The sequence below is a fragment of the Bradyrhizobium sp. NBAIM14 genome, from assembly GCF_020193895.1.
Lineage (GTDB): Bacteria > Pseudomonadota > Alphaproteobacteria > Rhizobiales > Xanthobacteraceae > Bradyrhizobium > Bradyrhizobium yuanmingense.
Map to the genome: position 1 here is coordinate 395,821 of NZ_JADYVQ010000004.1, position 110,402 is coordinate 506,222.

A 110,402-nucleotide genomic window follows, 5' to 3' on the forward strand; every position below is an offset into this window, starting at 1 on the left:
AATATTTCGCCACATAGTACCGCACCACCGTGCACGAGGCCCGGCGAAACGCCCCGGGCTGCGGCTCGCCAGCCATGGCGTCGGGAGCGAACGCAAGCAGCGTCGCGGACAAGGCGAATCCCCTGATCAACATTTGGGCTGTCCCCCGATGTGGAACCTCAAGCCGCAAGTCCGCGCGGGCCGATTTCGTTCCAGGGAACTGCATGCTGCTGGGCAAGGCTGGGCAGCTATTACGTCATGGCGCCGGGATCGCCGCCCTCGCCTGCTGCCGCATCAGGGCGTTGATGAAGCCGGCTCGCGCATCGGAATGGCCTTGGCCACGCGGCTCCAGCACGTGGCGGAGCAGGAACAGGCCGGTGAGCCGAAAACCGTCCTGGAGATCCTGCTCGGTGAGATCGCCCGCCGTTTCGCCCTGGCGCAGGAACGGCGGCAGCCGCAACAGCCGGTCGCGCCACGGCTCGCCCGCGCTACGCGATACCGCGCCGCCTGATTTCGGCGAGACATAGATCAGGTCCGTGGTCTCGCCGGTCACCGCGCAATTGTCCAGCGCCAGGCCGAAACCCAGCTCGGCGAGCATCGCCAGCTCGAAATGGATCAGGTGCACGGCCGCGCTGCCGATGTCGTCGAAATCGTCGAGCGAATGCTCGAGCAGCGCAAAGATGTCCTCATGCGGATCGCGCTCCGGCAGCAGCCGCGCGACGGAGGCGAGATGGGTGACGCCATAGACGCCGTGGGACGATGCCAGCAGCGTTGCCGCGCGCAGCTTCAATCCCTCGATTGCGTAGGTGCCCAGATGCTCGTCGAGCCGCGCCCGCCACACCGCACTGACGCTGTTCCCCGGCTGCAGCAGCGGCCGCATCCGCGAGCCGGCGCCACCGCGGACGAGGCCGAGATGCCGGCCATGCGCGCGCGTCAACAGCTCGACAATGGCGCTGGACTCGCCATGCCGCCGCACCCCCAGCACGATGCCTTCGTCGGACCATTCCATAGGGGAAGTGTAGCGGATTCCGGCGTTCAATCGTAGGGCGGATTAGCCGAAGGCGTAACCCGCCAATCGCCCGTGCACGTCAAAGGTGGATTACGCTTCGCTAATCCACCCTACGGCGCCTCACGCGTTGAACCAGTCCCGCGCGTCGCCGCTGAAGGAGAAATACAGGCCCATCGTCGTCAGCGCGCAGGAGACGATCTCGATGGCGCTGTCGAGCTCCAGGCCCTTCTCGCCGATGATCTGGCCGAGCGAGATCACCGACAACACGAGGGCCGCCGCCAGCACCCAGCGTGGCCAGTTCTTGCGATGATGCGCGGCCAGCCGGACGAAATAGAGCAGCAGGAGGATCATGCCGCCGGCGAGCAGCGTCCCGGTCATGATCATCTGCTCGGTCACCGCGGCATTGGGCGTGCGGTCCTGCACGGCGATCGAGACGGCGTCCAGCATCAACGATGCATAGAGCAGCGCTTCGAAGCGCTGGACGTTGGTGGGTAGGCTCATCGAATGCCGATCTTTTCTTGGTTATTCTTTTGGGAAGTCCAGGCCCATCTCGCGATAGCGATCGGGATCGTCGCCCCAGTTCTCGCGCACCTTGACGAACAGGAACAGGTGCACCGGCACGTCCAGAATCTGCATCAGCTCTTTCCGCGAGTCGGCGCCGATCGACTTGATGGTGGCGCCGCCCTTGCCGAGCACGATCTTGCGCTGGCTTTCGCGCTCGACGTAGATCGTCTGCTCGATCCGCACAGACTTGTCCTTGCGCTCCTCCCACTTGTCGGTCTCGACCGTGGACTGGTAGGGCAATTCCTGGTGCAGCTTCTGATAGATCTTCTCGCGGGTGATCTCGGCCGCCAGCTGCCGCATCGGCGCGTCCGACATCTGGTCCTCGGGGTAGAGGAACGGACCCGGCGGCACCATGTCCGCGAGCGTCTTGCGGATGTCGTCGACGCCATCGCCCGAGATCGCCGAAATCATGAACGTCCGCACGAAAGTCATGCGCTCGTTGGCCGCCTGCGCCAGCGCCAACAGCTTCTCGCGTTGGACCAGGTCGACCTTGTTGATGACGAGGATCTTGTCGTGATTGACGCTGGCGGCCTTGGCGAGGATCGCCTCCGCCTCCTCGTCGATGCCCGTTTTGGCATCGAGCAGCACGCAGACCAGATCGGCATCATGCGCCCCGCTCCAGGCGGTCGAGACCATGGCGCGGTCGAGCCGGCGCTTGGGCGAGAAGATGCCGGGCGTGTCGACAAGGATAATTTGCGCGTTGTTCTCGATGACGATACCGCGGATCAGCGCGCGCGTGGTTTGCACCTTGCGCGAGACGATCGTGACCTTGGCGCCTACCAGCGCGTTGACCAGCGTCGACTTGCCGACATTCGGCGCGCCGATCAGCGCGACGAAACCGCAGCGCGTCGCGCCGGGTGCCCCGCCGCTTGCTTCAACCGTCATTGCTGCCGCCGACGCCTTCGCGTTCGATCATCACTGAGGCTGCCACTTTCTCTGCCGCGCGCTTGCTGCCGCCGATACCCTCGGCCGGGGCCAGGCCCGGCAGATCGACGGCGACACGGAACTGCGGATCGTGATGCGGGCCAGTGCGCTCGACCTCGCGATAGACAGGCGTCGGCAGTCCCTTGCCTTGCGCCCATTCCTGCAGCACGGTCTTGGGATCGCGCAAGGGCCGGCGCGGCTTGTGCATCCGCTCGGTCCAGTTGCGCTTGACGAATTCGGCTGCCGCCGCATGGCCGCCGTCGAGGTAGATGGCGCCGATCACGGCCTCGCAGATGTCGCCGAGGATGGATTTGCGCAGGCGGGCATCGGCACTGGAGCCGACCGAGCCCAGCTTGATGTCGTCGACGAGACCGAGCGACTTGGCGACGTCCGCGCAGCTCTCCTTGCGCACGAGCTCGGCAAGCCGCTTGGACAGCTCGCCCTCATCGGCGTTCGGGAAGGCGTGATAGAGCATGTCGGAGACGACGAGCCCGAGCACGTGGTCGCCGAGGAATTCCAGCCGCTGATAGCTGTCGCCTCGCTTGCGCCCGGACTTCAGGGCCGAGACATGCGTGATCGCCTGCATCAGCATATTTGGATCGGCGAAGCTGTGGCCGATCCGCGCCTCGAGCGCCGCGTTGGCATTCGTGCCCTTGGCCTTGCTGCTCCGCGGCCGTTTCTTCTTGGCAGGCGCCTTCGCCGCAGCATCGCCCTCGGGAGCGGCTTGCACCTCGGTCGGTTGGATCGCGATGTCCTTGGCTTCGTCTTTCATCGGACGATTTTGAAGAACCGATTCCAGCGCACCGCCCACGGCCAGCGCCAGAGCATCCAGGCGTGCTCGCCTTCAGCGATGGAGAAGAAGATCATCTGGGCGCGGCCGATCAAGTGCTCCTGCGGGACGTAGCCGACCTGGCCGAGAAAGCGGCTATCGGTGGAGTTGTCGCGGTTGTCACCCATCATGAAGAAGTGGCCGGCCGGGACGGTGTAGACGTTGGTGTTGTCCATGTAGCCGTTGTCGGCGCAGTCCAGCGTCTCATAGGACACGCCGTTCGGCAGCGTCTCCTTCCAGCGCTTCACCCGGGAGATGCCGCCGCCTTCCGAGCCGCAAGGGTCCTCGCCGACATATTCGCTCATGCGCTGCCGCTCGACGGGCGTATCGTTGATGTAGAGCAGCCCGTCCCGCATCTGGACACGGTCGCCGGGAAGGCCGATCACGCGCTTGATGTAGTCGGTGGAATCGTCCTTCGGCAGACGAAACACGACGATGTCGCCACGAGCGGGGTCCGAGCCCCAGATCCGTCCCGAGAACAGCGGCGGCGAGAATGGAATCGAGTAATGGCTGTAGCCGTAGGAATATTTCGAGACGAACAGATAGTCGCCGACCAGCAGCGTCGCCTTCATCGAGCCGGACGGGATGTTGAAGGGCTGAAACAGGAAGGTGCGGATCACGAGCGCGATCAGGAGAGCATGAATGACGACTCGGATCGTTTCGCCGACGCCGCTCTCAGTTTTCGTTCCCGAAGTCACGCTCATTGCTCTCTCAATTCCGGCCGGCGATCATAGAGCGCCCTCCTCCCGCGAACGGCCCACCGGTTCGCGGCGCAAGGAGATTGTCCTGATTCTGATAGTGAGGGCCAATTCCGGCGTAAAGCCGAATTCGCCCAGGCTGATTTGCGTTCGCGGACTTTTAGACGGTTGTCGGAGGCCACGCAATCAAGGATCGCATCAAAACTGATTAAGATATTGATTTATAAAGAAAATCACAAAACGCCCGAGCCGCGATCAAGGTTTCGGCAGCGGGACGGCGGAAATGACGACAAAAGCCTGCGCCAGCGGCCAGTCGTCGGTGATCGAAAGGTCGATCCGCGCCTCGAACCCCTCCGGTGTCAGGGCCTGGAGCCGGGCCAGCGCGCCGCCGGTCAGCTGCATGGTCGGCCGCCCGCCCGGCAGGTTGACCACCCCCATGTCGCGCCACCAGACGCCGCGCCTGATGCCGGTGCCGAGTGCCTTGGAGCAGGCCTCCTTGGCGGCGAAGCGCTTGGCGTAGGTCGCCACCACCATCTTCTCGTTCTTGGCGCGCCGTTCCGCCTTGGCACGCTCGGCCGCGGTGAAGATGCGGTCGAGAAAACGCTCGCCGTGGCGCTCGATCACCTTGGCGACGCGGGTGATGTCGATCAGGTCGGAGCCGATGCCGATGATCATGCCCGGCTCCGGCCACGATCCATCGCCGCGCGCATGCTGCGCACGGTCTCGGCCATCCCCACGAACAGCGCCTCGCCGATCATGTAATAGCCGATGTTCAGCTCCATGATTTCGGGCAAGCTCGCGATCTTCTCCGCCGTCGCATAGTCCAGCCCGTGGCCGGCGTGAACCTCGAGTCCCGCGTCCTTCGCCAGCTTCACCCCGGCCACGATCCGCTGCCATTCAGCCTCGGCCTTGTCGGTGTGGCCATCGACGACGGCATCGCACCAGGCACCGGTGTGGATCTCGATCACAGGGGCGCGCAGCCGTGCCGCCATCTCGATCTGGGCGGGATCGGCCGCAATGAACAGCGAGACGCGGATGCCGGCCTCGCTCAGCCGCGCGATATAGGGCGCGAGCGCGCTGCGCTGGCCGACCACGTCCAACCCGCCTTCGGTCGTTACCTCCTGGCGCCGCTCCGGCACCAGGCACACCGCGTGCGGCTTGGTGGCGAGCGAGATCCGCATCATGTCGTCCGTCGCGGCCATCTCGAAATTGAGCGGCTTGGAGATCTCCGCCTTCAGGCGCGCCATGTCCTCGTCGCGGATGTGCCGGCGGTCCTCGCGCAAATGTGCGGTGATGCCGTCGGCGCCGGCCTCGATCGCGAGCAGCGCGGCGCGCACCGGATCGGGATGGCGGCCGCCGCGCGCGTTACGCACGGTTGCGACGTGATCGATATTGACGCCGAGGCGGAGCGGAGGTGCGGGCATTTCAGAACTCGCGAAATCAGAGGGAACGGCGCATGCGAGATGCGCCTATCCATTAACACGTTCGACTTTGGCGACGACCGCCTTCGCGCGCAGCTGGGCCAGGATCGCGCTGAGGTGCTTCAAGTCGTAGACTTCGAGATCGATCGTCGTCTCCGTGAAATCGGGCGAGCGGCGCTGCATGCTGATATTGTCAATGTTGCCGTCGTGCTCGGCGATCACGGTCGCGATCTGCGCCAGCGCGCCGGGCTCATTGACGTTCTCGACCTTGATGCGGGCCGGGAAGCGCTGCGGCGCGGAATCCTCGATGTCCCAGCGGACGTCGAGCCAGCGCTCCGGCTCCTCCTCGAAATCCTTCAGGGCCGGCGCCTGGATCGGATAGATCGTGATGCCCTCGCCCGGCGTGACGATGCCGACAATGCGATCGCCGGGGACGGCGCCGCCGTTCGGCGCGAACTTCACCGGAAGGTCGGAATTGATGCCGCGGATCGGGATCGCGACCGGGCTGCGCGACTGTTCGGAGACCCCCTTCTCCTTGAGCTTGGCGGCAAGGCCCTTCTTGACGCCGTAGCGCGCGATGCGCTCCTCCTTGTAATCCGGGTACATCGCACGCGCGACATGGGAGGCCTTGATCTCGCCGCGCCCGACCGCCGCCATGACGTCCTCGATCGATGTGCGCGCGAGCCGCGGCAGCGCGCCCTTGAGCTTGTCGTCGGCGTATTCAATCTTGGCGCGCTCGAACAGGCGCTCGACGATGCGCCGGCCGAGCCCGACATATTGGTCGCGCACCGCGGTGCGCGTGGCGCGGCGGATCGCGGCACGCGCCTTGCCGGTGACGGCGAGCGTTTCCCAGGCCGAGGGCGGCGCGGACTGCGCCTCCGAGGTCAGCACCTCGACCTCGTCGCCGTTCTGAAGCTCCGAGGACAGCGGCGCGAATTTGCCGTTGATCTTGCAGCCCACCGCGCTGTTGCCGACGTCGGTATGCACCGCATAGGCGAAGTCGATCACGTTGGCATGGCGCGGCAGCGCGATCAGCTTGCCCTTCGGGGTGAAGCAGAACACCTGGTCGTGGAACAGCTCGAGCTTGGTGTGCTCGAGGAATTCCTCCGGGTTCGCGCTTTCCGAGAGGATGCCGATGGTGTGGCGCAGCCAGGCGAACGCGTTGGACTCGCGCTTGAGGAATTCGGTCGGCGAACCCACGCCCTCCTTGTAGAAAACGTGCGCGGCGATGCCGCGCTCGGCGATCTGGTCCATCGCCTCGGTGCGGATCTGCAGCTCGACGCGCTGGTTGCCGGGGCCGATCACCGTGGTGTGGATCGAGCGGTAGTCGTTCTGCTTCGGCGTCGAGATATAGTCCTTGAAACGTCCGGGCACGACCGGCCAGGTGGTGTGGACGATCCCGAGCGCGCGATAGCAGGCCTCGACGTCGCTGACGACGAGGCGGAAGCCGAAGATGTCGGACAATTGCTCGAAGCCGACCGACTTGCGCTCCATCTTGGTCCAGATCGAGAACGGCTTCTTGCGCCGGCCATAGACCCGCGCCCCCAAGCCCCGGTGGCGCAGATTGTTGGAGAGCTGGTCCTCGATCTCGCCGATCAGGTTGCGGTTGCGCTCAGCCAGCGCGTCGAGCCGCTGCATCACCACCGAATAGGCTTCGGGATCGAGGGTGCGGAAGGACAGATCCTCCAGCTCCTCGCGCATTTCCTGCATGCCCATGCGCCCCGCCAGCGGCGCATAGATGTCGAGCGTCTCCTCGGCGATGCGCCGGCGCGATTCCGTCGGCACGAAGTCCAGCGTGCGCATGTTGTGCAGACGGTCGGCGAGCTTGACCAAAAGCACGCGGACATCGTCGGCAATGGCCAGCAACAATTTGCGCAGATTCTCGGCCTGCTTAGCCTCCCGCGACACCAGCTCCAGCCGCTTCAGCTTGGTCAGGCCATCGACTAGCGCGCCGATCTCCGAGCCGAAGATCTGATCGATCTCGGCCCGCGTTGCCTCGGTGTCCTCGATCGTGTCGTGCAGCAGCGCGGCCACGATGGTGGCGTCGTCGAGCTTGAGGTCGGTGAGAATCGCAGCCACCTCGAGCGGATGCGAGAAATACGGATCGCCCGAGGCGCGGGTCTGCGAGCCGTGGGCCTTCATGGCGTAGACGTAGGCACGGTTCAGCAGGTCTTCGTTGGTGTTGGGATTGTAGGACCTGACGCGCTCGACGAGGTCATATTGACGCATCATCCGGGCGCGAGGCCGGGCGGGGCGCGCGACCGGCGCAGTCGGGGCCACGGCAACCGATTCGGTTGCGGCCTGCATCTGCGTGGATCTGCGGCGCCGATATACCATGCCGTCCTGCCTTCAAACGGGCTTGAGCCGGCCCGCTGCATACATCCTAACTCCGATCGCGCTCGTGTCCGATCAATTCAGTGACAGGGCCAAGCACCGACCGCAGCGCTATGGTAACCACGAAAAGGTCAACAAAAGCAAAGGCCCGAACGATCGTTCGGGCCTTTGATATGATCACAAGAAGAAGATGATCGCGATGGGGAATTACTCGTCTTCCTCGGGCTGCTCCTCGGGAGGCGCGAGGCCTTCCAGGCCCTTCAGCAGCTCCTCCTCGGTCATGCGCTCCACGGCGACCTCGGTGTCGTCGGCATCGACGCTTGCCCCCGCGGAACCGATCAGCGGCACTGTATCCGGCTCGGGCTCGTCCACCTCGACGAACTTCTGCAACGAGTGGACCAGCTCCTCGCGGAGGTCCTCCGGCGAGATCGTCGTCTCGGCAATTTCACGCAAAGACACAACAGGGTTCTTGTCGTTATCGCGGTCAACCGTTAGTTGTGAACCGGATGAAATCATGCGGGCACGGTGGGCGGCCAGCAGGACCAAGTCAAACCGGTTGTCGACCTTGTCGATACAATCTTCTACGGTGACGCGAGCCATGGACTGTCGCTCCGTTGTGGGTGGGACGAAATATGTGGATGATTGGGGCTAGTTATAGGGGCCGGGACGGTTTCGCAAGACCATTTTGTGATTTGGCCTCGCCAAACCGCTCTGCTACCCCACATTGGGGCTGGGACGGGTGGTTTTCCGGGCTGCCGTTGGGGGCGGCCCCGGGGTGTATGCAAGTCCGCCATAACTATACCTTGATTGCCCCGACTTCTCCGGATTTGCGGTTTCGACGGGTTTCTGCGGCACTCTAGAACTGCGCGGCCTGTTGTCGCCGCGCCAACAAAAAACGATCAATCACGAACGCTACGCGAGCAAACTGAATGTCACCTTCTCCTACCAACAAGATCGCGCTCTTCATCGACGGGGCCAATCTCTACGCGACGGCGAAAACCCTCGGCTTCGACATCGACTACAAGCGCCTGCTGAAGGAGTTTCAGAGCCGCGGGACGTTATTGCGGGCGTTCTATTACACCGCCATCATCGAAGACCAGGAATACTCCTCGATCCGCCCGCTGATCGACTGGCTGGACTACAACGGCTACACGGTCGTCACCAAGGCGACCAAGGAATTCATCGACGCCTCCGGGCGCCGCAAGGTGAAGGGCAACATGGACATCGAGCTCGCCGTCGACGCCATGGAGCTCGCCGAGCACATCGACCAGATGGTGCTGTTCTCGGGTGACGGCGACTTCCGCTCCCTGGTCGAGGCCGTCCAGCGCCGCGGCGTGCGGGTCACGGTGGTCTCCACCATCGCCAGCCAGCCGCCGATGATCGCCGACGAGCTGCGCCGCCAGGCCGACGTCTTCACCGACCTCGTCGAGCTGCAATCCAAGCTCGGCCGCGATCCGTCCGAGCGCCCCGCCCCGCGTGACCGCGGCGAGCGTGGTGAACGCCACCACGCCCCGCAATTCCTCCAGCGCGCGACCACGACGGCGCCGAGGGGCGATGACGACTTCGAGGAGTGAGGCGGCCCGGTCAAGCCGCCAGCCTCTCACAATCGTTCCCGACCGTGACTGCCCGCTCTGCCCGCGCCTGGTCGCCTTCCGCGAGGCGAACCGCGCGCGCGAGCCCTCGTGGCACAATGCGCCGGTTGCGCCCTTCGGCGACATCAAGGCCCGCCTCCTGATCGTGGGCCTCGCCCCGGGAATGCAGGGCGCCAACCGCACGGGGCGGCCGTTCACGGGCGATTATGCCGGCGACCTGCTCTATGCCACGCTGATCGAATACGGCTTTGCGAGGGGCACCTATCAGGCGCGTCCCGACGACGGCCTGAAACTCGTCGACTGCCGGATCGCCAATGCCGTGCATTGCGTGCCGCCGCAGAACAAGCCGCTGCCGATCGAGATCAACACCTGCCGCCAGTTTCTCGTGGCCAATCTGGCGACGATGCCGAAGCTGCGCGCGATCGTCGCGCTCGGGCGAATTGCGCACGACAGCGTGCTCAAGCCGCTGAATTTGAAGGCCTCGCAAGCCCCCTTCGGCCACGGCGCGGTGCATCAGGCCGGCGCGTTCAGGCTCTACGACAGCTATCACTGCTCCCGCTACAACACGAACACCGGCGTGCTGACGCCAGACATGTTCAGATCCGTGTTCGCGAAGGTGAAGGCGGATCTCGATTAGCTAGAGCATGATCCGGAAAAGTGCGTAGCGGTTTTCCGAAAAGATCATGCTCAAACAATAAGCTAAAGCGCGATGACGATTCATCCTAATCGCATCGCGCCTTATTGACGGGATTTGCCTTGAGCCAGGCCAGCACGTCGCCGGCGTTCCGGTCGGGCGGAAACACCGGATAGAACACGTGCGTGATCCTGGCGTCGTCGATAACAAGCGCGAGGCGCTTGATCAGCGTCAGGCCCGCGACCTCCATGGTCGGCAAGTTCAAGGCGCGCGTCAGCGCCAGCTTCTCGTCCGAAAGCACCGGGAACGGCAGATGCAGGCGCGACGCCATCTCGATCTGATAGTCGTTGCTCTGGGTCGAGAGGCCGAACACGTGCGCGGCGCCGGCGGCCTTCAGCTCGGCGTAGAGATCGCGAAAGGCGCAGGTCTGGGGCGTGCAGCCGCGCGCTCCGGGGATCATGTCCCAATCGTCGACCAGCGCGATCTTGCCGGGCTCGCCGGTGCGGGGATAGGCGAACACCACGGTGCGGCCGCGCAAAGCCGACAGGGTGACCGATGTGTCGTCGGTCGCGAGCAGGCCAATCGGCGGCAACGTCATGCCTTCGAGATGCGCGGCGGCGCCATCGTCGGAAGGCGCGGGAATCTGGCTCCAGTCGACCTCGAGCAGGTTCCGTTGATTCATCTCGTCATCCCCTCGCCCGCAGCAGCCGGCCCTTCTCCCGGCTCCAGTCGCGCTTCTTCTCGGACTCGCGCTTGTCGTGCAGCTTCTTGCCCTTCGCAACCGCCAGCTGCAGCTTGGCCCGGCCGCGCTCGTTGAAGTAAAGCTTGAGCGGGATCAGCGTCATGCCCTCGCGGTCGACCGCGCCGATCAGCTTGTTGATCTGGCGGCGGTGGAGCAGCAGCTTTCGCGGCCGCTTGGGCTCGTGGTTGAAGCGGTTGCCTTGCAGGTATTCGGGAATGGTGGCGTTGATCAGCCAGATCTCGCCGTTCTTCGAATCGGCATATGATTCCGCGATCGTGCTCTTGCCGTTGCGGATCGACTTGACCTCGGTGCCGGTCAGCGCAATGCCCGCCTCGATCGTGTCCTCGATGGCGTAGTTGAAACGCGCCTTGCGATTTTCCGCCATCACCTTGATCGGACGTTCGTTCTTATCGGCCATGACGGGCAAACCTGATCGAGATGCGCTCGGATTCTAACAGTTCGGATGAAGTGGACGCGTCACTTCTTGAGGAGATCGCGGATCTCCGTCAGCAGCTCGACCTCGGCCGACGGCTTTGGCGGAGCAGCGGGTGCCGCCTCCTCCTTGCGCTTCAGCGTATTCATGGCGCGGATTACCAGGAACAGCACGAAGGCGACGATGATGAAGTTGATCGTCAGCGTCAGGAAGCTGCCGTAAGCAAGGACGGCGCCTTGCTTTTTGGCATCCGCCAAGTTGGTTGCGGTGACCGCCTTCGACAAGGGGATGAAGTAGTTCGAGAAGTCGAGGCCACCGGTGACCGCGCCGATGATCGGCATGATGACGTCACCGACCAGCGAGGTGACGATGCCGCCGAAGGCCGCGCCGATGATGACGCCGACCGCGAGATCGACGACGTTGCCCTTCATGGCGAACTCGCGGAACTCCTTGAGCATCCGCGCGCCCTTTTCCTCCACGCTCATGAAAGGCTCCCCCGAACGGCTAATGCGTCAGTTGACCAGACCTGCGTGAACCATCGCGCTGCGCACGGCAACCCGCGTCGGCTCGGACACCGGAACCATCGGCAGCCGCAGCGTCTCGTCCAGCTTGCCGAGCAGCGACATCGCGTACTTGATCGGCGCCGGATTGCTCTCGATGAAGAGGTTGTTGTGCAGCGGCATCAGCTTGTCGTGGATCGCGAGCGCCGCCTTGGTGTCGCCCTTCTGCCAGGCGGCGTGGAACTCCGAGCACAGGCGCGGCGCGACGTTCGAGGTCACCGAGATGCAGCCATGGCCGCCATGGGCCATGTAGCCGATGATGGTGGCGTCCTCGCCCGAGAGCTGGTTGAAGTCCTCGCCCATCGCCGCGCGCTGCTGCGACACGCGGACCATGCTGGCGGTGGCGTCCTTGACCCCGGCGATGTTCTTCAGCTCCCACAGCCGCTTCATGGTGTCGACCGACATGTCGATCACCGAGCGCGGTGGGATGTTGTAGATGATGATCGGAATGCCGATCGCATCGTTGATCGCCTTGAAGTGCTGGTACATGCCTTCTTGCGTCGGCTTGTTGTAATAGGGCGTGACGATCAACACGGCGTCCGCGCCCGCCTTTTCGGCGTGCTGGGAGAGCTCGATCGCCTCCTTGGTCGAGTTGGAGCCGGCGCCGGCGATGACGGGCACGCGGCCCTTGGCTTCAGCGATGCACCATTCCACGACCTTCTTGTGCTCGTCATGACTGAGCGTCGGGCTCTCGCCGGTGGTGCCGACCGGAACGAGGCCGTTGGTGCCCTCGGAAATCTGCCAATTGACCAGGGAGCGAAACGCCGCCTCGTCGAGCGAGCCGTTCTTGAACGGGGTGACCAAGGCGGTGAACGACCCTCGGAATTTCGTCTTGGCTGCCATGGACTTCCTCCGTACGCGGCGATCTCTTGAGCAAGCCCCCTTCATATCGGGTCTATCCGGCCGGTAAAAGACCCGGGGTCGGTGCCAGGCTGGGTTTAGGCCGCGATTTTGCCGCGGTGCTGGTGCAAATCGGCCCGAGGTAAGCGGCTGTTGGTATTTTCTCCGCATATTCAAGCAAATTCAGCTAGGTCTTGAGCCACTTCACTGATTCGGGGCGACGAAACGCCGTGACCTCCTTTGCATCTGCCGCGTGGCGATCCCTGAGTATGGCATTGTGCCTGATGGCCGGGCTGTCGATGGACTGCGCCGCGTTCGCCAAGTCCAACGAGACGGCCGCGGAGACCAAGGATCCCGCCAAGCCAGCAGCCAAGGACGCCTCGAATGGCCCGGCCAAAGGATCGACCAAGGAAACGGCGAAGGATACAGCCAAGGGAACCGGCAAGGACGCCGCAAAGGCCGCAAAGGGTACGCTCGGCACCCCCGCCAAGGACGCCGCGAAGAAGCCGGATGCCGGCAAGAACGCCAGCAAGGAACCGGCGAAGGACAAGCCCAAAGACAAATCCAAGCCTGCGGCCACCGCTCCTGCTGCCACGACCCCTGCAGCTGCACCTAAGGCAGCGCCGACTGCGAGCGGCTCGCCGCCCAAGGCAGCCCCCGCCCCGGCCGTGACTGCCACCGTCAAACCGACTGCGCCGGCCCCGGCCAGACCGGCCGCAGCTCCCATACTGGCGCCTGCAACGCGCCAGCATGCAGCGCCGCGCAAGCCGGTCATCCCGGCCGCCGTGGCTGCGACGTCGTCGACGTCGCAGGCTGACAAGGACACCCTGGAGAGCGTCATCGAGCTCGTGCGCAAGCGCAAGGCCGGCGACGCCACCAATGCCGCGGCCGGCATCTCCGATCCGGTCGCGCGAAAGCTCGCCGAATGGATCATCCTGCGCAGCGAGGACAACGGCGCTACCGTGGAACGCTATCGCGCCTTCCTCTCAGCCAATCCGAGCTGGCCATCGCAGACCTTCCTGCGCCGGCGCCTCGAGGCCGCGATGTGGGACGACAGGCGCGACGAGTCGGTCGCGTGGTCGTGGTTCGAGAACGAATCGCCGATCTCCGCCAAGGGACGCTTCACGCTGGCCAGGGCGATGCTGGCGCGCGGCGACCGCGCCAATGCCGAGCGGCTGGTGCGCGACGCCTGGCGCGCCGATCCGATGTCGGAGGACACCGAGAACAACGCGCTCGACCAGTTCGGCGCCCTGCTCACGCCAGGCGACCAGAAAGCGCGGATGGACAACCTGCTCTACGGCAGCGAGAACGAGGCGGCGCTACGCGCCGCCAAGCGTCTCGGCGCCGGCTATGTCGCACTCGCCAAGGCCCGCATCGCCGCGGTCAAGAAAGCGCCGAACGCGCGGGCGCTGCTCGATGCCGTGCCGCGCGAGTTGCACGGCGATCCCGGCTTCATCTTCAGCAAGATCCAGCTGCTGCGCCGCGAGGAGAAGTTCACTGAAGCCGCCCAGCTGATGCTGTCCGCGCCGAAGGATCCGGGTCGCCTCCACAATCTCGATGAATGGTGGATCGAGCGGCGCCTCCTGGCCCGCAAGATGATCGACACCGAGGAATTCCGCAGCGCCTATCTGATCGCGCGCGACGCCGCCCTGCCCTCGCGCGACATCTACAAGACCGAGCAGGAGTTTACCGCCGGCTGGATCGCGCTGCGATTCCTCAACGATCCCGCGACCGCCGCCCAGCATTTCGCCCGCATCGGGGTCGGCAGCGTCAATCCCACCGCGCTGGCGCGTGCCGGCTATTGGCAGGGCCGCGCTGCCGAGGCGATGGGTCGCCAGCAGGAGGCACGCAATGCCTATGCGCGGGCGGCCGAGCAATCGACCAGCTATTACGGCCAGCTCGCGCGCGCAAAGCTCGGCCTGCCGCAGATCGAGCTCAACAGCCAGCCGCGCGGTCGCGGCGCCGAGCGGCTCGAGATCGTGCGCGCCGCGCAACTGCTCTACGAGCTGGACGAGCGCGAGTTCGCGATACCGCTGCTCGCCGACATGGGCGAGAACGGCGATCCCGAGGCGCTCGCGGGCCTCGGCGAGCTCACCCAGCGCTACAGCGACGCGCGCGGCATGCTGCTGCTCGGCAAGGCCGCGCTCAACCGCGGCCTCCCGTTCGACTTCTACGCCTACCCCGTCAACGGCATCCCTCAGTTCACGCCGATCGGCCCCGAGGTCGAACGCAGCATCATCTATGCGATTGCGCGGCAGGAGAGCGCGTTCAACCCGTCGGTGGTCTCGCCGGCGCAGGCCTACGGGCTGATGCAGGTGACGCCGGATGCCGCCCGCTACGTCTGCAAGCGCCACGGCGCAACCTACGACCTGGGGCGGCTGAAGAACGACTCCGTCTACAACGCCACGCTCGGCTCGGCCGAGCTCGGCGGACTGCTCGAGGATTATCGCGGCTCCTACATCATGACGTTCGCCGCCTACAATGCCGGCCGCGGCAGCGTGAAGAAGTGGGTCGAGCGTTACGGCGATCCGCGCGACCCCAAGGTCGACGCGGTCGACTGGGTCGAGCTGATTCCGTTCTCCGAGACGCGCAACTATGTGCAGCGGATCATGGAAAACCTTCAAGTCTACCGCGCCCGTTTCGGCGGCGGCACCCGCTTGCAGATCGAAGCCGATCTGCGCCGCGGCGCCGTCAGCGTGCAGTAACGGGCGTCGATGGCCCGTTAGAATCAGAGCCTGGTTGCTGGGCAGGGCTCGGCAGGATTCGTCGACGGCACCAGCGACCTGACGATAGAATTGCGCCAAGCGTTCCCACGCACCGGTTAGCTTATGCCTCACAAGGCTGGGAACGTGTCACGCTGCGCGTGGTCGGTGCGTTCCTGTTCGCAGCCGTGATCTCGTCGGGCCTCGCGACCGGCGGCTCCCCCCTTCGGCAAGAACCGCCATCCTGCCCAGCCACAGGTAACCGGCATCCAGAATCGCTATTGCCTGCAAGAACGGCGTTGGGAGAATCCTGGCAACTGCCAGTTGTCCAATTACAGCCAGTGCATGGCGACCGCGTCGGGCACAATCGATGCCTGCGGTCTCAACCCGACCTATGCCTTCAAGGAGTGGAAGGGCCTGAGATGGTAGTTTGATAGCACTTTGCCGACATTCCAGCTTGCGAGCCAACAAGGTCCGCACGTTAGGCGAAGCGCTACGCTCCAAAGAAAAACCCCGGCAGTTTCCTGCCGGGGTTCATGGATCAACCTAGGGTCGATCTTAGAAGTTGCGCTGAGCGCGCAGGAGCATCTGCAGGTTGCCCTGATCCTTCAGCTCGTAGGTCGCTGCGGGCTTGGCAACAGCCAGGTTGGCCGTGTTGGCGCCCGTGACAACGCCAGAGTGCTTCTGGTCGAGCCAGACGTAGCTCACGTCAGCCGTGAAGGCGAGACCCTTGACCGGAGTCCAGACCAAGTTGCCGCCGATAACCGCAAGGTTGAAGTCGGGGTTACAGGTCGAGCCAGCGGCGGGGGCCAGAGCAGCAGCGAAGTTGGCGCAGATCAGAGCCTTGCTTTGATCGCCGTAGCGGAGCGAAGCATAAGCACCGTAGATGCCCGACGCCCAGTTCGGGGACCAGTTGTGGGTATAACCACCGCGGAAGCCCCAGGTCTTGACGGTCTCGATACCGAGACCGGAACCGAACACGCCATCAGCGATACCGGCGAAGCCGATGCTCTGATAAGCGATGCCGCTGCCGCCGTAGATGAAGATGGTCTGCGGGAACAGGCTCTGGAAGTTGTACCGCGAAGCACCGTCGGTGTAGACCGCCTGCAAGTTGATCGAGTCACCCGCACCAGTCGGGATGTTCTTGATCGACAAGGCACCTTGCACCGCCCAGCCCCACTTGTCCGACGGATGACCCGTGAGCTCCGTCGTACCGTAATAAGCCGAGTGGAGTTCGTGCGCCGCCGCCGAGATCTGGAACAGACCCCAAGCCTGATCGACACGGACCTGACCGACGATGTCGGGCATGCGCGTGCCACCCCAATCGTTGACACCGTAGATGCCCTGGATGAAGGCAGCGCCCGCAGCTGCAGTCGTGGCGAAGCCACCCACTGCACCCGCAACGCCGGTCACGCTCGCGTTCCAAAGGTTCGACTGGCCGCCAGCAGCGGTCGTCATATCCTGCAACGCGACCGAACCCGTGATGCCCTGGCCGAAATCAGCCGTGTAGGCGACCTGGTTCACACCGGTGACGTTGTTGCTGCCGCCCGGAAGGAAGTCGGGACCGCCAGCCGGATAGCTCTGCCACGGTGCGTCGAAGATCGAAACGGTGCGGCCGAAGGTGAAACCAGCGAACTGGATGAACGCATGGTAGAGGCCGAGCGAAGCCGAACCGACCGAGAAGGCAGACGGGGCGCTGCCGGTCACCGAGGTGGCATCCCAGCTGAAAACCGTATCGGCGTAGGTGCGAACCACGCCATACTCGGTTGCCGTACGGGTATCGATGGTGAAGTCCAAACGAGCGCGGGTCTGGTAGTAGTTGTCCAGACGGTTGTTGGCGCCGCCGGGAGCACCCTGGCCAATGCCGTAGTCGCTGTTCGTGTTAAACAGCATGTCGGCACGCAGATAGCCGCCGAACTTGATGCAGGTGTCGGTGCCCGGGATGTAGTAGAATCCAGCACCGTACAGGGAGCAGATCTTCACGTACTCGACCGCCTTGGCCTTCACGGGGAGATCGGCTGCCTGAGCTCCGCCCACGGCGATCAGACCCGCCGCTGAGCCGAGCAAAAGGCTCTTAACCAACTTCATGTTAAACCTCCAAGTTGCTCTTCAGGGAAGGTCACTGACCGGACGGCCAATTCCCCAACCCCCTCTAAATCACCGCTTTCGGCGCCTTCGCGTCTTCGGACACACCCGCATGAACGCGAGGGACTTAAGCGAATGACCTAAACGGGACGACCTCGGGATGCCCCCCTCCGTCGCTCAGTCACAATTACCGAACGTCCTTGCACACACAACAAGAGAACGCTCCGAAACGGGCCGGTGCAGCGTGTTTTCCAACGGGTGTTGCACAAATAACACGCAGATGTGATCAAACCGCTCTCGTAACACATTGTTTACATTGATGTTTTCGAAGCGGTTCCAAATGCCATCAAAGTTCCGCACATGAGGCGCCGCGCGCGAGAGCTCGGCTTGAGCCAGCTTTGGGGCGCTCGAATCGTGGAATCAGAAGGAGACTCAATGGGCAGGCATCGACCGCCTCCCCGCCGCGCAATCTGACGCAGGCAGCCTGCAAATACCTCCGCCGTCCGGGGTTCGCCATCACTCTCTATATGGAAGTCACGCCGGCGGGATAATCGGGCCGGACACCTCGGCGAGCGAGGACGCAGAGATGCTAGTCCTTCTTTGCACCTTTGAATTTCCTCGAAAATTCAGCGCCACGCCCTGATCCGAGCGCAAACCCGTCTCGTTTCGCAAATCGCTGGGAATATTCGAGCGAAAACACGCGCTTCCAAATTGACCAGCCCGAGCAAATAGATGCATAAGGCTCGCACCGGAGAGGTGGCCGAGTGGCTGAAGGCAACGCTTTGCTAAAGCGTCATACGGTCTCAAGCTGTATCGAGGGTTCGAATCCCTCCCTCTCCGCCACCCCAGAATCCCGGAAGCAGAATCAAGGTCGCTGCGCGCGTCCAGCGGAAGGCGATGGGCGACGCCGGTACGAAAGTTCCGCACAAGGATGAGGGCGGCGAGCCCGCGCGATTCGCGCGCTCCTTATATATGTGAGCCCCCACCTAAATGCCGGATCGCCAGACCCGCCAATGCGAGGGCGCTATCAGCACGGCCTCATCGGCCCAAACATTGAACCAGATGCCGCCCTTACGCCGGCATGGAAAGGACCATGGCACAATACCTGTTTTGTGCAGACGCCCGAGTTCCAGGTCGCACTCGTCGGGAGCGATCTGAATCGGCAGCCATCGTCCATTCGTAGCCTGGTTGCTCATGACGTCGGATTCTAGGCGACGCCATGAAGAGGAAACTTGCTCCAGCGCAAGCGCGTCCGCCCGTGCGAATGAGCGCAGGCGGCGCGGCCGTTGTTCTCGCCGGCAAAGGTGACTAGAGTTTTTGCACCATTTCGCCCGAGCACAGACCCCCCTACGTCGGGTCGAGAACCCATCGCATGTCGCAACAAGGCCGCAACAAGGGAGCCTCGGCCCCCTCCTCACTCCATCCGTCAGCTATTCTGGACCAGGCCATTGCGGCGCACCGTTCGGGCAATCTGTCGGAAGCGGAACGGGCCTACACGACCATTCTGAAGGGAAGCAGAACGCATGCCGTCGCGCTCCATATGCTGGGGCTGTTGCACGCCCAGCGCGGCCATTTTGCGGACGCCGAGCCTTTGCTGAAGAAGGCTGCACGCGTCGACCCCGGCAATCCCGACGTTCTTTTCAACTATGCCAACGTGCTGCGCGCGCTGGACAAGCCGGACGATGCGCTCGTCTGGCTTGCGAAAGTAATCGCCCTGGCTCCAAACTTCGCGGACGCGCGTCTCAATCGCGGAGCGATCCTCATTGCACGGCAGCAGCTTCGCGACGCCATAGCCGAGTTTGATCGCGCCATTGCGATCGCACCGTCGAGCGCCGCGTTCGCCAACCGAGGCAGCGCGTTGCAGCAGCTTGGTCGACTCGAGGAAGCGCGTGACAGCTACGCCCGCGCCATCGAGCTTGCACCGGCCGACCCACAGAACCATTTCGCGTTGTCTGAGGTTCTTGGCCAGCTGGGGCGAGACGACGAAGCGATCGTGGCTCTGGAACGAACGGTCGCACTTGATAAGACGTTCCCGTTTGCGCTGAGCAACCTCGTTGCTTGCAAGCGGAAGCGCGCCGACTGGAGCAGCTTCGAACGTGAACAGGCCACCATAGAAGACGCTGCCGAGGCAGGCGTGCCGGTCGACCCCTTCACCTTCTTTCATGTCTCCTCATCGCCTGCACGCCAATTGACCTGCGCGAAGGCCTATGTCGCCAAGGTGACCCCCGACGGGGGTGCCGCCAGGCCCGGAACGCCGAGACCGGCGTCCCGGCTCCGGGTCGCGTACATGTCGGCCGATTTTCGCAGTCATGCCACCGCGTATTTGATGGCCGGAATCTTCGAGGCGCACGACCGCGAGCGCTTCGACGTCACCGCCATCTCCTACGGGCCCGACGACGACAGCCAGATGCGCAACCGCCTGAGGGCCGCATTCGAACGTTTTGAAGATGTCAGCGATCTTGCCGACGAGGACGTCGTCAAGCTGATCGGCCAGCTCGAGATCGAGGTTCTCGTCGATCTCGGCGGCTTCACCGCCGGTGCACGGCCGAAAATCATTGCGCGCCGGCCGGCTCCTATCCAGGTCAGCTATCTCGGCTTTCCCGGCACGATGGGCGCCCCCTATTTCGACTATCTCATGGCCGACCGGATCGTCATCCCCGAAGCAGAGCAGCCTTATTACGCCGAGAAGGTGATCTATCTTCCCAATAGCTACCAGGCGACCGACGCGAAGCGACCGCTCCCGTCAAATCCACCGAGCCGGAGCCAGCTCGGACTGGCGGACGATGCGCTCGTCTACTGCGCGTTCAACAGAAGCCCCAAGATCACGCCCCCGTTGTTCGGCGTCTGGATGCGGCTGCTCGACAAGACCCCCGGAAGCGTCCTTTGGCTGCTAGATGGTGACCCGGTCGCCACCGAGAATCTGAAGCGCGAAGCCGTTGCGCGGGGGATTGTCGCTGAGAGAATCGTGTTCGCTCCGCGCGTCCCTGCTGACGAGCATTTGGCGCGCCACCAGGTCGCCGATCTGTTCCTGGACACATTGCCCTACAACGCCCACACCGGGGCCAGCGACGCCCTCTGGGCTGGCTTGCCGGTCCTGACGTGCCTTGGGACCACTTTTGCCGGACGCGTTGCAGCCAGTCTCCTGAACGCCGTAGGCCTTCCCGAGCTGGTGACGCGATCGCTGGAGGAATATGAGGCTTTGGCACTTCGAATCGCGCACGATTCCGAACTTCGCGTCGCGCTCCGGAGCAAGCTGGCGGCGCGCCGGACCACTTGGCCGCTTTTCGATACTGTCCGCATGACGCGGGATATCGAAAAGGCATTCGACGAAATCTGGCGCAGGCATTGCGCGGGCGAAGCGCCGGCCTCGTTTGCCGTGCAAACCTCGACCTGAAGCCGCCTCGGCGCGGTGGCGCCGCCCGGTCAAGGTCCGGTTCCCAAGCGAAGTGACGCTCAGTGCGCGCAGACCCAGGCTCTCGCCTCACGCTGCGCGACGGAGATCTCGGCCTCCGACATCTGCCCGGCGATTTCCTGGCGCAGCGCCACGGCGTCCTTGCGGCCCTTCAGCGCGGCGAGATTGAACCATTTGTGCGCGGCGACGAGATCGACGATGCCGGAGCGGCCGCTCGCCCAATAGATCCCGCGCTCGAACAGCACGTCCGACAGCGCGCTCGCATCGACCGGCGTCGCCGTCTCCAGATCGAAAGTACCCTGAAACATCACGCATCCCCTTTGTTCTTATGCCGCCTCGTCCCCCGAGCGCGGCTCCCGTCCAACCTCTGATGTGCATGACCCGTCACGGGATCGTGCACTGTTCAACTCTTCCCCGTCGCCGTTTGCCGGCTTGTTGGAGGCGATGATGGCGGGCAAATTTGAATGGCAGTTTAAGCATCGCGATGAAGCAGACGTAAACGCGGGCGCGCGCCTCCTGCGCCGAGAATTAAAAAAGTCCCTGATTCGCAGGCACTTCTGTCATTCGTCAGATTCGGTTTACCCTGGGATTTCAGGACATCGATAACCATCGCGCGCAGTGGCGCAGGTCATGTGACTGCTTTTCTTGTCGTCATCCGCGCCCCCGGCTACGCCAAGGCTTCGCCTGGGTATGCGGTCTCTCGGGCCGTCCAAGTTCGGCGAAGGTGGCAGGCGGGTGACCCACTATTCCAGCGGCAATCGTTCCACGACAAGCCGCGCGTGCTGGATCGGCCCGTCGGAGCCGGGCGGCGACACCGCAAGGCGAAACGGTGCGCGATCACGCCACAGGACGCCTTGCCTCTCCAAGCCAAGCGATCAAGCCGGCACGACAGAAGCGCGCTCGGACGCGACGTGGTCAAATCAACGATGTGAGAGAGAGGAATGCCGGCAATGCCCCGGCTTCAAGGGAACGAGGGCGTCGGCGAACACGTCAGGACCAGATTCCACTTTGGCCCGAAGGCCTGTCGTGAAATTGCGGAGCCCGTTTGAGGAGAACCGCACCGAACGAAGAAAACTCGTTTCTTCTGCCGGACCGCGAAAGAGAACGGTCCGACCGTTGACCTGATGTCTCGCCGACACCCTCTATCGTCGACCAGAACCTCTAGGAGGCGCTGATGACGTGCCGGCTATCTGGAGCCGGCAACTTCAGAAGCGAAGTTACTTCTTCTTCTTCGCGACCTTGCGGGTCTTCTTCGCAGTCTTCTTCACTGCGCTCTTCGCCTTCTTCGCCTTCTTCGCTTTCTTGGCCATGTTGCCCTCCGATGTGTGAGATGGCTTTAATCGCTGCGTGCACTCGGGGATCGAATGCACTTCATCCCGAATACACCAACACGAAGAAAAAAACAGCTTCTCGCTTAAAGAAGTGTTGACGCAGCAAGGCGCCTGCGCTTGGCGGGCGCGACGCAGGCGCTTCGTACGACGTGCACTTGCGATCATGCAGAGCGCTCGCATCGCCGACGTTCGCGAACGATGCGATTGCACGAAAACACTATGCAGCAAGTATTTTTTCGCACGCGCGTATCGCGCGCGACCAACGCAGCGATGCGCATCGACAATCGTTCGGTCGCCTCGCAAAGGCGTTTCGCGGACTCTGAGTCGCGATTTTTGGCAACGAAAATATTTTCATGCTTAACGGCGCGGGCGCTCGCCGGAGCGCGTTCAAGCCGCCGTTTCGGGCGAATCGCGCGGCGGCGATTCGGCCGCCGCATCGCCGTCGATCAGGATGAAGTTTGCCGTCGAGGATGCGCGCGAGCGTCGCAGCGAGAACCAAAAGCGAGGTGACGAAACGCGTCCGTCACCTCGTTCGAATGCGTGAGGCTTAGACGCCGAGCTTGGACTTGAGCAGGTCGTTGACGCTCTGCGGGTTGGCCTTGCCGCCGGATGCCTTCATGACCTGGCCGACGAACCAGCCGAGCGATTGCGGCTTGTCCTTCACCTGCGCCGCCTTGTCGGGATTGGCCGCGATGATGTCGTCGACCACCTTTTCGATCGCTGAGAGATCCGTGACCTGCTTCATGCCACGGCTTTCGACCAGCGCGCGGGGATCGCCACCCTCCTGCCAGACGATTTCGAACAGATCCTTGGCGATCTTGCCCGAGATCGTACCCTCGCCGATCAGGTCGATGATCGCAGCCAGTTGCCCGGCATTGACGGGCGAGGCCGTAATATCCCGGCCTTCTTTGTTGAGACGGCCGAACAGCTCGTTGATCACCCAGTTCGCCGCCATCTTGCCGTCGCGGGCGCGGTTGGCGAGCTTGTCGAGCACCGTCTCGTAGAACAGCGCGCTCTCGCGCTCGGCGACCAGCACGCTCGCATCATAGGCCGAGAGGCCGAAATCGGCGACGAAGCGCGCCTTCTTCTGGTCCGGCAGCTCCGGCAGCTTCGCCTTCAGCGCGTCGACGAAGCCCTGGCTGAACTCCAGCGGCAACAGGTCGGGGTCGGGGAAGTAGCGATAGTCGTGCGCCTCCTCCTTCGACCGCATCGAGCGCGTCTCACCCTTGTTGGGATCGAACCGGCGCGTCTCCTGCTCGATCTCGCCCCCGTCCTCCAGGATCTCAATCTGGCGCCGCGCTTCATACTCGATCGCCTGGCCGATGAAGGCGATCGAGTTCATGTTCTTGATCTCGCAGCGGGTGCCGAGCGGCGCGCCGGGCTTGCGCACGGAGACGTTGACGTCGGCGCGCAGGGATCCCTTCTCCATGTCACCGTCGCAGGTGCCGAGGTAGCGCATGATCGAGCGCAGCTTGGTCACATAGGCCTTGGCCTGCTCGGCGTCGCGGATATCAGGCTTCGAGACGATCTCCATCAGCGCCACGCCAGAGCGGTTGAAATCGATGTAGGACAGTGACGGCGACCGGTCGTGCAGCATCTTGCCGGGATCCTGCTCCAGATGCAGCCGCTCGATACCGATGGTGGCCGTCTTGCCGCCGTCGAGATCGATGATCACCTCACCCTCGCCCACGATGGGCGATTTGTACTGGCTGATCTGGTAGCCCTGCGGCAGGTCCGGATAGAAATAGTTCTTGCGGTCGAACACCGAGCGCAGGTTGATCTGCGCGTTGAGGCCGAGCCCGGTCCGGACAGCCTGTCTGACGCATTCCTCGTTGATGACCGGCAGCATGCCCGGCATCGCGACGTCGACCAGCGAGACGTGGCTGTTCGGCTCGCCGCCGAAAGCGGTAGACGCGCCCGAGAACAGTTTGGCGTTCGAGGTCACCTGGGCATGGATCTCCATGCCGATGACCATCTCCCAGTCACCAGTTGAGCCCTTGAGAAGCTTGTGAGTGGCCGTGCTCATGTCCTGCTCCCGAGCAGCGTGGCAGCGATCCGCTCCCACTCCGCTTCCAATGAATCCTTTGCCGCCGGCTGGCCGGCCTGGCGGTACCAATAGCCGGCATTGCCGAGATCGCCTTCGACGCGGTGCAAATAGGCATGCACCCAGGCGGCCTCGCGGCTGCTCTCGTCCTGGACGATCTTGTGCGCGCGGTCCCAGTCGCCCTTCGCCGCCCACCACAGGCCGGCGAGCGGCGCGTTCAGGTCCGGCGCGGGCGCCGCGCCACTGATGCTCGCGATGAAATCGGCGACATTCACCACCACCTCGCGGGCGTGAAGCGGCCGGCGGCCTGCTCGATCACCTCGCCGAGCGAGAACAGCGTCTCCTCATCGAACGGACGGCCGATCAATTGCAGCCCGAGCGGCAGGCCCTGCAAGTCCTTGCCGGCGGGCACCGCGATGCCGGGCAGGCCCGCCATGTTCACGGTCACCGTGAAGATGTCGTTGAGATACATCTCGACCGGGTCGGCGCCGCCCTTCTCGCCGATGCCGAAGGCCGCCGACGGCGTCGCCGGGGTGAGGATGGCGTCGACGCCTTTGGCGAAGCAGTCCTCAAAATCCTTCTTGATCAGCGTGCGCACCTTCTGCGCGCGCAGGTAATAGGCATCGTAATAGCCGGCCGAGAGCACGTAAGTGCCGATCATGACGCGGCGGCGCACCTCGGCGCCAAATCCCTCCGCACGGGTGTTCTCGTAGAGCTCAATGATGTTCTTACCCTGCTCGCGCAGGCCGTAGCGCACGCCGTCATAGCGCGCCAGGTTGGACGAGGCCTCTGCCGGCGCCACGATGTAATAGGCCGGCAGCGCGTATTTGGTGTGCGGCAGCGACACCTCGACCAGCTCGGCACCGGCCGCCTTCAGCCACGCCGCGCCCTCACTCCACAGTTTCTCGATCTCCGCCGGCATGCCGTCGAGGCGATACTCCCGGGGGATGCCGATCTTCATGCCCTTCACGGACTTGCCGATCGCCGCCTCGTAGTCCGGCACGGGGATATCGACCGACGTCGTGTCCTTGGGATCGTGGCCGGCCATCGAGCGCAGCAGCATCGCGGCATCGCGTACGCTGCGCGCGATAGGGCCCGCCTGGTCGAGCGAGGAGGCAAAGGCGACGATGCCCCAACGCGAGCAGCGGCCATAGGTCGGCTTGATGCCGACGGTCGCGGTGAACGCGGCCGGCTGGCGGATCGAGCCGCCGGTATCAGTCGCGGTCGCGCCCATGCAGAGCAGCGCCGCCACGGCCGAGGCCGAGCCGCCGGACGAGCCGCCCGGCACCAGCGTGGTGTTGCTGCCCTCGCGCCGCCAGGGATTGCCGACGGGGCCGAAGCACGAGGTCTCGTTCGCCGAGCCCATCGCGAACTCGTCATTGTTGAGCTTGCCGAGCATCACCGCGCCGTCGCGCCAGAGCTGCGAGGTGACGGTGGACTCGTAGGTCGGCACGAAATTGCCGAGGATCTTCGAGCACGCCGTGGTGCGCACGCCCTTGGTCGCGAACAGGTCCTTGATGCCGAGCGGGATGCCGGCGAGCGGGCCCGCATCGCCCTTGGCGATCTTGCTGTCCGCCTCGCGCGCCATGGCGCGCGCCTGATCCGGCGTCTCCATCACGAAGGCGTTGAGCACGCGCGCTTTCTCGATCGCGGAAAGATGCGCATCGGTCAGCTCGAGCGACGTGAAAGTTTTTGCCGCGAGACCCTTGCGGGCCTCGGCGAGCGTCAGCGATATCAAATCGGTCATTTATTGATCGGGCTGCAGAAGAACGGAGACAGGGTCTTGTCGTCGGCCGGGTCGTCCTTTTTGGCGGCGGCTTTCGCGGCCGCCTCGATCTCGTCGAGCACGGCATTGACGGCGACGTTGGGATCGGCAGCCTTGCCCTGCCGTTCCATCTTGTCGAGATAATTCATGTAGGCCTGATAGGCCTTCTCATCGTCGCAAAGCAGGCACATCGGATCTAACCTGTTTATTCAACGACCTTCGGCACCAGGAAGAAGTGACCTTCGGTCGCGGGCGCGTTGGCAACGATATCGTCGGCGATCCCGCCGTCGTCGACCACGTCCTGCCGCTTCTTCATCTGCATCGGGGTGACCGAGGTCATCGGCTCCACGCCCTCGACATTGACCTCCGAGAGCTGCTCGACGAAAGCGAGCATGGCGTTGAGCTCGCCCTGCAGATGCGGAACCTCGCCCTCGGAAACCGCAATGCGCGCCAGATGCGCGATGCGGCGGACGGTAGCGGCGTCGACGGACATTATATAAGGCCTCTTACGGCAAAACCTATGTGCCGTATAGCAGAGGCCGGTTTTGCGCCGCAACCGGCGCTTCCCCCTATCCGGCGAGGGCCTTCATGCGCCCCAGCGCCGATTTGGCGAGATCCCGGGTCAATTCGGCGGCGGGAAGCTCGCGGCCCAGCGCAACGGCCTGCCCTGCCCAGAGATTGGTGAAATCCACCCTGCCCTGCTTTTCGGCAGCCGCTTTCAGCGGCCCCAGCGCCGTCGCGCCGTGGGGAAACGGCGGCGCATCCGGCGAGATCGGACCGGCCTCGCGCATCAGCCGGTTCTGCACCCCGCGCGCAGGCCGGCCGGTCATGACATTGGTGATGACGGTGGAATCGTCCCGCGCCTCGGCAAGCGCCTTGCGGCCGCCCGCGCTGAGCTTGGATTCCGGGCAGCGCAGATAGGCGCTGCCGATCTGCACGCCGGCGGCACCGAGCGCGAAGGCTGCGGCAATGCCGCGTCCGTCGGCGATGCCGCCCGCCGCGATCACCGGCACCTTCACGGCATCGACGACCTGCGGCACCAGCGCGAAGGTGCCGGGCTGCTCGGCGATCTTGTCGGTCAGGAACATGCCGCGATGGCCGCCCGCCTCGGCACCTTGCGCGATCACGGCATCGACGCCGTGTTCTTCCAGCCAGACCGCCTCCTTCACCGTCGTCGCGGACGAGATGACGAGGCAACCCGCCGCCTTGACGCGCCGCAGCAGCGCTTGCTCCGGCAGGCCGAAATGGAAGCTGACGACCTCCGGCTTCAGCTCCTCGACCACTTCGCAGAACGCTGCATCGAACGGCGCGCGGTTCGCAGCCGCGATCGGCGCGGAGGGATCGAGACTGTGCTCGGAATAGTACCCCGCGAGCCGCTGCTTCCACCGCGCCTCGGCTTCGCGCGTCAACTCGACCGGCGTGTGGCAGAAGAAGTTCATGTTGACCGGCGCCTTGACGCGCTGGCGGATGAGACCAACCTGCTCGCGCGCCTTCTCCGGCGAGATCATCGCACACGGCAGCGACCCCAGCGCCCCGCCCTGCGCAGCCGCAATCACCAGCTCCGCATCCATCACGCCAGCCATCGGCGCCAGCACGATCGGGAATTCGGTCTTGAAAAGATCGATCAGTCGACGGTCAGGCCACATGGTTGTTCTCTCGTTCTTTCTCTTTCTTACCCTCCCCTGGAGGGTAGGAAGTCTACGCCGCTGCCACCGCCGAGTTTCTCCGCCCGGCGATCAACTGCTCCGCCTCCGCCGCAATCCGCTCGACGATCTCCGCCGCCGGTGGGATATCATGAATCAACCCAACCGCCTCGCCGGCGATCACGGCCGCGACATCGAAATTGCCCGCCGCCCTTGCTGCCGCATACTCGGAAGCGACTGCGGCAACATTCTGCATCAGCTCGACCTCGCGGCCGATCCAGCGCTTGGCATGATCGTTGACCAGGCACCGCCCGGTAAACGGCGCCGGCCAGACATTGTTGCGGGAGAGATCGAAGAGGATGCCGCGCACGGTCGAACCGGAGTTCGCCGCGCAGATGCGGCGCTTGGCCTCCTCCGCACCGTCGGCCTCCTGGCTGGCATAGAAGCGCGTGCCGAGCAGCACGCCGCTCGCGCCCATCATCATCATGGCCGCTAGGCCGCGCCCATCCGCGATGCCGCCAGCCGCCACCACTGGAACGTGCCCCGCGACGAGATCGACGATGGCGGGCACGAGATCGACAGTGGTGCGCGAAGCGCCATGACCGCCCGCCTCCGTGCCTTGCGCAATCAGGATGTCAGCACCGGCATCGAGCGCCTGCCGCGCCATCGCTTCGTCCTGCACCTGGCAAATCAGGCGCGCGCCGGCGGACTTGATCTTGGGCGCGAACGGCGCCGGATCGCCGAACGACAACATGATCGCAACTGGTTTTGCAGCGAGCGCGACATCGAGAAGCTCGGGCCGCTTCGCGAGGCTCCAGGTGATGAAGCCGATCCCGAACGGTGCACTGAGGTCGGCGAGCTTCGCCGTCTCCTGCTCCAGCCAGATCCGTTCGCCATAGCCGCCGCCAAGAATGCCGAACCCGCCGGCGCGGCTCACCGCCGCGACCAGGCGGCTGCCGGCAATGACATCCATCGGCGCCAGCAGGATCGGATGCTCGATCCCCAGCAGCGTGGTCAGCGACGTCGTCATCGGCATACGGCTCCTCCCCGATCTGGACAGCGAGACTAGGCGCGACTAGCATTCTCGAAAATTGAATTGTTGCGAACGCTGCCATCTCAAAAGCGAAACGACACCATGGAACTCAGCGATATCAAGACCTTCGCCGCCGTCGCCCGCACCGGCGGCATCACCCGCGCCGCCGAAGAGCTCAACACCGTGCAGTCGAACGTCACCCAGCGCGTGAAGGCGCTGGAGGCGGAGATCGGCACGCCGCTGTTCGAGCGGCACTCGCGCGGCATGACGCTGACCGGCGCCGGCAAGCGCCTCCTCCCCTATGCGCAAAAGATGGCAGCGCTGTCGCGCGAAGCCTTGCTCGCCGCGCGCGACGATGGCGAGCCGAAAGGACCGCTCGCGATCGGATCGATGGAGACCACGGCAGCCGTGCGATTGCCGCCGCTGCTCGCCGATTTCCACCGCCGCTTCCCGGCCGTGCGCCTTTCGTTGCGCACCGCGCCGACCGCCGACCTCGTCGCCCTCGTGCTCGACGGCACGCTCGACGGCGCCTTCGTCGCTGGACCCATCACGCATGACGACCTCACCGCGACGAGCGCGTTCCGCGAAGAGCTGGTGCTGGTCAGCGCGCGCCGCTGGGCCTCGCTCGCCGAGCTGCGCGCCGGCACGCCGGAGTCGGGTCCGACCGCGCTGGTGTTCCGCACCGGCTGCACCTATCGCCAGCGGCTCGAACAGATCTTCGTCGAATTCGGCTGGCCATCGGCGGCGCGCTTCGAGCTCGGCACGCTCGACGGCATGATCGGCTGCGTCGCCGCCGACATGGGCGTGACGCTGCTGCCGCGCGCCGTCGTGGAACGCAGCGCGATGAACGGCGCCGTCGCCGTCCACACGCTGAGCCCGTCACATGCACGTGTCGAGACACTCTTCATCCAGCGCCGCGCCGGACATCAATACAGCGCGCTGAGCGGTTTTGCCGATTGCCTGAAGAAGGACGAGGACGTCATCGCGGCATGACGGAGCGCCAACGTTCCACGCCACGAAATTCGTCACAAATCCATCGCGTTTGAATCGATCCGCGCTGCGTGCTGCCATCGCAGCGCAGCACTTCGAAAAGCTTTGAAGCCCGCGCTTCTTCTACGTTAGGATGAGTGACTGGCCAGCGCGAAACCATAAACGAAGCCAAACACCGGCAGAAAACATCGGGAGGACTATTGATGCGCAATACGCTCGTGTTGTGCTGCGTCGCTGCGTTGTCGGCGATTTCAGGAACTGCAAGCGCACAGGACTGGACCAAATCGAAATGGGGGCCGAACGACGAGATCGGCGCCGCCAACTACATGACGCCCGAGCTCGTTGTGAAGGCGGCATCGCTGGTGAAGACCGGCAAGACCTACGCCCTCGGCATCCCCGTCACGCCGCAGACGCCCGCCTACCCGCCGCGCACCTTCAAGCTCACCATCGTGCAGCCCGGACAGGCCGGCACCCCGGGTCTCGGTCCGAACAAGGCCACTTACAACGATGACATCCTCGACAGCTGGGTCGGCATCGGCAGTCAGCTCGACGGGCTCGGCCATCTCGGCGTCGAGCACGTCTACTACAACGGCAACAAGCTGGCCGATTTCGCCGATCCCAATGGCTTGAAGAAGCTCGGCATCGAGAAGGTGCCGCCGATGGTCGCCCGCGGCGTGCTGCTCGACATGGCCGCCTATTTCAAGACCGACGTGGTGAAGGAAGGCACCGCCTTCAACGTCAAGGAGATCGAGGAAGCCGCCAAGCAGCAGAACGTCGAGATCCGCCAGGGCGATGTCGTCATCTTCCATACCGGCTGGCTCAGCCTGATCGGCAAGGACGACAAACGCTACTCGGCCGGCGAGCCCGGCCTCGGCGTCGAAGGCGCGAAGTACCTCGCCGGCAAGGGCGTCGTCGCGGTCGGCGCCGACACCTGGGGGCTCGAGGTGTTGCCGTTCGAAGGCAAGACCGTGTTCGAGGTGCATCAGATCCTGCTCGCGATGAACGGGACCTACATCCTCGAGAACATGGATACCGCCGCGCTCGCGCGCGACAAGGGCTATGAATTCCTGTTCGTGCTGGGCCAGCCGCGCTGGACCGGCGCCGTTCAGGCCATGATCAACCCGATCGCGATCCGCTGAGCTGAAAACCGGGCGAGGAGCCGCTTGCCGCGCGGCAGGCCCCTCGCCCACCCCTCCGTCACCGCGGCCTCACCTGCCACCGCCGCAATGCGACGATGGCCCAGATCGCCTCGACCAGGCCGAACGGCCAGGCGCCTTGCAGGAAGCCATAGGCCGACCCCAGCGCGCAGGACGCCGCGAACAGCAGCACGAACCAGTGGCTGCGATCCTCCAGGGCATAGCAGACCAGCATCGCCGTCACGGCAAACAGGCCGAATAGTGTCAGTGCATCCATGGTTATCAGTTCACCCCGCAGCGCGACGCATGATATGCGCTAAAGCCATGCCGGCTCCTATCCTGCCTCTCATCGATGCTGCAACCCACTGGCCCGCGCGCGGCGCGCTGGTCGGCCTCGATTTGGGCACGAAGACCATCGGCGTTGCGGTGTCCGACCCGGACCGGCGGCTGGCGACCGGAGTCGAGACGATCCAGCGCAAGCAGTTCAAGCAGGATGCCGCCAGGCTGCTGGCCATCGCCACCGAGCGCAAGGTGGTCGGCTTCGTGCTGGGCCTGCCCATCAACATGGACGGCAGCGAAGGGCCGCGCGCGCAATCGACCCGCGCCTTCGCGCGCAATCTGGCCGGATTGACCGCGCTGCCCATCGGTCTCTGGGACGAACGTCTTTCGACCGCGGCGGTCGAGCGCGAGCTGATCGGCATGGACGTCAGCCGCGCCAAGCGGGCCGAGGTGATCGACGAGCACGCCGCGATCTTCATCCTGCAAGGCGCACTCGATCGCCTTGCCAATCTACGCACGAGCCCGGGACCGGACTGATCCATGGCCGTCGTCATCGCGGCGCTACTGCCGGTCTTCATCCTGATCGTGCTCGGCATCGTGCTGAAGCGCAGCCTGATGCGGCTCGACACGCAATGGCACGGGTTGGAGCAGCTGACCTATTTCGTGTTGTTTCCGATGCTGCTGATCCAGACCCTGGTAAAAGCCGACCTCTCCAAGGTGCCGGTCGCCGGCGTCGGCGGCGCGCTGCTGCTGTCGGCACTGGCGATGTCGCTGTTGTGCCTCGCGCTGCGCCCCGCCCTGTCGCGGCTCGGCATCGACGGCCCCGCCTTCACCTCGATCTTCCAGGGGGCGACGCGCTGGCAGACCTTCGTTGCGCTGTCGATCGCCGCCAATCTGTTTGGCGATGTCGGGCTGGCGCTCGCCTCCGTTGCGATGGTGGCCATCATCCCGCTCGTCAACGTGTTCAGCGTGTCGGTGCTCGCTCGTTACGCATCGCCGGAAAAGCAATCCGGCCGCGCCATCTTCATGACATTGGTGCGCAATCCCTTGATCTGGGCCTGCGTCATCGGCCTTACTGTCAATGTCACCCATCTGCCGCTGCCAAGGCTCTGGCACGAGGTTGCAGACGCGCTCGGCAGTTCCTCCCTCGCCATCGGCCTGCTCGTCACAGGCGCGGGACTGCATCTCGAAGGGCTCTTCCGTCCAAGCCTCGGCGCAGCCGTCGGTGTTGTTTTCAAGCTCTTGCTGATGCCCGCGCTCGCGATGGGTCTCGGTCTCTGGTTCGGGCTTTCCGGCAACAGCCTGGCGATCGTGGCGATCTGCTCGGCTGTGCCGACATCGTCCAGCGCCTATGTCCTCGCCCGCCAGATGGGCGGCGACGCCCCCCTGCTCGCGCAGATCATCACGCTGCAGACGATCTTTGCAGCCATTACGATGCCGATCGCGATCGGGTTGGCGGCCTAGCACTCGTCAATTCGAGCGCACCTCTCTCACCTCGTCATGCGAGGAGCTCTTGCGACGAAGCAATCCAGACTGCCGCGGCGGAGAGATTATGGATTGCTTCGCTGCGCTCGCAATGACGAAGTTGCGGCCTAGCTCCCCAGCCACATCGTCAGCACCACCGCGGTGAGATTGTTCAGCGCATGCAGCACGATCGTGAGCCACAGCGAGCCGGAGCGGTAGCGCATGTAGCCGAACCACAGGCCGATGGCAAAAACTTCGGCGAGGAAGTACATGTCGTACTGCAGATGGACGATTGTCCACACCAGCGACGACATCAGGATCGCGCCGGGTGCGCGCAGGAAGCTCGCCGACCAGCCACGATAGAGGAAGCCTCGCGCCAGAACCTCTTCCGACATCGGCGCCGCCACCGCGAATGCGGCCAGCAGCAGCAGCGCGGCGCCCTTGTCGCGGCCCGTTTTCAACAGATCGGTCATGAAGCCCGGCGTCGCCTCGCGGCCGAGGGCGCGCGACATCGTCTCCCAGAGCAGCACGATCAGGATGAGGCCGACGGCGCCGAACAGCAGCTGCTTCCAGGACGGCCAATGCAGCGCGAGATAATCGATGAACGAAGCTTTCTTGATGCGAATGGCGAGCCAGACGGCGGCCAGTGTCGCCGGCAAGCCCATGATGACCGAGAGCGCAAGCGTCTGGGGCTCGCGGCCGACGACCTGCAGCGAAGCGAGGTCCATGGGTAGACCACGCTGCGCCGCCAGCAGAAGGACGGCGCCGATCTGCCCGACGAACATCGCAACGAAGATGAAGAGGCCCCACAGCGCCGTGCCCCAAAACTTCCAGACACGCGGTGTCGCTGGCGTCGCGGTCAACGGCGGATGATCGGGATTGAGGGAGTGCATCGGGAGGCTTTCGTTTTGGAGGCTCACGGCAGCGCCCGCTCCAGCAGCGCGCGCACGGCGGCGCTGTCGAGCTCGACCGCGCCGTACATGCTGGCATGGTTCGTCGCGAGGCGGGTCGCGGCAAACAATTCGGCCTGGCGCGGCGACACGCCATTGAGCGCGGCCGTCGCGGCCAGCAATGCCAGCTTCTCGACCGCAAGCCGCGCGACGCGCTCGCCGTCGGCGCGCCGAAACGTCTTGCCGATGAAGCTGGCCGCCTCGCCCGCCCCCGGCAGCCCCTTGGTCTCGGCCGCCAGCGTTTGCAGCACCGCCGTCGCCGCCTCGCCCTCGCGCGAGAGCGCGCGGAGCACGTCGAGGCACATCACGTTGCCCGAGCCCTCCCAGATCGCGTTGACCGGCGACTCCCGATAGTGGCGCGCCAGAATGCCGTCCTCGACATAACCGTTGCCGCCGAGGCACTCCATCGCCTCAAACAGGAACGGCGGCGCGCTCTTGCAGGTCCAGTATTTGATCGCGGGCGTGAGCAGTCGCATATAAGTCGCCTCCGCCGCATCGTGCGGCGTGCGGTCGAAGGCACGGCAGAGCCGCATCACCAGCGCCGTGCTCGCCTCCACATGCAGCGCCATATCCGACAGCACGGCCTGCATCAGGGGCTGATCGGCCAGATGCTTCTGGAACACGCTGCGATGCCGGGCGTGGTGCAGTGCATGCGCAAGCCCCGAGCGCATCAGGCCGACGGAGGCGATCGCGCAATCCTGCCGCGTCAGCTGCACCATCTGGATGATGGTGCGGATGCCCTTGCCTTCCTCGCCGACCCTTTCGGCATAGGCGCCTGTGAATTCGACCTCGGACGAGGCATTGGAGCGGTTGCCGAGCTTGTCCTTCAGCCGCTGGAACTGGACGGCGTTGACCGATCCATCCGGCGCGAAGCGCGGCATGAAGAAACAGGTCAGCCCGCCGTCGGCCTGTGCCAGCACCAGGAACGCATCGCACATCGGCGCCGACATGAACCATTTGTGGCCGGTGATGCGATAGCCGTCCCCGTCGCGCACCGCACGCGTCATGTTGGCGCGCACGTCGGTGCCGCCCTGCTTCTCGGTCATGCCCATGCCGAGCGTCATGCCGCGTTTCTGCCACCACGGCGCAAAGCTCGGATCGTAGCTCTTGGTCGACAGCACCGGCATCACCCGCGCGAGCAAGTCGGGCTGCAGCGCCAGGGCACCGACGGAGGCGCGCGTCATCGTGATCGGGCAGAGATGGCCGGTCTCGACTTGCGCAGCCATGTAGAACTTTGCAGCGCGAATGACCTCAGCGCCATCGCCGGCCGGCTTGCCATCCGCGGTCCAGGTAGAATTGTGCACGCCGGCATGCGCACTGTGCGCCATCAGCTCGTGATAGGCGGGATGAAACTCGACCTGGTCGCGGCGATTGCCCTTGGCATCGAAGCTGCGCAGCTTCGGCGTGTTCTCGTTCGCAAGGCGCCCGCGATCGGCCATTGCCGCCGAGCCCCAATGCCGGCCGAACTCCGACAGTTCCCGCTCGGCCGCTGCGCCGCCATTGGCCCTGACCGCCTCGACCAGCGGCCGGTCCACGGCGAAAAGATCGACGTCCTCGAACGGCGGCGACTGGTTGAAGACCTCGTGGGTCGCAAATGTGGGCTGGGTCATTTTGCGTCCTCGGCGCGGAATCAGTTCCGTCGCGGCTGGATCGGGAAATCATAGGCCGCCCCGCCTGCCCCCGGCAGCGAAAAATGCCACCACTCCTTCGAATAGTTCACAAAGCCTTGCCTGGCCATCACAGCCACCAGCCGCTTGCGCCAGGCGCGCTGCTCCGGAGTGATCGATGGTGCCGCAGTGTGCCCCTTCGGGTCGGTACAGTCGTAGCCTGTGCCCATGTCGACGCTGCCCTCGGGCGCCCGCGCCTCGACCGGCGCCGTGCAATCCGCATAGGTCTTGGCTGGATCATATTTGGCAGAATTGTCCGCCCTGAGATCGACCAGCGTGAGATCGAGTGCCGCACCGGTCGAATGCTGCGAGCGGCTCGCAATGTAGCCGAGGCGGAACAGCTCGGTCTTGGGGATCTTCGGATTGTAGCGCCGCTCCGACGCCGTCTCGCGGCCGTTCTGCGACCACCTGACCATGTCGAGCGAGGCCCGCGCCGGCCGGTAGCAGTCGAACATCTTGAGCGAGAGATTTTGCGCTGCCAGCTCCTGCTGCACCGCTTTCAGCCGTAGCCCCACCTCGCGCTTCACCACGCACTCGCCGGCATCGTAGCCGGCGAGCGGACGGCCGACGAAATTGTTCGACGTGGCGTAACGGATGTCCTGGATGATGCTGGGATCGATGTCGCGCAGATAGACGAAGTCGCCGGGCAAGGTCTGCGCCCGCACGGGGGCGAGGAACGACAGCGCAAGCAGCACGACAAGCGCGGCGCGCGCCGCGGTTCCGGTCCTCGCGGTCATTGCATCGGATCCGAGTTGACCAGAAGCTTCGTGATCGCGGTGTCCGTATATTTGTTGCCGGCCCAGACATCGTCGATGACGAACTGCATCCAATGGGCCGACACCGGCGGCCGCAATGTCAGCAATTGCGCCGACAGCTTGTCGTCGAGAATGAAGGTCTGCGACTGGCCGCCCGAGAACAGCACGCGGATCTGGCGGACCCTGTTGTTCTTGGCGAAGATGTCGGGACTTTTCTGGTAGCCGTTCTGCACGTGGATCGACTTGACCCGCCGCACGGTTTCGAACTCGATGGTGATCCACTCGCCGATGCCGTTGCCGGATGCGCCCTCGACCCAGGCCGTCCCCGTCGAGGCGTCGAACAAATTCGCTGCGCCGTACGAATTGCCGAATTGCGGCTTCAGCATTGAGCTGACGCAATAGGTCTCGAAGCCGCTGCGGGCGCAGCTTTCGCCTGCCGCGGAGGGACGCGGCGGACGCATGGTGGCGCGCTCCGCGACAGCAGGCCTTGCCGGCGGCTTCACCAGCATGCCCGCCACTTTCGGCGCCCCGTTCGACGATTCCGCATTCCAGAGAAAGATACGCCCGCCGAGCGTCTGGTCGTAATAGGCGGGCGTCTGCTCGTGCGGTGCTGCTTGTCCTCCGGCATCCGTCGCCGTCAGCGCCAGCGCCGCCACGCGCTCGCGCACCTCGACCGCTAGGTCGCCGAGATGCAGCTCGGGCCGCTTAAGCTGCTCGACGAATATCCGCGTGAACACCGAATTGTGCGCCGTATCGTTGCTGCCGAGCTGGTCGAGCGCGGTCTGGCCGATGCCTGCGGAATAGAGCGAGAAGATCCCGCGCGCGGGCCGCGCGTCAGCAAGCCCCCGCGTGTTCCCGATCGAACGTCCCGCGGCGCGCGGAAACGGATTGTCACGGCAGGCATCGATGACAACGAAGGCGACCCGCACTGCCTTGGCCTGAAGCTCCGCAATCACGTCGGGCTCGGCGATCGAGGCCCCGCGCACCCGCGCCTCGGCGCCCTCGTTCACGGTGGGAACGTCGCTCGGCACGAGGTAGTTCACGCCTGAGATCGCAACGCCGTGTCCGGCATAGAACACGGCGGCGGTATCGCCCGGCTCGAGCCGCGAGGTGAAATCAGCGAGCCGGTCGATCATGCCCTGGCGACCGAGATTGGTCCCGAGCACGATGTCGAACCCGAGCGACCTCAGCGCGTCGGCCACGGTCGTTGCGTCATTGGCGGCCTTCTTCAATTGCCGGTCGGCCGGCAGGTTCGGATAGAGATCGTTGCCGATCACGAGTGCGACGCGTTTTTCGGCCCAAGCCGGTGTTGCAAGGCCAGCCATGCACGCGGTCGCGAGCGCAGCAACATTGCGCGCCAGTCGATTAAAATACCGCGTGCCCGTCATGATCCAGCCCGTGACGCAACGAATGTTGCGAGTCTAGCGCAAAGCGGCTGCCTCGAACACAGGCCGGCGGCGCCCGCCTCCGCCGCAAAGCGCCGTGGATAAGTCCGGCGACGGGATTTGAAGCTTGCTCCCCCCGCCGTCCGCCCCTATAGCTCTGCTTTTAATGACATCGAAATCGACCTTCGTCCTCGGCCACCGGCATTTGCTGGGCATCGAGGGCCTTTCCGCGGCCGACATCAGCGGCCTCCTCGACCTGTCCGAAGAATATGTCGAGCTCAACCGCCAGGTTGACAAGAAGCGCACCGTCCTGCGCGGACGGACGCAGGTGAACCTGTTCTTCGAGGCCTCCACCCGGACCCAATCCTCGTTCGAGCTCGCGGGCAAGCGGCTGGGCGCCGACGTCATGAACATGTCGGTGGCGTCCTCGTCGATCAAGAAGGGCGAGACACTGATCGACACCGCGATGACGCTCAATGCGATGCACCCGGACATCCTGGTGATGCGCCATCACGCCTCCGGCGCGGTGGAACTGCTGGCCCGCAAGGTCGACGGTTCCGTGATCAATGCCGGCGACGGCGCGCACGAGCATCCGACCCAGGCACTGCTCGACGCACTCACCATCCGCCGGAACAAGGGTCGGATCGAGGGGCTCGTGGTCGCGATCTGCGGCGACGTGCTGCATTCGCGAGTCGCCCGATCCAACATCATCCTGCTCAACACCATGGGCGCCCGCGTCCGCGTCGTCGGGCCCTCCACGCTGCTGCCGCCGGGCATCGAGCGGATGGGCGTCGAGGTCGCGCGCGACATGCGCGAGGGTCTCAACGGCGCCGACATCGTCATGATGCTGCGGCTGCAGCGCGAGCGCATGAACGGCTCCTTCGTGCCGTCGTCGAGCGAATACTTCCATTATTTCGGGCTCGACCAGAAGAAGCTGGCTTACGCCAAGCCGGACGCGCTCGTGATGCATCCCGGCCCCATGAACCGCGGCGTCGAAATCGACACCGCGGTCGCCGACGGTGCGCAATCCCTGATCCGCGAGCAGGTGGAGATGGGCGTCGCCGTGCGCATGGCGGTGCTGGAAGCGCTCGCCCGTAACCTGCCGAACGCGTGATGCCGATGCTGACCGATCGCCGCCCCATCCTGCTGGCCAACGCCCGCGTCGTCGATCCCTCCAGGGATTTCGACGGGATCGGCGACGTCCTGATCGCCGACGGCAGCATCCGCGAGACCCGCCGCGGCATCGGCGCGGCCGGCGTCCCCGAGGGCACCGACATCGTCAATTGCGCCGGCAAGATCGTCGCACCCGGCCTGATCGACATGCGCGCCTTCGTCGGCGAGCCCGGCTTCAGCCATCGCGAGACCTTTGCCACCGCGAGCCAGGCGGCCGCGACCGGCGGCATCACCACCATCATCTGCCAGCCCGACACCTCGCCGGTGATCGACAATTCGGCGACGGTCGATTTCGTGATGCGCCGCGCCCGCGACACCGCGATCGTCAACATCCAGCCGATGGCCGCCCTCACCAAGGGCATGCACGGCCAGGAGATGACCGAGTTCGGCCTGCTCAAGGCCGCTGGCGCCGTCGCCTTCAGCGATGGCGCCAAAAGCGTGACCAATGCGCAGGTGATGCGCCGCGCGCTGACCTATGCGCGCGATTTCGACGCGCTGATCGTGCATTACACCGAAGATCCCGATCTCGTCGGCGAAGGCGTGATGAACGAGGGCGAGTTCGCCTCGCGGCTCGGCCTGGTGGGCATCCCGAATGCCGCCGAAGCCGTGATGCTGGAGCGCGATCTGCGCCTCGTCGCCCTCACCGGCGGCCGCTACCACGCGGCGTCGCTGACCTGCATCGATTCCCTCGACATCCTCCAGCGCGCCCGCGATGCCGGGCTCGCCGTCAGCGCCTCGGTCTCGATCAATCATCTGGCGCTGAACGAGAACGACATCGGTCCTTACCGTTCGTTCCTGAAGCTGTCGCCGCCGCTGCGCACCGAGGACGACCGCCGCGCCCTGGTGGCGGCGATCGGCTCCGGCCTGCTCGATGTCATCATGTCCGACCACAATCCGCAGGACGTCGAGGGCAAGCGCCTGCCGTTCGCGGAAGCCGCGCCCGGCGCCGTCGGGCTCGAGACCATGCTGCCGGCCGGCCTGCGGCTGGTGCACAATGGCGAGATCGAGCTGAAGACGCTGATCCGCGCGATGTCGACCCGCCCGGCCGAGCTGCTCGGCCTATCGGGCGGAACCCTGCGCGCCGGCAGCCCCGCGGATGTCATCGTGATCGACCCCGACGTGCCCTGGGTGGTCGATCCCGCCGACCTCAAGTCGCCCTGCAAGAACACCCCGTTCGACGAGGCCCGCTTTACAGGCCGGGTGGTGCGCACCATTGTCGGCGGACGAACGGTATATGAGCATGTCTGACGTGCGGCTTCGTTCGACGTGCAGAATGGGCCTTTGGAGATGCCGCCATGGCGCTTGAACCGTTTCTGCCGGTGGCCTTCGTCATCGGCTATCTCCTCGGCTCGATTCCGTTCGGGCTGATCCTGACCAGGCTCGCGGGCACCCAGGATATCCGTTCCATCGGCTCCGGCAGCATCGGCGCCACCAACGTGCTGCGCACCGGACGCAAGAGCCTTGCCGCGGGCACCCTGCTGTTCGACGCACTCAAGGGCACCGCGGCGGTGATGATCGCCGGCTCCATCGCAGGCCCCTATGCTGCAATGGTAGCCGGGCTCGGCGCTTTCCTCGGCCACCTCTTCCCGGTCTGGCTGAAGTTCAAAGGCGGCAAGGGCGTCGCGGTCTATATCGGCATCCTGCTGGGGTTGTTCTGGCCGGGCGCCGTCGTGTTCTGCCTGCTCTGGCTGGCGACCGCCTTCACCACCCGCTATTCCTCGCTCTCGGCGCTGGTGGCGGCATTCATCACGCCGATGTTCCTGTGGTGGTTCGGTCATCTCGCATTGTCGGCACTCGCCGCCGTGCTGACCCTGCTGTTGTTCTACGCGCATCGCGAGAACATCAAGCGCCTGCAAGCCGGCAAGGAAAGCCGGATCGGCGAGAAGGCCTAGAGCATGATCCGGAAAAGTGCGTAGCGGTTTTCCGAAAAGATCATGCTCAAACAATAACCTAAAGCGTGATGACGATTCCTAATCGCATCGCGCTTTAGAGCGTTTTCGAGCGAATTGGATTCCGGTTCGCGTCGCGACAACGCCTCAAACAAGAATTTGAGGTCGGAAAAAGTACGGATACCGCCGCACCCCTTCCGCATTATATGCCAAATCCTGTTCGCAATTCTCCTGCGAGTCACGGCAGGCTGTAGCGAACTGGTTCCATGCCTGTCATCCTGATACGGGAAACGGCGTTAGGCGGTTGCTCAGAATGAGCGAGAAGATTGTCGGCGTGAATGACGGGATCGGCTCGCTCGGTGCTTCCGGCACTGCAGCAAGCCGGCTGCTCTCGGCGACCAATATCTGGTCCGACGCGCCGCTGCCCGCGCCCGCTGCACGGCCAGCGCCGCAGCCGGAGCCTGCAGTCAAGCCTGACGCTCCGCTCGATGTCGCCGTCGCCAAGGCTGCACCGGTCGCGCCCGCGCGGGCGCGTTCCGAGCAATGGCCGCCGCGAAAGCTTTCGCTGGCGCTGCAGGGCGGCGGCACCTTTGCGGCCTTCACCTGGGGCGTGCTGGAGCGCCTGCTCGAAGAGACCTCCATCGAGATCGACACCGTCAGCGGCGCCAGCGCCGGCGCCATCAATGCGCTGCTCCTCGCTTGCGGCCTGGCCGAAGGCGGCCGTGAAGGCGCACGCTCCCGGCTGAACCGGTTCTGGGTCCGGCTGATGCACGAGGCCTCGTTCCGCTCACTGATGCTGATCGGCGGCTTTTCGCCGGCGGGAAGCTCGGTCGCGTTCGGCCCGACCCTGCGCTCCGGCCAGTTCGATCCGTTCGACCTCGATCCGCTGCGGCAGGCGGTCTCCCGCGACATCAATTTTTCCGTCCTGCGCCATGCGCGCTGCCCGAAGCTGCTGATCGCGGCGACGCGGATCCGCGACGGGCAGCAGCAGATTTTCGGCAACGAGGCCATCACCGCCGACGTCGCGCTGGCCTCGACCTGCCCACCCCTCGTTCATTGCGCCGTCGAGATCGATGGCGAGGCCTATTGGGACGGCGGCTTCGGCGGCAATCCGCCGCTGCTGCGCCTGGTGCAGGACACGGCGGCAACGGATCTGCTGCTGGTCCAGGTCACGCCGACGCGCGACAGCTACGTGCCGATCACGCTCGCCGCGATCGATCGCCGGCTCGATCAGATCGCGGCCAACGCCGCGCTCAATGCCGAGATCGCCGCGATCGAATGGGCGCAGTCGCACATGGCCTCTCCGCTGCGGCTCACCAGGATTTCGGCCGAAGATACCGTCGACAGCCTGGCGCAGCGCTCATCCACCGATCTCGGCCGCGGCTTCATTCGCCTGCTACACCGGAGCGGTCGCGAAGCCGCCGAGCGCTGGCTCGGGCAAGGTGCGGGTGTGGGAGCCGGGGCAGCGCCCTCAGCGTCCGCTCGGGCCCTCGCTCCTTCCGAACCTGCGCTAGCCTGATTTCGCCAGCGCGTCCTCCAGGAACCAGGCCGTCGCGAGCGCGAGCGGATCGTTGCCGAAGCGTGCGATCACCTGCACGCCAACAGGCAGGCCGCCGACCTTGAGCACCGGCACGTTGACGCACGGATTGCCCATCAGCGTCCACAGCCGGTTGTAGCGGGGGTCGCCGGTGGTCGCGAGCTCCTTGGCCGGCGCGGTGCCGGGCGCGGAATAGGTCAGCAGCACGTCGAAGCCTTCGAACAATTCACTGAGCTCGCGGCGGCCGCGACGGCTGATGCGGCGCGCCTCGTCATAGTCTTTCGGCGTCAGCCCGACCGTCGCATCGAGACTGGCGCGCAGCATCGGCGCGATCTCGTCGTGACGTTCCAAAAACTCCCAGGCGAGCGCGCGATGCGCCTCATAATCCTGGATGATCGGATGGATGCGCCAGGCCTCCTGCACCGCCTCGGGCAGATCGATGGTTTGCACGCTGGCACCGGCGCGCTCCGCCGCCTTGATCGCAGCCTGCAGCCCCTCTTCGGCCGCCGGCTCCACGGCGCCCGCGAACTCCTGCCTGACCACGCCGATGCGCGGCGACTTCGCCGGGCTGATGCCGGAGAATTCCGTGCGCCCCGTCATCGCCAAGAGACCGCGCGCAAGATCCTCCGCCCGGGCGCCGAACAGGCCGACCGTGTCGAGCGCCCACGAATAGCACTTCACGCCGACCGTCGGCAGCATCCGGAACGACGGCTTGATCGCGGCCGTCCCGCAATAGGCCGCGGGCCGGATCACCGAGCCGCCGGTCTGGGTGCCCAGCGCCAGCGGGATCATGCCGGCGCCGACGGCTGCCGCCGAGCCCGAGGACGAGCCGCCGGGCGAATGAGCCGTATTGTGCGGATTGCGCGTCGGCGTCGGATCGCGCGAGGCAAACGCGGTCGTGGTGGTCTTGCCGATGATGGTGGCCCCGGCCCGCTTCAGCATCATCACCACAGGCGCATCGCTGCGCGGCTGCCAACCGCTATAGATCTCCGAGCCCATCTCGGTCGGCATGTTGGCGGTGTCGATGATGTCCTTGATGCCGACGGCAACGCCGCGCAGCGGGCCCGAGGCTTGCCCCCTCGCGGATTTGTCGTGCCGGACGAAAGCCTGGACGTCCTTCTCCTTGGCCTCGATCGCCGCATGCGACTGGGAGATGGCGTCATCGGGCGAAAGCTTACCCGCTTCAATGCGGCGCTGGAGGTCGGCGAGTGAGATCATGGCAACATCCTTCTTATTGGCATCGCTTTTAGCATCGCAGCGAGGTCGTGCAAGCGCACGTCCCTGTTGCGCGACGCCCTCTGGTTGTTCCATGTTGTCCCTGCAAGGAGACGCCGTGGACGCCATCAACAGAAGCGTGGAGCTGACCGAGGCTGAGCGGATCGACCGCTTGCGGCTGATCCGTTCCGACAATGTCGGGCCGCGCACCTTTCGTTCGCTGGTCGATCATTTCGGCAGCCCGCGCGCCGCGCTGGAGCGGCTGCCTGATCTCGCCCGCCGCGGCGGCGCGGCGCGATCGGGGCGTATCTGCAGTGCGGACGAAGCGAAGGCCGAGCTCGCCGCGGGCCGCAAGTTCGGCATCGCCTGGCGCGCGCCCGGCGAGGACGGCTATCCGGCGCGGCTGGCGATGATCGACGATGCGCCGCCGCTGCTCGCCGTGCGCGGCGACACCAAGACCCTGATGCGGCCGATGATCGCGATCGTCGGCTCGCGCAACGCCTCCGGCGCCGGCCTGAAATTCGCCGGCCAGCTCGCGCGCGAGCTCGGCGAAGCCGGCTTCGTGGTCATCTCGGGCCTCGCCCGCGGCGTCGACCAGGCCGCGCATCGCACCAGCATCGAGAGCGGCACGATCGCCGTGCTCGCCGGCGGCCACGACTGCATCTATCCGCCCGAGCATGGCGACCTGCTCGCCGCGATCCTGGATCACGCTGGCGCTGCGATTTCCGAGATGCCGCTGGGCCACGAGCCCCGCGCCCGCGACTTTCCCCGTCGCAACCGCCTGATCTCGGGCGCTTCGCTCGGCGTCGTCGTGGTCGAGGCGGCGCACCGCTCGGGCTCGCTGATCACCGCGCGCATGGCGGCCGAACAGGGCCGCGAGGTGTTCGCCGTCCCGGGCTCGCCGCTCGATCCGCGCGCCGCCGGCACCAACGACCTGATCAAGCAGGGCGCAACGCTCGTCACCGAAGCCGCCGACATCGTCAACGCGGTTCAGCCGATCATGGAGCGGCCGCTGATGCACCCCGCGGGCGAGCCCGACAGCGAGCCGTTCGAAAGCGATCCGCAAAGCCATGACCGCGACCAGATCACCGCCCTGCTCGGCCCTGCGCCTATCTCGATCGACGACCTCGTCCGGATGTCCGGCGCCTCGCCCGCGATCGTGCGCACCGTGCTGCTGGAGCTCGAACTCGCCGGCAAGCTCGAACGTCACGGCGGCGGATTGGTCTCGCTGCTGTAGGGCGACGAAATGAGCTCGAACTCTGACCCTCCCCTGGAGGGGGAGGGTCGGCTCACATTGAGCGCAGCGAAATGTGAGGCGGGGTGGGGTGACGGTCTCTCCGCCGATACGGTGCCCGAGAGGAGAGATCACCCCACCCCGCTCGCGCTTCGCGCGATCGACCCTCCCCCTCCAGGGGAGGGTAAAATCGACCTCGCAACATTCTCCGCTTCAGCCCTCGTTACGCTGGTCGAACTTCGTGCGCGCGGCCTCGATCTGATCCAGATGGTCCTTCGCCCATTTGCCGAGCGCCTCGACGGGGCGCGACAGGCCGCGGCCGAGATCGGTCAGCTCATAGTCCACCCGCGGCGGGATGGTCGGAAAGATCGTGCGCGTAACGAGGCCGTCGCGCTCGAGGCCGCGCAGCGTCAGGGTCAACATCCGCTGCGAGATGCCGTTGATCATGCGCTTGAGCTCGTTGAAGCGCTTTGGCCCGTCGCTCAGCATCATGATGACGAACACGCTCCATTTGTCGCCGACGCGGGACAGCACGGAGGCGACCCCACGGCAATCCGCATGGTTGGGATCCGGCATGGGCCTGGTATCCAGTCTCGGATTTGGCCGCGGCGTTGCGGGCAATTCGGTGTGCGCAGGTTTCAATGATGTGCCCATGGCTCAAAAAAGTGCGTTCTTGCGGGGATTTCGATAGTCACACATGTAGCGCTGGTTACAAACTTATACCAGGGTGACCCCACATGAAACTCCTCCATGTCGACTCCAGCGTGCTCGGCCCCCACTCCGTCAGCCGGCAGGTTTCCGCCGCCATCGTCGACCGGCTCCGGCAGGCGGCGCCCTCGCTTCAAGTCGTCTACCGCGACCTGACCGAGACGCCGCTCGCCCACCTCTCCGGCTCGCACCTCGCCGCCGCGCAAGGCGCCGCCGCGCCGGCGGAGCTCGGACCGGACCTTGCCGCAAGCGCCGCGGCGCTGGAGGAGTTCCTGGCCGCCGACATCGTCGTGATCGGTGCGCCCATGTACAATTTCACCATTCCGAGCCAGCTCAAGGCCTGGATCGACCGCATCCTGGTGGCGGGGAAGACTTTTAGGTACGGCGCGGCCGGGCCGGAGGGACTCGCCGGCAGCAAACGCGTGATCGTGGCCATCTCGCGCGGCGGCCACTACGGCGCAGAGACGCCTTACGCAGCCGGCGAGCATCTCGAAACCTACCTGCGCTGGGTGTTCGGCTTCATGGGTATCACCAGCGTCGAATTCATCCCGGCCGACGGTATCCAACTCGGGCCGGAGCACCGCGAGAAGGCGATCGCTGGTGCGCTCCAATCGGCAACAAGCCTGAGCGCAGCCTAGCCGTGGCTAACACTTCGGGCGCAACGCGAATGTTGCGCCCGAGCAAATTCGCTTGATTTGATCAGCCGCGATAGATCGGCGCGCCGCTCGGCGAGGCCACCGCGCCGCCATCGACGAAGATTTCTTGGCCCTGCACATGTGCGGAATCATCGGAAGCGAGGAACAGCACCGTCTTTGCAACGTGATCGGTCTCGCCGATGCGGCCGAGCGGCGTCGATAGCGCGATCCGCTTCTCGAACGCCTTCTCGGCTTCGGGCGTCGCGGTCGCGGGTCCCCAGATCGGGGTGCGGATCGCACCCGGCGCGACCACGTTGACGCGGATGCCGTGCGGCGACAGTTCTGAAGCCATGATCCGCGCCATCGCCCGCACGCCGGCCTTCGCCGCGCCATAGGCCGAGTAGCCGGGAATGCCGAGCACCGAGATTACCGAGCCGTTGAGGATGATCGAGGCGTTGTCGTTGAGATGGGGCAGCGCGGATTGAACGGTGAAGAACACGCCGGTCAAATTGGTGCTGATCACCTTTTCGAACACTTCGAGCGCGGCCGAGCCGAGCGGCGTGCCGCCGGCGATGCCGGCATTGGCGAACACGATATCGAACTTGCCGAATTTCTCCGCGCCCTGGTTGATTGCAGCTTCCGTCGCCGCGATGTCCGTCGCGTCGGCTGGCAGCGCGAGCGCGTTCGGCCCGAGCTCCTTCGCGGCCGCCGCCAGCGTCTCCTTGTTGCGCCCGGTGATCACCACCTTGGCGCCTTCGGCCACGAACAGTTTTGCCGTTGCCAGCCCGATGCCGCTATTGCCGCCGGTGATCAGCGCCGTCTTGTCCTTCAGTCTCACGCTCGCCTCCAGTAGTTGCATGATGAAACTAAGTTGCCATCTAGGCCATTTGGTTTTATGATGCAACCACACAAGCGCGTGATCGGCGCTGGCGGCGTGTGAATGCGAAAGGACGAACGATGGTGAAACGGACGAGCTTCGAGGGTGATGCCTGCCCGATCGCGCGGTCGCTGGAGGCGCTCGGCGACTGGTGGTCGCTCTTGATCATCCGCGAGGCGCTGTTCGGCGTCCGCCGCTTCGGCGAGTTTCAGAACAAGCTCGGCATGGCCAAGAACATCCTGGCGGCGCGGCTGCGATCGCTGGTCGACCACGGCATTCTCGAAACCGCCCCCGCCTCCGACGGCAGTGCCTATCAGGAATATGTGCTGACGCCGAAGGGCCGCGGCACCTTCCCGATCCTGGTCGCGCTGCGGCAGTGGAGCGAGGAGTTCGACGACCGCCCTGAGGAGATTGCGACGATGCTGGTCGATCGCGAGAAGGGCCGTCCGGTGAAGAAGCTGGAAATGCGCGCCGATGATGGGCGGCTGCTCACGCCGGCGGAGACCACGCTGAAGCCACGACCGTCGTCGCGACGTCGGTCGGCGTGATTGTGGCACCGCCCCCACGACGTCATTGCGAGGAGCCCTTGCGACGAAGCAATCCAGAATCCCACCGCGGCAAGACTCTGGATTGCTTCGCTTCGCTCGCAATGACGGGGGAGAGAGCGGCGCTCAAGTCTCTCACGATCACCGGGGAGCCCACTCTCACGACAGCTTGCGCTTGGTCCGTAGCCGCAGGTGCTCGTCGGCCTCGAGCTTGGTCATGCCCAAGAGATAATGCAGCACGTCCAGCTTGTGGCGCTCGGCCAGCTTGCGTAAGGCCCCCGTCTGCTCGGCGATGAAGGCCACGGCCTCGTCCGCACCGCCCTCCCCCGGTTCCTCGTGACGCGTGCCCCCCGGCGCGCCGGATCCGGCGCGCGCCCGTTTCTTTCCTGGCCTGGTCACCAGAACCCCACCCGAATCCATGCCCCGACAGGACATTACGCCCACATCAACCGCAACTCCAAGGTGGTATTCTGCAACTTTTTCGATATGAAACTTTTCCCATTGCGGCGCCTTTCAACACCCCACGATTTGACAGGGGGCCGCTCACCACCCATGTTCGGGTCGAAACGGCCGACCCGAGTCCTTTCGTTTTCGGCCCAAGATTTTCCCGTAAGCCACTGGAACTAAATGAATATCGTCATTGTGGAGTCGCCGGCGAAAGCCAAGACGATCAACAAATATCTGGGCTCGTCCTATGAGGTTCTGGCCTCGTTCGGCCATGTCCGCGATCTCCCGGCGAAGAACGGTTCCGTCGATCCCGACGCCAATTTCAAGATGATCTGGGAGGTCGACCCCAAGGCGGCCGGCCGGCTCAACGATATCGCGAAGTCGCTGAAGGGCGCCGACCGCCTGATTCTCGCCACCGACCCCGATCGCGAGGGCGAGGCCATCTCCTGGCACGTGCTCGAGGTGATGAAGGAGAAGCGCGCGCTGAAGGATCAGAAGATCGAGCGCGTGGTGTTCAACGCCATCACCAAGCAGGCCGTCTCGGAAGCGATGAAGCATCCGCGCGAGATCGACGGCGCCCTGGTCGACGCCTACATGGCGCGCCGCGCACTCGACTATCTGGTCGGCTTCACCCTCTCCCCCGTGCTGTGGCGCAAGCTGCCGGGCGCCCGCTCGGCCGGCCGCGTGCAGTCGGTGGCGCTGCGCCTCGTCTGCGACCGCGAGCTCGAGATCGAGAAGTTCGTAGCCCGCGAATATTGGTCGCTGATCGCGACCCTGCTCACCCCGCGGGGCGATGCCTTCGAGGCCCGCCTCGTCGGCGCCGACGGCAAGAAGATCCAGCGCCTCGACATCGGCACCGGCGCGGAAGCCGAAGACTTTAAGAAGGCGCTGGAACTGGCGACTTACGCCGTCACCGCGGTCGATGCCAAGCCGGCCCGTCGCAATCCGCAGGCGCCCTTCACCACCTCGACGCTGCAGCAGGAAGCCAGCCGCAAATACGGCTTTGCGCCGGCGCATACGATGCGCATCGCCCAGCGTCTTTATGAGGGCATCGACATCGGTGGCGAGACCACCGGACTCATTACTTATATGCGTACCGACGGCGTACAGATCGCCCCCGAGGCGATCACCCAGGCGCGCAAGGTGATCGGCGAGGATTACGGCAACGCCTACGTGCCGGATAGCCCGCGCCAGTACCAGGCCAAGGCCAAGAACGCCCAGGAAGCCCACGAAGCGATCCGCCCGACCGACCTCTCGCGCCGCCCCGACAGCATGAGCCGCAAGCTCGATGCCGATCAGGCCAAGCTGTATGAGCTGATCTGGAAGCGCACCATCGCGAGCCAGATGGAATCCGCCGAGCTCGAGCGGACCACCGTCGACATCACGGCGAAGGCGGGCTCTCGTACGCTGGAGCTGCGCGCCACCGGCCAGGTCGTCAAGTTCGACGGCTTCCTCGCGCTCTACCAGGAAGGCCGCGACGACGAGGAGGACGAGGATTCCCGCCGCCTGCCCGCGATGAGCCAGGGCGAGGCCGTGAAACGGCAGAGCCTGTCCGTCACCCAGCATTTCACCGAGCCGCCGCCGCGATTCTCGGAAGCATCGCTCGTCAAGCGCATGGAGGAGCTCGGCATCGGCCGGCCCTCGACCTATGCCTCGATCCTCCAGGTCCTGAAGGACCGCGGCTACGTCAAGCTGGAGAAGAAGCGTCTGCACGGCGAGGACAAGGGCCGCGTCGTGGTCGCCTTCCTCGAAAGCTTCTTTGCCCGCTATGTCGAGTACGACTTTACGGCGAGCCTCGAAGAGCAGCTCGACCGTATCTCCAACAACGAGATCTCCTGGCAGCAGGTTCTGAAGGACTTTTGGACCGGCTTCATCGGCGCCGTCGACGACATCAAGGAGCTGCGCGTCGCCCAGGTGCTCGACGTGCTCGATGACATGCTGGGCCAGCACATCTATCCGCCCCGCGCCGATGGCGGCGATATCAGGCAGTGCCCGAACTGCGGCACCGGCCGGCTGAACCTCAAGGCCGGCAAGTTCGGCGCCTTCGTCGGCTGCTCGAACTATCCGGAATGCCGCTACACCCGTCAGCTCGCCGCCGATGGCGAGGCGACTGCTGACCGTTCGCTCGGCCAGGATCCCGACACGGGTCGCGATGTCTGGGTCAAGGCCGGCCGCTTTGGCCCCTATATCCAGCTCGGCGAGCAGAAGGATTATGAGGAAGGCGAGAAGCCCAAGCGCGCCGGCATTCCGAAGGGCACCTCGCCCAGCGACGTCGATCTCGAGCTTGCGCTGAAGCTGCTGTCGCTGCCGCGCGAGATCGGCAAGCATCCGGAGACCGGCCAGCCGATCACCGCGGGCCTCGGCCGCTTCGGACCGTTCGTGAAGCACGAGAAGACCTATGCGAGCTTAGAGGCCGGCGACGAGGTGTTCGACATCGGCCTCAATCGTGCGGTGACGCTGATCGCGGAGAAGGTTGCCAAGGGTCCGAGCCGCCGCTTCGGCGCCGATCCCGGGAAGGCGCTCGGCGATCATCCGACGCTTGGCACCGTCACCGTGAAGAGCGGCCGTTACGGCGCCTATGTCACCGCGGGCGGCGTCAACGCGACGATCCCGGCCGAGTTCGAGAAGGACACCATCACGCTGCCGCAGGCGATCGCGCTGATCGACGAGCGCGCCGGCAAGGGCGGCGGCAAGGCCAAGAAGGCGGCGAAGCCGGCCAAGGCCAAGAAAGCGTCAGAGAAGGCTGCGGACGGCGAGGACGCCGCACCGAAGCCGAAGAAGCCGGCTGCGAAGAAAGCCGCGGCCAAATCCAAATCCGAATCCACCAGCAAGGCGCGCGCCGCCGTGCCGTCGACCGCAAAGACGTCGCCGACCAAGGCAGCCGCCACCAAGGCTCCGGCCAAGAAGAGTGCCGGCAAGACCTGAGATCAAGAATTAGAGGTTAAGTGAAACCAAAGAAAGACCGTGGCTTTCCCGACAGGCAAGCCATCGTCGCCTTCATCAAGGCAAATCCAGGAAAGGTCGGGACTCGCGACATCGCACGCGAGTTCGGCCTGAAGAACGCCGATCGCGCCGAGCTCAGGCGCATGCTGCGCGAGCTCGCCGACGACGGCATCATCAAGAAAAAGCGCCACAAGGTCTCCGAGCCGGACGCGCTGCCGCCGACGCTGCTCGCCGACATCACCGGCCGCGACTCCGATGGCGAATTGATCGCCTCCCCCGCCGAATGGGACGAGGTCGAGAACGGCGAGCCGCCAAAGATCCTCATCGAGATGCCGCGCCGGCCGAGGCCCGGCACCGCCGCCGGCGTCGGCGACCGCGCGCTGCTGCGCGTCGAACGCAGCGATGACGATGAAGGTCCCGCCTATCGCGGCCGCATCATCAAGGTCATCGACAAGGCCAAGAGCCGCATCCTCGGCGTCTTCCGCAGCCTGCCGGAGGGCGCCGGACGGCTCGTCCCCGTCGACAAGAAGTTCGCCGACCGCGAGCTGAACATCGCGAGGACCGATACGGGCGGCGCTGAGGATGGCGACCTCGTCAGCGTCGACATCGTCCGCACCCGCGGCTTTGGCCTCGCCTCCGGCCGGGTGAAAGAGAAGCTCGGCTCGGTCAAGTCGGAAAAGGCGATCAGCCTGATCGCGATCTACGCCCACGACATCCCCTTGCAATTCTCCTCCGCCGCCGAGCGCGAGGCGGAAGCGGCAGAGCCCGCCAATCTGAAAGGCCGCGAGGACTGGCGCGACGTCCCGCTCGTCACCATCGATCCGCCCGACGCCAAGGATCACGACGACGCGGTGCATGCCGAGCCCGATCCGGATCCCAACAACAAGGGCGGCTTCATCGTCAACGTCGCCATCGCCGATGTCAGCTTCTACGTGCGGCCGGGCACGGCGCTCGACCGCGACGCGCTCGACCGCGGCAACTCGGTCTATTTCCCGGACCGCGTCGTGCCGATGCTGCCCGAGCGCATCTCCAACAATCTCTGCTCGCTGGTGCCCGGCGAGCCGCGCGGCGCGCTGGCGGTGCGCATGGTGCTCGGCCCCGACGGCCGCAAGCGCTCGCACAGTTTTCATCGCATCCTGATGCGGTCGGCCGCCAAGCTCGCTTACGCGCAGGCGCAGGCCGCGATCGACGGCCGGCCTGATGACACCACCGGCCCCCTGCTCGATCCGATCCTGAGGCCGCTCCATGCCGCCTATGCCTGCGCCAAGCGCGCGCGTGACGAGCGTGATCCGCTCAATCTCGATCTGCCCGAGCGCAAGATCCTCCTGAAGAGCGACGGCACCGTGGATCGCGTCGTGGTCCCCGAGCGTCTCGATGCGCACAAGCTGATCGAGGAGTTCATGATCCTCGCCAACGTCGCCGCAGCGGAGACATTGGAGAAGAAATCGCTGCCGCTGATCTACCGCGTGCACGACGAGCCGACCTTGGAGAAGGTTCACGCGCTCGCGGAATTCCTGGAGACACTGGACGTTCCCTTCGCCAAGTCCGGCGCGCTGCGCCCCACCACGTTCAACCGCGTGCTGGCCCAGCTCGAAGGCCACGACTATTACCCGCTGGTGAGCGAGGTCGTGCTGCGCGCGCAGGCGCAGGCCGAATATTCCTCAGAGAATTACGGTCACTTCGGCCTGAACCTGCGCCGCTATGCGCATTTCACCTCGCCGATCCGCCGCTATGCCGACCTCGTCGTGCACCGCGCGCTGGTGCGTGCGCTTGGCCTTGGCGAAGGCGCCCTGCCCGACAGCGAGACGCCGGAAAGCTTGAGCGAAGTCGCCGCGCATATCTCGCTGACCGAGCGGCGCGCCATGAAGGCGGAGCGCGAGACCGTCGACCGCCTGATCGCCCATCACCTCGCCGACCGCATCGGCGCCAGCTTCCAGGGCCGCGTCTCCGGCGTCACCCGCGCCGGCCTGTTCGTGAAGCTCAGCGAGACCGGCGCTGACGGGCTGATCCCGATCCGATCCCTCGGCACGGAATATTTCAACTATGACGAAAGCCGCCATGCCCTCGTCGGCACGCGCAGCGGCACCATGTACCAGCTCGGCGACGTCGTCGACGTCCGTCTGATCGAGGCCGCTCCCATCGCGGGCGCGCTGCGTTTCGAGCTGCTGTCGTTCGAGACCGACAGCGGCCCGCGCCAGCGCAGGCCGCTCCGTCCGCAGCGCAAATCGTCCAAGCCGCAGCCCGGACGCAGCCCGGAGCGAAAACGCAAGCCGGAGAAGAAAAAGTCCGGCAAGGGAAGGAAGGCCAAAGGAAAGAACAAGGGTAAGGGCAAGAAGGGCAAGGCATGGTGACGATGAGCACGGCACCAAAGATCTGGACGCGCGAGAACGGTCTCGTCGAGAAGCGCGACGTCTGGTCAGCAATGAAGCGCGGCTTCCGCGGCCGCTGCCCGCGCTGCGGCGAAGGCAAGCTGTTCCGCGCCTTCCTGAAGACCGCCGACCATTGCGCCAAATGCGGCCTCGACTTCACCCCGCATCGCGCCGACGATCTGCCTGCCTATCTCGTCATCGTCATCGTCGGCCACATCGTGGTGCCGGCCATCCTCTGGATCGAGACCAATTATTCGACGCCGGTCTGGCTCAGCTTCGCAGCCTATCTGCCCTTCACCTTCGTCGCCTCGCTCGCGCTGCTGCAGCCCGTGAAGGGAGCTGTGGTCGGCTTGCAATGGGCTCTGCGCATGCACGGGTTTGACGACAACCCTCCCGATGGTATTCCGCCTGTGTAAACACGTAAAAGAACAGTTCGGGTGAGGACATGACCGATATTTCGCAGGCCGAGGAGAAGACCAGGGTTCACGAGGAGAAGGAAGCCGATCATCATCCTTACTTCCGCCCGAAGGATGCGGCGACGCTGATCCTGGTCGACCGCAGCGGCGCCATTCCGAAAGTGCTGGTCGGCAAGCGCCACGACAAGGTGGTGTTCATGCCGGGAAAATTCGTCTTCCCGGGTGGGCGCGTCGACAAGGCCGATTATCGCGTGCCCTGCGCTGCGCCCATCACCGCCGAACTGGAAGCCAATCTCGCCAAGGGCAGCCCGAAGACGCCGGCCTCGCGCGCGAAATCGCTCGCCATTGCCGCCATCCGCGAAGCCTGCGAGGAGACCGGCCTCTGCCTCGGCCGCAAGGCCGAAGGCAAAGTGCCGAAGCTCGAAGGTCCCTGGCAGCCGTTCGCGGATGCGGGCCTGCTGCCTGATCCCTCCAGCCTGTTCCTGATCGCGCGCGCGATCACCCCGCCCGGCCGCGTCAAGCGCTTCGACACGCGTTTCTTCACCGCCGATGCCTCTGCGATCACCCACCGCGTCGAAGGCGTGATCCATGCCGATGCGGAGCTGGTCGAATTGGTCTGGGTCGAGCTCGGCTCAAAACCGCTCGCCGATCTGCATCCGATGACGCGCAACGTGCTCAACGAGCTCGACACCCGCCTCGCCACCGGCCCGCTCCGTCACGACGCGCCGGTGCCGTTCTTCCACTTCTACGCCGGCAAGATGCAGAAGGACGTTTTGAGCTAGTTGGCGCGCTGGGGCGTAGTTCGATCAAGTCTATCCTCCGTCATTCCGGGGTGCGCCTCTTGGCGCGAGCCCGGAATCCATACTCCGGATGGTGGTTATGGATTCCGGGCTCGCCGCTCCGCGTCGCCGCGGAATGACGTGCTGAGAGAGCTACGAAAAACAAAAAATTCTTCCCGCCTCCCCCAATGGCGGAGTTTCCACTCATGCCTATGTCTTTGCGAGCGTCACCAAGAACGGACACCGGGCGATGGCACAAAGGCAACTCAAGCTTGGCGCGTTCATGCGCCCGATCAGCATCCACACCGGCGCCTGGCGCTATCCCGGGGCCTGGCCCGACGCCAATTTCAACTTCTCGCACATCAAGACGCTGATCCGAAAGCTCGAGGCCGGCAAGTTCGACGCCTTCTTCATGGCCGATCACCTCGCCGTCCTGAACATGCCGATCAACGCGCTGAAGCGCAGCCACACCGTAACCTCGTTCGAGCCGTTCACGCTGCTGTCGGCTTTGTCAGCCGTGACCGAGCGCATCGGCCTGATCGCGACCGGCTCGACCACGTTCGACGAGCCCTATCACGTCGCGCGCCGCTTCGCCTCGCTCGACCATCTCAGCGGCGGCCGCGCCGGCTGGAACATCGTCACCACCTCGAACCCGGACGCGGCGCTGAATTTCGGCCTCGACGATCACATGGAGCACGCCGAGCGCTACAAGCGCGCCCGCGAGTTCTACGACGTCGTCACCGGCCTCTGGGACTCCTTCGCCGACGATGCCTTCATGCGCGACGTCGAGAGCGGCCTGTTCTTCGATCCCGCCAGGATGCACACCCTCGACCACAAGGGCAAATACTTCAAAGTGCGCGGCCCCCTCAACATCGCCCGCCCCGTGCAAGGCTGGCCCCTGATCGTGCAGGCCGGCGCCTCCGACGACGGCAAGCAGCTCGCCGCCGAGACCGCGGAAGCAGTGTTCACCGGCGGCGGCAGCCTCGCCGACGGCCAGAAACTCTATGCCGACATCAAGGGCCGCATGGAGAAGATCGGCCGCGACCCCGAGCACCTGAAGATCCTCCCCGGCGCCTTCGTCGTCGTGGGCGACAGCGTGGATGAGGCCAAGGAGAAGCGCGCTTTGCTCGACAGCCGCGTGCATTACGACAGCGCCATTGCCTCGCTCTCCGTCATCCTCGGCACCGATGCCTCCGGCTTTGATCCCGATGGGCCGCTTCCCGAAATCCCCGAGACCAATGCCAGCAAGAGCGGCCGGCAGCGCCTGGTCGATCTCGCCGCCCGTGAGAAGCTCACCGTGCGCCAGCTCGCCCAGCGCGTCGGCGGCTATGGCGGCCTGTCCTTCGTCGGCACCGCCAAGACCATCGCCGACCAGATGGAGGAATGGCTGGTCGGACGCGGCTCCGACGGCTTCAACATCATGTTCCCGTTCCTGCCTGCCGGTCTCGACGATTTCGTCGACAAGGTGGTCCCGGAGCTGCAGAAGCGCGGGATTTTCCGCAAAGAGTACGAAGGGCCCACTTTGAGGGAGAATCTGGGCCTGCCGCGGCCGAAAAACCGGTTCTTTGAGGCCTAATGGGCCCGATTTGAGCGGTTTCCGCCGCCTGAAACCTTGACTTCCCGCCGTTTCTGACTAGGTTGCCGGCCAACGCGGGCCGTTTGGCCGGCTCCAGATTCCCCTGATATTCTGAGGTTCAGAACATGGCCAAAGCGGTCACCATCAAGGTCAAGCTCGTGTCCTCGGCCGACACCGGCTTCTACTACGTTGCCAAGAAGAATTCGCGCACCATGACCGACAAGCTAGTCAAGAAGAAGTACGACCCGGTCGCGCGCAAGCACGTCGAATTCCGCGAAGCCAAGATCAAGTAAGATCGCGGCGTAGCGCGCTAAGGTTTTTTTGCGGGGCCCTTGCGGGCCCCGTTGTCGTTTCGGCTCGCATGTCCCTGCTCATGTACCCTGCTACCCAGCGCTGCGCTGCTTAGCGCAGCGAAGCAAATCCGGACCGGCTCTGCGAGATCACACCAGGGACACTCCGGCGTGACGAGAGGAACTCGCTTGAGTCGTGGTTGTTGAGCCAGCATCGTCAAGCGGCTATCTTTCGGAGCGAACCTCTTGCGTTGCCGCTCAACTGACTTGATGGGAGAATCGCATGCGCATCGCTCTGCTCATTGTCGTTATGGTCATCGGATTTTCTTCCGCAGCAAACGCTCAGTATGACTATCCCTGGTGCGTTTTTGGCGGAGGGCTCGGCGCTTCCGGAGACTGCATGTATTCGACGCGGGAACAGTGCCTGGCGTCGGCATCCGGGCGGTCGAACACCTATTGCGATGTGAACCCGCGCGTGAGGTTCAAGCAGCACGCTCCGCAGCGGCCGCGCTGATCATGATGCGCGCGCTTGCCTGTCTGCTCTTCGTCCTGATCACCATGTCCGCGCCCGGTCCAGCGGCAGCGCAGCGGTTCGGCGGCAATTTTCCGGTATGTCTGCAGGAGTGGGAATGGGGCGGCGGCACCTACATCTCTTGCCAGTATCGTTCATTTGACGAATGCAGAGCCAGCGCGGCGGGCCGTTCGGCGATGTGCCTGGAAAACCCATATGTGCAGCGGCCGTCCCCTCCAGGCCGCAGCCCGCGTCCCCGGTAGGGCTAGAGCATGATCGGCCCGTGACGAGCGCCGATCCAGCCATCATTCCGTGCCTTCCGGCCTGCCCCGCAACGTCGACCTTCTCGGTTGAATCCCCTACATGAAACCCGGATTGCGCGGGAAATAGCTACCCCAATCTCCGAATGGTCGATTTGACATCAGCAGCATCGGGAACGTCAGCCGCATCCCGTGGTCGATTGCCGCCTTGAGCGCCGGCTCGCTCACGCCCGGCACAAAAGCCGAAATGGCCGGACAATCGCTCTGTGCCGCGAACGACAACGCAGCGGCGAAAGCGGACTCAACCAGATCTGGCCTGTGGACTGCAAGCGGACCAATGTGTCCACCCGAAATGTAGACATACCCGACGCACTCATTGCCGGCGTGGATGGTGAATCCGCGCGTCGTGCTGTCGCCAAGGAGAAATCGATGATGCTTCTCCCTGGAAACGCCGACTGCGCTGACATCGATCTGCGCCAGCCTGTCGTATGGGATCGCGTCGGCCGTGAGAGATTCAAGACGGAGCCGCGGCGCAGCCAACCGTGGCGCCAGGCGGTCACGAGGGACGCTGACCATGTAGATCGGAAAGCGCGGGAACAGTCCGTGGCGGATGTAGAGGCCTTGAGATACGTTGTTGAACGTGAAGGTGATCAGTGCCTTGATGGGTGCTCCGCGCATTTCTGCATGCGCGAATGCCTTGTTGATGAGTTGATTGCCGATGCCGTCGCTCTGACGATCAGGCGCGACGAACAATTGGGCCAGGAACCAAAGCTCGCCACAGACCCAACTCCACGCGAAGCCGACTATTTCTCCGTCGTCATCGGCCACCCATAAGCCCTCGGGATCATCCGCGAGCGAGAAGGCCTGAAAATTCGGCGGACGAGAGGATGCCATCTTCCCGAACCCCCGCCGTTCGGTTAGCTCATTGATGCTGGCGACCACGATGTCATCGGCCTGCTTCAAGTCGTCGATGCGAGCGGGCCTGCACACGACCGCCATTCTCTAGTCCCTCCCGGGCGTCAGCTCGCCCCGCCCACGATGCATCGGGTCGCGGCTTAGTTTCTACTCACATCTTGATGAGAGCGAGAAATCGTCAGCCGGCAATCAGGCGAGCGGCCGGATGTTCTGGTTCATCCGGAAGAAGTTCGTAGGGTCGTATTTCGCTTTGATCTGCTGCAGGCGCCTGTAGTTCCGCCCATAAGCAGCGGCAACCGGATCGCCTGTCTCATCGTCGTCGAGATAATTGACATAGCGTCCTGAGGCAAAGAAGGGCCGCATCCTTTCATAGGTTGCGCGTGCCCACGAGATGCTGCGGCTGGTATCGCTGGTCTGCGTCCATTGCGCGAGGATCAGGAAATTGTAGCCCTCCTGCCGATGCACAAATGCCGTATCCCCGGCACCCACGCGGGCCGCGGCACCGTGGATGTGCTCGAGCAGCAGCTGCCCCATCGGAGTCGGGCAGCGGGCGAAGCATTCGATCATCGTCGCGATCGCACCATCGCTCAGCTCCGTGAGGAGGTTCGACTTCCAATAGTTGAACGCGCCTTTCGGATAGTTGGCGTCGAGCATGCGGTTGAGCTCGCAATAGGTCATCGGTCCGACCGCATCCAGAATGGGAGGCCCGAACTGTTTCAGCGGCTGCATCGCTCGTTCGGCCTCGGCGACTGGACCGCAGTGGCTGGTAACCAGCGCCGCGACCTCCCTGCCGGACCCGTCGGGCGCATGGGTCAGGGATGCGAACAGCATGTGCTCGTCCGTGAGCGATCGCGTGCTGGTCCGGAAAAATTCCAGCACGTCGCGGGAACGCTCGATAGGGTGAACGATCGGGCCGCCGGTGATGATCGGCCCTACCGTATGGAGGTCGTATTCAAGACTGGTGGCAATCCCGAAGTTTCCGCCGCCGCCGCGCACGGCCCAAAATAGATCCGGCTGCTCTTGCTTGCTGGCCCGCACAACCTTGCCATCGGCGGTGACGAGTTCGACAGCCCGCAGATTATCCAACGCGAGGCCGTACTTGCCCATCAGCCAGCCCAGTCCTCCGCCGAGCGTCAGGCCCGCGATGCCGGTGGTCGAGACCACGCCGCCGGTCACCGCAAGTCCGTGAAGCTGCGTTTCTCGATTGAGCTCGCCCCAGGTGACCCCGCCCTGCGCCCATACGGTCTTGCCGATCGCGTCGACCCGGACCCCCTTCATGGGTGAGAGGTCGATCATGATCCCGCCGTCGATGGTTGCGCGCCCGGCCACATTGTGGCCGCCGCCGCGAACCGCGACCTCGAGGCCGAGCTTGGTCGCAAGTGCCACGGCATCCACGACATCAGCCGCACTGCGACATCTGGCAATCAATGCTGGCCGTTTGTCGACCAGCCCATTGTGAACCTTGCGCGCCTCGTCGTAGCCCTCGTCCGCTGGCTTGAGCAGTTCTCCTCCAAAGGAGGCGCTAAGTTCGGCGGCAGCGCTGGCAACAGATGCGATGGACATGACACGAGCTCCCTAGCTTGGCCCGCCACATCCTCGATCGCGGGCTGTCTCAGAGCAAATCCGAAGAATTCAGGTGACGATGAACTGATTTCACCTACACTCGCCGCATGCACAAGCTGCCGCCCCTGATCGAGCTCCGCGCTTTTGAGGCTGCCGCGCGTCATCTGAGCTTCAAGAAAGCCGCGGCAGAACTCGGCGTCACGCCGACCGCGATCAGCCACCAGATCGGATTGCTCGAGCAGTATTGCGGCCGCGCCCTATTCCGGCGCAGACCACGCCCTCTTTCGTTGACCGATGCCGGCGCGCGGCTGTTTCCCGCCATTCGCGGCGGACTCGAGGCGTTTGCCGCTGCCATTGCGTCCCTCAAGCAGGAAGGTGACGAGCAGCCGCTCCGGGTTACGACGACCAACGCCTTCGCTAGCCGCTGGCTCGTGCCCCGCCTGCCCCTGTGGCGGAAGTTGCATCCTGACGTGCCATTGGAAGTGATCGGCACTGACACGGTGCTCGATCTGCAGGCCGGAGACAGTGACGTTGCCATCCGTTATGCGACCAGCCGCGTACCGCCGACAGACGGAATCGTCGATGAACTCTTCAGCGATACGTTCTGGCCGATCTGCAATCCGGATTTGCTTTCAACCGGACGGCTGAAGAGACCAGTCGACCTCGCAAAGCACGTTCTGATCCACTCCTATTGGTCGCCGGCCGATCGTGAGCCACCGACGTGGCAGAGATGGCTCGGTTTGGCCCAGCGCCGGTGGCGCGAGGTGCCCCAATACAAGGACCTGCAGCACTTGAGTTTCCGGGAAGAACTGCACGCCATCGAGGCGGTGATCAGTGGGCAGGGCGTCGGGATCTTCAGTGATGTGCTCGTGGCACACGACCTCGCCGCGGGCACGCTCGTGAAGGCATTCTCGTTGAACCTACCCGGCTACAGCTTTTATGTGGTCAGCAGGCCAAGCCACCCGCGCGCGCGGACCATTCGGGTCTTTTCGCAGTGGTTGCGGTCGAGTACCTGATCCGGACCGGAAAGGGTCAGCACAAAGTGCGAAGCCGGGAGAGGTCATGCGAATAACCCGAAGCGCGACCAGCAGCGCGGACCAACTCCAGCTGCGAACCGGAGCGACGGGGCCAACCCGAGAATTGACGGCGCCGAGCAGGTCACCGTTGCCCTTACGTGTCTTTAGGGTGCAGCGGAGTCGCGAAACCCGAGAACGTTACGGAGCTCCAATGGAGCGCGCTTACGACAAGCTCCACGTTACACTCAGAGTTCTTCCAGCAGCGCCTTGCTTTCCTTCAAGTCGCGAACGTCGAAGCCCTCGTTGAACCAACCGTAGACCGGCGCGAGAAGACCGCGTGCTTCATCACCCCTGTCCTGATCACGCCAGAGCCGGGCGAGACTGACGGCGGAGCGAAGTTCCCAGAGTTTCGCCTCCTGCTGATGAGCGATCGCAATGGCGTGGCGAAACTCGGTCTCCGCATCGGCCTCCGCGCCTGGCCGAGCCCTTAGCATCAACTCGCCTCGGCGCCGATGCAGCTCGGCCTCGAACCACCGCACCCCCGATTTCTGGGTTAGTGCCAAGGCGTCGGAGAGTTGGCCGAGCCCCGTTTCATATCGTGCTCTCTTTGCCTCGGCTGCTGCGAGCTGCGCAAGGTAGAACGGAAGAGTCCATGCTGCGCCGGACGCCTGGAATCCCTCGATGCCGCGCCGCAGTAAGTCCACCCCGGCCTCGGGGTCGCCGGCTTCGGCCAGCGTCCAGCCGCGATATGCCGTCCCCATCGCGAGAAAGAAGGCAAAGCGCTGCTCGGTGGTGAGCGCAACCAGCTCGTCCGCCCGTTGCCCAACCATGCCCGCGTCTTCGAGCACGAAATGCAACCGGCAGGCAACGCTCAGCGCGAATGCGAGGCTGATCGGGTGCGACGAATCGCGGGCCTCTGCCAGGGCGTCACTGCTCTGCACGCGCGCCTGATCGGCGAAGCCAAGAAGGCCACACGTAAGCGAAAGGAACGAAAGCATCGCCACGCGGGCGTTTTCTGCGAACAGGGCCGTCAGAGAGCGCTGCTGCGCCGGATCGTAAAGGGCGAGCCCCCGCTCGAGATGGGTGCGCGCCAAGGCCAATTGTCCGCGATGAAGCCAGCTATCGCCGACTGCCCGATGACCGGCGACAAGAATGGCCGCATCGTTCTGTCGCCCGGCCAAATCGAGCAAATTCTCGGCGATGCGATGCGATCGGTCCGTTTCACCACGGACGTGATAATGCACGAACTCGCCCCAGAGTGCCTTGAGCAGATTCGGCGTGTCGTTTAGTGCCTCGCAGAGGCAACGCGCCCGGGCGTAGGCCCTGCCGGTCTCTTCGGCCGCGTGGCCCTTCGCGGCGATCAGTGCACCGCCGAGCGCGAGTTGAAGTTCAGTTTCGGTGCGCTGGCGCCCGGGAGCATCCGGCAGTTGAGATAGCAAATCAAGCGCCTTTCGCATCTGCGCGATTGCTTCTGTCATTGCCGATCGAGCCTTTGAACGCTCACCAGCCTCCTGCCAATAGGAAACCGCCTTTTCGGCCAAACCCGCATGTCCGCAGTGGTGGGCGAGGATTTCCGGCTGCTCTTGGATGCCTCTAGCGAGCCTCTCCTCGAGTGCGCCAGCGATCCGAGCGTGCAGCTCGCGGCGTTGGCCGCGCAACATTGTGCCGTATGCCGCATCCTGGACCAGTGCATGTTTGAACAAGAAATTGGCGTCGGGCGGCTCGACACTCCCAAACACGAGGCCGGTATTGATCAGCCGGTCAAGCGCCGCCCGCAACTCGTTGTCGCACCGCTGTGCGACCGAGGCCAGCAGATCATAGGAGAACTCGCGGCCAATAGCTGCGCCGATTTGTGCCACCTCCTTGGCGATCGGCCCAATCCGGTCGAGCCGCGCCATCAACGAAGCATGTAGCGTGGCCGGTACGGCAAGTCCGGGCAGCGGCGCGAAGGAGATCGCTCGCGCGATACTCTGGGGGCTTGTTTCGAGCACCGCTTTGGTCAACTCCTCAACGAACAACGGCACACCATCCGTACGTTCAGCAATTTCATTGACGATTTCGGTCGGCAGCGTCTGGCCACCTGCCACGCTCCGGATCAGCGCAGCGCCCGCATTCTGGTCGAGCCGGTTCAGCACGAGCAAGCTGACATGCGGCTTTCCGGTCCATACTAACTGGAACTCGGGGCGGTAGGTGATCAAGACCAAAACCGGCAGGCTTGCTACGCGATCGACGGTTCGGTCCAGCAGCTCGCGCGAGCTTGGATCGATCCATTGCATGTCCTCGAACACGATCATGGTTGGACGTCTTTGCGCGAGAGCTTCAAGCTGGCGAACCAGAGCGGCGAAGCTTCTCTCCTTCTTTTGTTGCGGCGTACTCGTAACCGGTAAGTATAGATTATCGTTGGGGATCGACAGAAACTCCGCCAGGATCGCCGCGTCCTCGTTGGGCGACAATGCAGGCGACAGGAGCGCTCGAAGTTTGTCGAGCTTGGTCGTCGGCGTGTCCTCACGATCGAAGCCAGCCGCTCGCTGGAGTTGTGCGATGAAGGGGTAAAGCGCGCTTTCCTGATGATGAGGCGAGCAGAAGTAGCGCAAGCAGGTGTGCGGCTCTCGCTCGATACGCTCCTGAAGAGCCGCAACGAGGCGCGACTTGCCGATCCCCGCCTCGCCGACAAGCAGCATGACTTGACCGGTACCCGCCCGCGCATGGCGCCAGCTCCGCTCCAACCGCGCGAGGTCTTCCTCACGCCCAACCAGCGGGGCGAGGACCGAAGGGTGCAACGCCTCGAACCGGCTCTCCGCTGTTCCCTCACGAAGCACCCGCCAGGCTTGCACCGGTGCGGCGAAGCCCTTCAGCGTCACGGCGCCGAGATTCTCGTAGTCAAAGAGCCCGCCGATGAGCCGCCGCGTGTCCTCAGGGATGACTACCCCATCCGGTTCGGCGAGCGCTTGCAGTCGAGCGGCAAGGTTCGGCGTCTCGCCAAGCACGGCCTGCGCCTCCGCCGCTTCGCTGCCGATAAGGTCACCTACGACGACGAGGCCAGTCGCGAGCCCAAGACGAACCCGCAGCTCGAACTCGGCTGGGGCTCCCGGCGCGTGCCTGGTCGCGGCGATCTCAAGCGCAGCGCGCACTGCGCGTTCGGCATCGTCCTCATGCGCTGAAGGATGACCGAATAGTATGAGCATGCCATCGCCGATGTAACGGCTGACGGTGCCACCGTATTTGCGGACGACCGCCGCTACGCTATCGCGGTACTCAGCAATTATGTCCCGTAGATCTTCCGGATCGAGCTTTGTCGCAAGTGCCGTCGAGCCGACGAGATCGCAGAACATCACTGTGAGCTGACGACGCTCGGCGGAAGAACTTGGTGCGGCCAACAAGCCTGCGCGCTCCGTGACCGGTGGCACGATGGACGTCGCTGCGCCGGCCCCTCTCGTCATTTGCGGCGGTACGGTCGGCGTGAGCGCGGCACCGCAGTCGCCACAGAAGTTCTTGCCTGTCGGATTGTCGCCCCCGCACGCAGGGCAGCGAAAGAACAGCGGCGCGCCGCAATCGCCGCAGACCTTCGTTCCCTCCGGGTTGACTCTGCCGCAATTCGCGCAATCCATGGCCGCACCCGATCGAATTCCGACCGACATGAGTTCGCGTCGGTCTATGGGCGAATCTTGAAAGCGCGCTCTTTCAAGATTCTCTTCCCTCAGCCGCCTACCAAGCGCCAAGCATGATCAAACTCACAATGACCAGGAAGTAGACACAGGCGATAGTCGCAGGGAAAATGAGCCAGCCGGGCGTCATCGTTGCCTCCCGAGCGGTTGTCTCGAAAGCTTAAGCTGGCCGGCGCGATTAGGATTATGAACTGGCTAACACTCTGCAACTCAAGCCCATTTTCAATCTGAGAAGGCTGACCACAGCCTGACACGACCCAAACGCGAAATTGGCAAGCCCATGAACGACCGCCTGCCGAGTCGACGAAAAGTTCTCTCGCACGTCAGCAACCGAGCGCTTTGAGGCAAATGCAAATTTGTGAGAACGGCAGCGGTGCAAGGCCAAGGAAAACGACCACCCGCCCCGCCCTACGCTGTCCGCAGCACTGGCGTGGGCGGCTGCGACGGCCTGACAAGCGCGAACGCGACCTGCACGATGCCGCCGGCAAGGCCGAGCGCGACACCGATGCGCCAGGCCATGGTGTAGGAGCCGAGCGCGTCGTAGAGCAGCCCGCCTCCGTAAGCGCCGAGGAAGCTGCCGATCTGGTGGCTCATGAAGGCGAGGCCCTGGATCATCGCCTGCCAGCGCAGGCCGAACATCTCGGCGACCGCGCCCGCGACCAGCGGGCCGACGCCCATCCACAGAAAGCCCATGATCGCGCCGAACAGCAGCGTCGAGAACGGGCTTGCCGGCAGCATGAAGTACCAGGCGAGTGCGAGCGAGCGCAGGATGTAGATCCCGCCCAAGAGCGCCAGCTTGTTCCAGCGTTGGCCGGCCCAGCCGAAGAACAGCGAGCCCAGCACGTTGAAGCCGCCGATCATGCCGAGCGTCTGTGCGCTCAACATCGGATCGAGGCCGCAGATCGCGAGATATGACGGCAGGTGCGTGGTGAGGAACACGAGCTGCATGCCGCAGACGAGATAGGCGCAGGTCATCACCACGAAGGAGGCATTGCCGAACGCGGTCCTCGCCGCGGCTGCAGCCGTGGCATCATCGATCTCGTCGGCCGCCGGCTTCGGCAACGGAATCTTGTCGACGCGCCCGGCATACCAGGCCGCAGGGATCATCAGCACCGACATGATGACGAAGCCCGCGAGCCCGACGCGCCAGCCAAAGCCCTCGTTGAGCATCTGTCCGATCGGCGCCGAAAGTAGCGCGCCGAGCGAGCCCGCGCCGGAGACGATGCCGAGCACGGTCGAGCGCACCGTCTCCGGCACCGCACGTGCCGCCACCGACATCGCGATCGCCGCCGCGGTGCAGGCGAGCGAGGTCCCGATCAGCACGCCGGCGCCGATCATGATGCTGAGAAGCCCATTCGCCGTTGCCATCAGCGCGAGGCCCGCGATGTACATCAGCGCGCCGGCGACCATGATCGGGCGGAAGCCGTAGCGCACGGTGAGTGCACCGGCGGGCGGCTGCAGGAAGCCCCAGGCGAGGTTTTGCACGGCCAGTGCAAGCGTGAAATCCGAGATCGAAATGTGGATGTCGTGCGTCAGCGGCTGCATGAAGATACCGAGCGACTGCCGCAGCCCCATGCTCAAGGTCAGCATGATCGAGGCGCCGATCAGGATCGGCAAGGTGGGACGCAGAACCTGCAGCAGGGGCATTTTTCTTCTCCCTTTTGGGCGCGGCACGCGTGCCGTCGTCTGCTTTTGCCGATGTTTTTGGGTACACAGACCTGTGCACTTAGGCTATAGATGGAAGCGGCTGTCAAGCGAACAGGACGCTTAGCTCCGCATGGCTCCCCCGCCTGCCCCACAGACGATGAAAGAGCGGATCCTTCAGACCGCCGACAAGCTGTTCTATCTGCAAGGCATTCGCGCCATCGGCGTCGATACCATCGCGGCCGAGGTCGGCATCAGTAAGCGCACGCTCTACAATCACTTCCCGTCCAAGGACGCGCTGATCGCGGCCTATCTCGAGCGCCGCTTTGTCAGCGCACGCCCCTCCGACAAGCCGCCCGCCGAGCAGATCCTCGGAACGTTCGATTCGCTGGAGCAACGCTTCGCGGCGAAAGACTTTCGCGGCTGCCCGTTCGTCAATGCGGTCGCCGAGCTCGGCCCCGGCGACCGCGCCGTGAAGAAGATCGCGATCGCCTTCAAGGAAAGCCGCCGCCTCTGGTTTCGCGACCGCCTGACCGAGCTCGGCGTTGCCGAAGCGGACGCGCTCGCGACGCAGCTCGTGCTGCTGGTCGACGGCTCCATCGCGCAGGACCTCGTGCGCGATGATCCGGCGATGGCCAGAGCCGCGAAGGAAGCGGCGAAGGTGTTGCTGCGGAATGCGGGGGTGGATGTTGGCGAGGATGCGAAGCCGGCGGAGAAACGGAGCAAGCGCGCTCCAGACTAACCGCTGTCGCCTGATCGCTCGCTGTCATCACCCGCGAAAGCGGGTGATCCAGTATTCCAGAGACAGTGAAGCTAGACCCGAGACGCTGCGGCGTACTGGATTCCCCGCTCCAGTGCGCGACTGCGCACAAGGCGGGGAATGACACCGGGATTTGTGGAGAAAGCGCGGGCGCCTGACTACCCGTCAGGACCATTTCGCGACCCTACCAATATGCTCCTGTTTTGCCCGACGGGTCAAACGACGCCGCTGCCGGCGCAAATTATCTCGCCACCCGGGTAACCCATTGATCCCGCTCGCGGCGGCTACTGTGCATGGGGTTGTTTTCGCAACTTTGTGCGGGCGGCCCTCACGCCGCCTGCGACACCACGCGGTTACGCCCGTCGTGCTTGGCCCGGTAGAGCGCCGTGTCGGCGCGCTTGAGGACGTCGGCCACCGCCTCGCCCTTTCGCTCGAGCGTGGTGAGGCCGATCGAGATCGTGACCTCGATGCGCTTCGCCCCCTTGTGGATCGCGAAGGGCTCACCCGCTATCGAGCGGCGCAGGCGCTCGGCGACCATGCCGGCAACATGGAGATCGGTCTCGGGCATCACGATGACGAATTCCTCGCCGCCGTAACGGCAGGCGAGATCAATGCCGCGGATCGATTTGCGCACCCGCACCGCGAACTCGCGCAGCACGTCGTCGCCGGCATCGTGGCCGTAATTGTCGTTGATCGACTTAAAATAGTCGATGTCCAGGATCATCAGCGCCAGCGGCTTGCCACGGGTCGCGGCCTGCTCGGCGAGCGTCGCCAGATGGCTCTCCATGTAGCGGCGATTGTGCAGGCCGGTGAGCGCGTCGGTGATCGCCATCTCGATCGAGTTCTGCACATTGTCGCGCAAATGATCGGTGTAGCGGCGGCGGCGGATCTGGGTGCGGGCGCGCGCCAAGAGCTCGGTCTTGTCGATCGGGCGCAGCAGGTAGTCGTTGACGCCGATCTCGAGGCCGCGCAGCAGCCGTGTCGAGTTCTCGGGGTCGGCGATGGCCAGGATCGGCACGTGCCGCGTGCGCTCCAGCGATCGCGCCTGGCTGCATAGGCGCAGGCCGTCGAAATTGTTGAGGTCGAGCGAGACGATCAGGAGGTCGTAATTGCCTTCGGCGGCGTGGAACAGCGCCTCCGTCGGGTTCGGCTCGACGTCGATGGTGTGCTCGGCGGCGAGGATCGTCGCCAGCCGCTCGTAGGAGGACTGGCGGTCGTCGACCAGGAGGATGCGGCCGCCCTTGCCGGTGTCGGCGATCGCACTGCGCTCGGGCGCCTGCATGCCGATCTCGAGCGAGGTGATGGCGCGCATGCGCAGCTCATCCGTCATCATCTTCAGCCGCGTCAGCGAGCGCACCCGCGCGATCAGCACGACGTCGGAGACGGGTTTGGTCAGGAAGTCGTCGGCACCGGCCTCGAGCCCGCGGTTGCGGTCGGCGGGGCTGTCGAGCGCGGTGACCATCACGACGGGAATGTGGTGCGTCGCCGGATCGGTCTTGAGGCGGCGGCAGACCTCGAAGCCGTCCATGTCGGGCATCATCACGTCGAGCAGGATGATGTCGCATTCGGCACGCCTTGAGATCGCGAGCGCCTCGGTGCCGTTCGCGGCGGTCATCACGTCGAAATATTCGGCGGAAAGGCGGGCCTCTAACAGCTTGACGTTGGCGGGGACGTCGTCGACGACCAGGATACGCGCGGACACTGTGAACTCACTTCCTATCCGATAAAACGCCGGACCGTCTCAATGAATTTGCCGACCGAGATCGGCTTGGACAAATAGGCTTCGCAGCCGCCCTCGCGGATGCGCTCTTCGTCGCCCTTCATCGCGAACGCCGTGACCGCGACGACTGGAATGGCGCGCAGCTCCGGATCGTCCTTGATCCAGCGCGTCACCTCGAGGCCGGAGACCTGCGGCAGCTGGATGTCCATCAGCACGAGGTCGGGCCGCATCTTGCGCACGAGGTCGAGCGCCTCGTAGCCGTTGCTGGTGCCGGAGGTCTGGTACCCGTGCGCCTCCAACAGGTCGCGGAAGAGCTTCATGTTGAGCTCGTTGTCTTCCACGATCAGGACGGTCTTAGCCATCCCGCCCTCCTGATTGGTCCGAAGGACCGGTACATGTGACGCCTCAGACGCCGCTTCCCGGCGTTTCGAAAACTGGATTCAAACTAGCCTCAGATTCGCTTGAGTTTCGTTAAACCCGAGGGTCCACTTTCTGCGATGTGGTTTCCAGTTGCTTGTCCGGGGCCGGAAGACTTGAGCACGAGACTCGGGCATGATGATTCCAAATTAGAGACTGAAAGTTAACGGAAAGGCAAACCGTCCCCGTGAAAAAGCCTGTTCACAACCCCCGCGAAGTCGCTGAAATCGTTGCGATTCAGGCCCTGTCCTTCGTCGCGGGCGAGCCTGAGCGGCTGGGCCTGTTCCTGGCCGAGACGGGGGTCGGTCCGGAGACCCTGCGCAACGCCGCCGCGGACCCGAATTTCCTCCTCAGCGTGCTCGATTTCGTGATGCGGGACGATGCCACGGTGAAGGCCTTTGCCAAGGTGGCGGAACTGCACCCGACCAACGTTGCCGCGGCGCGGCAGGTCCTCGGCGATGCGCTCGGTGACCCCTCCTGGGAGCGCGACGTGCCGTGAGCGTCCCAGAGCCGGCCGGGCCCCGCTGCTTCTGCCGGGATTGTCTGGCCGACCTCGACATGGGCGTACAGAACCTGGGCGTGCGGCGCTGCTCGGCCTGCGGTTCCCCACGCCTCTTCCGCCACCGCTCGCTCGCCGGCCTGACGATTGCCCATATCGACTGCGACGCCTTCTACGCGACGGTCGAGAAGCGCGACAACCCTGACATCGCCGACAAGCCCGTCATCATCGGCGGGGGCAAGCGCGGCGTGGTGTCGGCGGCCTGCTACATCGCGCGCACCTATGGCGTTCGCTCGGCGATGCCGATGTTCAAGGCATTGGAAGCCTGCCCGCATGCGACCGTGATCCGCCCGGACATGGCAAAGTACGTCCGGGTCGGCCGCGAGGTCCGCCAGGCCATGCAGGCGCTGACGCCGCTGGTCGAGCCGCTCTCGATCGACGAGGCCTTCCTCGATCTCTCCGGCACCGAGCGGGTGCACGGCATGATCCCCGCCAAGGTGCTGGCGCGCTTTGCCCGCGACGTCGAGCGCGACATCGGCATCACCGTCTCGGTCGGCCTGTCCTGCAACAAGTTCCTGGCCAAGATCGCCTCCGACCTCGACAAGCCCAGAGGCTTTGCCGCGCTCGACCAGGAGGAAGCGCGGTTGATGCTGGCGGAAAAGCCGGTCGGCTTCATCTTCGGCGTCGGTCCCGCGACGCAGGAACGCCTGGTGCAGCGCGGCTTCCGCATCATCGCCGATCTGCAGAAGGCCGACGAGATCGAGATGATGCGGCAGTTTCCGAGCGAGGGCCGCAGGCTGTGGCGGCTCGCACGCGGCATCGACGACCGCCGCGTCGAGCCTGACCGCGGCGCCAAGACCATTTCAAGCGAGACGACGTTCGAGACCGACATCCGCGATTTCGCGACGCTGGAGAAGATCCTGTGGCGACTCTGCGAGAAGACGTCGTCGCGCCTGAAGAGCAGCGAACTCGCCGGCTCCACCGTGACGCTGAAGTTGAAGACCGCCGATTTCCGCCAGCGCACGCGCTCGCAATCGATCGCCGCCCCGACGCAGCTGGCCGCGAAGATCTTCTCGATCTGCCGCGAGATGCTGGCCAAGGAAATCGACGGCACCGCCTTCCGCCTGATGGGCGCCGGCGTCAGCGCGCTGCGCGAGGGCTCGGCGATCGATGACACCGACATGCTCGACCGCCGCGCCGCCCACGCCGAACGCGCGGTCGACAGCCTGCGCAAGAAGTTCGGCAGCGCCGCGGTGATCCGCGGCATTGCCTATGAGGGCCCGGAGAAGGCGCAGGAGTGATGACGGGTGAACGCGATCTCAATGCGCTGCTGAGACTGATGAAGCCGGAGCTGCGACCGGGCACCTTCGTATTTTGCACGATCGCGGCAGACGAGACTATTCCCGCAGCAGTCGATCCGCTCCTGATCTTCCGCGAGCCGGAGGGCACAACCGTCGTAGCACCGCTGGAGGATGCCGAACGCGCAGGACTGCGCTACGAATTCGCCTCACGCCTGATCACGCTCACGGTTCACTCCGCGCTCGATGCGGTCGGCTTCCTGGCGGCAATCACGGCGCGCCTCGCCGACGCCGGCATCAGCGTGAATGCCGTGTCGGCGTTCCACCACGACTATCTCTTCGTACCGTCCGACAGAGCCGACGAAGCGATGGCGGCTCTACAAGAGGTGTCAGAGGCGAAGCACTCATAGCAGCTGTAGCCCGGATGGAGCGGAGCGCAATCCGGGACAGTGCTCCGTGGCGACAGGCTTCCCGGATTACGCTTGCGCTTCATCCGGGCTACAGGAAAACCTCAATCCGCAACCGCGACCGCCTCGATCTCGATCAGCCATTCCGGCGCAGCGAGCGCGGAGACGCCGACGAGCGTCGAGGCTGGCGGCTCCATGCCTTCGAAGAAGGCCGAGCGGGCCTTGCCGATGATGGGCCGCAGCTCCGGCTTGTAGTTCACCACGAAGGTCGTGATCTTGACGATGTTGGAATAGCTCGCCCCCGCGGCCTTCAGCGCGAGGCCGAGATTCTGCATCACCTGGGTGGTCTGCGCAGCGATATCGCCCTCGCCGACGATCCGGCCCTCCTCGTCGGTCGAGACCTGGCCGGAAATGTAGATCGTGCGCGCCCCCGTCGCGGTGACGACGTGGGAATAGGCTGGATTGTGATGCAGGCCGCTGGGGCGGAGATGGTCGAGCTTCGGCATGGGCTGGCTCCCCGAATTTGTGGTTGGGAGGGAGCGTAGCGGGAGAGTGTGACGAGAGCTAGCCCCGTCATTGCGAGGAGCGAAGCGACCAAGAGAGATCTCGTAGGGTGGGCAAAGGCGCACTTGCGCCGTGCCCACCATCTATCAACGATTATCGAGAGAAAGCGTGGGCACGATCCGCTTTGCCCACCCTACGACGCTGCTCGCGACGAGAGACCTAGCCCTCAATTACAGGGCTTGCTGTCCTTCACGTCGAACTTGCCCATGGCGCCGGAGATGACGAAATCGTTGTAGTCGAGCATGAGCTGGCGCGAGACGCCGTTCTCGTAGAGCTCGAACGCCATCGCATAGACCGGCGTCTGCTCGCCCTCCTTCTGCTGGGCCTCGCGGTCGAAATAGCTGACGGTGACTGGCCAGCGCTTGAGCGACTTCATGTGCTCGTCCGCAGTCGACGGATCGGACGAGGTGGCGCGGTCGGCGGGGATCGGCTGACCGATCACGGTCAGCGTGTTGTAGACCTTCTGGCCGTCATCGGAGCCGTCATAGACGGAGAGCTCCAGCAGCGATTTGCCTTCCTTCGCGGCGGCGATGATGCGCTGGATCTGCTCGGTCGGGAACACGATCTTGCCGTCGAGCGTGAACGTCTTCGGCGCCGGAAGCTTCAGCTTGACGTTGATGTGGTCGCCGTCGCGCTCGGCCGAGCCGTCGACGCGGCCGGCATCCGCCTCGTTCATGCGCGTCTCGATCTTGAAACGGTAGCTCTTGCCGGCGGCGTCCTCCCAGGAGTTGGAGCGGAGGTCGCTGAGCGTGACCTTGCCCTCGCCGCTGTCGAGCTCGGAGACCTGGCGGAATTCCGAGGTATAGCCCTCGCAGGCGTTCCCCGTGAAATTGTAGAGGATCCGGCCGCGGGCGCTATTGACCGAATTGGTGCGCGATTTGACGAGGCGGAGATCATACAGCGCCTGGTGCGCGAGAAACGGACCGTTGGCGGCCTCGGCTACGCCGCCAAGGCCGACACTCGCCGCGGCAAGCGCCATCACACCGAGCGAAGTCCGGAAAAGATGCACCATGTCTGTTCCCTGAGGAAAGCGCAGATTCGACATTTTAATGACCGTTCCATTGCGCCGCAACTGAGGCCGTCCACGTAAAATTGCCCCTCCACGTTGAACCTGCCGGCCAGCCTCAACAAAATGCAGCCCCTCCGGTTGCTTGCATGTGGCGGCACGATGGGCGAAACAGGGCGCGCCCGGCCATCCAGGGGACGCGCCGGAGCGAAGGATTTTTGGACAACGAGGTCGGACATGGCGGGCACGGTCGAGCAGAAACTGGCGGAGCAAGGCATCAAGCTGCACGAGGCCCCCTCCCCCGTCGCCAACTATGTGCCCTTTGTGCGCACGGGCAACCTCCTCTTCGTCTCCGGCCAGGTCTGCTTCGACCCCGCCGGCAAGCTGATCGCCAAGGGCAAGCTGGGCGCCGGCGTCTCGATCGAGGACGGCGCCGCAGCCGCGCGCGGCTGCGCCGTCAACCTGTTGTCCCAGGTCAAGGCGGCGCTCGGCGATCTCGACAAGGTCGTACGCGTGGTGCGCCTCGGCGGCTTCATCAACTCGGCCCCGGATTTCCTGGATGGGCCGAAGGTGCTCAACGGCGCCTCCGACCTGATGATTGCCGCCTTCGGGGACAAGGGCCGCCACGCCCGCACCACCGTCGGCGTCGCCTCGCTGCCCGCGGATGCGGCGGTCGAGGTCGAAGGCGTGTTCGAGGTCGCCTGACGCCAAATGCGCGCTCCGGATTGGCTGACAGCGCGGCCGGTCGCCCATCGCGGCTTGCATGACATTTCGCGCGGCATCGTCGAGAACATGCCGGGCGCGGTGCAGGCTGCGATTGCTGGTAATTTTGCGATCGAGGTCGATATCCAGCTCTCGGCCGACGGCGAGGCCATGGTCCATCACGACCATGCCCTGGGCCGACTCACCGAGGCCACCGGCGAGGTGATCGCAAAGACCGCGACCGAGCTGAAGGCCGTCAGGTTCAAGGACACCGACGAGCGGATGATGTCGCTCGCCGACCTCTGCGCCATGGTCGCCGGACGTGTGCCCCTGGTAATCGAGGTGAAGAGCCATTTCGGCGGCGATCGCAAGCTGGTGAAGCGGATGGCCGAGGTGTTGGCCTCGTATGACGGCCCCGCTGTCGGCATGTCCTTCGATCCCGACCAGGTGCTGGCGCTACGTGACCTGTTGCCCAATCGTCCGCGCGGCATCGTCGCCCAGCGCAGCTATGAGGACGAGTACTGGGCCAACCTCACCCAAGAGCAGCGTGACAGCATGCTGTACTTGCGCCACGGCTTGCAAACCCGGCCGCATTTCGTCGCCTTCAAGATCGACCACCTGCCGGCCCCCGCCCCCTGGATCGCCCGCAACCTGTTCGGCTGCGCCCTGCTCGGCTGGACCGTCCGCACCCCGGAGCAGCGGAGCCGGGTCGGGCGGTATGCGGACCAGATGATCTTCGAGGGGTTCGTGCCGTAGCACCTCGCGTGTCCCGGACAAGCTGCAACGCTTCAGCGTTGCGGCGGAGAGCCGGGACCCATCTCTCGACGAGCGCGCTGCCACATGGGCCCCGGCTCTGCAGCGCCCGCTGAAGGAGCGCTGCGCTGCGTCCGGGGCACGAGAGCGAGCTTTCTCCACCCCTTGAAGTCGCTGCTGCAATGCACGATCTTGGGCACGATGCCATCATCCGAAATCACGCTCGAGGCCGTCCCGTCCATCGGCGAAGTCTCGCCCGAGGATTGGGACGCCTGCGCGAATCCGGGCAAAGCTTGTAATGGCCATGGCGCGGGAACCTCATCCGCTCTTCCAGGCGATTCCGCCAACATCTTAAAACCCGCCTATAACCCGTTCGTCTCCCACGCCTTTCTCTCTGCGGCCGAGAAATCGGGTTCGGCCACGATCCGGACTGGCTGGGGACCCCGGCATCTGGTCGCTCGGCTCGGCGGCCGCGTGGCTGGCGTCGTGCCCTGCTATCTGAAATCGCACAGCCAGGGCGAGTACGTCTTCGATCGCGGCTGGGCGGATGCCTATGAGCGCGCCGGCGGGCGCTACTACCCGAAGCTCCAGGTCTCGGTTCCCTTCACGCCGGCCACGGGGCCGCGGCTGCTGGTGCGTGATGGCGTCGATCGCGAGCGTATCACCGAGGCGCTGGCGAGTGGACTCATAGCGCTGTGCGGCGTCAGCAAGGCCTCCTCCGTCCACGTCACCTTCGCGCGGGAGTCAGAATGGAAGCTGCTCGCCGAGCACGGCTTCCTCCAGCGCACCGACCAGCAGTTCCACTGGCACAATGAGGGCTTTGCGAGCTTCGACGACTTCCTGGCGACGCTGAACTCGCGCCACCGCAAGTCGATCAAGCGCGAGCGGCGCGATGCACTGGCCGCCGGCGTCACCATTCACTGGCTCACCGGCAAGGACATCACCGAGGATGCCTGGGATGCCTTCTTCGCATTCTACATGGAGACCGGCTCGCGCAAATGGGGTCGGCCGTATCTGACGCGCGAGTTCTTCTCGCTGATCGGCGAGTCCATGAGCGAGGACGTGCTGCTGGTGATGGCCCGCCGTAACAATCGCTGGATTGCGGGCGCGATCAACTTCATCGGCTCGGACACGCTGTTCGGCCGCAACTGGGGCGCGGTCGAGCATCACCCGTTCCTGCATTTCGAGGTCTGCTACTACCAGGCGATCGATTTCGCGATCAAGCGCGGCCTCAAACACGTCGAGGCCGGCGCACAGGGCGAGCACAAGATCGCGCGCGGCTACCTGCCGCGCACCACTCATTCCGCCCACTTCATCGCCGATCCCGGCCTGCGCCGCGCCATCGACGATTACCTCAAGCGCGAGCGCGCCTATGTCGCGGAAGCCGGACGAGAGCTCGCCGAGCTCGGCCCGTTCCGCAAAGCGGCCGACGAGGCGCCTTGACGCGTCGCCACGGCTGGTGACAGTAAGCGCAAATCGTTCGAGGAGCCGCCGCCATGACCGCCTACGACACTAACAACATCTTCGCGAAAATCCTGCGCGGCGAGCTGCCCTGCTACAAGGTCTACGAGGATGAGCACGTCTTCGCCTTCCTCGACATCATGCCGCGCGTGCCCGGTCACACGCTGGTGATCCCGAAGGCTCCTGCCCGCAACATCCTCGACATCAAGCCCGACGATTACGCCCATGTCGCCCGAGGCGCGCACAAGATCGCGGCCGCCGCAATGAAGGCGTTCAATGCCGACGGCATCACAGTGCAGCAGTTCAACGAGCCTGCCGGCGGACAGGTGGTGTTTCACCTGCACATGCACGTGATGCCCCGCCACGATGGCGTCGCCATGCTGCCGCCCGCGAGCCGCAAGGAAGACGATAAGGTGCTGCAGGCGCACGCGGCGAAGCTGATGGCGGCGTTGAAGGGGTAGCTCTATCAACTCGTCATTCCGGGGCGCGCCTCTTGGCGCGAACCCGGAATCCATCTCACCATCGTCATTGCTGCCCGATGGATTCTCAGGTGCGCAATTGCGCACCGTAGCTCGACGCTTCGCGTCGCCCCGGAATGACGGATTACCCCGTCTCGAAATCACCCTTTTGCGGCGCGGCCAGCGGCGTGAACTCGCAGCGGTCGGGCTTGATGTCGATCAGCGGCGTGTTGTCGATGCAATCGAGGCCGCGCACCAGGATGGCATTGCCCTCGATGCCGACCAGCTTGACGATCGAGGTGCCGATCGGATTGGGCCGCACCGGCGAGCGCAGCGAAAAGGTGCCGCGGGTCTTCTCGTTGTTCTTCGGGCTCTGCAGGACGATGTCGCGGCGCGAGCGGTCGAGCCAATAGAGCACTTCGAGGTTGCTGTAGAAGTCGACGCCCTTGATGGCCGGCACGAACGGCTCGAAGATCTCGAGGCGGCAGATCGGACCGTCCTGACGTCCCTGCCGCGGCGTCTCCAGCCGCGACGACCAGGGCGTGCGGATCCGGCCGATGAAGACGAGGCCGGCATCTTGCGTCGGCGGCAGCTCGATGGCGACCTCGCCCTCGCGGAGCTCCTGTTCGCGAACCATATGTCCTGTTCCCTGGCTGTTCGCTGGCGGTTTTAGCCCAACCACCACTTGCCGGCCAGCATGAAGACTTCGCCCGTGACCACGCCCGCGAAGATCGAACGGCGGGTCAGCAGGAAAACGACGAGCCCGGCACCGACCGCGCCATAGCGCAGGACATCAGGCACGCTGGCCAGCGCCCCCGGCGGCTGGACCACGATCTGGGCGATGACGCCGGCCAGGATCGCGGTGGCGACCGCCCTGACCCAGACCAGCAGCTCCGAGCCCTCGTCGATGCCGCCGCCGAACCACAGGCCCAGCATGCGCCAGATCTGGTTGGGAACGACGCCGGCGACGAACAGGACGGCCAGCGCGTGCCAGTCGCCGATCGCTTGCGCAAAGCTCATGCGCGTACCTCCCGCCACCAGTGCACGCCATAAGCGATCGTCCCGGCGACCACGCCGCTGACGAGGATATCGAGGCCGGAGTTCATCTTCGCCGCCAGCGGATAGAGCACGATGCCCAGCACGAGCGCGACGACGTCGGCGACCTCGCGGCTGTTGCGCGCCGTCGAGAACAGGAACGACAGCGGCGTCAGCAACAGGATCGCCGCACCAAGCGTCTGCGTCAGGTTGGCGGCGAGGAAATAGCCGACGATATTGGCGACAAGGCACACGGAGACGAGCCCGCAGCCGAGCCCGTGGACGAAGGCGATCCGCCGTTCGCGCGGCACCTGCGGCAGGAAGCGGTGGCATTCGACCCACAGCGTCACTGCGGTGAGATGCGCGGCGAAAATCAGCTCGCGCCGCTTGGTCGTGGGTGTGCGCATCAGCGGCAGCACCGAGACCACCATTGGAAACAGGCGGATGGCGCTGACGGTCACCGCGATCGCCGACTGGATGATGGTGGCGCCCGAGCCGAGCGTGGTGATCAGGATGATCTGCGCCGGACCTGCCCAGACGAACAGCGTCGAGCACAATGCCCAGAGCAGGCTGAAATGGGTGTCGTGAGCGAGCGCACCGATGCCGAGATAGGTCACGAACAGCACGATGGTGAGGATCGTCTGCGTGATCGAGCGCAGTCCCCACGCGAAGGCGCGCCAGGGACTATTCCATTGCGGTGAATCGAGCGGAGGAAGCGCCACGGGAGCTTTGGCCGGTGAGGAATCGTGCCCGCATAACGAGCGAGACGGGTGCGCGCGTCAAGGAAAGGCGCGGCGGGGCTGGCATGCATGACAGCCAGGCTCACCGCCGTCATTCGGGGGCGCTGCACTTGGCGCGAACCCGGAATGACGGCTCATCCTACCCCGCCACACCCCTGTTCCTCAGCACGAAACACGCCCCGCCCGCCTTGCGGATGCGGTTGCACAGATCATCAGCCTCGGCGCGCGTATCCGCGCCGATGCGGACCTGATAGAACGCGCGCGTGCCACGGCTGCGCATCACCGAGGAGAGCAGGCTCGGATCACGCTCGCCGATCACGGTGCTCAGTTTCGTCACGGCCCGGGAATACATCGCGAGCGCCCTGTTGCGGTCGAAGCCGGCCGCGAGCTGCACGCCCCAGATCTTTGCGGCTGCAAGCTCGACATGCTGCTCGAGCTCGGCGACGAATGGATTGGGAGCACGCTTGAGCAGCGCGATCAGATCACGGCAGCTCGTCGTCGGCGAGCTCGGTGGTCCCTTGCCGGTGCTCCCCGCCTTGGCCCAGGCATCGACGCTGGTGCCGGTGATGGCATAGACGTAATTGCGGGTCTGCTCCGGCATCGGCCCGGTGCCGGCGAGCCATTCCTGCACGCGCCGGGGGCCGGCATTGTAGGCGGCCGCGGCAAGGCCGAGATTGCCGAACTGGTTGCGCAGCTCATTCAGGAATTCGGCCGACTTCGGCAAAGCCTGCACCGGATTGAACGGATCGAGCAGCCCGCGCTCGCTGGCAGTGCCCGGCATGAACTGCGCGATCCCCTGCGCATGCTGGCCGCTGCGCGTCATGGGCCCGACCGCATCGGCCTGGAAGCGGCTTTCCTGCCAGATCACGCGCGCGAAGAATTCCAGCGGCAGGTTATTGTCGCGCGCGGCCGCCTCCACGATCAGGCAGATCGACTCCCGCGTGTCGCTCTCGCGGGCATCTTTCGGTTTCTCCGCTGGCTTCTCGGGTTCCTCGGCCTTCGGACGCGCATCGGTGGAGGGTGCCTCCTCCGCGAGCGCCGGTGCCAGCAGCAAAGCCTGGCACAACACAGTAACGACCCGAGCTATTCGCATGGCATTGACGCTATCGGACAAATCGGACCTTGACTTGGAACCAGAGCCAACTAGCAACAGACGGCAGTATCAACACCGGTCATGCCCGATGGTGACAATCTTTTTTGATCTCGACGGCACGCTGACGAACCCGAAGCCCGGGATCACCCGCTCGATCCAATATGCGCTGGAACGGCTCGGCGTTCCCGTGCCGAGCGAGGACGAACTGACCTGGTGCATCGGCCCTCCGCTGCTTGCCAGCCTTCGCAAGCTCACCGGAGCCGATGAGCTCGCCGACCGAGCACTGCTGCTCTATCGCGAGCGCTTTAGCGATATCGGCCTGTTCGAGAACGAGGCTTACAGCGGAATTACGGACACGTTATCTTCGCTCGCAGCGACACGTCAGCGCATGTTCGTGGCGACCAGCAAGCCCGCCGTCTACGCCAGCCGCATCGTCGATCATTTCGGCTTGAAGCCGTATTTCGAACGCGTGTTCGGCTCCGAGCTCGACGGCACGCGTGTCGACAAGCGCGACTTGCTTCGCTACGCGCTCGACGAGACCAGCGTCGATGCGAACAGCGCGATCATGATCGGCGACCGCAGCCACGACGTGGTCGGCGCCAGGACCAACGGGATGACCGCCATCGGCGTGCTCTACGGCTACGGCAGCGAGGCCGAGCTGCGGGAGGCCGGCGCGCATCACATCTGCGCGGCACATCCCGAGCTGCTCGGCCATTGTGTCGCTTAGGTGCTGACAGTTTCGACCGCCGCTAGCATGCCTGTCTTCGGGTGACAGTTCAGATATTCGAAGAACTGTTCGTCGGCGGCCGCCACCGTCACTTCGTGATAGAGCCGCAGCTTGGCTGACGGCCCGAGCGTCGACAGATATTTCATGGCCGCGCCGAAGATCCTGACATGGGTCGGATGCGACTCCGCCCAGCGTTCGAGCGCGGCGAGGCTCTTCCACCAGCTCTGCCCGTAGGATTTTTCGCTCGCGCTTCCGTCGGCCGCCAGCACCTGCATGTAGCGGTTGGCATAGCAGCCAATCGCGAGGCCATCATCGCGCAGAAAGTCCATGCCTTCGCGTAGCACCGGTTCGACGTCGTCGAGATAGAGCTTTCGCTCGGATGCTTCCGTATCGCTCCAGTCCTGCCCGGACCGGATCAGGCAGAGATTATCGTGCGCCACGACTCTCAGCCGCGGGCCGTCGCAAATCAGCTCAGGCGCGCCACCAGGCGCCATCGCATCAGTCTGCGACAGCGGGATACGGTCGCGCATCCCGCCCCAATAGGCGTGCTCCTGCACCTCGCCGCTCATGCCTTCCGCAACGACGGCGATACCTTCTGGCCGATCGGGCGAGGAGAACAGCGTCTCGTGACGGGCCACAACGGGACGCAGCACCTCGATGAAGGTACCGATGCCGTCGCGTTGCCGCCCGGTCCACATCTCGCGAGCCCCCGCGAACCAGGCATCAAAGCGCGCGAGATCGTCCCAATAAGCGACCATGACAACATTCTCAGAGCCAAACTGATCTGTATAACTTGCCCGGTCCCAATGCGACGGACCGCCATCCATTGCGAACAGTCCTGCGAGTTCTTTCAACGCCTCCATTGCCGCCGGTGCCGCACCGCCATGCTGGACACCGAAATAGGCCATTACGACGCGGCCGACCGAAGGTTTGTAGCGCGCCACGAAGGACGGATATGGCGGCTGGTAATCGTCCGGCACGCGCTTGTGGCGCGCGCGTGGAGTTTCGAGATGCGCAGGAATAGCGGATTCCATAGCCATGCCCTCCCCGTGATCGCCGCGATCAGCTTGCCGCCGCCGCAATGTCCATGGGCTCGACGGTGTCGACCGGCAGCGCGAACTGCTCGACCCGCTGGTATCGCTTCTTGTTGAGCAGCAGCCGTGTGACGTCGGGCCGCGAATAATGTCCGGCGGGATCGGCAGCATTCTTGGCAACGCCGATGGCGCCGAGATCGATCTCGGCGATCAGCAGGCCTTCCTGATCGGGTGCCAGCTTGTCCCCGATCTGACTGCCGTCGGGGCCGTAGATGGCCGCAAAGCCGCCGCCCGCATGCAACAGCGCATTCTTGTCCGGCCGGTCGCAGAGCTCGTCGATCATGACCTGCGAGACGGTGGCGCAAGGCGCGAGCACGAAGCAGGAGCCTTCCACCGCATAGACGCGCGAAGCCGCGTTGTTGACCTCGGCCCCTAATGCCGGCGCGAAGGGATCGTAGAGCGAGAAGCTCGGCCAGGCCGCGACATGGACCTGCTCGTTCTGAGCGTACATCGCGTATTTCGACAGCGGCTGCAGATGCTCCCAGCAGCACAATGCGCCGAGCCGGCCGATGTCGGGCCGCGCATGCACGGCGAGGTCGCTGCCGTCGCCTTCGCCATAGACCGTGCGCTCGGCATGGGTCGGCCGCAGCTTGCGGCGCTTTGCAATGGTCTCGCCATCAGGGCCGATCAGCCATTGCGCGAGGTAAAGGCTGCCGCCGTCGCGCTCGGACAAGCCGATCACGGCGGTGAGCCTTGCCTTGCGCACGGCCTCGCGCAGGCGCTCGGCCTGCGGGCTGTCATAGGACAGCGAGTTGTCGAAATAGCGCTGCACGAAGCCCCGCCCGATCGCCCAGGCCGGGGAGTCCAGCCAGATGTGCCAGGGGTAGCCGGGGATGAAAGCTTCAGGAAAGGCGATCAGCTTGGCGCCCTTTTCCGCGGCCTCCCCGATCAGCGCGATCGACTTGTCGATCGAGGCGTCGAGATCGAGCCAGGCCGGTGCCGCCTGCACCACCGCAACCTTGTATTTCGGATGTTCGATGCCCATTGCCGCCTCCATTGCCGGTTGATCGCAAGCCACGTCCGATGCAGTCTATTTGGCCAAGCTGGGCGGCCAGGCGCTCGACCACGGCGGAACAAAAACTCGACTGGAAGGGATCGCCCGGTACGGAATTTGCCTCCGGTCAGGCTCGATCTGCGCCAACATGCGGTTTTGCAGGATGTGAAAGGGAGGCTGTCCTGATGCCAATCCAGTTCACGACAGACGGCAGTCCCGGCTACCGGCGGCTCGCGCTCTGGCAGGACATCGTCTGCGACGTCTTCGTCGGGCTCGACTGCAAGTCCGACCTCGGCAGCGCCTTTCATGGCTCGGTCACGCAGGCCTCGCTCGGCAAGGCCGTGTGCTCCGAGGTCTGCTCGGACCGCCAGCACGTCTTCCGCACACCGTCGCGCATCGCGCGCTCGGATCAGGGTTTCGTCCTAGTCGCACTCGGCAATCGCGGCAACGGTGGCGTTGTACAGGACGGCCGCGAGACCGTGATCCACCCCGGCGAGTTCGCGCTCTACGACACGACGCGCCCGTACGAGCTGAAGTTCAACGACAGATTTACGCAGACCATCTTCAAGGTCCCACGCGAGATGCTGCAGCGGCGGCTCGGCGGCACCGAGACGCTGACAGCAATGTCATTTGGCGCCGACGCACCGCTCGAGCGGCTCGCCTATGATTTCATTGTCCGGCTCTGCCAAAATGCGGATAGCTTGGCTCTGGATACGGCTACGGCGCTGTCGGAGCAGGCAGTTGATCTGCTTGCGATGGCATTGAGCGAGCGGCTCGGCAAGTCATCGCTGCCGTCCTCGACCCACCGCTCGGCCCTGCTCTACCGAGTGAAGGCGCACATCCGCGCGCACCTCGCCGATCCCGATCTCTCGGTCGCTGAAACCGCAGCCGCGCTCGGCATCTCGCCGCGCTATGTCAACGATCTTCTCGCAGACAAGGACACCTCCTTCCAGCGTCATGTCCTTGCCGAACGCCTCGCCCGATGTCGGAGGGATCTCGCCTCGCCTCTGCTCGCCCATCGCCACATCAGCGAGATCGCCTTCGCCTGGGGCTTCAACGACCTCTCGCATTTCGGCCGCGTCTTCCGCGAGCATTTCGGGATGTCGCCGCGCGACTTCCGGCAGAGCCAGTTGCGGCATTGAGGTGCATTCCAGTCGGCTGTCATCTGCACGATCAGGTCATGCCGAGCAGGGCCGGTATGTGAGCAGGTGATAGGACACGGCGCCTGCTTGCAGTATCTTCCGCCGCCAAGGCCGCCACGATCATCAGCGGCCAGCCGAGGAGCAGATCGATGGAATACCGACGCTTGGGCCGGTCCGGCCTCATGGTGCCTGCCTTGAGCCTGGGAACGGGCACGTTCGGCGGCGTCGGCCGCCTTGCGGCATGGGGCACGACGGACGCGACCGAGGCGCGGCGTCTTCTGGACATCTGCCTCGAGGCCGGCGTGTCGATGTTCGACACCGCGAATGTCTATTCGCTCGGCGAGTCCGAGCGGGTGCTCGGTGAGGCCATCAAGGGTCGCCGGGACAAGGTCCTGATCTCGACCAAGGCGACCTTCCGCTTTGGCGACGGTCCCAACGATATCGGCTCGTCGCGTGAGCACCTGCTCAAAGCCATCGACGGTTCGTTGAGCCGGCTCGGCACCGATTATATCGATCTTTTCCAGCTCCACGGCTTCGACGCCTTCACGCCGCCCGAAGAGGTGCTCTCGACTCTCGACGTGCTCGTGCGCGCCGGCAAGATCCGTTATGTCGGCGTCTCGAATTTCTCGGGCTGGCACCTGATGAAGTCGCTCGGCGTCGCCGACAAGCACGGTTTTCCGCGTTACGTCGCCAACCAGACCTACTATTCCCTGATCGGGCGCGACTACGAATGGGAGTTGATGCCGCTCGGCCTCGACCAGGGGTTGGGCGCCGTGGTCTGGTCGCCGCTCGGCTGGGGGCGCCTCACCGGAAAGATCCGCCGCGGTCAGCCGAAACCGGAAGTCAGCCGCCTGCCCAAGACGGCCGAATTCGGACCGCCCGTCTCGGACGAGCACGTCTACCGTGTCGTCGATGCGATCGACGAGATCGCGAAGGAGACCGGCAAGAGCGTCTCGCAGATCGCGCTGAACTGGCTGCTGCAGCGTCCGACGGTCTCGACGCTGATCATCGGCGCACGCAACGAGACCCAGCTGCGCGAAAATCTCGGCGCGGTTGGCTGGTCCTTGACCAAGGACCAGGTCGCAAAGCTCGATGCCGCGAGCACGGTGACGCTGCCCTATCCCTACTGGCACCAGCGCGTGACCTTCAGCGACCGCAATCCACCGGCGGTGTAGGACAGCTGCATCAAGCGCGCTTGGGTAAGCCGGCGCGCTGGCGGCCGGTTCCGGAACTATCGCGGCCCTGCCCTGTTGGCGCAATACTCGGCATGTGGCCGAGTCCGATTCGCCAACGATACGCCGCTCACGATGTCGACAGTCACCATTGAGCATGCCGACGGCCTGCCGCAGCCGCAACGCAATCAGGCGGTGCTGACCATTGCGCTCGGCATCGTCATGGCGGTGGTCGACAGCACCATCGTCAATGTGGCGCTGCCGACGATCGCGGCCGATCTCGATGCGACCCCGGCCTTGTCGATCTGGATCGTCAGCGGCTACCAGCTCGCGATCACGATCTCGCTGCTGCCGCTGGCTTCGCTCGGCGAGATCGTCGGCTATCGCCGCGTCTATCTGGTCGGGTTGGCGCTGTTCACGCTGGCCTCGGCCTTCTGTGCGCTGGCCCACACGCTGCCGCTGCTGACGATCGCGCGCATCCTCCAGGGCTTTGGCGCGGCCGGCATCATGAGCGTCAACGCCGCGCTGGTGCGTTTCACCTATCCGCGCAGCCTGCTCGGCCGCGGCATCGGGCTCAACGCGCTCGTCGTCGCCTTCTCGGCCGCGATCGGCCCGACACTCGCCGCCGGCATCCTCGCGGTCGGAAGCTGGCCCTGGTTGTTCGCGATCAACGTGCCGCTCGGCGTGGTGACGCTGGTGCTGGGCCTGCGCAGCCTGCCGCACACCAAGCCCGCGAGCCGCTCGTTCGACTGGCAGAGTGCGGGGCTGTCGGCGATCACGTTCGGCGTCGGCATCGCGGCGGTCGACAACGTCGGTCATGGCGAGGCCGCGATCACCTGTCTCGTGCAGTTTGCCATCGCGATCGCCGCGGGTGCGCTGCTGATCTATCGCGAGACTCACATGACCTCGCCACTCTTGCCGATCGACCTGCTGCGCATCCCCGTGTTCGCGCTGTCGATTGCGACCTCGATCGCATCGTTCTGCGGGCAGATGCTGGCCTTCGTCGCGATCCCCTTCTATCTCCAGAGCCGCTTCGGCTATTCGGCCGTGCATATGGGCCTGTTGATCACGCCATGGCCGATCGCATTGGCGTTTGCGGCCCCTCTCGCCGGCCGCCTGGTCGAGCATTATCCGGCCGGCCTGCTCGGCGGTATTGGGCTCACGCTATTCGCCTGCGGCCTTGGCGCGCTCGCCTTCCTGCCGGCGACGCCAACGCCGCTCGACGTGATCTGGCGGATGGCGCTCGCCGGCGCCGGCTTCGGTCTGTTCCAGACCCCCAATAACCGCACCATGATCGCAGCCGCCCCGCGCGAGCGCGCCGGCGGCGCCAGCGGCATGCTGGGGACGGCGCGCCTGCTCGGCCAGACCACCGGAGCGGCGCTGGTGGCGCTGTTGCTCGGACGGTATCCGCTTGAGGGGACCAGGCTGGCGCTCCTTGTCGGCGTTGGATTTGCGCTGTGCGGCGCGATGCTGAGCATGCTGCGGCTTTCCACAGCCGGCGCGCGCGGTGCCGAGCACGTCCGCGTGCAGGACGATCAGCGCCTGCGGGGTGAATAGCCGGACCCGACCCGGTTCGCGCGTAGTCGTGCACAACCTCTGCGTGGCTTAACTATTCGGAGCAATGGCCTATTGCCCTCCCGCCCCGGTTGCGCATAGTGGCGGTGGGACAAGGGGCATTTCATGCGTTCATTTGGAATTGTGGCGCTCAGCGTCATGCTGGGCGGCTGCGCGTCGGTCACGCGCGGTACGACGGAGAATATCAGCATTTCATCGACACCATCAGGCGTGGAAGCCGTCGTCAGCGGAATGGACGTTCCGACCACCTGCACGACCCCTTGCTCCGTGGTCGTCAAGCGGAACGCCGACATCTCGATCACCTTCCAGAAGGAAGGCTATCAGCCGCAAATCGTTCCGCTCAGCCGGGACGTCCAGACGGGCGGAGCCGCGGGTTTTGCGGGCAATCTCCTGTTGGGCGGTATCATCGGCATGGGCGTCGACGCAGCGACCGGAGCCGCGACCGATCACAAGCCGAATCCGGTCATCGTGACGATGCAGCCGTCGGTCCCGCACGCAGCACCGCGCGCACCGAGAAAGCCGCGGCCACCGCGCGAACCGCAGGCCGGAACGTAAGGCCTCCTCGCGCAGACATCGGTGCAAACAAAAAGGCCGGCTTTGCAGCCGGCCTTTTCGATTTCATCACTGCCGATCAAACCTTGACCAGCGGCCCCTTGGAGGTCGGCCCCTTTGAGCCGCCGGGGCCACCCGGCTTGGATTTGCCCGGCGGGCGCTTGCGGGTGCCGGGCAGCTTCTCCTGCTTCGGCGTGACCGGGCCCTCGACGAATTCGAAGCCGATCTTCTCCTTGGTCTCGTCGGCCTCGTCCTTGACAAGGACGACGCGAACGTGGCCGCCACCCTTGAGCTTGCCGAACAGCACCTCGTCGGCCAGCGGCTTCTTGATGTGCTCCTGGATCACGCGCGCCATGGGACGTGCGCCCATCTGCTCGTCGTAGCCGTGCTGGACCAGCCAGGCCTTCGCCGGCTCGGACAGCTCGATGGTCACATCGCGGTCGCCGAGCTGCGCCTCGAGCTGAAGCACGAACTTCTCGACCACGGTGCCGATCACCTCGACGCTGAGATGGCCGAACGAGACGATGGCATCGAGACGGTTGCGGAATTCCGGCGCGAACTGCCGGTTGATCGCCTCGTGATCGTCGCCTTCCCGCTTCGACCGGGTGAAGCCGAACGCCTGCTTGGCGAGATCCGCCGCGCCGGCATTCGTGGTCATGATCAGGATCACGTTGCGGAAGTTGACCTGCTTGCCGTTGTGGTCGGTGAGCCGGCCGTGGTCCATGATCTGGAGGAGCACGTTGTAGAGGTCGGGATGCGCCTTCTCGATTTCGTCGAGCAGCACCACGCAATGCGGATGCTGGTCGACGCCGTCGGTGAGCAGGCCGCCCTGGTCGAAGCCGACATAGCCGGGAGGCGCGCCGATCAGGCGCGACACGGTGTGCCGCTCCATGTACTCGGACATGTCGAACCGCAGCAGCTCGACGCCGAGCGTCGCCGCGAGTTGCTTGGCGACCTCGGTCTTGCCGACGCCGGTGGGGCCAGAGAACAGATAACAGCCGATCGGCTTCTCCGGCTCGCGCAGGCCGGCACGCGCCAGCTTGATCGAGGCGGCGAGCGATTCGATCGCCTTGTCCTGCCCGAACACGGTGCGCTTCAAGGTCTGCTCGAGATGCTTGAGCACCTCGGCGTCGTCCTTCGACACGCTCTTCGGCGGGATCCGAGCCATCGAGGCGATCGTGGTCTCGATCTCCTTGATGCCGATGGTCTTCTTGCGCTTGTTCTCGGCGACCAGCATCTGCGCCGCGCCGGACTCGTCGATCACGTCGATCGCCTTGTCGGGCAGCTTGCGGTCGTGGATGTAGCGCGATGAGAGCTGCACCGCCGCCTCGATCGCCTCATTGGTGTACTTCAGCCGGTGATAGTCCTCGAAGTACGGCTTGAGGCCCTTGAGGATCGCGATGGCATCCTCGACCGTCGGCTCGTTGATGTCGATCTTCTGGAAGCGCCGCACCAGCGCGCGGTCCTTCTCGAAGTGCTGGCGATATTCCTTGTAGGTGGTCGAGCCCATGCAACGGATCGTGCCCGAGGCCAGCGCCGGCTTGAGCAGGTTCGAGGCGTCCATCGCCCCGCCCGACGTCGCGCCCGCACCGATCACGGTGTGGATCTCGTCGATGAACAGGATGGCGTTGGGATGCGCCTCGAGCTCCTTGAGCACCTGCTTCAGGCGCTCCTCGAAGTCGCCCCGATAGCGCGTGCCGGCAAGCAGCGTGCCCATGTCCAGCGAGAACACGGTGGCCGCCGCCAGCACCTCCGGCACTTCGCTGTCGACGATGCGCTTGGCGAGCCCTTCTGCGATCGCGGTCTTGCCGACGCCGGCTTCACCGACGAACAGCGGGTTGTTCTTCTGCCGGCGGCACAGCACCTGGATCGCGCGGTTGATTTCGGAATTGCGTCCAATCACCGGATCGATCTTGCCGTCGCGCGCCTTCTTGTTGAGGTTGACGCAATAGGTCTCGAGCGCCTCGCCCTTCTTCTTGGCGTCCTCGTTGCCCTTGGTCTCGGTCTCCTCGTCGACGCCGCGCACCGGCCGCGCCTCGGAGACGCCCGGCCGCTTGGCAATGCCGTGGCTGATGTAGTTGACAGCGTCGTAACGCGTCATGTCCTGCTCCTGCAGGAAATACGCGGCATGGCTCTCGCGTTCGGCGAAGATCGCGATCAACACGTTGGCGCCGGTCACCTCTTCGCGACCGGACGACTGCACATGGATCACCGCGCGCTGGATCACGCGCTGGAAACCGGCGGTCGGCTTGGCGTCGTCGGCGCCATCCGTCACCAGGTTCTCGAATTCGGTCTCAAGGTAGTTGACGAGGCTCGTACGGAGCTTGTCGAGATCGACGCTACAGGCGCGCATGACGGCGGCTGCATCGGAGTCGTCGATCAAGGAGAGCAAGAGATGCTCGAGCGTCGCGTATTGGTGATGACGCTCATTTGCGATCGCCAGCGCACGATGCAGGGATTGTTCAAGGCTTTGGGAAAAAGTCGGCATTCGCGTCCTCTATGGCCCCCACCATCATGATCGTCATCGCCCGGTCAGGCAACAACAACCTTTGTCACATATAGTTATACAAGACCGCGGCGAAAGACCGGTTCCGCGACTCGGCGGCGACACACTTGCGGCATTTTCGATGCAAAACCCGTTCCGATTTGGGCGGGATCGGCGCCGGCGCAGAATTCCGTAGTTTTGCCGGCTGCAGCCCACCGCGCGCAGCCGCTACGCGACAATCACACTGCGGCTTGTACAAGAGCCGGCTTCAAACGCGCCGCAAGCCGTCTTACTTCTTTTCCATCACGCATTGCAGCGGGTGCTGGTGCTTGCGGGCGAAGTCCATCACCTGCGTCACCTTGGTCTCGGCGATCTCATAGGTGAACACGCCGCACTCCCCGATCCCGTGATGATGGACGTGCAGCATGATCTTGGTCGCGGCTTCGATGTCCTTGTTGAAGAACTTCTCCAGCACGTGAACGACGAACTCCATCGGCGTGTAGTCGTCGTTCAGGATCAGCACGCGATACAGGTTCGGCCGCTTGGTCTTGGGCTTGACCTTGGTGATGACCGACGTGCTCGGACCCGAGGGAGTACCCGAACGGTTGTCGTCATTGCTCATGCGAGGCGCGTTGGCAGCGGCTGGCGCGGACAGATCGAGGCTGGAAGTCAATTGCAGCATGGCACAGGCGTTCAAATTCCCCACGGAAGCGAATGGCGGTCACCGCGCGACCCCGCCCTTCGGAGCCTGGCGCAGGCGCGCCGCCTTGGATCGCCGCTCCCGGCAAATGTGGTCGAGGCCGGATCGCTCGCCAGCAATATGGCCCTGCCCCCGGCCCGCCGCAAGCACGCGGGGGTTCAGCCCATGCGGTCGCAGCAGTCCCGATTCCCGGTCCGGGCGATCCTGATCAGGTTAATCAATCCGGAGCGATTTGACAAAAATTTCCGCCCGGCACGTTTAGAACGTGTTGACCAGGAACCCGGCCGTTAACCCGGCCGCGACGGTTTTCCGCAAAACGCTCCGTTTTTCTACGGTCCAATTTACCTGCCATTCAATGGCATGGCGCGAAATCGGGCAAAACACAGATTTCGGGATCGTCATGTCTGGTCTGCCCCTCGTCAGCCGCCTTGGTCGACAACTCGCCCGTTTCGTAGCGGCCGAGCAAGGCAATATCGCAGTGATCTTCGCCATTGCGCTCGTTCCAGTGCTGGGTTTTGTCGGCGCCGCGCTGGACTACAGCCGGGCCGTCCACGCACGCACCTCGCTGCAGTCTGCGCTCGATTCCGCAGCATTGATGGTCTCCAAAGACCTCACCAACGGCATCATCTCGGAGTCCGAAGTTGAGGCCAAGGCAAAATCCTATTTTAGCGGTCTCTATACGGGTCGCCCCGGTTTGGTCTCGACCGCAGACATCCATGCCACCTACACCCCGAAGGATTCCAATGGAATTTCGAACGTCGTGGTCACCGGATCGGGCGCCATGCCGACCGATTTCATGAAGATCGCGGGCTTTCCGACGCTTGGATACAATGGCAGTTCGACTGCGGCGTGGGGAAATACGCGCATGCGGGTGGCAATGGTCCTGGATAACACGGGATCGATGGCCCAGAACGGCAAAATGACGGCCATGCAAGCCGCGGCCAAGGACATGATCACCACCTTGTCCAACTACAACAAGCAGACGGGCGACGTTTACATCTCGATCATTCCATTCTCGAAAGACGTCAACGTCGGCACGACCAATGTCAATGCCTCATGGATCAACTGGACTGAATGGGAGGCCGAGCCTCCGATCCTCGTCAACAACAAGTCCAGCGCCTTCAATTCGGCCATCGGCGGATCGAACTGCCCCTTTTCGTACTCCACCCACGGCTTTGTCTGTATGGACCGGCCGGCCACGTTGAGCGGCGCCAACACCACCAGCAAGATACCGTCGACCGGCACCTATGCCGGTTACATCTGCCCGAGCAGAGACAATGGCAGCAAGATCTCAGGCAAGTCCGGCATCTACTACAACGGCTGCTACACTACCGCCACAGGGGCGAGCGCAAGCTGCGGATCGAGCACGAGTTGCACCTGCACAGGGAGCGGCTCGGGCAAGATCTGCCATCTCTGGCGCGGCGACGGGACCACAGCAACGGCTGCGGCAGCACCGGGTCACAACACCTGGACCGGCTGCGTGAACGACCGCGATCAGGATTACGACACGAAGAACTCCGCACCCGGTTCGGGCAGCGGGAGCCCCTCCTCGCAGTTCTATGCCGAGCAGTGGTCGGGTTGCCTTCCGGCCACCGTGTTCCCGATGAGCAATCAGTGGCAGACGCTCAAGGATCAGATCACGTCGATGTCGCCGAGCGGCAACACCAACCAGGCCATTGGTCTTGCCTGGGGTTGGCAATCCCTCAGCACGACCAACCCGCCGATTGCGGCACCGGCCAAGGCCAGCAACTACGTTTACAAGGATTATATCGTGCTGCTGTCTGACGGCTTGAATACCCAGAACCGCTGGAGCACCTCGCAGTCCGCGATCGACGCCCGCCAGGCGATCCTCTGCGACAATATCAAGGCGGACAAGGCAAACCCGATCACGATCTTTACAATTCAGGTCAACATCAACAATGCCGACGCGAAATCTCAGGTACTGGAGAAATGCGCAACCGACGGGAACTTCCAAATGATCACGAGTTCCTCTCAAACTTCGGACGCGTTCAAGAACATCCTGACGCAGATTTCCAAGCTGCGCGTCGCGAAGTAGTCCGATCAAACATCCGCAAATGAAAAGCCCGGCCAACTCGGCCGGGCTTTTGCTTTCAGGCTCGTATCAGCGGGTCAGTTCGCGGCCGGGGTGAACTTCGACACGATGGTCTCGACCGGCTTGAACGCCTGCTTGGCGAGGTCGCTGTAGAGGCCGGCGATCTTCTGCGATTCCGCGACAAAGGTTTCGTAGGCGGAACGGGCAAAATCGGTCTGCGCTTCCATCGCCTTGTCCAGCGACTTCACGCCGGAAAGCTTCTCGACGAAGGACTTGGTGTCTTCGAACGACTTCTTCGTGTAGTCGCCATAGGCGCTGGCGATCGCCTGGAGGCCGTGCTGCACCGAGGTCGCGGAGGCAACGCACTGCTCGAACTGCTCTTTCCCGTAGCTCTGGAAGTCTTCAACCTTGAACATTTCGGAATCCTTTTCCCTGGCTCGCGTCGGGAAGCCCCGGCTCCCTGACTCCGCCCAAAATTAGTGCAACGCACAAAAAAGTCAAGAATCTTGTGCGTCGCACAAATCCGGCGCAAATCGCAGAGATTCCCGGGGTTTCCCGCAAGGGTTCCTTAAGCTTTTGGAAACCGGGCCACCCTACCTTGATTCCCTGGACGTGGTCACTTCCGCGAGCGGCCAAAAGCCGTTTGAGAACATCACCCTAGCCAGAACAGCGGCTCGGGTCCAACGTCCCCCGCGGCCAACACCAGCGGAGGGACAGCCTGAGCAGGTAATGATCCCGGGTCCGTCGGGCACAATTTCGCCTCACGAGCCGGTGATCAAGTCAGAAACGGGGACGGGGTTCCATGCTTCGTAAAAACTTGTCTGCCTCGCGCTGGGCGCGGGTTGGCGTTTTCGGGCTTCTTACGGTCACCACCGCAGTCATCTTCACCGTCGATGCAGCCGAGGCACGGCGCCATCGTCGACATTACGCGCACCACCGGGTGCAGCACGACGTGTCCGAGAGCTCCAGCTCGAAATTCGCGTCCATCATCATCGACGGCAATTCCGGCGCAGTGCTCCAGGCGACGAGCCCTGACGCGATCCGCCACCCGGCCTCGCTGACCAAGATCATGACGCTCTATCTGCTGTTCGAGCGCCTCGAATCCGGCAAGATGAAGCTCGACACCGAGATGCCGGTGTCCAAGCACGCCGCCGACCAGGATCCGACCAAGCTGAATCTGCGTGCCGGCCAGACCATTCGCGTCGAGGACGCGATCAAGGGCCTCGTCACCCGTTCGGCCAACGACGCAGCCGTGGTGATCGCGGAAGCGATCGCCGGTGACGAGGACGACTTCGCCCGGATGATGACGCGCAAGGCGCGTTCGCTCGGCATGTCCAGGACGGTCTACCGCAATGCCAACGGCCTGCCCAACGACGAGCAGGTCACGACCGCGCGCGACCAGGCCACGCTGGGTCGCGCCATTCAGGAGCGCTTCCCCCGCTACTATCGCTATTTCGCAACCTCGACGTTCAATTGGCGCGGACAGTCGATCCGCAACCACAATCGCCTGCTCGGCAGTGTCGAAGGCGTGGACGGCATCAAGACGGGCTACACCCGCGCTTCCGGCTTCAACCTCGTCAGCTCGATCCGCCGCGGCAACCGCCACCTGATCGGCGTGGTGCTCGGCGGCCGCAGCGGTGGCTCGCGCGACGCCATCATGCGCAACCTGCTCGCGGAGAACATCGAAAAGGGCGCGACCGTCCGCACCGTCGCCGCAGTCACGGAGCGCAACGGCACTGAAGCCAACGTCGATGTCGCCGATGCCTCGGATACGCCGGCACGGCCGGCCCTGCCGGTCCAGGCCGCGGCGGCCCCTGCTCCCGAAGCCGCCCCTTCGCGCCTTGCCTCGCGTCTGTCGACGCTGGCCGCAGCGACTGCGGCGATGCCGCCCGCTCACTCCAAACCCGAAGCTCGGCCGACGGAGTCCAAGGTGGAGCCGGCGCCGCTCACCAACGGCGTGATCTCGAGCCAGCCGCTCTCCATCATCCCCGGCTCTTCCGAGCCGATGAAGCCGGTTCGGGTCAAGACCGTTCAGGTCAAGGCCGGCGCCGTGAAGGTAGCCTCCGCGGCTCCGGCCCAGGGTGGTGTCCAGGTCGTTGCGCCGCCGGTCACCAGCACCGTCCCGCCCCGTTCCGAGGTCGCGGAAACCTCAGGTGCCGTCGTCGCCAGGGCAGATCTCATCAACAAGCCGGAGGCGGTGAGCCAGCCGGACGCGCCGAAGGCCGAGATGGCCCGCACCGAACTGCCGCGGCAGCCGGCGGGCTTCGGCACCGGCAACGGCATTCTCGGCGTGCTGCCGGCGGCAACCGCCGCCGCACCGGCTCCCGCCGCTCCGAAGCTCGCCTCGGCCGACCCGGCGCCGCACCCGATCCAGATGAGCGCCACCACCAAGCCCGCCGTCACCCACAGCGGCTGGATCGTCCAGGTCGGTGCGCTCGAGAGCGAGAACGAAGCTCAGCAGCGCATCGATGCGGCCCGCAACTCGGCCCGCGGCCTGCTCAGCAAGGCGGACCCGTTCACCGAGGCGGTCGTCGCCAAGGACAATCGCAAGCTTTACCGCGCCCGCTTCGCCGGGCTCGAGCGCGATCAGGCCGAAGCCGTCTGCCGCACCTTGAAGCGTGCCGAGATCTCCTGCATCACCGTTCGCAACTGATTTCCTTCTCCGCTCCAGACCAAATGCCCGCGCCTTGCGCGGGCATTTTCGTTTTGATGCGGCAGTGATGCGCAGGCTGTTCCGGACAAGGCTGTTCCACGACAACCTCTCGTCAAGGATTTACGGTTAAAACTTTGCTCAAGGGGATCGACCACGCCGACAAGGGCGGGCGACGGCAGACAGAGCAAACGGAGCTCACGCGGTACGGGCGTTTGTAGCGTTGGTGCCGGAGTTAGCCGTTATGCGTGCGAAGCAGAGTATCCTTGGCCTCGTTTACCCGGGCAGCGAGATACGTCGAGCCCCCCTGGTCGGGATGGAGTTTCTTCATCAGGGACTTGTGGGCCCGGCTGATGTCGTCGCGCCCCGCTCCCGGCTGCAAGCCAAGGATCTGATAGGCTTCCTCCGCCGTCATTTTGCTGCTCGCCGCCGTGCGGCGCTGCCGCCCTGCCGTATCGCCCTGCGCGTTCTGACGCCAAGCGGGAAACCGGCGGTCCAGATAGCTTTCAAGTAGGGCCACGCTCTCGGCGTCGAACGTCGAGACCATCGCGAGCAAGCCGGCGAGATCGAATTCGTCGAGATTGCGCCCGGCATGAGGCCCCGCAACGATCTGGCCAGAAAGCTGGCCGGAATCGTGGTCGAGCCGCATGTCCAGGAATTGCGAGCGCACCCGCGAGGCCTGCCCGGACGGGCGCGTCGCACCGCCGCCGAACAGCCCGCCGACATTGCCGAAGCCGGCATTCGCGAGTGGTGTCCAGCCGAGCAGGCCCGCGCCGAAAATTCCGAGCGGGATCGCAACCGCCAGCTCGCCGCGCAAGCCGGTGAAGGCCGCAACCACCAGCGCCAGCACGCCGCCGCCGAACTTGAGGGTGCGCGCCAGCACCGCTGGATTGGCGGACCGGAACATCTGGAGCAGCAGGTACAGCGTGATAACGGCGACAGCGCCGGCGATCAGGGTCATGGCCGGAATATAGTCGTGCTGTTGTCAAAAAGCATGGCGCCCAGCGCCGCAAGCCGCACGGGCCGGGCTGCTATTTCATCTGGCTGATCAGCTTCGCCGCGCCACTCACGCTTCCAGCCAGCTTCAACAGCGCCTCACGTCCACCCGCGGCATAGGCCGCAGCTGCCCGCAACAGCTCGCGCAGCTGCGCTGCCGCACCGGGATCGAACCGGCACCAGGCACCGCCAGTCAGCCGCGCCATCTCGCGGAAGGCCTGTTCGGCGACCGCGTCATGGCCCTCCTGAAAGACGAATACGGGCACCTTGAGCATGCCGAGCTCGCCGGCCTTGGCGCAGAGCTCGTCGATGTCTTCCTCCATGGCATCGCCGACGAAGACCACGGCCCGCACGCCGGATGCTACTGCCTCGCGCCTGGCCTCGCTCAGGACCTTGCCGATCTGGGTATCGCCGCCGCGGCAATCGATCTTGCTCATCAGCGTCGCCAGCCTGGCGCTGTCGGAAATCCAAGCCGTGGCTCGGCACTCGTTGAGGCCGCGATAATAGACCAGCCGGATGTCGAGACTGCCGAGCGCTGCGGTCTCGCGAAACATGTCGGCCTGGAGCGCGCAGGCCAAGTCCCAGGTCGGCTGCCGGCTCATGGTCGCATCCAGCGCGAAGATCAGCCGCCCCCTTGCGCCCGGGGCATGCGGCGAGAGGGTCCGCGCCTTGGCAACGAACGCGGCGATGTCTTCCGAGGTCGAGGTTTGCGCTTGCGGCAGCACGCCGTCTGCTCGCGCCGAGACGGCATCGCGGCCGCGCGGTTTGATGGGTTCGCCCGACATCGCAGCTACACCTTGCGTCAGAAGCTAATGTGGTCAGCGCATGCGGCACGGTCAATGCGCAAAGCCTCCGCGGGCGGGCGCCGGCGGAGGCTTCGACGATTGGTGCAGCCTTGCGACGACGTCAGCTCGGTAAGCTCTTGGACGTCAGCTCTTGGCAGGAGCCATCAGGGCGACCGGGCCCGGCTCCAGGATCTTGGGCGGGGCGGACTGCGTGTCGACCGGTGCGATCTCGCTGTCGGTCGCGCTCAGGAACTTGTCGAGCATGCTCTGGATCGAGCTTTTCGCCACATCCGGACCGGTATCGCGCATGTCGTTGTGCTGGAACTCGGTCTTCACGACCTGAATGCCTGCCTGCTCGCATTCCTCGTCGGTTGGAATCACGCCGGCGTCGGCCTTGAACTGCGGATCCTGGGAGCGGAACGACAGGATCTTGAACTTGCCCGCGGTAACGAAGGGCACGCGCAGATTGTCGAGGGTGACGACCTTCTTGACCTCATCCGGATACTGCTTGGCGAAGTACATGGTGATGTCGCCGCCCATGGAATGGCCGACCATCGTAACCTTGTCGTAATCGGCGTTGGGCTGAACCTTCTTCATCTCGTGCACGGCGAGATGGATGTTGGCGACGCCGCGCAGGATCTGCGGCAGCCGGCCGACATAGAGCTCGCCGGGCTTGGTGACCATCGGAGGATCAGTCGGCAGATCGTGCTGCGGGCTCATGACCATGTAGCCGCGCGCAGCGAAGATGTTGGCGAGGAAGCCGTATTCGGTGTTCTTGACGGTGTTGCCGTGATTGATCACCGCGACGGGCAGCTTGATCATGCCGGCATTGGCCTGCATTTCCTTGTCGCGGCGCACCGCGATGGAAACAGGCACCGGACGGTTATCGCGCGAGGCATCGTAGAATGTGATGGTCTCGTGCTTGATCGCCCACTTGCTCGCCGTGAAATAGGCGATGCCGCAGAGGGCACTGACCGAAACCAGAACGGCAATTCCACGCTTCATTTTCGTCCTCAGCCTCAGGCCTAAGCGGCCTGAATCCCTGTTGAAAATCGTGTTCTCCGGGGCTCTTCGTCCCCTTGTCGCCTATTCCCTAATATATGTCACAGCAGCGTGACAGGAAGGCTAAATGTTGTGAATCGGCAGCCCTTTCATTGTGCGTTGCACTCGTTCGGTGAGCACCCCATTCTCATACCGCTACGTGAGGGTGCAGGTGCCTATTCGACGCAACCGGTCTTGATCGGGTTCGACTCGCGGTAAATGCAGGGTGAAAACGCGCGCGGCGCAGTCCCGGTTCCCGCGCCAGCCGAAGGCCCGGATCGGCCGGGAGTAGCGCTATACCGCGAGGTCAGGCGCCGAGGATATCGTGGACCTCGAGCGGCTTGTCGACCTGGCTGAACCACTCGGCCCGGTTGGCCGCGCGGCGGCGGCCGCGCTCGTCGAGCGGGAGCTTGAGCTGGCGGAGCAGGCTCGTCACCTCCTCCCGCGCGGTGAGATGGCCGAGATTGGGCCGCATGCCGAGCGTGGCCTCGTCGATATCGTCCAGGGCGGTCAGGCCGCGTGGGAAGAATTCGCGGTACACGACCCGCTCGGCGAAGCCGTCGACGTAGCGGAAGCCGAGCCGCAGCGACAGATCCTTCAGGCCCTCGGCGACGAGCTGCTTGTTGCGCGAGCCGAGCATGGAAAGGCGGTTGCGCACGACGATCCAGTCTGTGGTTGCGCCGTCGAGCTGGCGTCGCTTGCGCCTGACGTCACGCACCATCTCGGCGTAGTGGCTCTCGCCCGTCACTGCGTAAGTCGCGGGATCGACGGTGCCGAGCACGTCGAAATCGAGGAAGCTGTCGTTGATCGGCGTGACCAGGGTGTCGGCCATCGAATGCGCGAGCCGCATCAGATAGCTGTCGGTGCCGGGCGTATCGATGACGATGAAGTCGAAGCTGCTCTCGACCGCGGAGACGGCTTCCATGAACTGCTGGAACTCGGAATTCTCGTTCTCGGCAATCTGCATGGTCTCGCCGAGCTTGATGCAGCGATGCACCGGCAGCTCGAGGTCGAGCTTGGTACGTTGCGCCCAGGCGGACCGGTTGCCGATGTAGCGCGTGAAGCTCTGCTGGCGACAATCGAGGTCGATGGTGGCGACGCGCTGGCCGGCCTTCAGAAGTGCAACGGCGATGTGCAAGGCCGTGGTCGATTTGCCGGAGCCGCCCTTCTCGTTGCCGAGCACGACCACGTGCGCCGAGCCGGATTGGCCTTGGCTAGCCTGCACAAGCATGGCGATCCTCAACACCCCTTGCGAATATCTTCGAGTTGACCGCGTCAGCGGTCAAGTGAAATGCGTGACAGGAAATGCAAATTGCAACGCGCCGTTCTCACGATGTGTCGCGGCGCCGTCTTTCGTCTGTGATCCAGCCCACAATGTCGCGACGTTCTACGCCGCCTTGCGCGGGATGCTGTGCCGCATCCGGATGCATGGCGTCCACGATCTCCGCTTGTTAAGGTTAGCCGCCGGGCGCGACGCCCGCACCTGCGCCGCTTCCCAATCGTCGAGTCCCAATGTCAGCAAGCCCATTGATCGCCCGCACGGTCCCCGCCCTGCGACGCGCCGTCGACAATCTCCGCAAGCGAAAGGCCACGATCGCACTGGTCCCGACCATGGGGGCCCTCCATGACGGGCATGTGTCGCTGGTTCGCCTCGCCAAGCGGCGCGCCAGCCGCGTCGTGGTGTCGATCTTCGTCAACCCGACCCAGTTCGCTCCGACCGAGGATTTCGGCGCCTATCCGCGCACCTGGACGGCCGACATCGCCAAGCTCGCGGCCGAGGACGTCGATATCGTCTGGCACCCGGGCGTCGCGGCCATGTATCCGGAGGGGTTTGCCACCCGCATCGCGCCGGAGGGGCCGGCGCTCGCCGGCCTCGAGGACCGCTTCCGCCCGCACTTCTTCGGCGGTGTCGCCACGGTCGTCGGCAAGCTGTTCACGCAAGTCCGGCCGGATGTCGCGATCTTCGGCGAAAAGGATTTCCAGCAATTGCGCGTGGTGACGCAGATGGCGCGCGACCTCGACCTCGGTGTCAAGGTGATCGGCTCCCGCACCGTGCGCGAGCGCGACGGACTCGCGATGTCCTCGCGCAACGTCTACCTCTCGCCCGAGGAGCGCCAGACCGCCATTGTCCTCTACCGCGCCATGAGAGAGAGCGCCGGGCGCATCCGGGCCGGCGATTCGATCGCGCCGGCGATGGCCGGCGGTGCAGACATGGTCAAGGCGGCCGGCTTGGTGCTCGACTATTACGAGGTCCGCCATGCCGAGACGCTGGCACCGGTCACCTCGCGCAAGGACGGCCCCTTGCGGATCCTGGTCGCAGCCAAGCTCGGCACCACCCGGCTGATCGACAATATGGCTGTTTAGAGCAGTCCGAGGTCACGCAGCTCGCGCCGCATCGGCTCCGGCATCGCCGCAATCGAGCCGGCCGCTGACTTGCCGAGATCGGCCGGCACGGAATCGTCGGTCAGATAGCGCCAGCCCTGGAACGGGCGCATCGGCCGCGGCGAGACCGAGATCACTTTCGGCTGCATCACGATCCGGCAGCGCCCGATGCCGTCCTTGTCGCGGAACGGCTCGATGCCGATGATCTTTTCGCGCGCGGCGATCTCGCCCTTGATCACCCAGTAGAGCGAGCCGCCGGCGAGGATCTCGGCGTCGCGCTTGGGCACCATGCGGGTGATGTGGATGTGATGTTGCGGCAGACCCTTCTTCTTGGCGGTCTGCATCCGTTCGGCCACCCACTCCTTCAATTCCTTGACGGAGTCGCAGCCGACGGCGAGCTTGATCAGATGGAGTGGCATGCCCAAGCATTAGCCGGGCAACCCAGCATTTGGAATGCCGATCTACTCGTTATCCGCAGGCGCGGGAGCGGCGGTCGAGGCCGGCGGCGGCGCGAGCGGAACCGGCGCCGCAGGCGCACGCGCAGCCTTTTGGGGCGGCGGCTTCTTCGCAGCCGGCGGGCTCGATGCCGGAGGCGCTGCGGCCTGTGCGGAGGCCGCGGCCGGCGCACGCGGTGCTGCCGCCGCATTTGCGGCCGGCGCGGCCTGGCGCGTCGCCGCCGTGGGCTCCGGATTCATGATGCTCACCGGCGGCGTCGAGGACGCGCTCGGGAACTCGGCATTGGTCGGCCTGCCCGTCGGCATTGACGGCGGCAGCCCGGCGAGCGCGGCGTTGGCGGGCATCGCCGCTGCGGCTGCTGCGGGCGCGTTCCAGGTCGGCGCATAGCGCGCGACCAGGGTCTCGTAGAGATGGGAGTCCATGTTGGCGGCAACCTGCTGCTGGTCGGTCAGCGAGCGGAACGCGGCGCAATCGAACTGCGTGCAGCCGTCACGCGCCACCAGCACATGTGCAACGAGACCGTAACGATCTCGCTCGAGCGACTTGCGCAGCACCTTCATGTCGAGGGTCAGGCTCTTCTCCGCCGTGGCGACATCGCCGAGCGCGGTCAGGCGGTCGATCCTGGCGGCGGTGTAGGAGACCGCCGCGGCCGCAGCGTCAGGCGCGCCGAACAGCGCCTTCTCGCAGCCGGCGCCAACGGCATCGCCGGCGAGATCGTCGAGACAGGACAGCGCAGGCAGACTCGCGCTCACCACAGCTTGCGCGCGCGCCTCGGCCGGAGCGGACGGCGCGTCCGGTCCATAGAGACGCACCGTGGCTGCGCCGGCGATCGCGATGGATAGCAGGGTAATGACGGTCAGCGCGCCGTTCGCGACCGATCTGTCGGCGCGCAACAGCGTGATCAGCAGAATCAATCCGAAGAATCCGGCAGCCGCCAGCGTCATCCAAATCGGGAAGGCCGGCGAGAGCCAGATTTGGTCGAGCGAAGTGGCCCATGCCCAGTTCATGCGCGACGTCCCCTCACGCGAGCAAAGAGCGGATGGTCAAGCGAGCACCGCGAGTCGGCAACTGCCCCCGCCCACCCTTGTGAAGGTGAAGCGGGCCTTTTGACGGCGGCAGAGTACAATTCCCGGGAGGCGCCTATGCACTGACGGCGTCGGCCTTCAGGAGAGCGCGAGCTGGCTTTCCTTGGCGACGCGCTCGAAGGCTTCGGTCGAGCTTTTGATCCGATACTGGCAGTCGTCGCCTTCGGTCGGGAGCAGACGGATGACCTCATACGCGCCGCTCGCAGCCGGACGCGCGACATTGCTGGCCGTGAATAGGACGCGCGTTCCCACGGGGAATTTGTGCTTCAACACCCTCTCCATTACTCAAACAGCGCCCGCCTCGCCCAGTGTCCCACTGCGAGGGCCGGCCGGAAACCCGGGCGGCTGTATAGCACGCGTCCGATGCTTTTGGCCAGCGCCATGCCGGCATGGCCCGCGCACAATTTTTGCAGTTATTTCAGGATGATAACGGGACAGCCGGTGGGGCGATGATACCGGCGGAGCTGCTTATTCCGCCGACATGTCGCAGGCCTGTCGCACCCTCCTCCCGATCGGCTGGCGTCCCCGCCTCCGGCCGGCGCCGGTCGGACTGCCGCTCAGGCGTCCTCGAACTTGGCGATGACGAGCGTTTCGGCCAGTCCATCCCGGGTCCATTCCTGGAACGCCGGCAGCGCCATCATGGTCTCCATGTAGGCCCTGGTGTCCGGCGCCACCTCGATCGCGTAGGTGCGGAAGCGGTGCACGACGGGGGCATACATGGCGTCCGCCGCACCGAAGCGGCCGAACAGGAACGGTCCCTGTGCGCCATAGCGGGTGCGGCACTCGCGCCAGATCTCCTCGATGCGCGCGATGTTCGCCTTGGCATCCGCCGACAGCGCCACGGCGCGGATCGGCCGATGCAGGTTCATGCCGCATTCGTTGCGCAGCGCCACAAAGCCGGAATGCATTTCGGCGCATACCGACCTGGCATGCGCGCGCGCGGCGACGTCGTCAGGCCAGAGCTTCGCTTCCGGATAGCGCTCGGCGACGTACTCGATGATGGCAAGCGAATCCCACACGGTGACGTCGCCGTCGACCAGCACGGGCACCTTGCCGGCGCGGCTGAAGGACAGGATCTGCGCCTTGTCGGCGGGATCGTCGGTGTAGAGCGGGATCAGCGTCTCCACGAACGGGATGTCGTTGGCGCGGAGCGCGAGCCAGGGCCGCATCGACCATGACGAGTAGTTCTTGTTGCCGATCGCGAGTTTCAGCGCAGCCATGTCACTGGTCCTTCGTTTAGTCCTGCAGTTGCAGCCGCTTTTAGCGCCATCGCCTGCCGCCAATCAATCTTTGCTCGCCCGCTTTGTGGGAGCTGAAATGCGTCGGCCTCGTGCTGATTTGCGTCTACGCCTTCTTCAAATTCGCCTGGGCCTATCGCCTGTTCAACTATGTCGCAATCCTGTTCGGCGGTATGCCGCCGGCCTCACAGCGCGACACCCCCGAGGCCGAAGCCCACGTCATCCGCACCTCGCGCCTGTTCGAATCCGCCGGCCGCCACTTCAACCGCGGCCAGCGTGCCTTCTTCTTCGCGCTCGGCTATCTCGGCTGGTTCGTCAGCCCCTGGGTGCTGTTCGTGACCACGGCAGCGGTCGTGGTCGTGACCTAGCGGCGGCAGTTCGCGTCCAGCGCCTGGGCCGCGATGGCGCCGGAGGTGGTGAATGGTGGCGAGGGGATGAAGCGGGGGCATTGAGCCACGTGTCCCGGACAAGCTGCAACGCGTGAAGCGTTGCGGCGCAGAGCCGGGACCCAGCGCCACACGGATTGCTCGGAGGCATGGGCCCCTGCTCTGCAGCGCATCGTCGAACCGGACGATGCTTCGCATCGCCGGGGGGACGCTGCGCTGCGTCCGGGGCACGAGATCGGATCACAGACATGCCTTCGCGATCTCGCGGCTGCTTCGCCCGAGCTTTGCTTCGTCTCGCCGCCCTCATAGCCAAGAGGGCGCAGGGAAGGCCGGGTGCCGGCGGCACCCGCGGTCCGCTGCGCGAAAAGCACACGCAGGAAGAACCGCACAGCAGCATACAGGTGAAGCCCAACACACGGCCTTCCCTGCGCGATGGTCGGACGGCTTATGCCGCGCTCTCCCGGGAGCCGAGTTCCCTCTGGCCTCCCTCACTCCCGCGAAAGTCACCGGCACCGCGCCGGTTGACGCGAGGGCCGCATTCGCCAGAGCTTGACCGTAGCAACGACGGCCAGGACCACACGGTTTTGCCGTACGCGCGGTTCGTTGGCGCCGCAGGGTTCGACGGCGTTGTGCACGTTGCCATCGAAATGCCGGCGCGACGAACCTGACGGCGCCGCTCGTCCGTACAAAGCCTCGGGCTCACGGAGAGCAATCCGCCCTGCCCTCAGCTCTCGTACACGACGCTGCCGCGTCCACCGCAAGCCCGGCTCGCGACAATGACGACCTCATGATCGCCCCTCGAGATTGAGCCGGGATGGGCGACACATACGTCATTTCCGAATTTCGGTAAAGCGGAATATTTTAGAGCGGGCAGGTTGACAGAGAAGCGAAACACCCTGCTCTCGTAGCCCGGATGGAGCGCGAGCGTAATCCGGGACAATTCGAGCTGCCGGGCGAGCAGCCCCGGATTACGCTTTGCTCATCCGGGCTACACGACTACACGACGACGCGCTATCCGCCGAAATCCTTCGGGCTGAACGGCAGATCCAGCACCTTCCATTCCCCGTACAGATTGGCCGGCAACATCTTGTAGGGTTGGCAGTTCTGCAGCGCGCTCGTTGCGGACTTGACGATGGCCACGCCCTTGGCGGACGGCGGCGCCTCGATCAGGATGGGCTCGCGCGCCAGCGTGCCGTCGGTGGCGAACACGGTGCGCAGCTTGACATGAACGTTGTCGGTCGGTGCGACGCCGGGCGGCAGCTTGGCGCAGCCGCGCAAGTGACGGCGAAGCTCCGCGATGACCTCGGGCGGAAGCTTCGCAGCGATTGAATCGTTGGCATCCCCGCCGTCGTCCTTGGCGCCTTTCGGCTCGACCGGCAATTCGGGCGGCAAGCCCAGCATGACCCCGTACTTGATGGTGACGTCCGGTTGCGGCGTCTGATAGGCCGGCGGCGGCGCGGCCGGCGGCGGCGGCTGCGCGTTGGCCTCACGCTGCTTCGAGGCCTGCGGCTGCTTCTGCTGCTGCTCAGGCGAGGCCTGCTGTGATGGCGATGGTGCTGCCGCCTGCGGCCTGGCCGCAGGCTTCGATGCCTCCGCCTTGTCCGTGATATCCGGCTTCGGCAGCTTCAGATCGGGGAGCGGCTCTGGCGGCTTCGCCTCTTCCTTCTTCTCCTCGGCCTTGGTTTCCTCCTGCTTCACCTGCTCCGGCGTGACGATGTCGACCGCGACGGTTTCGGGCGGCTGGCTATGAAACGGACGGACCTCGCTGATCACGATGATCAGCGCCACCAGCGTCAGATGGGCGATTGCCGAGGCGGCAATGTCCGTCCGTATGATCTTCCCCAGTTCCATCGACCGATCTTGGGTTGCCGCCGCGGTCCTAGCATACCCCGGGTCCCTCTTAATCCCATTTCGGGGCGAAGCCAAAGTCGGTCAGGCGTCCCTTCGGATTGGCGAGCGCGGCGATCCGGTCCATCTCGTCTTCCGACAGCTCGAAATCGAAGATCTCGATGTTCTCCGACAGGCGCTCGATGCGCGAGGTGCGCGGGATCGCAGCGACATTCTGCTGCACCAGCCAGCGCAGGCAGACCTGCGCCGCCGTCTTGCGGTGGACGCGACCGATCTCGGCCAGCGTCTGGTCGGACTTGATGCGGCCCTTGGCGATCGGGCTGTAGGCGACGAGGGCAAGGCCATGCTGGTCGCAGGCCGCCCGTACCTTCGCCTGATCGAGATAGGGGTGATACTCGACCTGGTTGCAGACCAGCGGCTCCGCCGACAGCGCGACCGCCTGCTCGATCAGTGCCACGGTGAAATTGGAGACGCCGATGTGGCGGGTCAGGCCCATCGTCTTCGCATGCGACAGCGCGCCCAGCGTCTCCGCGAGCGGCACATGAGGATTGGGCCAGTGCAGCAACAACAGATCGACCGAGGGAAGCCGCAGGCGAGCGAGGCTCTCCTTCACCGAGCGTTCGAGATCATGGGGTGCGAAATGGTTGGTCCAGACCTTGGTGGTGAGGAATACGTCGTCGCGGCGCACGCCGGAGGCGCGCAAACCGTCGCCGACCTCGCGCTCATTGTCGTAGACCTGCGCGGTGTCGATATGGCGATAGCCGAGCCGTAGCGCCTGCTCGACCACGCGCGCGGCCGGCCTTCCGCTCAGCTCCCAGGTCCCGAGACCGATCGCCGGAATCCTTGCGCCATTGGCCTCGACGAACAGCATGAGGAATCCTCTTCCGTTGCGACAGCCCCAGACGTCATTATGGACCCGGTCGATGATACTGCCAACGGAAGCCGCGGCAGCCAGGCGGGATATTCGATGCAGGCCTAACGGGAGGTTGTGCGTCAGGCCTTGGCGTCAGGCTTGGCGTCAGGCTTGGCGTCAGGTCTTGGCGAGCGCCTGGAACACCGTGTCGGGGGCATGCGCGATCACCGTGAGCAGTGCGCGGGCCGGGCCGCGCGGGGCGCGTTTGCCCTGCTCCCAGTTGCGGATGGTCTCGACGGGTACGCCGAGCCTGGCGGCGAACTCCATCTGGGTCAGGCAGGCGCGCCGGCGCAGATCGCGCACCGCGAGCGGGCCGGTGTCAGACGGCGCCGCATTGGCCGTCGGCTGAACCGAAAGCGGCTGGACCGGAAATTCCTGCCCATTCCGCAATTCGACGATCCGTCCGTCCGCCTTCAGCCGCAACCGCATGCCCATTCCCCCAAGCAAAGGCGATGATGCGGCAGGTCGCTTAAAGTCGGATTAAAGACGGTTGTCGTCATTCCGGGGCGCGCGAAGCGCGAGCCCGGAATCCATTGTGCAGCGTCGACGCGGACAAATGGATTCCGGGTTCGCGCCAAGTGGCGCGCCCCGGAATGACGATGGGGTGAGACCTACTTCAACCCAAACCAGAGCGTCGCAATCCCGAGGAAGGAGAAGAAGCCGACGACGTCGGTCACGGTGGTCACGAACGTGCCCGACGCCACCGCCGGGTCGGCCCGCACGCGATCCAGCGCCATCGGGATCAGGATGCCGCCGAGCGCGCCGGCCACGAGGTTGCAGACGATGGCGAGCCCGATGACGATGCCGAGGCCCGGGATCTTGAACCAGGCCACCGCGGCGATGCCGGTGATCACGGCGAAGGCGAGGCCGTTGACGAGGCCCACCAGGGCCTCGCGCATCACCACGCGCCAGGCGTTGGAGGAACCGAGCTCGCGCGTCGCCAGCGCCCGCACCGCCACCGTCATGGTCTGGGTCGCGGCATTGCCGCCCTGGCTCGCCACGATCGGCGCCAGCACCGCGAGCGCGACCATCTTCTCCAGCTGGCCCTCGAACAGGCCGAGCACGGAGGACGCCAGGAACGCGGTGGCGAGGTTCACCAGCAGCCAGTTGAAGCGGCCGCGGGCGATGGTGAGGAACGTGTCCGACAGCTCTTCGTCGCTGGTGACACCGCCGAGCGCCTTGAGGTCCTCGTCCGCCTCCTCCTCGATGACGTCGACGACGTCGTCGACGGTGATGACGCCGACGAGGCGATCCTGGGTGTCGAGCACGGGCGCGGCGACGAGATTGTATTTGCCGAACATGCGCGCCACCTCTTCCTGGTCCTCCAGGACGGAGACGCGGCGGCGGTCCTCGTCGGTGAGCTCGGTCAGCGCCACCGGCCGGCGCGTGCGCAGGAGCACGTCGAGCGGCACCGCGCCCTGCCAGTGCTGTTCCTTGTCGACGACGTAGATCTCGTAGAAGCGGTCGGGCAGATCCGGCGTCTCGCGCATGTAGTCGATCGCCTGGCCGACCGTGAAATCCTGGGGCACGGCGATGAACTCGGTCTGCATGCGGCGGCCGGCGGAGTTCTCCGGGTACAGCAGGCTGCGCTCGAGCGCGACGCGCTCCTTGAGCGGCAGCTTCTCCAGAATCTCTTCCTGCTCCTCGGCACCGAGGGTTTCCAAGAGCTCGACCGCATCGTCGGATTCGAGCTCGCGGACGCCCTCGGCGACCGTCTCCGGCGGCAGCTCCTCGAGGATCTCCTCGCGGACGGTCTCATCGACCTCGTTCAGCGCCGAGAAATCGAAATCGCGGCCGGTGAGCTCGACCAGGCGGACGCGGTCGTCGGGCTCGAGGGCGCCGATCAGATCGCCGAGATCGGCCTCGTGCAGCTCCGCGACGCAGGCACGCAGCGCCGCGCTGTCCCCGGCCTCGATCGCACGGGCGACCTCCTCGACGAATTCGTGCCTGATATCGCCGTCTTCATTGCGCATCGGCACGTGGTCGAGTACCGAATCCGCAGCCGATGGGGCAACGTCCAGATGTTCATCCATGGCGCGCCTCGCCGTTTGACAGGTTGGAACCGGTGGTGTGAGCTGAGGCTTCAGGCAATACCCACAAGGCAAAGCCGAGCGCAATGGCAAAGATGCTGCGACTAAGGTGGACCTCGACCATGGCGGGCGCGCTTGTCGCAACCGTCATCGGCAATGCCGCGACCGTCATCGGCGCCGCCGAGACGGAGGCCGCCGAGTGCCCGCGCAAGGACGCGCTCGGCACCTCGCGCGTCCTCAGCGTCGATCCCAAGACCTATCCGCGCGTGGGCCTGAAGAGCTTTCCGCAGACGCTGCCGCTGGCCGATCGCGAGGTCGTGCTGACCTTCGACGACGGGCCGAACCCGCCGACGACGTCGAAAGTGCTGGCGGCGCTGGCACAGGAATGCGTGCGCGCGACCTTTTTCCTGATCGGCCAGCACGCCTCCGAGCACCCGGACATGGTCAAGCGCATCGCCCGCGAGGGCCACACCGTCGGGCATCACTCCTACTCGCATCCGTTCATGGGGCGTATTCCGTTCGAGAAGGCCATGGCCGACATCGATCGGGGCATTGCCGCAGACGAAATGGCGCTACACGGAGTCTCGACGACGACACCCTCGACGCCGTTCTTCCGCTTTCCCTATTTCGAGTCGACCCAAGCGCAGCTCGACCTGCTCCAGACGCGCGGCATCATTGTGTTCGGGGCCGATTTATGGGCCAGCGACTGGGAGGAGATGACGCCGGAGCAGCAATTGAAGCTCGTCACCGAGCGTCTCGCCGCGAGCGGAAAGGGCATCATCCTCTTCCACGACAACAAGGCGCGCACGGCCGCAATGATGCCGGCGTTTCTACGGTATCTGAGGGAGAACGACTATCGGGTGGTCCACATCGTCCCGGCGGGCACATCACAGAAGAGCGCCGATACGCGCTGATGCCGGAATGTCACGCCCGGGCAAAATGGGGTGATTTGGGGCCAATTAACACTCTGTTCATGCTACCCCGTGAAGATGAGAGCGGCTGCGGCTGAACCGTTTTGAGCCATCTCCGACCTATCTAGGGCGCCAAATTGCATGGGGGCAGACGAGGTTCATGATCGGAAGTAGCGTTGTTTTGCGGACGCGATCGTGGATCGTCCTCTGTCTGGGAATGCTCACCGCCGGTTCGCCGGCCGCGCTCGCAGCCGACTGTCCCGGCCACCCCGACGCCCTCGGCACCTCCCGCACCCTCGTTGTCGATCCGCGCGAACATCCGCTGATCGGCACCATGCAGTACCGCGAGACGCTGCCGCTGAAGGACCATGAGGTCGTCCTGACCTTCGACGATGGTCCGATCCCGAAATATTCGAACCAGGTGCTCAAGATCCTCGCCGACGAATGCATCAAGGCGACCTTCTTCATCGTCGGCAACCAGGCCAAGGCCAATCCGGAAGGCGTGCGCAAGCTGGTCGCGGCGGGCCATACCGTCGGCACGCACAGCATGGACCATCCGCTGACCTTCGACCGGATGCCGATCGAGAAGGCCGAGGCGGAGATCAATGGCGGCATCGAATGGACCGCAGCCGCGATGACCGATCCGTCGCAGCTCGCCCCCTTCTTCCGCATTCCCGGGCTGATGCGCGCCGAGGGCCTCGAGAACCATCTGATCTCGCGCGGCCTCCAGGTCTGGAGCGCCGACTTCCCGGCCGACGATTGGCGGCACGTCTCGTCCGACCGCGTCTACCAGCTTGCGATCCAGCGGCTGGAGGCCAAGGGCAAGGGCATCCTGCTGCTGCACGACATTCAGGCCCGCACGGTGGCGGCACTGCCCAAGATCATCCGCGACCTCAAGGCGCGCGGCTATCGCATCGTGCATGTGGTGCCCGCCAGTCCCGAGCGGCCGGCGACGCCGACCACGCCGGTCGAATGGCTGATGCATCCGCCATCCGAGACGACGCCGATCGCGCGCTGGCCGCGCGTGCCGCATTTCGTGTTCACGCAGACCAGGACGCTGCCGGCGCCTGCGCTCGCGAACCTCAATGTGCAGGGCGAGCATCAGTCGCTGCTGCCGCGCCGGAGCAAGGGCCAGATCGACCTCGCATCCACCCTGCCCGTCCCGGGTCGCGATCTGTTCGCGATTCCGGAAGGCTCGGTCGAGGTGCTGATGTCGACGACCTCATCGCGGCGCGCCGCGACCCGGCTCGCCATGGCGGCCGAGAGGCCACATCCGGCCAAGGACAAGGCAGCACAGGGCAGAGGCGCGAAGGGCAAGACGGCCAAGCTGCATGGGCGGCGTACCGCCCAGGCGGCGCCGGCTGCAGCGGATCACGCCGCGCAGCCCGTCGACATCGTACCCAAGAGTACCGCAGCGAAGAGCGCCGCGGCCAATGGCGCGGCCTCCAAGGGCGTGCCGCCCCGTCCGACCCGCGTCGCCAGCCTGAAAAAACGCGCCTGATCTGCTATTGCCGAATGATGGCGGCGACGCAGAGCAGCACGATCAGCGCCAGGAAGAACAGGTCCATGTAGGACTTGAGCTCGCCGTCCCGCCGCAGCCGCGCGACGTCGGTGATCACCTGCTTGCGCGCGGTGGTGCTGCCCGAACCGTCGTTGATCGGAGCCTGAAGGCGCTTGGTCTCGGCCTCCAGCTTCTCGATCTTCTGGAAGAAGTAGAACGCCCGCAGCGTCGAGGCCGCGCGCATGGCGGCATAGACCAGCACCAGGATCGCCAGGATCGCCCGGTTCGGATACTTTTCCATGAAGTTCAAGCTGAAATAGACCACCGCCATGAAGGCGAAATTGGTGAGGAAGCGGTAGACGAAACTGAGAAAAACCATGCTGGCTCGAACCTTGAGGGGTCGCAACCCTATGGTGTTGCGACGTGCGGGATCGGGACCCAGACCGGAACGGCGAGCCTGGATACGGCCCGTCTACGCCAAGTTTGTTTCAACAAAGATACTGCCGCCCCCGCAACTAGCCGCCTTTTAGCCTGAGGCGGCCATAAGGCAAGCCGGAGCATGGCCCATGGCCTCGCGCGCGCGAACGGCCCGCAACGGCTCAATGGCGATTTGGCCGAAGGCGCGGTAAACTGTGACCGCCACCAGATGTGGGGTTCTTCCGATGTCGAAGAAGGGAATCACGGGCCACGACGACTGGGTTCTGACCGAGGCACTCGCGACCGCCCTGGTCGCGCTGGAGCAGCTCGAACCGAAGCACCAGCCGAACGCGCATATGGAGGACATCCGCAAGCTGCTCGCGAACGGCAAGGAGCCGGCAGCGGTGAGCCTGCATCTTGCGCAGGCCAAATGCCGTCTGTTTCCCGAGCTCGACCCGCTGCAGATCTACCGGGAATACGGCATCGGCGAGGAGTATGGCTGAGGCCGCGGTCGACGATCGAGCTCAAGGCCCGCCGGCGACCGATCCTGCGATCACCATGACAAGCGCGCCGAGGTCGATCTTGCCGTTGACGGTCAGCTCCTCGGAGGCCGCTGCGTCTCCCGCGCCCTGCACCTTCAGCGATTGCGGCCGGTCGGCGGCCTGACGCTGCAATTCGCCGACGATCGCTTCCTTGAGTTTCTCTTCCAGCATGGGCACCTCCTCAAGCCGCCATCGCGCGGCAGGATTGGGCGCAGGAGCGGCACGTCGCGACGCATTCGTCCATGCCGCCGATCCGGGCGCAATCCTCGGCACATTCGGTGCAGATTTCGGCGCACTCACCGCAGGTGTGCTTATGATGCGGCGTGTTGATCAGCATGAAGTGCGCGGCGGTCCGGCAGATCTCGGCGCAGGCCATCATCAGGCGGAAATGTTTCGGCTCAACATGC

108 protein-coding genes, 1 tRNA gene and 1 pseudogene (2 of these 110 only partly in view) are annotated in these 110,402 nt (G+C 64.8%); 46 read left to right on the top strand and 64 right to left on the bottom strand.

The features are described from left to right. The 10 genes from I6F28_RS13620 to rpoZ form a co-directional block, all read right to left on the bottom strand. Positions 1-133: the beginning of a hypothetical protein gene (locus tag I6F28_RS13620; RefSeq protein WP_036015015.1), read on the bottom strand. Its footprint begins 152 nt before the window's first position; 133 of the gene's 285 nt are visible here — the first part of the coding sequence; it begins with the start codon at positions 131-133; its stop codon lies beyond the left edge, outside the window. A gap of 102 nt (positions 134-235) precedes the next feature. Then, the gene (recO, locus tag I6F28_RS13625) at positions 236-988 is read right to left on the bottom strand and encodes a DNA repair protein RecO (protein ID WP_225140103.1); all 753 of its coding nucleotides are present in this window, start codon (positions 986-988) and stop codon (positions 236-238) included. 120 nt (positions 989-1,108) lie between these two features. Continuing rightward, complete coding sequence (locus I6F28_RS13630; RefSeq protein ID WP_036015023.1) at positions 1,109-1,489, bottom strand: hypothetical protein; 381 nt, start codon at positions 1,487-1,489, stop codon at positions 1,109-1,111. Positions 1,490-1,510: 21 nt separating this feature from the next. Next, complete coding sequence (gene era / locus I6F28_RS13635; protein WP_036039210.1) at positions 1,511-2,437, bottom strand: GTPase Era; 927 nt, start codon at positions 2,435-2,437, stop codon at positions 1,511-1,513. Then, entirely contained in the window at positions 2,427-3,248 is an 822-nt protein-coding gene (gene rnc, locus I6F28_RS13640) for a ribonuclease III (protein WP_109143526.1), read from the bottom strand. The genes era and rnc overlap by 11 nt, the downstream gene beginning before the upstream one ends. After that, complete coding sequence (gene lepB / locus I6F28_RS13645; RefSeq protein ID WP_036015031.1) at positions 3,245-4,009, bottom strand: signal peptidase I; 765 nt, start codon at positions 4,007-4,009, stop codon at positions 3,245-3,247. The genes rnc and lepB overlap by 4 nt, the downstream gene beginning before the upstream one ends. 249 nt (positions 4,010-4,258) lie before the next feature. Then, positions 4,259-4,678, bottom strand: a complete 420-nt coding sequence (gene acpS / locus I6F28_RS13650; protein WP_025036721.1) for a holo-ACP synthase — start codon at positions 4,676-4,678, stop codon at positions 4,259-4,261. Beyond that, positions 4,675-5,427, bottom strand: coding sequence for a pyridoxine 5'-phosphate synthase (locus I6F28_RS13655; protein ID WP_225140104.1), 753 nt, complete (start codon positions 5,425-5,427; stop codon positions 4,675-4,677). The genes acpS and I6F28_RS13655 overlap by 4 nt, the downstream gene beginning before the upstream one ends. A gap of 45 nt (positions 5,428-5,472) precedes the next feature. Beyond that, positions 5,473-7,761 (bottom strand): RelA/SpoT family protein, encoded by a 2,289-nt coding sequence (locus tag I6F28_RS13660; RefSeq protein WP_036015037.1) that lies wholly within the window; start codon positions 7,759-7,761, stop codon positions 5,473-5,475. A gap of 204 nt (positions 7,762-7,965) precedes the next feature. Then, the gene (rpoZ, locus tag I6F28_RS13665) at positions 7,966-8,358 is read right to left on the bottom strand and encodes a DNA-directed RNA polymerase subunit omega (protein ID WP_007603391.1); all 393 of its coding nucleotides are present in this window, start codon (positions 8,356-8,358) and stop codon (positions 7,966-7,968) included. Between the two features lie 329 nt (positions 8,359-8,687). Here rpoZ and I6F28_RS13670 point away from each other — a divergent pair, with 329 nt between their 5' ends. Both I6F28_RS13670 and I6F28_RS13675 read left to right on the top strand, forming a co-directional pair. After that, a complete protein-coding gene (locus I6F28_RS13670; protein ID WP_036015038.1) occupies positions 8,688-9,332 on the top strand; it encodes a LabA-like NYN domain-containing protein in 645 nt (214 codons plus the stop codon). Next, on the top strand, positions 9,313-9,987 hold the full coding sequence (locus I6F28_RS13675) for a uracil-DNA glycosylase (protein ID WP_036025518.1): 675 nt from the start codon (positions 9,313-9,315) through the stop codon (positions 9,985-9,987). The genes I6F28_RS13670 and I6F28_RS13675 overlap by 20 nt, the downstream gene beginning before the upstream one ends. 85 nt (positions 9,988-10,072) lie before the next feature. Here the strand turns inward: I6F28_RS13675 and I6F28_RS13680 are convergent, their stop codons facing one another. Genes I6F28_RS13680 through dapA form a run of 4 tightly spaced genes read right to left on the bottom strand, consistent with a single transcriptional unit; the run spans position 10,073 to position 12,562 of the window. Further along, entirely contained in the window at positions 10,073-10,666 is a 594-nt protein-coding gene (locus I6F28_RS13680) for a peroxiredoxin (protein WP_036025520.1), read from the bottom strand. Positions 10,667-10,670: 4 nt separating this feature from the next. After that, positions 10,671-11,144 (bottom strand): SsrA-binding protein SmpB, encoded by a 474-nt coding sequence (gene smpB / locus I6F28_RS13685; protein ID WP_025036727.1) that lies wholly within the window; start codon positions 11,142-11,144, stop codon positions 10,671-10,673. Positions 11,145-11,203: 59 nt separating this feature from the next. Beyond that, a complete protein-coding gene (gene mscL, locus I6F28_RS13690) occupies positions 11,204-11,617 on the bottom strand; it encodes a large conductance mechanosensitive channel protein MscL (protein ID WP_036039223.1) in 414 nt (137 codons plus the stop codon). 54 nt (positions 11,618-11,671) lie between these two features. Beyond that, positions 11,672-12,562, bottom strand: a complete 891-nt coding sequence (dapA, locus tag I6F28_RS13695; RefSeq protein ID WP_036015047.1) for a 4-hydroxy-tetrahydrodipicolinate synthase — start codon at positions 12,560-12,562, stop codon at positions 11,672-11,674. Positions 12,563-12,843: 281 nt separating this feature from the next. Between dapA and I6F28_RS13700 the strand changes: the two genes are divergently transcribed. Beyond that, positions 12,844-15,264 (top strand): lytic transglycosylase domain-containing protein, encoded by a 2,421-nt coding sequence (locus I6F28_RS13700; protein WP_225113879.1) that lies wholly within the window; start codon positions 12,844-12,846, stop codon positions 15,262-15,264. Positions 15,265-15,528: 264 nt separating this feature from the next. After that, positions 15,529-15,690 carry a DUF3551 domain-containing protein gene (locus I6F28_RS13705; protein ID WP_345960951.1) on the top strand — a complete coding sequence of 54 codons (162 nt, stop codon included), beginning with the start codon at positions 15,529-15,531 and terminating at the stop codon, positions 15,688-15,690. A 129-nt stretch (positions 15,691-15,819) separates the two neighbouring features. On the opposite strand, the gene I6F28_RS13710 is transcribed toward I6F28_RS13705, so the two are convergent. Continuing rightward, positions 15,820-17,349, bottom strand: a complete 1,530-nt coding sequence (locus tag I6F28_RS13710; RefSeq protein ID WP_225113869.1) for a porin — start codon at positions 17,347-17,349, stop codon at positions 15,820-15,822. 747 nt (positions 17,350-18,096) lie between these two features. On the opposite strand from I6F28_RS13710, the gene I6F28_RS13715 reads away from it, so the two are divergent. Both I6F28_RS13715 and I6F28_RS13720 read left to right on the top strand, forming a co-directional pair. Further along, positions 18,097-18,189, top strand: a tRNA-Ser gene (locus I6F28_RS13715). 529 nt (positions 18,190-18,718) lie between these two features. Then, complete coding sequence (locus tag I6F28_RS13720; protein ID WP_225140105.1) at positions 18,719-20,740, top strand: O-linked N-acetylglucosamine transferase, SPINDLY family protein; 2,022 nt, start codon at positions 18,719-18,721, stop codon at positions 20,738-20,740. Between the two features lie 59 nt (positions 20,741-20,799). Here I6F28_RS13720 and I6F28_RS13725 read toward each other — a convergent pair whose 3' ends face one another. From I6F28_RS13725 to I6F28_RS13760, 8 genes are all read right to left on the bottom strand, one after another. Then, positions 20,800-21,066 carry a hypothetical protein gene (locus I6F28_RS13725; RefSeq protein ID WP_036025525.1) on the bottom strand — a complete coding sequence of 89 codons (267 nt, stop codon included), beginning with the start codon at positions 21,064-21,066 and terminating at the stop codon, positions 20,800-20,802. Positions 21,067-22,636: 1,570 nt separating this feature from the next. Next, positions 22,637-24,115: an Asp-tRNA(Asn)/Glu-tRNA(Gln) amidotransferase subunit GatB gene (gatB, locus tag I6F28_RS13730; protein WP_225140106.1), complete on the bottom strand. Its 1,479-nt coding sequence runs from the start codon at positions 24,113-24,115 to the stop codon at positions 22,637-22,639. After that, positions 24,112-24,414: a hypothetical protein gene (locus tag I6F28_RS13735; protein ID WP_085974545.1), complete on the bottom strand. Its 303-nt coding sequence runs from the start codon at positions 24,412-24,414 to the stop codon at positions 24,112-24,114. Before I6F28_RS13735 ends, gatB begins: the two co-directional genes overlap by 4 nt. Next, the gene (gene gatA / locus I6F28_RS13740; RefSeq protein ID WP_225140107.1) at positions 24,405-25,880 is read right to left on the bottom strand and encodes an Asp-tRNA(Asn)/Glu-tRNA(Gln) amidotransferase subunit GatA; all 1,476 of its coding nucleotides are present in this window, start codon (positions 25,878-25,880) and stop codon (positions 24,405-24,407) included. The genes I6F28_RS13735 and gatA overlap by 10 nt, the downstream gene beginning before the upstream one ends. Continuing rightward, positions 25,877-26,089 carry a hypothetical protein gene (locus tag I6F28_RS13745; protein ID WP_225140108.1) on the bottom strand — a complete coding sequence of 71 codons (213 nt, stop codon included), beginning with the start codon at positions 26,087-26,089 and terminating at the stop codon, positions 25,877-25,879. The genes gatA and I6F28_RS13745 overlap by 4 nt, the downstream gene beginning before the upstream one ends. A 14-nt stretch (positions 26,090-26,103) precedes the next feature. Beyond that, positions 26,104-26,391: an Asp-tRNA(Asn)/Glu-tRNA(Gln) amidotransferase subunit GatC gene (gatC, locus tag I6F28_RS13750; RefSeq protein WP_036025530.1), complete on the bottom strand. Its 288-nt coding sequence runs from the start codon at positions 26,389-26,391 to the stop codon at positions 26,104-26,106. A gap of 76 nt (positions 26,392-26,467) precedes the next feature. Next, a complete protein-coding gene (locus I6F28_RS13755) occupies positions 26,468-27,544 on the bottom strand; it encodes an NAD(P)H-dependent flavin oxidoreductase (RefSeq protein WP_225140109.1) in 1,077 nt (358 codons plus the stop codon). Positions 27,545-27,596: 52 nt separating this feature from the next. Next, positions 27,597-28,577 (bottom strand): NAD(P)H-dependent flavin oxidoreductase, encoded by a 981-nt coding sequence (locus tag I6F28_RS13760; RefSeq protein ID WP_225140110.1) that lies wholly within the window; start codon positions 28,575-28,577, stop codon positions 27,597-27,599. 99 nt (positions 28,578-28,676) lie between these two features. On the opposite strand from I6F28_RS13760, the gene I6F28_RS13765 reads away from it, so the two are divergent. Then, positions 28,677-29,567 (top strand): LysR family transcriptional regulator, encoded by an 891-nt coding sequence (locus tag I6F28_RS13765; RefSeq protein ID WP_036025534.1) that lies wholly within the window; start codon positions 28,677-28,679, stop codon positions 29,565-29,567. 200 nt (positions 29,568-29,767) lie between these two features. Beyond that, complete coding sequence (locus tag I6F28_RS13770) at positions 29,768-30,703, top strand: cyclase family protein (RefSeq protein ID WP_036025535.1); 936 nt, start codon at positions 29,768-29,770, stop codon at positions 30,701-30,703. A gap of 58 nt (positions 30,704-30,761) precedes the next feature. Here I6F28_RS13770 and I6F28_RS13775 read toward each other — a convergent pair whose 3' ends face one another. Next, a complete protein-coding gene (locus I6F28_RS13775; protein WP_036039246.1) occupies positions 30,762-30,977 on the bottom strand; it encodes a hypothetical protein in 216 nt (71 codons plus the stop codon). A 47-nt stretch (positions 30,978-31,024) separates the two neighbouring features. Here I6F28_RS13775 and ruvX point away from each other — a divergent pair, with 47 nt between their 5' ends. Both ruvX and I6F28_RS13785 read left to right on the top strand, forming a co-directional pair. After that, positions 31,025-31,516: a Holliday junction resolvase RuvX gene (gene ruvX, locus I6F28_RS13780; RefSeq protein WP_036025537.1), complete on the top strand. Its 492-nt coding sequence runs from the start codon at positions 31,025-31,027 to the stop codon at positions 31,514-31,516. A gap of 3 nt (positions 31,517-31,519) precedes the next feature. Further along, complete coding sequence (locus tag I6F28_RS13785) at positions 31,520-32,443, top strand: AEC family transporter (protein ID WP_225140111.1); 924 nt, start codon at positions 31,520-31,522, stop codon at positions 32,441-32,443. A gap of 128 nt (positions 32,444-32,571) precedes the next feature. Here the strand turns inward: I6F28_RS13785 and I6F28_RS13790 are convergent, their stop codons facing one another. The 4 genes from I6F28_RS13790 to I6F28_RS13805 are packed head-to-tail and all read right to left on the bottom strand — an operon-like array spanning position 32,572 to position 37,140. Further along, entirely contained in the window at positions 32,572-33,336 is a 765-nt protein-coding gene (locus tag I6F28_RS13790; RefSeq protein WP_225140112.1) for a CPBP family intramembrane glutamic endopeptidase, read from the bottom strand. Between the two features lie 23 nt (positions 33,337-33,359). After that, the gene (locus tag I6F28_RS13795; protein WP_225140113.1) at positions 33,360-35,003 is read right to left on the bottom strand and encodes an acyl-CoA dehydrogenase family protein; all 1,644 of its coding nucleotides are present in this window, start codon (positions 35,001-35,003) and stop codon (positions 33,360-33,362) included. 20 nt (positions 35,004-35,023) lie between these two features. Continuing rightward, positions 35,024-35,797, bottom strand: a complete 774-nt coding sequence (locus tag I6F28_RS13800; RefSeq protein ID WP_225140114.1) for a M15 family metallopeptidase — start codon at positions 35,795-35,797, stop codon at positions 35,024-35,026. Beyond that, complete coding sequence (locus I6F28_RS13805; protein WP_225140115.1) at positions 35,794-37,140, bottom strand: NADase-type glycan-binding domain-containing protein; 1,347 nt, start codon at positions 37,138-37,140, stop codon at positions 35,794-35,796. The genes I6F28_RS13800 and I6F28_RS13805 overlap by 4 nt, the downstream gene beginning before the upstream one ends. A 226-nt stretch (positions 37,141-37,366) precedes the next feature. On the opposite strand from I6F28_RS13805, the gene I6F28_RS13810 reads away from it, so the two are divergent. From I6F28_RS13810 to I6F28_RS13825, 4 genes are all read left to right on the top strand, one after another. Next, complete coding sequence (locus I6F28_RS13810; protein WP_197952821.1) at positions 37,367-38,314, top strand: aspartate carbamoyltransferase catalytic subunit; 948 nt, start codon at positions 37,367-37,369, stop codon at positions 38,312-38,314. Between the two features lie 5 nt (positions 38,315-38,319). Further along, positions 38,320-39,621, top strand: a complete 1,302-nt coding sequence (locus tag I6F28_RS13815; RefSeq protein WP_225140157.1) for a dihydroorotase — start codon at positions 38,320-38,322, stop codon at positions 39,619-39,621. Between the two features lie 47 nt (positions 39,622-39,668). After that, entirely contained in the window at positions 39,669-40,265 is a 597-nt protein-coding gene (plsY, locus tag I6F28_RS13820; protein WP_225140116.1) for a glycerol-3-phosphate 1-O-acyltransferase PlsY, read from the top strand. 310 nt (positions 40,266-40,575) lie between these two features. Further along, positions 40,576-41,781 carry a patatin-like phospholipase family protein gene (locus I6F28_RS13825; RefSeq protein ID WP_225140117.1) on the top strand — a complete coding sequence of 402 codons (1,206 nt, stop codon included), beginning with the start codon at positions 40,576-40,578 and terminating at the stop codon, positions 41,779-41,781. Here I6F28_RS13825 and I6F28_RS13830 read toward each other — a convergent pair. Beyond that, a complete protein-coding gene (locus tag I6F28_RS13830) occupies positions 41,773-43,017 on the bottom strand; it encodes an amidase (RefSeq protein ID WP_225140118.1) in 1,245 nt (414 codons plus the stop codon). The two genes, I6F28_RS13825 and I6F28_RS13830, sit on opposite strands and share 9 nt — an antisense overlap. A gap of 91 nt (positions 43,018-43,108) precedes the next feature. On the opposite strand from I6F28_RS13830, the gene dprA reads away from it, so the two are divergent. Beyond that, entirely contained in the window at positions 43,109-44,251 is a 1,143-nt protein-coding gene (gene dprA, locus I6F28_RS13835) for a DNA-processing protein DprA (protein WP_225140119.1), read from the top strand. 210 nt (positions 44,252-44,461) lie between these two features. Here the strand turns inward: dprA and I6F28_RS13840 are convergent, their stop codons facing one another. Then, on the bottom strand, positions 44,462-44,902 hold the full coding sequence (locus I6F28_RS13840; protein WP_225140120.1) for a winged helix-turn-helix transcriptional regulator: 441 nt from the start codon (positions 44,900-44,902) through the stop codon (positions 44,462-44,464). 83 nt (positions 44,903-44,985) lie between these two features. Here I6F28_RS13840 and I6F28_RS13845 point away from each other — a divergent pair, with 83 nt between their 5' ends. Beyond that, complete coding sequence (locus tag I6F28_RS13845) at positions 44,986-45,594, top strand: FMN-dependent NADH-azoreductase (protein ID WP_225140121.1); 609 nt, start codon at positions 44,986-44,988, stop codon at positions 45,592-45,594. A 61-nt stretch (positions 45,595-45,655) separates the two neighbouring features. Here the strand turns inward: I6F28_RS13845 and I6F28_RS13850 are convergent, their stop codons facing one another. Then, complete coding sequence (locus I6F28_RS13850) at positions 45,656-46,429, bottom strand: SDR family oxidoreductase (RefSeq protein WP_225140122.1); 774 nt, start codon at positions 46,427-46,429, stop codon at positions 45,656-45,658. 119 nt (positions 46,430-46,548) lie between these two features. Between I6F28_RS13850 and I6F28_RS13855 the strand changes: the two genes are divergently transcribed. Then, entirely contained in the window at positions 46,549-47,016 is a 468-nt protein-coding gene (locus I6F28_RS13855; RefSeq protein ID WP_109143504.1) for a winged helix-turn-helix transcriptional regulator, read from the top strand. A 156-nt stretch (positions 47,017-47,172) separates the two neighbouring features. Here I6F28_RS13855 and I6F28_RS13860 read toward each other — a convergent pair whose 3' ends face one another. Then, a complete protein-coding gene (locus tag I6F28_RS13860) occupies positions 47,173-47,412 on the bottom strand; it encodes a hypothetical protein (RefSeq protein ID WP_036039304.1) in 240 nt (79 codons plus the stop codon). A 228-nt stretch (positions 47,413-47,640) separates the two neighbouring features. Here I6F28_RS13860 and topA point away from each other — a divergent pair, with 228 nt between their 5' ends. From topA to I6F28_RS13900, 8 genes are all read left to right on the top strand, one after another. Continuing rightward, the gene (topA, locus tag I6F28_RS13865) at positions 47,641-50,385 is read left to right on the top strand and encodes a type I DNA topoisomerase (protein WP_036025557.1); all 2,745 of its coding nucleotides are present in this window, start codon (positions 47,641-47,643) and stop codon (positions 50,383-50,385) included. Between the two features lie 20 nt (positions 50,386-50,405). Further along, on the top strand, positions 50,406-52,754 hold the full coding sequence (gene rnr / locus I6F28_RS13870) for a ribonuclease R (protein ID WP_225140123.1): 2,349 nt from the start codon (positions 50,406-50,408) through the stop codon (positions 52,752-52,754). Further along, the gene (locus I6F28_RS13875) at positions 52,748-53,188 is read left to right on the top strand and encodes a DUF983 domain-containing protein (protein ID WP_036015117.1); all 441 of its coding nucleotides are present in this window, start codon (positions 52,748-52,750) and stop codon (positions 53,186-53,188) included. The genes rnr and I6F28_RS13875 overlap by 7 nt, the downstream gene beginning before the upstream one ends. 29 nt (positions 53,189-53,217) lie before the next feature. Then, the gene (locus I6F28_RS13880; protein ID WP_036015119.1) at positions 53,218-53,970 is read left to right on the top strand and encodes an NUDIX hydrolase; all 753 of its coding nucleotides are present in this window, start codon (positions 53,218-53,220) and stop codon (positions 53,968-53,970) included. A 247-nt stretch (positions 53,971-54,217) separates the two neighbouring features. Further along, positions 54,218-55,543, top strand: a complete 1,326-nt coding sequence (locus tag I6F28_RS13885) for an LLM class flavin-dependent oxidoreductase (protein WP_225140124.1) — start codon at positions 54,218-54,220, stop codon at positions 55,541-55,543. A 125-nt stretch (positions 55,544-55,668) separates the two neighbouring features. After that, positions 55,669-55,836, top strand: a complete 168-nt coding sequence (gene rpmG, locus I6F28_RS13890) for a 50S ribosomal protein L33 (RefSeq protein ID WP_007603295.1) — start codon at positions 55,669-55,671, stop codon at positions 55,834-55,836. Between the two features lie 280 nt (positions 55,837-56,116). Continuing rightward, entirely contained in the window at positions 56,117-56,347 is a 231-nt protein-coding gene (locus I6F28_RS13895; RefSeq protein ID WP_074448008.1) for a DUF3551 domain-containing protein, read from the top strand. Between the two features lie 5 nt (positions 56,348-56,352). Beyond that, positions 56,353-56,607 carry a DUF3551 domain-containing protein gene (locus I6F28_RS13900; RefSeq protein ID WP_081493750.1) on the top strand — a complete coding sequence of 85 codons (255 nt, stop codon included), beginning with the start codon at positions 56,353-56,355 and terminating at the stop codon, positions 56,605-56,607. Between the two features lie 96 nt (positions 56,608-56,703). Here I6F28_RS13900 and I6F28_RS13905 read toward each other — a convergent pair whose 3' ends face one another. After that, positions 56,704-57,603, bottom strand: a complete 900-nt coding sequence (locus tag I6F28_RS13905) for a GNAT family N-acetyltransferase (protein ID WP_225140125.1) — start codon at positions 57,601-57,603, stop codon at positions 56,704-56,706. 105 nt (positions 57,604-57,708) lie between these two features. Then, a complete protein-coding gene (locus tag I6F28_RS13910) occupies positions 57,709-59,082 on the bottom strand; it encodes an FAD-binding oxidoreductase (protein WP_225140126.1) in 1,374 nt (457 codons plus the stop codon). A 107-nt stretch (positions 59,083-59,189) separates the two neighbouring features. On the opposite strand from I6F28_RS13910, the gene I6F28_RS13915 reads away from it, so the two are divergent. Further along, positions 59,190-60,098 (top strand): LysR substrate-binding domain-containing protein, encoded by a 909-nt coding sequence (locus tag I6F28_RS13915; protein ID WP_057029787.1) that lies wholly within the window; start codon positions 59,190-59,192, stop codon positions 60,096-60,098. Between the two features lie 245 nt (positions 60,099-60,343). Here I6F28_RS13915 and I6F28_RS13920 read toward each other — a convergent pair whose 3' ends face one another. Further along, entirely contained in the window at positions 60,344-63,736 is a 3,393-nt protein-coding gene (locus tag I6F28_RS13920) for an adenylate/guanylate cyclase domain-containing protein (protein ID WP_225140127.1), read from the bottom strand. Positions 63,737-64,171: 435 nt separating this feature from the next. After that, positions 64,172-65,410 carry an MFS transporter gene (locus I6F28_RS13925; protein WP_057029789.1) on the bottom strand — a complete coding sequence of 413 codons (1,239 nt, stop codon included), beginning with the start codon at positions 65,408-65,410 and terminating at the stop codon, positions 64,172-64,174. Positions 65,411-65,540: 130 nt separating this feature from the next. Here I6F28_RS13925 and I6F28_RS13930 point away from each other — a divergent pair, with 130 nt between their 5' ends. After that, complete coding sequence (locus I6F28_RS13930; RefSeq protein ID WP_346656737.1) at positions 65,541-66,149, top strand: TetR/AcrR family transcriptional regulator; 609 nt, start codon at positions 65,541-65,543, stop codon at positions 66,147-66,149. Between the two features lie 346 nt (positions 66,150-66,495). Here I6F28_RS13930 and I6F28_RS13935 read toward each other — a convergent pair whose 3' ends face one another. Then, positions 66,496-67,869: a PleD family two-component system response regulator gene (locus tag I6F28_RS13935; RefSeq protein WP_036025582.1), complete on the bottom strand. Its 1,374-nt coding sequence runs from the start codon at positions 67,867-67,869 to the stop codon at positions 66,496-66,498. Positions 67,870-67,883: 14 nt separating this feature from the next. Then, entirely contained in the window at positions 67,884-68,249 is a 366-nt protein-coding gene (locus tag I6F28_RS13940; RefSeq protein ID WP_008566616.1) for a response regulator, read from the bottom strand. Between the two features lie 242 nt (positions 68,250-68,491). Here I6F28_RS13940 and I6F28_RS13945 point away from each other — a divergent pair, with 242 nt between their 5' ends. The 3 genes from I6F28_RS13945 to I6F28_RS13955 are packed head-to-tail and all read left to right on the top strand — an operon-like array spanning position 68,492 to position 70,511. Next, on the top strand, positions 68,492-68,803 hold the full coding sequence (locus I6F28_RS13945) for a DUF3572 domain-containing protein (RefSeq protein ID WP_036015155.1): 312 nt from the start codon (positions 68,492-68,494) through the stop codon (positions 68,801-68,803). After that, positions 68,800-70,104 carry a DNA polymerase IV gene (locus I6F28_RS13950; RefSeq protein WP_225140129.1) on the top strand — a complete coding sequence of 435 codons (1,305 nt, stop codon included), beginning with the start codon at positions 68,800-68,802 and terminating at the stop codon, positions 70,102-70,104. Before I6F28_RS13945 ends, I6F28_RS13950 begins: the two co-directional genes overlap by 4 nt. Further along, positions 70,104-70,511 (top strand): ACT domain-containing protein, encoded by a 408-nt coding sequence (locus tag I6F28_RS13955; protein ID WP_225140130.1) that lies wholly within the window; start codon positions 70,104-70,106, stop codon positions 70,509-70,511. The genes I6F28_RS13950 and I6F28_RS13955 overlap by 1 nt, the downstream gene beginning before the upstream one ends. Positions 70,512-70,612: 101 nt before the next feature. Here I6F28_RS13955 and I6F28_RS13960 read toward each other — a convergent pair whose 3' ends face one another. Both I6F28_RS13960 and I6F28_RS13965 read right to left on the bottom strand, forming a co-directional pair. Continuing rightward, the gene (locus I6F28_RS13960) at positions 70,613-71,014 is read right to left on the bottom strand and encodes a RidA family protein (protein ID WP_018646938.1); all 402 of its coding nucleotides are present in this window, start codon (positions 71,012-71,014) and stop codon (positions 70,613-70,615) included. Positions 71,015-71,238: 224 nt separating this feature from the next. Beyond that, positions 71,239-72,084, bottom strand: a complete 846-nt coding sequence (locus tag I6F28_RS13965) for a cell envelope integrity EipB family protein (protein WP_225140131.1) — start codon at positions 72,082-72,084, stop codon at positions 71,239-71,241. Between the two features lie 231 nt (positions 72,085-72,315). Here I6F28_RS13965 and I6F28_RS13970 point away from each other — a divergent pair, with 231 nt between their 5' ends. The 4 genes from I6F28_RS13970 to I6F28_RS13985 all read left to right on the top strand — a co-directional run bounded on the left by I6F28_RS13970 (position 72,316) and on the right by I6F28_RS13985 (position 75,455). Then, positions 72,316-72,783, top strand: a complete 468-nt coding sequence (locus I6F28_RS13970) for a RidA family protein (RefSeq protein WP_225140132.1) — start codon at positions 72,316-72,318, stop codon at positions 72,781-72,783. Between the two features lie 6 nt (positions 72,784-72,789). Beyond that, complete coding sequence (locus tag I6F28_RS13975) at positions 72,790-73,536, top strand: glycerophosphodiester phosphodiesterase (RefSeq protein WP_225140133.1); 747 nt, start codon at positions 72,790-72,792, stop codon at positions 73,534-73,536. A gap of 198 nt (positions 73,537-73,734) precedes the next feature. Next, positions 73,735-74,976 (top strand): GNAT family N-acetyltransferase, encoded by a 1,242-nt coding sequence (locus I6F28_RS13980; RefSeq protein WP_225140134.1) that lies wholly within the window; start codon positions 73,735-73,737, stop codon positions 74,974-74,976. Between the two features lie 53 nt (positions 74,977-75,029). Further along, entirely contained in the window at positions 75,030-75,455 is a 426-nt protein-coding gene (locus I6F28_RS13985) for an HIT family protein (protein WP_225140135.1), read from the top strand. A 142-nt stretch (positions 75,456-75,597) separates the two neighbouring features. Here the strand turns inward: I6F28_RS13985 and tsaA are convergent, their stop codons facing one another. The 4 genes from tsaA to I6F28_RS14005 form a co-directional block, all read right to left on the bottom strand. Then, the gene (gene tsaA, locus I6F28_RS13990; RefSeq protein ID WP_036015171.1) at positions 75,598-76,089 is read right to left on the bottom strand and encodes a tRNA (N6-threonylcarbamoyladenosine(37)-N6)-methyltransferase TrmO; all 492 of its coding nucleotides are present in this window, start codon (positions 76,087-76,089) and stop codon (positions 75,598-75,600) included. 32 nt (positions 76,090-76,121) lie between these two features. Then, positions 76,122-76,472 (bottom strand): branched-chain amino acid transport AzlD family protein, encoded by a 351-nt coding sequence (locus I6F28_RS13995; RefSeq protein WP_036015173.1) that lies wholly within the window; start codon positions 76,470-76,472, stop codon positions 76,122-76,124. Next, positions 76,469-77,209: an AzlC family ABC transporter permease gene (locus I6F28_RS14000; protein WP_036039333.1), complete on the bottom strand. Its 741-nt coding sequence runs from the start codon at positions 77,207-77,209 to the stop codon at positions 76,469-76,471. The genes I6F28_RS13995 and I6F28_RS14000 overlap by 4 nt, the downstream gene beginning before the upstream one ends. Before the next feature lie 157 nt (positions 77,210-77,366). Further along, on the bottom strand, positions 77,367-78,320 hold the full coding sequence (locus I6F28_RS14005; RefSeq protein ID WP_225140136.1) for a lytic transglycosylase domain-containing protein: 954 nt from the start codon (positions 78,318-78,320) through the stop codon (positions 77,367-77,369). Positions 78,321-78,408: 88 nt separating this feature from the next. On the opposite strand from I6F28_RS14005, the gene I6F28_RS14010 reads away from it, so the two are divergent. Continuing rightward, entirely contained in the window at positions 78,409-79,047 is a 639-nt protein-coding gene (locus tag I6F28_RS14010) for an HAD family hydrolase (RefSeq protein WP_036015178.1), read from the top strand. Here I6F28_RS14010 and I6F28_RS14015 read toward each other — a convergent pair. Then, positions 79,044-80,081, bottom strand: a complete 1,038-nt coding sequence (locus I6F28_RS14015; RefSeq protein WP_225140137.1) for a phenylacetaldoxime dehydratase family protein — start codon at positions 80,079-80,081, stop codon at positions 79,044-79,046. The two genes, I6F28_RS14010 and I6F28_RS14015, sit on opposite strands and share 4 nt — an antisense overlap. A gap of 28 nt (positions 80,082-80,109) precedes the next feature. After that, positions 80,110-81,126, bottom strand: coding sequence for a carbon-nitrogen hydrolase family protein (locus tag I6F28_RS14020; RefSeq protein WP_225140138.1), 1,017 nt, complete (start codon positions 81,124-81,126; stop codon positions 80,110-80,112). A gap of 194 nt (positions 81,127-81,320) precedes the next feature. Between I6F28_RS14020 and I6F28_RS14025 the strand changes: the two genes are divergently transcribed. The 4 genes from I6F28_RS14025 (at position 81,321) to I6F28_RS14040 (ending at position 85,579) form a co-directional block, all read left to right on the top strand. After that, positions 81,321-82,277, top strand: coding sequence for an AraC-like ligand-binding domain-containing protein (locus I6F28_RS14025; RefSeq protein ID WP_225140139.1), 957 nt, complete (start codon positions 81,321-81,323; stop codon positions 82,275-82,277). 149 nt (positions 82,278-82,426) lie between these two features. Then, complete coding sequence (locus tag I6F28_RS14030) at positions 82,427-83,452, top strand: aldo/keto reductase (protein WP_036039342.1); 1,026 nt, start codon at positions 82,427-82,429, stop codon at positions 83,450-83,452. Between the two features lie 132 nt (positions 83,453-83,584). Beyond that, complete coding sequence (locus I6F28_RS14035; protein WP_051057186.1) at positions 83,585-85,006, top strand: MFS transporter; 1,422 nt, start codon at positions 83,585-83,587, stop codon at positions 85,004-85,006. A 123-nt stretch (positions 85,007-85,129) separates the two neighbouring features. Continuing rightward, positions 85,130-85,579, top strand: a complete 450-nt coding sequence (locus tag I6F28_RS14040) for a PEGA domain-containing protein (protein ID WP_036015182.1) — start codon at positions 85,130-85,132, stop codon at positions 85,577-85,579. Positions 85,580-85,655: 76 nt separating this feature from the next. Here I6F28_RS14040 and clpA read toward each other — a convergent pair whose 3' ends face one another. Then, the gene (gene clpA / locus I6F28_RS14045) at positions 85,656-88,064 is read right to left on the bottom strand and encodes an ATP-dependent Clp protease ATP-binding subunit ClpA (RefSeq protein ID WP_036015184.1); all 2,409 of its coding nucleotides are present in this window, start codon (positions 88,062-88,064) and stop codon (positions 85,656-85,658) included. A gap of 286 nt (positions 88,065-88,350) precedes the next feature. Beyond that, complete coding sequence (gene clpS / locus I6F28_RS14050) at positions 88,351-88,683, bottom strand: ATP-dependent Clp protease adapter ClpS (RefSeq protein WP_036015195.1); 333 nt, start codon at positions 88,681-88,683, stop codon at positions 88,351-88,353. 343 nt (positions 88,684-89,026) lie between these two features. On the opposite strand from clpS, the gene I6F28_RS14055 reads away from it, so the two are divergent. Beyond that, positions 89,027-90,817 carry a TadE/TadG family type IV pilus assembly protein gene (locus I6F28_RS14055; RefSeq protein ID WP_225140140.1) on the top strand — a complete coding sequence of 597 codons (1,791 nt, stop codon included), beginning with the start codon at positions 89,027-89,029 and terminating at the stop codon, positions 90,815-90,817. Positions 90,818-90,891: 74 nt separating this feature from the next. On the opposite strand, the gene phaP is transcribed toward I6F28_RS14055, so the two are convergent. Further along, positions 90,892-91,230, bottom strand: a complete 339-nt coding sequence (phaP, locus tag I6F28_RS14060; RefSeq protein WP_011087913.1) for a phasin family protein — start codon at positions 91,228-91,230, stop codon at positions 90,892-90,894. Between the two features lie 386 nt (positions 91,231-91,616). On the opposite strand from phaP, the gene I6F28_RS14065 reads away from it, so the two are divergent. Then, positions 91,617-93,467 carry a D-alanyl-D-alanine carboxypeptidase gene (locus I6F28_RS14065; protein ID WP_225140141.1) on the top strand — a complete coding sequence of 617 codons (1,851 nt, stop codon included), beginning with the start codon at positions 91,617-91,619 and terminating at the stop codon, positions 93,465-93,467. Positions 93,468-93,699: 232 nt separating this feature from the next. On the opposite strand, the gene I6F28_RS14070 is transcribed toward I6F28_RS14065, so the two are convergent. The 4 genes from I6F28_RS14070 to I6F28_RS14085 all read right to left on the bottom strand — a co-directional run bounded on the left by I6F28_RS14070 (position 93,700) and on the right by I6F28_RS14085 (position 97,517). After that, complete coding sequence (locus I6F28_RS14070) at positions 93,700-94,425, bottom strand: DnaJ domain-containing protein (protein ID WP_036015208.1); 726 nt, start codon at positions 94,423-94,425, stop codon at positions 93,700-93,702. Between the two features lie 70 nt (positions 94,426-94,495). Further along, the gene (locus I6F28_RS14075) at positions 94,496-95,245 is read right to left on the bottom strand and encodes a hypothetical protein (protein ID WP_036015211.1); all 750 of its coding nucleotides are present in this window, start codon (positions 95,243-95,245) and stop codon (positions 94,496-94,498) included. A gap of 144 nt (positions 95,246-95,389) precedes the next feature. Next, complete coding sequence (locus I6F28_RS14080; RefSeq protein WP_036015213.1) at positions 95,390-96,250, bottom strand: alpha/beta fold hydrolase; 861 nt, start codon at positions 96,248-96,250, stop codon at positions 95,390-95,392. 343 nt (positions 96,251-96,593) lie between these two features. Further along, on the bottom strand, positions 96,594-97,517 hold the full coding sequence (locus I6F28_RS14085) for a division plane positioning ATPase MipZ (protein ID WP_036015216.1): 924 nt from the start codon (positions 97,515-97,517) through the stop codon (positions 96,594-96,596). Between the two features lie 281 nt (positions 97,518-97,798). Here I6F28_RS14085 and panC point away from each other — a divergent pair, with 281 nt between their 5' ends. Next, positions 97,799-98,650, top strand: a complete 852-nt coding sequence (gene panC / locus I6F28_RS14090) for a pantoate--beta-alanine ligase (protein ID WP_225140142.1) — start codon at positions 97,799-97,801, stop codon at positions 98,648-98,650. Here the strand turns inward: panC and I6F28_RS14095 are convergent. From I6F28_RS14095 to I6F28_RS14110, 4 genes are all read right to left on the bottom strand, one after another. Further along, positions 98,647-99,087 (bottom strand): DUF1489 family protein, encoded by a 441-nt coding sequence (locus I6F28_RS14095; RefSeq protein ID WP_036015220.1) that lies wholly within the window; start codon positions 99,085-99,087, stop codon positions 98,647-98,649. The two genes, panC and I6F28_RS14095, sit on opposite strands and share 4 nt — an antisense overlap. Before the next feature lie 42 nt (positions 99,088-99,129). After that, on the bottom strand, positions 99,130-100,131 hold the full coding sequence (locus tag I6F28_RS14100) for a hypothetical protein (RefSeq protein WP_036025621.1): 1,002 nt from the start codon (positions 100,129-100,131) through the stop codon (positions 99,130-99,132). A gap of 156 nt (positions 100,132-100,287) precedes the next feature. Beyond that, complete coding sequence (locus tag I6F28_RS14105; RefSeq protein WP_085969273.1) at positions 100,288-100,491, bottom strand: hypothetical protein; 204 nt, start codon at positions 100,489-100,491, stop codon at positions 100,288-100,290. A 275-nt stretch (positions 100,492-100,766) separates the two neighbouring features. Continuing rightward, complete coding sequence (locus I6F28_RS14110) at positions 100,767-101,429, bottom strand: glutathione S-transferase family protein (protein ID WP_036025622.1); 663 nt, start codon at positions 101,427-101,429, stop codon at positions 100,767-100,769. Positions 101,430-101,488: 59 nt separating this feature from the next. On the opposite strand from I6F28_RS14110, the pseudogene I6F28_RS14115 reads away from it, so the two are divergent. Beyond that, a pseudogene (locus I6F28_RS14115) lies at positions 101,489-101,899 on the top strand (DUF599 domain-containing protein); the annotation flags it as partial. 945 nt (positions 101,900-102,844) lie between these two features. On the opposite strand, the gene tolA reads toward I6F28_RS14115, so the two are convergent. The 4 genes from tolA to mgtE all read right to left on the bottom strand — a co-directional run bounded on the left by tolA (position 102,845) and on the right by mgtE (position 106,627). Then, positions 102,845-103,684, bottom strand: coding sequence for a cell envelope integrity protein TolA (gene tolA, locus I6F28_RS14120; RefSeq protein WP_036025624.1), 840 nt, complete (start codon positions 103,682-103,684; stop codon positions 102,845-102,847). 49 nt (positions 103,685-103,733) lie between these two features. After that, entirely contained in the window at positions 103,734-104,552 is an 819-nt protein-coding gene (locus tag I6F28_RS14125; RefSeq protein ID WP_036013757.1) for an aldo/keto reductase, read from the bottom strand. Between the two features lie 159 nt (positions 104,553-104,711). Beyond that, positions 104,712-105,029 (bottom strand): type II toxin-antitoxin system RelB family anti-toxin transcriptional regulator, encoded by a 318-nt coding sequence (relB, locus tag I6F28_RS14130; RefSeq protein WP_036013755.1) that lies wholly within the window; start codon positions 105,027-105,029, stop codon positions 104,712-104,714. 176 nt (positions 105,030-105,205) lie between these two features. Further along, positions 105,206-106,627, bottom strand: a complete 1,422-nt coding sequence (gene mgtE, locus I6F28_RS14135) for a magnesium transporter (RefSeq protein ID WP_036025625.1) — start codon at positions 106,625-106,627, stop codon at positions 105,206-105,208. Between the two features lie 119 nt (positions 106,628-106,746). Here mgtE and I6F28_RS14140 point away from each other — a divergent pair, with 119 nt between their 5' ends. Both I6F28_RS14140 and I6F28_RS14145 read left to right on the top strand, forming a co-directional pair. After that, complete coding sequence (locus tag I6F28_RS14140; RefSeq protein ID WP_036025627.1) at positions 106,747-107,538, top strand: polysaccharide deacetylase family protein; 792 nt, start codon at positions 106,747-106,749, stop codon at positions 107,536-107,538. Positions 107,539-107,695: 157 nt separating this feature from the next. Further along, entirely contained in the window at positions 107,696-109,036 is a 1,341-nt protein-coding gene (locus I6F28_RS14145) for a polysaccharide deacetylase family protein (protein WP_036025629.1), read from the top strand. Positions 109,037-109,040: 4 nt separating this feature from the next. On the opposite strand, the gene I6F28_RS14150 is transcribed toward I6F28_RS14145, so the two are convergent. Further along, a complete protein-coding gene (locus tag I6F28_RS14150) occupies positions 109,041-109,415 on the bottom strand; it encodes a hypothetical protein (RefSeq protein ID WP_036025631.1) in 375 nt (124 codons plus the stop codon). Positions 109,416-109,698: 283 nt separating this feature from the next. On the opposite strand from I6F28_RS14150, the gene I6F28_RS14155 reads away from it, so the two are divergent. Continuing rightward, positions 109,699-109,956, top strand: a complete 258-nt coding sequence (locus tag I6F28_RS14155; protein ID WP_036013744.1) for a hypothetical protein — start codon at positions 109,699-109,701, stop codon at positions 109,954-109,956. Between the two features lie 21 nt (positions 109,957-109,977). Here I6F28_RS14155 and I6F28_RS14160 read toward each other — a convergent pair whose 3' ends face one another. Then, the gene (locus tag I6F28_RS14160; RefSeq protein ID WP_036013742.1) at positions 109,978-110,166 is read right to left on the bottom strand and encodes a hypothetical protein; all 189 of its coding nucleotides are present in this window, start codon (positions 110,164-110,166) and stop codon (positions 109,978-109,980) included. Positions 110,167-110,176: 10 nt separating this feature from the next. Next, positions 110,177-110,402, bottom strand: partial view of a four-helix bundle copper-binding protein gene (locus tag I6F28_RS14165; RefSeq protein WP_036013740.1) — the 3' portion only. The gene runs 104 nt beyond the window's last position; the window shows 226 of its 330 coding nt (coding positions 105-330); its start codon lies beyond the right edge, outside the window; it ends in the stop codon at positions 110,177-110,179.

What these genes read in the sequence shown, in the direction of transcription:
- I6F28_RS13815 (WP_225140157.1), top strand. Translation starts at nt 38,320, where the DNA reads ATGCTGACCGATCGCCGCCCCATCCTGCTGGCCAACGCCCGCGTCGTC.
- I6F28_RS14020 (WP_225140138.1), bottom strand. Translation starts at nt 81,126, where the DNA reads ATGGGCATCGAACATCCGAAATACAAGGTTGCGGTGGTGCAGGCGGCA.
- topA (WP_036025557.1), top strand. Translation starts at nt 47,641, where the DNA reads ATGAATATCGTCATTGTGGAGTCGCCGGCGAAAGCCAAGACGATCAAC.
- I6F28_RS13965 (WP_225140131.1), bottom strand. Translation starts at nt 72,084, where the DNA reads ATGGTGCATCTTTTCCGGACTTCGCTCGGTGTGATGGCGCTTGCCGCG.
- I6F28_RS13790 (WP_225140112.1), bottom strand. Translation starts at nt 33,336, where the DNA reads ATGCACTCCCTCAATCCCGATCATCCGCCGTTGACCGCGACGCCAGCG.
- I6F28_RS13915 (WP_057029787.1), top strand. Translation starts at nt 59,190, where the DNA reads ATGCACAAGCTGCCGCCCCTGATCGAGCTCCGCGCTTTTGAGGCTGCC.
- I6F28_RS14075 (WP_036015211.1), bottom strand. Translation starts at nt 95,245, where the DNA reads ATGTCGGGCGAACCCATCAAACCGCGCGGCCGCGATGCCGTCTCGGCG.
- I6F28_RS13760 (WP_225140110.1), bottom strand. Translation starts at nt 28,577, where the DNA reads ATGCCGATGACGACGTCGCTGACCACGCTGCTGGGGATCGAGCATCCG.
- I6F28_RS13930 (WP_346656737.1), top strand. Translation starts at nt 65,541, where the DNA reads ATGGCTCCCCCGCCTGCCCCACAGACGATGAAAGAGCGGATCCTTCAG.
- plsY (WP_225140116.1), top strand. Translation starts at nt 39,669, where the DNA reads ATGGCGCTTGAACCGTTTCTGCCGGTGGCCTTCGTCATCGGCTATCTC.
- rpmG (WP_007603295.1), top strand. Translation starts at nt 55,669, where the DNA reads ATGGCCAAAGCGGTCACCATCAAGGTCAAGCTCGTGTCCTCGGCCGAC.
- relB (WP_036013755.1), bottom strand. Translation starts at nt 105,029, where the DNA reads ATGGGCATGCGGTTGCGGCTGAAGGCGGACGGACGGATCGTCGAATTG.
- I6F28_RS13975 (WP_225140133.1), top strand. Translation starts at nt 72,790, where the DNA reads ATGCGCGCTCCGGATTGGCTGACAGCGCGGCCGGTCGCCCATCGCGGC.
- dapA (WP_036015047.1), bottom strand. Translation starts at nt 12,562, where the DNA reads ATGGCAGCCAAGACGAAATTCCGAGGGTCGTTCACCGCCTTGGTCACC.
- ruvX (WP_036025537.1), top strand. Translation starts at nt 31,025, where the DNA reads ATGCCGGCTCCTATCCTGCCTCTCATCGATGCTGCAACCCACTGGCCC.
- I6F28_RS13765 (WP_036025534.1), top strand. Translation starts at nt 28,677, where the DNA reads ATGGAACTCAGCGATATCAAGACCTTCGCCGCCGTCGCCCGCACCGGC.
- I6F28_RS14150 (WP_036025631.1), bottom strand. Translation starts at nt 109,415, where the DNA reads ATGGTTTTTCTCAGTTTCGTCTACCGCTTCCTCACCAATTTCGCCTTC.
- mgtE (WP_036025625.1), bottom strand. Translation starts at nt 106,627, where the DNA reads ATGGATGAACATCTGGACGTTGCCCCATCGGCTGCGGATTCGGTACTC.
- gatC (WP_036025530.1), bottom strand. Translation starts at nt 26,391, where the DNA reads ATGTCCGTCGACGCCGCTACCGTCCGCCGCATCGCGCATCTGGCGCGC.
- I6F28_RS14085 (WP_036015216.1), bottom strand. Translation starts at nt 97,517, where the DNA reads ATGCTTGTGCAGGCTAGCCAAGGCCAATCCGGCTCGGCGCACGTGGTC.
- I6F28_RS14065 (WP_225140141.1), top strand. Translation starts at nt 91,617, where the DNA reads ATGCTTCGTAAAAACTTGTCTGCCTCGCGCTGGGCGCGGGTTGGCGTT.
- I6F28_RS13970 (WP_225140132.1), top strand. Translation starts at nt 72,316, where the DNA reads ATGGCGGGCACGGTCGAGCAGAAACTGGCGGAGCAAGGCATCAAGCTG.
- I6F28_RS13845 (WP_225140121.1), top strand. Translation starts at nt 44,986, where the DNA reads ATGAAACTCCTCCATGTCGACTCCAGCGTGCTCGGCCCCCACTCCGTC.
- gatB (WP_225140106.1), bottom strand. Translation starts at nt 24,115, where the DNA reads ATGAGCACGGCCACTCACAAGCTTCTCAAGGGCTCAACTGGTGACTGG.
- I6F28_RS13700 (WP_225113879.1), top strand. Translation starts at nt 12,844, where the DNA reads ATGGCCGGGCTGTCGATGGACTGCGCCGCGTTCGCCAAGTCCAACGAG.
- panC (WP_225140142.1), top strand. Translation starts at nt 97,799, where the DNA reads ATGTCAGCAAGCCCATTGATCGCCCGCACGGTCCCCGCCCTGCGACGC.
- I6F28_RS13920 (WP_225140127.1), bottom strand. Translation starts at nt 63,736, where the DNA reads ATGTCGGTCGGAATTCGATCGGGTGCGGCCATGGATTGCGCGAATTGC.
- I6F28_RS13670 (WP_036015038.1), top strand. Translation starts at nt 8,688, where the DNA reads ATGTCACCTTCTCCTACCAACAAGATCGCGCTCTTCATCGACGGGGCC.
- I6F28_RS13900 (WP_081493750.1), top strand. Translation starts at nt 56,353, where the DNA reads ATGCGCGCGCTTGCCTGTCTGCTCTTCGTCCTGATCACCATGTCCGCG.
- rnc (WP_109143526.1), bottom strand. Translation starts at nt 3,248, where the DNA reads ATGAAAGACGAAGCCAAGGACATCGCGATCCAACCGACCGAGGTGCAA.
- I6F28_RS13985 (WP_225140135.1), top strand. Translation starts at nt 75,030, where the DNA reads ATGACCGCCTACGACACTAACAACATCTTCGCGAAAATCCTGCGCGGC.
- I6F28_RS13675 (WP_036025518.1), top strand. Translation starts at nt 9,313, where the DNA reads ATGACGACTTCGAGGAGTGAGGCGGCCCGGTCAAGCCGCCAGCCTCTC.
- clpS (WP_036015195.1), bottom strand. Translation starts at nt 88,683, where the DNA reads ATGAGCAATGACGACAACCGTTCGGGTACTCCCTCGGGTCCGAGCACG.
- I6F28_RS13680 (WP_036025520.1), bottom strand. Translation starts at nt 10,666, where the DNA reads ATGAATCAACGGAACCTGCTCGAGGTCGACTGGAGCCAGATTCCCGCG.
- I6F28_RS13880 (WP_036015119.1), top strand. Translation starts at nt 53,218, where the DNA reads ATGACCGATATTTCGCAGGCCGAGGAGAAGACCAGGGTTCACGAGGAG.
- I6F28_RS13655 (WP_225140104.1), bottom strand. Translation starts at nt 5,427, where the DNA reads ATGCCCGCACCTCCGCTCCGCCTCGGCGTCAATATCGATCACGTCGCA.
- rpoZ (WP_007603391.1), bottom strand. Translation starts at nt 8,358, where the DNA reads ATGGCTCGCGTCACCGTAGAAGATTGTATCGACAAGGTCGACAACCGG.
- smpB (WP_025036727.1), bottom strand. Translation starts at nt 11,144, where the DNA reads ATGGCCGATAAGAACGAACGTCCGATCAAGGTGATGGCGGAAAATCGC.
- I6F28_RS14105 (WP_085969273.1), bottom strand. Translation starts at nt 100,491, where the DNA reads ATGGAGAGGGTGTTGAAGCACAAATTCCCCGTGGGAACGCGCGTCCTA.
- I6F28_RS14040 (WP_036015182.1), top strand. Translation starts at nt 85,130, where the DNA reads ATGCGTTCATTTGGAATTGTGGCGCTCAGCGTCATGCTGGGCGGCTGC.
- I6F28_RS13755 (WP_225140109.1), bottom strand. Translation starts at nt 27,544, where the DNA reads ATGTGGCCTGACCGTCGACTGATCGATCTTTTCAAGACCGAATTCCCG.
- I6F28_RS14125 (WP_036013757.1), bottom strand. Translation starts at nt 104,552, where the DNA reads ATGCTGTTCGTCGAGGCCAATGGCGCAAGGATTCCGGCGATCGGTCTC.
- I6F28_RS14035 (WP_051057186.1), top strand. Translation starts at nt 83,585, where the DNA reads ATGTCGACAGTCACCATTGAGCATGCCGACGGCCTGCCGCAGCCGCAA.
- I6F28_RS13630 (WP_036015023.1), bottom strand. Translation starts at nt 1,489, where the DNA reads ATGAGCCTACCCACCAACGTCCAGCGCTTCGAAGCGCTGCTCTATGCA.
- I6F28_RS13775 (WP_036039246.1), bottom strand. Translation starts at nt 30,977, where the DNA reads ATGGATGCACTGACACTATTCGGCCTGTTTGCCGTGACGGCGATGCTG.
- I6F28_RS14080 (WP_036015213.1), bottom strand. Translation starts at nt 96,250, where the DNA reads ATGAAGCGTGGAATTGCCGTTCTGGTTTCGGTCAGTGCCCTCTGCGGC.
- I6F28_RS13770 (WP_036025535.1), top strand. Translation starts at nt 29,768, where the DNA reads ATGCGCAATACGCTCGTGTTGTGCTGCGTCGCTGCGTTGTCGGCGATT.
- I6F28_RS13940 (WP_008566616.1), bottom strand. Translation starts at nt 68,249, where the DNA reads ATGGCTAAGACCGTCCTGATCGTGGAAGACAACGAGCTCAACATGAAG.
- I6F28_RS14095 (WP_036015220.1), bottom strand. Translation starts at nt 99,087, where the DNA reads ATGCCACTCCATCTGATCAAGCTCGCCGTCGGCTGCGACTCCGTCAAG.
- I6F28_RS13855 (WP_109143504.1), top strand. Translation starts at nt 46,549, where the DNA reads ATGGTGAAACGGACGAGCTTCGAGGGTGATGCCTGCCCGATCGCGCGG.
- I6F28_RS13810 (WP_197952821.1), top strand. Translation starts at nt 37,367, where the DNA reads ATGACATCGAAATCGACCTTCGTCCTCGGCCACCGGCATTTGCTGGGC.
- I6F28_RS14140 (WP_036025627.1), top strand. Translation starts at nt 106,747, where the DNA reads ATGGCGGGCGCGCTTGTCGCAACCGTCATCGGCAATGCCGCGACCGTC.
- I6F28_RS13745 (WP_225140108.1), bottom strand. Translation starts at nt 26,089, where the DNA reads ATGTGCCTGCTTTGCGACGATGAGAAGGCCTATCAGGCCTACATGAAT.
- I6F28_RS13725 (WP_036025525.1), bottom strand. Translation starts at nt 21,066, where the DNA reads ATGTTTCAGGGTACTTTCGATCTGGAGACGGCGACGCCGGTCGATGCG.
- I6F28_RS13785 (WP_225140111.1), top strand. Translation starts at nt 31,520, where the DNA reads ATGGCCGTCGTCATCGCGGCGCTACTGCCGGTCTTCATCCTGATCGTG.
- I6F28_RS13960 (WP_018646938.1), bottom strand. Translation starts at nt 71,014, where the DNA reads ATGCCGAAGCTCGACCATCTCCGCCCCAGCGGCCTGCATCACAATCCA.
- acpS (WP_025036721.1), bottom strand. Translation starts at nt 4,678, where the DNA reads ATGATCATCGGCATCGGCTCCGACCTGATCGACATCACCCGCGTCGCC.
- I6F28_RS13805 (WP_225140115.1), bottom strand. Translation starts at nt 37,140, where the DNA reads ATGGCTGGCCTTGCAACACCGGCTTGGGCCGAAAAACGCGTCGCACTC.
- I6F28_RS13875 (WP_036015117.1), top strand. Translation starts at nt 52,748, where the DNA reads ATGGTGACGATGAGCACGGCACCAAAGATCTGGACGCGCGAGAACGGT.
- I6F28_RS13825 (WP_225140117.1), top strand. Translation starts at nt 40,576, where the DNA reads ATGAGCGAGAAGATTGTCGGCGTGAATGACGGGATCGGCTCGCTCGGT.
- I6F28_RS14145 (WP_036025629.1), top strand. Translation starts at nt 107,696, where the DNA reads ATGATCGGAAGTAGCGTTGTTTTGCGGACGCGATCGTGGATCGTCCTC.
- I6F28_RS13925 (WP_057029789.1), bottom strand. Translation starts at nt 65,410, where the DNA reads ATGCCCCTGCTGCAGGTTCTGCGTCCCACCTTGCCGATCCTGATCGGC.
- I6F28_RS13795 (WP_225140113.1), bottom strand. Translation starts at nt 35,003, where the DNA reads ATGACCCAGCCCACATTTGCGACCCACGAGGTCTTCAACCAGTCGCCG.
- I6F28_RS14070 (WP_036015208.1), bottom strand. Translation starts at nt 94,425, where the DNA reads ATGACCCTGATCGCCGGCGCTGTCGCCGTTATCACGCTGTACCTGCTG.
- I6F28_RS14155 (WP_036013744.1), top strand. Translation starts at nt 109,699, where the DNA reads ATGTCGAAGAAGGGAATCACGGGCCACGACGACTGGGTTCTGACCGAG.
- I6F28_RS14110 (WP_036025622.1), bottom strand. Translation starts at nt 101,429, where the DNA reads ATGGCTGCGCTGAAACTCGCGATCGGCAACAAGAACTACTCGTCATGG.
- clpA (WP_036015184.1), bottom strand. Translation starts at nt 88,064, where the DNA reads ATGCCGACTTTTTCCCAAAGCCTTGAACAATCCCTGCATCGTGCGCTG.
- I6F28_RS14030 (WP_036039342.1), top strand. Translation starts at nt 82,427, where the DNA reads ATGGAATACCGACGCTTGGGCCGGTCCGGCCTCATGGTGCCTGCCTTG.
- I6F28_RS13720 (WP_225140105.1), top strand. Translation starts at nt 18,719, where the DNA reads ATGTCGCAACAAGGCCGCAACAAGGGAGCCTCGGCCCCCTCCTCACTC.
- I6F28_RS14100 (WP_036025621.1), bottom strand. Translation starts at nt 100,131, where the DNA reads ATGAACTGGGCATGGGCCACTTCGCTCGACCAAATCTGGCTCTCGCCG.
- I6F28_RS13800 (WP_225140114.1), bottom strand. Translation starts at nt 35,797, where the DNA reads ATGACCGCGAGGACCGGAACCGCGGCGCGCGCCGCGCTTGTCGTGCTG.
- I6F28_RS13840 (WP_225140120.1), bottom strand. Translation starts at nt 44,902, where the DNA reads ATGGGCACATCATTGAAACCTGCGCACACCGAATTGCCCGCAACGCCG.
- I6F28_RS14160 (WP_036013742.1), bottom strand. Translation starts at nt 110,166, where the DNA reads ATGCTGGAAGAGAAACTCAAGGAAGCGATCGTCGGCGAATTGCAGCGT.
- I6F28_RS13980 (WP_225140134.1), top strand. Translation starts at nt 73,735, where the DNA reads ATGCCATCATCCGAAATCACGCTCGAGGCCGTCCCGTCCATCGGCGAA.
- tsaA (WP_036015171.1), bottom strand. Translation starts at nt 76,089, where the DNA reads ATGGTTCGCGAACAGGAGCTCCGCGAGGGCGAGGTCGCCATCGAGCTG.
- phaP (WP_011087913.1), bottom strand. Translation starts at nt 91,230, where the DNA reads ATGTTCAAGGTTGAAGACTTCCAGAGCTACGGGAAAGAGCAGTTCGAG.
- I6F28_RS13830 (WP_225140118.1), bottom strand. Translation starts at nt 43,017, where the DNA reads ATGATCTCACTCGCCGACCTCCAGCGCCGCATTGAAGCGGGTAAGCTT.
- I6F28_RS13905 (WP_225140125.1), bottom strand. Translation starts at nt 57,603, where the DNA reads ATGGCGGTCGTGTGCAGGCCCGCTCGCATCGACGACTTGAAGCAGGCC.
- I6F28_RS13885 (WP_225140124.1), top strand. Translation starts at nt 54,218, where the DNA reads ATGGCACAAAGGCAACTCAAGCTTGGCGCGTTCATGCGCCCGATCAGC.
- I6F28_RS13660 (WP_036015037.1), bottom strand. Translation starts at nt 7,761, where the DNA reads ATGGTATATCGGCGCCGCAGATCCACGCAGATGCAGGCCGCAACCGAA.
- I6F28_RS13995 (WP_036015173.1), bottom strand. Translation starts at nt 76,472, where the DNA reads ATGAGCTTTGCGCAAGCGATCGGCGACTGGCACGCGCTGGCCGTCCTG.
- I6F28_RS13910 (WP_225140126.1), bottom strand. Translation starts at nt 59,082, where the DNA reads ATGTCCATCGCATCTGTTGCCAGCGCTGCCGCCGAACTTAGCGCCTCC.
- dprA (WP_225140119.1), top strand. Translation starts at nt 43,109, where the DNA reads ATGTTGTCCCTGCAAGGAGACGCCGTGGACGCCATCAACAGAAGCGTG.
- lepB (WP_036015031.1), bottom strand. Translation starts at nt 4,009, where the DNA reads ATGAGCGTGACTTCGGGAACGAAAACTGAGAGCGGCGTCGGCGAAACG.
- gatA (WP_225140107.1), bottom strand. Translation starts at nt 25,880, where the DNA reads ATGACCGATTTGATATCGCTGACGCTCGCCGAGGCCCGCAAGGGTCTC.
- tolA (WP_036025624.1), bottom strand. Translation starts at nt 103,684, where the DNA reads ATGGAACTGGGGAAGATCATACGGACGGACATTGCCGCCTCGGCAATC.
- I6F28_RS14025 (WP_225140139.1), top strand. Translation starts at nt 81,321, where the DNA reads ATGCCAATCCAGTTCACGACAGACGGCAGTCCCGGCTACCGGCGGCTC.
- I6F28_RS13710 (WP_225113869.1), bottom strand. Translation starts at nt 17,349, where the DNA reads ATGAAGTTGGTTAAGAGCCTTTTGCTCGGCTCAGCGGCGGGTCTGATC.
- I6F28_RS14005 (WP_225140136.1), bottom strand. Translation starts at nt 78,320, where the DNA reads ATGCGAATAGCTCGGGTCGTTACTGTGTTGTGCCAGGCTTTGCTGCTG.
- era (WP_036039210.1), bottom strand. Translation starts at nt 2,437, where the DNA reads ATGACGGTTGAAGCAAGCGGCGGGGCACCCGGCGCGACGCGCTGCGGT.
- I6F28_RS13895 (WP_074448008.1), top strand. Translation starts at nt 56,117, where the DNA reads ATGCGCATCGCTCTGCTCATTGTCGTTATGGTCATCGGATTTTCTTCC.
- recO (WP_225140103.1), bottom strand. Translation starts at nt 988, where the DNA reads ATGGAATGGTCCGACGAAGGCATCGTGCTGGGGGTGCGGCGGCATGGC.
- I6F28_RS13955 (WP_225140130.1), top strand. Translation starts at nt 70,104, where the DNA reads ATGACGGGTGAACGCGATCTCAATGCGCTGCTGAGACTGATGAAGCCG.
- mscL (WP_036039223.1), bottom strand. Translation starts at nt 11,617, where the DNA reads ATGCTCAAGGAGTTCCGCGAGTTCGCCATGAAGGGCAACGTCGTCGAT.
- I6F28_RS14010 (WP_036015178.1), top strand. Translation starts at nt 78,409, where the DNA reads ATGGTGACAATCTTTTTTGATCTCGACGGCACGCTGACGAACCCGAAG.
- I6F28_RS14015 (WP_225140137.1), bottom strand. Translation starts at nt 80,081, where the DNA reads ATGGAATCCGCTATTCCTGCGCATCTCGAAACTCCACGCGCGCGCCAC.